Raw genomic sequence first — 115,343 nt, 5'->3', positions numbered from 1 at the left:
GCGGCGATGCCATGCCCATTTCAAGGGCAAGCTGCTCTGCCGCGCAATTGGTGCTGCGCAGGCGACCGTTGGTTTCCACCAGCAAAACCGGTTGCGGTGAAATCAGCGATCCGATGCCCGATGAAACGGTGGCTTCAATGGTTGTAAAGCGGATATAGGTGCGCCGACCGATGCTCAGCTTCCAGCCGAACAACACACATGCAGAGTCCCGGAACCCACATTCGATATAATGGTAGCCGCCAATATCAAGAAGCCGCCCCGAAAGCTCGGCAAGCGGTTTCGACAGACCTTCAACTGCGTCCGGAGAAACCCATGCGCCGACCTGGACACTCTCGTCATAGGCTTCGCGCCATGCTGAATTTACGAGCAATCGTCCTTCGTCTGGATCATATGCTCCAGACGGCAAACACAGGTGGCTGATCAACGCCGTCAACATACCGACGGAATCGATTGCGTTGATGTCTCCCATAGCGGCTTTATTCGTCATGTTTGTTGTCGCTGCGCGACCATAACTGCTACCCCATGCAGTGCAAAGCCAAATTTTCCCCGACGAGAGCCACCAACCCCAATCATTTTGCTTGTATTTTTGTAGCGGCTTCATTTTTTGTTCTTTTGGTCGCGCATGCCGCCTTTTTCACGGCTTTCAACGCCCGCGCGACCGGTGCCGACAGAATGAACGCGATTTCACTACGTAATCCTTAAAATCCTTGAAAATTCATCGGTTAACTGTTGCCCGTGGAAGTTTATCGGCATACCATCGCTCGGCTCGGTGGTTTTCACACTGTCCGGATCTCAACGTCAAAGTCCGGATAAAAGCGTTTCAGGGAACCATCCTCGATAAGGAGTAACCAACGTGATTTCGCATCAGGACGCCTTGATCTACACAATGGTTATGGTATCGGCCGCCGATAACGATATCACCGACGCCGAACTTTCCGCGATGGGCCGCCGGGTCCGTTATCTTCCGATTTTTGCCGGATTTGACAATGATGGCGTCACCAGTGTTGCGCGCGATTGCGCCAAGCTGCTGGGCGAAGAAGACGGCATGGACCGCACGCTGGATATGATCCGCGATGCCCTGCCGCGCAAACTGCGCGAAACCGCGTATGTCTTCGCCTGTGAAATCGTCCTGTCCGACAGTGAAATCAGCCAGGAAGAACTCCGCATTCTTGAATTGCTTCGCCACCGGCTTGATATTGACCGGTTGGTCGGATCGGCCATCGAACGCGCCATGGCGGCGCGCTATGTCCGGCCCGGTGATTTTTGATGTTTGCAACGACGGCCGCGGCACCTTGCCAGCACGGCCTCGTTGATTGAAAAACGGTTAATTCAGCATTCCAACTTTGTGTTGGGCCTGTCTGATCGAATTTGTGGAACCCAAAGCGCATTTTGGGCGTTACGCCCTGAAACTGCTGCTCTTGGTCATCCAGAATGGGTCAGGAGCCAGCCAACAAAACTTTCCGGTTTCGGGCCAATGGGCGCGGACCGTTTTTGCGTCGCCAATTCAGATATAGCTACCGTCACACAAAGGGATCGCCGTCATGACCGCTCTTTCCGGGGAAAACATCGCCTTTATCGGACTTGGATTGATGGGGCGTCCGATGGCGCTCAATCTTGAAAAGGCCGGTGCAGTCCTGACCGTCAATACCCGTAATCCCGAAACACTCAATGCCTTCGAAGATCTTGGCATTGCAACGGCCGGCACCCCGGCCGATGCCGCGGCCGAGGCAGACATCGTCATTATCTGTGTTGCCAACACGCCCGCACTTGAAAATGTGCTTCTGGGCGAAGAAGGCATTATTGACGGCCTGGAAGAAGGCACCATCGTCATCGACATGGGCACAACATCGGTCGAAGCCACACGGCGCTTTGCCGATGTGGTCGAAGAAGCCGGCGGCACATGGATTGATGCCCCGGTTTCCGGTGGCACCCACGGGGCTGAGAACGGCACCCTTTCCATCATGGTCGGCGCATCACCCGAAGATTTCGAACGTGCCCATCGGGTGTTTGACGTCCTTGGGTCGCGCGTCACCCATGTCGGCGATGTCAGTTCCGGCCAGATTGCCAAGGCGGCCAATCAGATGATTGTCGGCATCACCATCGGTGCCGTTGCCGAAGCCTTTTCCATGGCCGATGAAGCCGGTGTCGATCTTGATAAGCTGCGATCTGCGCTGACCGGTGGCTTTGCCGATTCTGCGATCTTGCAAAAGCACGGCGAACGCATGATCGAACGTAATTTCGAACCGGGCGGCAAGGTCGTCACCCAGCGCAAGGACCTGTTCCAGGCGCTTGAATTTTCCGAAGGCGAACTGGGGGTCGAACTGCCCATCACCCGTCTTGCCATGGAACTTTATGACGAATTGATCGACATGGGCCATGGCGATCTCGATCATTCAGCATTGATCAAAGTCTATGAAGAAGACTGATGCCGATCATGTCGAACTGGTCTCGGTTCTGACCTGCCCCGAATGCGGGCATGTCGAAACCGAAACCATGCCGACGGATGCCTGCCAGTATTTTTATGACTGCAAGGGATGCGGTGCAGTGCTGCGACCCAAGGCCGGCGATTGCTGCGTTTTCTGTTCATACGGCACCGTCCCCTGCCCGCCGATCCAGTTACATGGGCGCGGGGAAGACGGTGGCTGTTGCGGGCATGGCAACTGAGCTGCGCACGCCAGATTAGGCAACACAGATCAGGCAACAATGCCCGGCTTGTGGCTGCCGATCCGATACAGATAAAGGTGGTCCGATCCGGTTTTCATCGGCACTTCGCCAAACGCCTGCCAGCCGGGAATGGCAAAGGCGCGGGATATCAAAATACCGCCATTTGCCATACGCTGATCGAGCACATCGCCAACGTCGCCCATCACCCGCGGATCAAGAAAACACACCACAACGTCGCCCGGATCGCGATCAAGGGTTTTAAAATCACCCCGGATGAAATCAAGGTTGGGCCGCGCGGCCAAAACCGCCCGCATCCGGCTGATGGCATAGGGGATTGGCGATAATTCAATACCGGTTACTTTGACATCTGGCCTTGCACGCGCAATCGCCAGTGCCAGATCCCCCCAGCCAGATCCGAAATCCGTCACGGCCTTGGTATCACCCGGGATATAGGCGATGATTTCGTCGGCTGCCTTGGCCGATGTCGGCATCGGAACGGCCTTTAGCCGGATTGCATAACCCGCAATCAGCGCCAAAATAATTCCGACAAGGGCCAATACGGATAAATCAGTCATCAACCATCCAGATATGTTAGGGTCCGTGCCGCGCAGTGGTGCCACAGGCATGCGCGTACCGCAAGTCACGGCACACACAGCCAACTGAACACATTTGCAGAAGATACCGGAATGAGCCACGAAGAAACCGACAGCCGCATAACCGAGCTTGAAATACAGCTTGCCCACATGGAAACCGTCGTCACCGACCTGTCCGACATGATCAAAAAGCAGTGGGATCGTATCGATCTGCTTGAACGTCAGAACAAATTAATGTCGTCTGATATTAAACGCATGATCGATTTCCTGCGTACAGCACCCGAAGACGACGCACCACCGCCGCATTATTGATGGCACGCAGGGTTTGCTGGTTTCTGGCAATCGCGCCTGCCAATGAAAGATCGATTTGACCAACCTTTATCTCGACATACCGACCTTTGACGACTTCGGAAAGGTCCTTGATGGCACGGTGTATCATGCCCTTCCCGATGACTGGTGGGTGGGCACATCCGATGTGATTGGATCGACCAAGGCGGTCGAAGCCGGTCGATACAAGGACGTCAATATGGTCGGTGCGTCGGTGATCTGTGCGGTCAGCAATGTGCTTGGCCATTCAGATTACCCATTCCTGTTTGGCGGCGATGGCGCAAGTTTTGCCTGCCCCCCGGATCAGATTGACGCGGTGCGCGATGCCATGGCATCGACGGCCACCTGGGCGGCTGAAACCCTGGATCTTGAATTGCGTGTCGGTCTTGTGCGGATCGGCGATATCCGGGCTGCTGGCCATGATGTCCGCATTGCGCGCTATGCTGTTTCCAATCCGGTTTCCTATGCCATGTTTGCCGGCGGCGGCATGCAATGGGCCGAAGACCAGATGAAACAGGGCAACAACATGATCCCGGCGGCTCCGCCCGGCAGTCGACCGGATCTGACCGGGCTTTCATGCCGCTGGTCCCCGATCCGGGCGGAGGGTTCAGACGTTATTCTGTCGATCATTGTTGCAGGACGTGACGACCGCACCCGGTTTGATGCCACGGTTCATGAACTGTTTGCCATTCTTGATGACAGCCCGCGCAAAAGCAGCCCGATCCCCGAAAACGGGCCCGGTGTCGCCTTCCCGCCGCCCGGAATGCATCTTGAGGCAGAGGCCACCAAACACAAGGAAGGCGGTTATATCAAAGCATGGCTCAAGGCGCTTTACATCGCGCTGATAGCGGCCATTCTGATGAAAACTGGCTGGAAACTGGGCGCGTTTGATCCAAGGCGCTATCGCGATTACACCGGCTATAACACCGACTTTCGCAAATTTGGCGATGGGCTTTGGATGACGGTGAATTGCAGTTTGACCCGTGCAGAAGAAGTCGAAGCCCTTTTGCATGCGGCAGAACTGCAAGGCGACATACATTTTGGCACCCATCGCCAACGCAGCGCGATCATGACCTGCATCGTGCCCTCCATCACAAGCGACGCACATTTCCATTTTCTTGATGGTGGCGAAGGCGGCTATACCGCGGCGGCCACCGCGTTCAAGGCAAAAAGAAACCGTGATCAGGCCACTGGCGCATCATCCGCCAATGCATGAAACGCATCGATTGTGACGCTACAATAGATTTCTTGCATGACCATGGATTATCCCGGACACTTCCCTGATCCCGAACGGATCAGGATAGCCCCATGGACACCCGCGAGCTTGAAACCCTTATCGCCGTTGCAGATGCGCAATCCTTTCACGGTGCGGCGGATCGACTTGGCCTGACGCAACCTGCCGTCACCCGCCGTATTCAGCGTCTTGAAGAACGCATTGGCAAAAGCCTGTTTGACCGCGCCACCAAGCCCCTGCAACCAACCATCGCCGGGCACCGGGCGCTTACCGAGGCACGCGATCTGTTGCGCCGTCTTGAAGGTTTCAGTGACTCGGTTCTTGGCAACACCAAACGCCACGGCCCGTTTCGACTGGGCGTAAGCCACGGGGCCGCCCCGCTTCTGGCCGCCCAAGAACTCCGTTCCCTGCATCGGGCCTTCCCGGATATGTCGCTTTCGATCAAAAGCGGCTGGTCAGCCGAACTTCTTCCCCTTCTGCGCCGGGGTGAAATTGATGCCATGCTGTCGCTTGATGGCCCAAACGGCATTGTTGGCGGGGTACAAACCCGCGATCTGCCGGCAAGTCTGTCGCCGCAAACCCTGCTGGATGACGAAATCGTTGCCATCGGCCCGAAATCAGCCCGTCCCCATCCGACAACCATCAAAGAACTTGCCAAACACCCGATGATCCTGATGCCCGAAGGCTGCACCTTCCGTGCGCTTGGCAATGCATGGGCGCATAAAAACGGGGTCGAATTCACATCCGTGCTTGAGGTCTCCGCCCTTGAATTGCAGATCGAAATGGTCGCCGCCGGGGCTGGTTACGGGATCATGGCGCGGCGGTTTTGCCAGCACAGCCCGGCCGCAAACCGGATCAAGATCCTGGATATCCCCGGCATGAACTGGGGCATGGCCATCACCCTGATCCGGCGCGCATCAAGCTCTGATCTTGACGATATTATCGACAAGGTTGGTGAACTGGTGATTAATGCCGGCAAAGCATCCGATACCCCGCATGCAGAAATGTTATCAGCATCATAATCCGAATGAATTGGACGCATAGCGCCACCGCGTTCAATATCGCCACCAAACAATAATCCCTCTCGGAGGAACGCCTATGAGCCCCACTCAAAGCTCGCCCCAAAGTCCGCCGCCGCAAAGCCCCGCACGCATGACCATCATGCGGGCAAAAAAATGGTTCCCGTGGCTGGTTCTGCTTTCAGGCTGCCTTGTTTTATCACTGAACCTTGGTGTGCGTCAGTCACTTGGCCTGTTTATCCCGGATATGCTCAATGACACCGGCTGGAACGCGGCCACCTTTGGTCTGGCCTTTGCCATTCAAAACCTGATGTGGGGTATTTCCGCCCCGATCGCCGGTGCCATTGCAGATCGGTTTGGCACGACCCGGACCCTGATTGGCGGTGGCATCGTTTATGCGCTTGGGCTTTATCTGATGGGGACATCCGCCTCCCCCGGCGAGCTTTACCTCACCGCAGGTTTCCTGATTGGCACCGGTGTTGGCATCACGAGTTTTCCGGTGGTGCTTGCCGCCATCAGCCGCGTTTTCAGCAATGAAAAGCGAAGCTTCGCACTGGGCCTGGCCTCCGCTGGTGGTTCGGTTGGTCAGTTGGTGATGGCTCCGACCACCCAGGCGCTCAACAGCTCGCTTGGTTATGTCTCAGCCCTTGTTATCCTTGCAGCCATTTCGATGCTGATCATCCCGGCCGCCTTTGCCATGACCGGCAAGGCCGAAGGCAACAGCCCGACCGCCACCCCCGATCTGGGTCCGCAGGGCTTGGCCGCCGCGTTCCACGAGGCCCGCAAACATCGCGGCTTCGCATTGCTTAATGCCGGTTTCTTTGTCTGCGGTTTCCACATCGCGGTGATCGCCACCCACCTTCCGACCTTTACCGAACTTTGCGGCTTGCCCCGTTCGGTCGCGGCCGAGGGTCTGGCATTGATCGGGCTGTTTAACATTGTCGGCACGCTGACCGCCGGTTGGGCCGGTGGCAAATGGCGCAAGAAATATGGCCTGTCGTTTATTTACGGCATGCGTGCGCTGGTCATCGTGATCTTTATCTTTGCACCCAAAACGTCTGAAACCATCTTGCTGTTTTCGGCATCGATGGGCGCACTTTGGCTTTCGACCGTGCCGCTGACCAGTGGCCTGATCGCACAGGTCTTTGGCCCGCGCTACATGGCAACCCTGTTTGGCATTGTCATGCTGTCTCATCAGATCGGCGCGTTCTTTGGCGCCTGGATGGGCGGCATTGTCTATGACCTGACCGGTAATTTCGATGCCGTCTGGTGGGCATCGGTGGCCCTTGGTGTCTTTGCCGCCATCGTGCATATGCCGATTGATGACAGGGAACTGCGCGCCACGGCCAAGGCATAGGTTCGCCGCGCATTTCACAAATCAAAGCAGCGCCCGGTACCGTTCGGGCGCTGCTTTTTTTGTTCTCTTTTCCAACCATCGGCTTTGCGTTAAAACGCAGACCATGGACAGACCGATTTACATCACCCCCGAAGGGCTAGACGCCCTTAAATCCGAACTCGACCACCTTTGGAAAAAGGAACGGCCGGAAGTCGTGGCTGTTGTCCATTGGGCAGCGGGCAATGGCGACCGTTCGGAAAACGGGGATTACATCTATGGCAAAAAGCGCCTGCGCGAAATTGATCGCCGTGTGCGTTATCTGCGCAAGCGGATCGAGGATGCCGTCGTCGTCCGCTCTGATGAACAACCCGATCACGCCCATATCTTCTTTGGCGCCACCGTCACCTATGTGAATGCCCGCGACGAAGAAAAAACCATCCGCATCGTTGGCGAGGACGAGGCAGACAGCCTCAATGGCAAGATCAGCTGGATTTCGCCGGTCGCACGCGCCCTGATGAAATCGGGTGTCGGCGATGTCGTCACCGTTCGCACACCGTCGGGCGAGGATGAGCTTGAAATCTTAGAGGTCAGCTATCCGGCCTAAATCTACATCCGGCTTTTAACCCGACGGGTTGGTTCGGCGACTTGCGGGTCGTCGGGCCAGTAATGTTTGGGATAGCGCCCCTTCATCTCAGCCTTTACCTGCGCATAGGATCCGTTCCAGAACCCGATCAGGTCACTTGTCACCTGAATGGGCCGTTGTGCGGGGGATAGCAGATGCAAGGTCACCGCGACCTTGCCATTCGCCACCTTTGGCGTTTCGGTCGCACCAAACATTTCCTGCATGCGCACCGGCAAGGCGGGTGTCTCGCCGCCATAATCAATGCGGATGTTTGAGCCCGTCGGCACCTGCCAATGGGTCGGGGCCAAGCGATCCATTTCCTGTCGCTGGTTCCAGTCAATCCCGGCAAGTAATGCCTCTGAAAGATTGATCTGTTTAAGCTGGCCTCGTTTGGTAATGCCACCAAGATAGGGTGCCAACCAGTCCTCAAGCGATGCCAAAAGCCCGTCGTCAGAAACATCGGGCCAGGCATCGCCCTCCACCCGATGAAGAAACGCCAGCCTTTCGCGCAAGCCCTCCGATGCCTTGTCCCATGGCAGGCAATGCAGGCCGAGCTTGCGGATGCCCTCGATCATGGCCGCTGTAATCGCGTCGGGATCGGCTTCGTCATGGGTGGCTTTTTCATCCAATACCAGTGCGCCAATCCGGCGTTGCCAGCGGGCGGCAACCGCATCGCTTTGCGCGTCCCAGAAGACTTCCGTGCCCTCGGATATCTGATCGGCAAAATGGGTTTCAAGGGTGACACGCGCCACCGGGGCTGCAAGGTAAATCTTGGCCTCGCGCGCCTGCCCGTCCAGCTCGGCCACCGCGATATAGGGCTCCGACGCCAAGCTATCTTCATTGGGCAAAACGCCACCGCGCCCGCCCGACAGGCGATAGCGCGCGTCCGCCCCCTTGCGCCGCTCCCCGATCCGGTCGGGATAGGCAAAGGCCAAAAGCAAGCCAACCTCATCGGCCCGATCGACGCGCGCGGTATCGGGTTTTGCCAACCCGCCCTGCTTGACAGCATCGCGCAAACGGCGGGCCAGTTGTTTGGCGGCCTCCGATATCATTTTGGGCGCCCGGTTCTTGATGATCGCCTCCACACGAATGCGCAAATCCGCCCCGCGCCCGCGCATGAAATCACGATCAGACAACAACGCTGCCAGCGCACAGGCGACATCATCAAGGCCAAGCTGCGCGCCGCGCAACATCATGTGCGCCAACCGCGGATGGACCGGCAATCCGGCCATGGCCGTGCCCATCGGCGTAATGCGGTTTTCGCCATCAAGTGCTTCAAGGCCGCGCAAGACATCGCGTGCCTGATCGATCTTGGCGCGATCGGGCACATCGAGCCACGGCAGCATTTCGGGATCGGTAACACCCCAGCGCGCCAGCTCCAGCGTCAGCGGTGCCAGATCGGCCTCGGCAATCTCCGGCGCGGTAAAGGGCGCACGGGCACGATGTTCGTTTTCCGGCCACAGGCGATAACACACGCCCGGTTCCAGTCGTCCGGCGCGGCCGCGACGTTGCTCGGCACTGGCTTGCGATGATTTCACCGTCACCAGCCGCGTCATGCCCGATGCCGGATCAAACCTTGGCAGGCGTTGCAGACCGCTATCAATCACCACCCGGATGCCATCAATGGTCAGCGACGTTTCGGCAATCGCCGTGGCCAGAACCACCTTGCGCTTGCCGTCCGGGGCGGGCTGGATCGCGATGTCCTGCGCCTTGGCATCCATCGCGCCATAAAGCGGGGCGATGACGACATCACTTCCCACTGAATCCTTGAGTGCACTTTCAACCCGGGTGATTTCGCCCTGCCCCGGCAGGAAGGCCAGGATCGATCCGCTTTCCTCACGAAGCGCCGTTTTGATCGCGCCGGTCATTTCCACATCAATGCGGACATTGCCCCATTTATCGGGCTTGGGGGCAACGTACTTGGTTTCAACCGGATAGGCCCGGCCTTCGGATGTGATCACCGGGCAATCGCCCATCAGGCGCGCAATCGGTTCGCCATCAAGGGTGGCCGACATGACCACAAGGCGGAGGTCATCACGAAGCGCCCCCTGCGTTTCAAGGGCAAGGGCCAAGCCCAGATCGGCATCCAATGATCGTTCGTGAAATTCATCAAACAGGACGGCAGCAACGCCGGAAAGTTCGGGGTCATCCTGAATCATGCGAACCAGAATACCCTCGGTCACGACCTCGATCTTGGTGTCCTTGGAAATCTTGCTGTCAAACCGGACGCGATAACCCACACGCCCGCCAACCGCCTCGCCGAGTAACTGCGCCATGCGCCGCGCACTGGCACGCGCCGCCAGACGCCGGGGCTCCAACATGATGATCTTCTGATCCCCACGCCACGCGCAATCAAGCAAGGCCAGCGGCACCTTGGTCGTCTTGCCAGCACCCGGTGGCGCCTGCAAAACCGCATTGGTGCCGTTTTCCAGCACGGAAATCACATCCGGCAGGACGGCATCAATCGGCAGGGCGGGAAATCGGGAACTCATATGTTATCAATACTCAGCTTGGCACGGCAGATACCTGTTAGCGGGCATCGCCTAGCAATATCCCTGCGGGGTTGGCCGGGGCAATGAAAATCACGCCAGAATTTAATCTGGCCGCGGATGCCGATTGATCGGCCTCAATGCGCACACCCCTGATGATGATAGAATGATTTTATTGTTTTGGGCAGTTTCCCGCCTTCGACCTGCAAAAATGCGACGGGTCATCTGCACATAATGGTCTCATCCCTTTGGAACAGGAGACTTGTGATGAAAAGATATCTCGCAATTACCGCAATCGGACTGATGCTTGCTGGTGCGCTTGGCGTCGCCCAGGCCCAACAAGGCCCGCAAATGATGAACCCTAACGGCCAAGGCATGATGCAGGGTCCGGGTATGATGGGTCAGGGATATGGCCCGGGCAACGGACAAGGTTACGGTCCCTGCAACACGATGCCGTGCAATAACGGTGCGATGGGCCCCGGTATGATGAATGGCACTATGATGAACGGTGCCATGATGAATGGCGGCATGATGATGGGTGGCATGATGGGCAAAATGCATGGCCCGGAAATGATGATCGTCATGATGGACACCAACGGCGATGGCCAATTGGCGCTTGAAGAATTCCAGGCCGTCCATAACCGGATGTTCAACTATCTTGACGAAAACGGCGATGGCCAACTGACCGCTGACGAGCTGCGCCAACGCTAACCGCCGAGTTTAGCCACCGCGCCTGATGCCAAGGATGACGCCCTGCTCCGCCCCGATGCGCTGCAGGGTCTTCATCCCGCGCGTCAGGCCATAAAGCGTTTCCATCGCGCCCTCAGCCTTGGCCCGCGATGCTGCCGCGCGTGTGATATCATAAAGCCCGCGAAACACAGGTTCGGGCAAGGCACGCAAGGCCGCCTCCTTCTCCGCCCGGTTCGGATCGGGATGGGTAAAACTGAGTGGCGTGGTCGGGTCAAAATTCGACATGGTTTGATCTTGCGGGCTCGACGGGTTCGGCTTGGTGTTTTCTATCACGATTGACAGTGCCCAGACCATCCATGCCTGCGTCCAGCGCATGTAATTGCGCCGATCTGGCCGGCCGCCTTTCTTTATCCCGGCAAAGAACAGATCACGGCTCGGATCAAAAAGATTTTCTGCTGCCCATTCAGATACCCGGATCGCCCCGTCGCGGTCCCCAAACCGGCAAAGACTTGCCATCGCCTGTGCCACTGCATGGGCATCAAGGTAGCCATCCCGCCCGGCAAAGCTGCGCGGCAGGTCCTTTTTATCGAAGCACGCTGCGCGATAGAATTGCCACCCACATTCAATGGCTTTGTCCAGCCCGTCCATCCCCGACGCCCGCAAGCTGTCGAGAAGATCAAGAACATAGCCCGTGTGAAACCCGTCCACGAACTGGTGATGGGACCGCGTGCCATAGGCCCAACTGCCATCAGACTGTTGCGCATTGATAACGCGCTCCACCGCCAGTGCGGTTTTGTCATTCAGTCCGATCACCCGATGCAGTGCAAAGGCCGCCCAAAGGCTGGCATTATGGATTTCAACGACAACATGATCGAAATAGGCGAAATAGCCTTCCCGCCAGAGCTTGTCTTCAACAAACCCGGCCGCATGAACCAACGCCGGGTGATCCTTTTGCATCCCGCTTTGAAGTAACGCATCAACGACAAAGCTTGTCACAATCACATTGCTTTGATGACGTTTGGCGTAAAACGCCCGCGCCTGCCATTCAAAAGGATATCCCCACCCGCCATCCGGGTTTTGCATTTCAAGCAGGCGTCCCCGAACATCACAAAGGACCACACCCTGCGCGGCCCCACCCAGCAGGGCTAGTGTCTTCGGATTGACCATATTGGGAATGCGAACAACCTTGCGCAAGCCTTCCGGGTCACGCTTGATTGCCTGTAACCAGACCAACCGCGCCAGTCGGAACCGGCCAAGGCCGCTTGCGCGGAATAAAGCACTCTCAAGCCCGTCAAACGGATCGGCCCCGGCAAAGCCATCCGCGACCATGCGGTCCATCACACGATCCCGGATATCGATCAGACGATCCCTATTCATGCGCACACCCCGCACGCGAAGCAATCCCCGCCGCGATCCCGCAACAGACCAGATAATGCCCGTAATTCAGCGTATTATCCGTCATCATCGTCAGCATCGCCGAAAGCAGGATGCAGACGGCAAGACGCGCATGGCGAACGGTCCACAGCATCACAATCCATCCCGTCGTCCAAAGCATCGCCCCGGTGATTCCGGTTTCGAACAGCATGCGGAAATGATCGTTATGCAGGGCACCAAAGGATGCAAAGGATTGATAGCCAGACAGGATTTCCTCCACCGAACCGGCCCCGAAACCAAGCCATCGTTGGCCGACGGAACCACCTTGCCACATCCCCCAGAAATCCTGCCAGAACGCCAAGCGGCCACTGCCATGGGTCAGAAACAGGCGCGGTAAATGGGACATTGCAAACCAGCCAGCCAAGGCCAAGGCGATGATGCCAACAATCCAGGTCATCGCCCGCGAAAACCGGATCATCCCTATCAGATTGACCAACATCGCCAACACCGCAATCCGTGTTTGGCTGAGCAACACCGCCAAGGTCGATCCCAGCGCAAGCAGGCCACTTCCCCGCCAGCGAGCAACTGAACAGAGCGCAAAAAGGCCCAGAAACAAGAACGGCTGATTAAGACGCAATCCCTCATGCGTCATCTGAAACGAACTAGACAGCAGCAGATAAACCACCAGAACCGGTATCATCACCCGAAGGCTGTCCCGGCCAATCACAAGCCCGACCAACAGCCCGACCGGCAGCATCAAAAGGTTGCCGATCAGACGGAGTTTTTCGAGGCTTGCCCCATTGCCAGTCGCAATGACACCAATCAGCCCGGCAAGAACCAAACTGCCAGCAAGCAAATCTGACGTAATGCGAACCGGTCGAGCGTAAGCGCACAGTATCGCAATCCAGAAACCAAGCAGAATAAGCTTAGCCGCCATCCCGCCCGCTACAATCAGCCAGAGCGAGACGCCCATCAAAAGATTGCCCGCAAGTACCAACCAGATTGGCAGTGATACTGCTTGGCTGGCGGTTCCCGGCCCCTGCCCAGCGTATTGCACAACCCCGGCCCCAATAGCTTTCATCGCCGAGCCCCCTGCGCAAGCAGCGCGACAGGGTACGAAAATTCGGCTAGGCTGAAGCTCTTGATTTCAAAGCAGATTGGCTGACCTTGATGCTCTGGCTGGCGCAAACCTGTCTGATGGCGCAGATCATTCTGGCCCCGTTGTTGCTCGGCGGATTGCGGCCATGGGCGCTTGCCCTTCTGGCGATCCTGACCGGTATCGGCATGCTTGCGATTTGCCTGCGCCCCGGTCCCGCGCAAATCGGCAAGCACTTGCTTTTTCTTTGGATCGGGATCGCTGCACTGATTGGTTGGGCGATCCTGCAAAGTCTGCCGATCTGGCCAGTTCAAGCTTATCCGTTCAATGCGCCGCACGTTGCACTCGCCCCGCATGGTTGGCTGAATATGGCGACCTATCTGATCTGGCTGGGCGGTGCTGCGAGCCTGACCGCGCTGGTGGGACGCCTCAACAACCATCTGAACATCACCATCGCCCGTACCATCGTGATCACCTGCGCCGTTCAAGTGGCGCTGGGCGCAGGTGCCGATTTGATGGGATGGCAGACGACATTCTGGTTTGCCAAACAGGCCCATCTGAGCGACTGGACCGGCAGCTTCGCCAATCGCACAGCGTTCGGAAACCTGATGGCGTTTGGTATTCTGGCCTGCCTGTTTTTGTATGATCAAAGCCGGGCGCCGAGCACTTCCAAGCGCCTTGATCAGGCAGGTGGCTGGCTGGCGATTGCTGTGTTGTTTGCAGCGGCCCTTGTCCACAGCCATTCGCGGCTGGCCTTTGTCATGGCGCTGGTTGGCGGAGCACTGTTTATCATTCTGACCCCGCGCGCAAACGGGCAAAGCATTAAGCGGCTGATTGTGATCGCGCTTGGGATCATCGCGACCATCACCATCGCAATCCTTGCATCGCCGGAACTTTTCACGCGCTTTACCGACCTTGCCCGCAACGACCTGATCCAGCGAGATGATTTGTGGATCACCGCCCTGCATGCGATTGCAGAACGACCATTGACTGGATGGGGTGCCGACAGCGTTGGACTGGTCATTGCTCATTTCGCCACCCCGGACCTGAACGCCAATGCCCACTGGTTTAGCACCCATAACCTGTGGCTTGATGGCGCAATCGTGTTTGGGGTTCCAGTCATGCTGATCCTGCTGGCAGCACTTACACTCGCGATCAAAACGGTTCTTGCCACCTGCCAGCAACCCGACACGCGTGCGCTTTTGATCGCACTGTTTGTCATGGCGATGCTCGGCAGCATGGGCGATTGGGTCATGGTCATGCCTGCCCTTATTCTGCCGATGGTAATGCTGGGAATGGCAAGCTTTGAAGCCGCAGCTGCAGCCCATCGCGCAGCACCTGCACGCGGGGATCACGCGGGGCAATCGCCTGTGCCTGATCGAAAAGCTTTGCGCTAAGCACCAAATCATCGTCGGCCACTGTTCCCGCCTTCAGCCCCTGCAAAACCGGATCAAACGGCCTTTCGACCAGCCGCTGTTTAAGCTGTTCGTCAAGTTCCGAGCCATCGACCACCATCGCATCATGCTCTGCACCAAAGCCGTCTCCGTTGGCAAAGGCGGCACGTTTGTTTTCAAGCTGCGATAGCGCCCTGCCCTCCGAAACCAGGACCATGCCGCCAGAGCCAAGCAACAGCAGGGCGATTACCATCAAGGCTGCCTTCATGCCGTCGCCCCCTCGGTCGCCATGTCCGCCTCTGCCTTGCCATAGGCAGCACGCGGCTTGGCACCGTTCAAGACAATGCCCTCCGGCACAATATTGGCTGCACGCAATTGCGACAGGGCTTGGGTGATATCACGGCGCTTGCTGTGGCCGCAGCGCAGGGCAAACAGCCTGACATCGGCCAGTCCCAGCGCAATCACACCATCCGCGACGGACAGGATCGGCGGCGTATCAACTATCACATGATCAAACCGGGTGCGCAGGTGCTTGATCAAATCGGGTAATTGCCCGTCAATCATGCCTGTTGCGATATTTCCCGGCACCGGCATGCGCGCACCAAGATATCGATACCCCTCGCCGTTTTCTGCCCCGGCAAGGGCGGCATCCAGATCCACAATCCCCGACATCACATCTGTCAGATCGGCAGTCAGTTCACCGTCATACCGCGCCCGGTTTGGCGGTGCCGGGTCATGCAAATCCGCATCGAGAACCATCACTGATGCCCCCAGGCCGGTCAGCTTTTCAGCCAGCGCATGAACGATGTGACTTTTGCCATCGCCCGAGAGTGCTGAGCCAATTGCAACCACCTGCCCGTCCCTGTGATGTTGATTTGCGACGTCCCTGCCCTGCACCATGATCCGCATCAGAACTGCCAGATGGCCTGCGGCCTCGTCATGGGCTGAGGTGGTGGCGGCCTTGGTCGCCATCGACCGTTCCGGAATACGGGCAAATAACGGGATGCCCAACGCCGTCTGAGGATCAAAATCGTCATCAATGCTCTGATCGAAATAGTGACGCAGCAATGCGGCAACCACAGCGGCAAACAGCGCCATCATGATCGCCAATATGGCAAGATCGCGCTTGGCCGGAAATTCGGTTGCCGCTGGCAAAGTTGGCGCACGCAGGATCGAAGCATCCCCCTGAAACGCTGCCATTTCACGGCGCAAGGCTTGCACCTGCTGGCCCAGCTCCTGAACATTGGCGCGTGCCATGGCGACAGACCGCACCAGGGCGGCCTGTCCCTGAACGCTTGTATTGCGCAGCGCCATCCGATCCTGCCAGCGATCCCGCTGGGCAGTAATCAGACGCAGCTTTTCTTCCGCCCCGGCAAGGGCAATATCCATTTGACCGGCGATGTTGCTGGCAACTGCCGTCAGTTGGTTATGCAGATCATCCAGTTCTTGCTTCTTGCCCTGCATGGTCGGATGCTTCGGGCCGTAACGCTGATCAAGCCTGACGAATTCCTGTTTTGTCGTCTCGAACTGGGCCGAGATTTGGCGCACCATCGGATGGCTTGCCACATCGTCAATCGCCAGCAAATCATCAAGGTTTGCCGCCTCATTGCGGCTTTGGCGCGCAAGCCTGAGGCTGACAACCTCCTGCCCCAGTTTTTCAGCCTGCTCATCAAGTGCATAGATGCGATCAAGCATCCGCGCATTCTCATCCGGGTCCAGAATACCGGCGCTGTTTTGCAAGCTGGCCAGATTCCCTTCCAGACCATCCAATTCAGTTTGCGCAGATTGAAATTGTGCCTCCGCCTCGGCAAGTTGCCTTCGAATGGCTGCTTTTTGCCGGTCTTCGCGCTGCCAAAGATAACTTTCAACAACGGCCATCAACGCCTTTTGCGCTGTTTCCGGATGGCTTGCGGTAAAGGCCACTTCAATGACCGCCGCATTGCCAACCCGGGTGGTTTCCAAAGCATTGCGAAGATGAGAGATCCCGTCAGTTTCGAGGTCACTGGATATCGGCGTATCCGTCAGCGAGACACCCTCTCCGCGCAAAACCGAAAGTGCGGTGGAAAGCGTTTCCTGCCCTTTGATCTCGGCAATTGCCGTCTCGATTTCCTGGGCGGTTACAGTGCGCCTGTCACTGTTGAATGCCGCTGGCATCTGGCGTTCCGCGATTTCCACATTTGAAGAAAACCCGATTTCGGTGACGGACCGATAATCCCCCTGCCAATTGGCGATCCCGCTCAGAAGCGCGATCAGAACCACAACAAAGGTCAGTGCAACAATCCCGCGCCGTTGCCAAAGAATACTCAACAAATCGCGCAGGGACGGATCAAACCGTTCTTGCGGGACGCTGGTAATCGCGACGGGATGGTTGGGATGCTCTGTCATCTCGGGCTTGCATCCTCAAGCTCTGGAATTCCGACAGGTTCCTGATAATCCTCAACTCCCCAATAGCTATCGACGACGGGGTTTCGCGGACCGCCAACAAAAAGAAGCGAATAACGCCGCGCCCGTTCGGTTTCAGGTGGCCGCCTTGATCCGACAACACGCGGTGCTACTTCGGGCTCGATACTTGCAGAAAATGATTGCTGTTCGCCTGCGAATATCAGTGCTTGATTGGCATTGCGTTCAAACAAGCGCTCCGCCAAATCCGAAGAATTATCCCGGACGATGGCTGAAAGGTGCCCGGGGTCGGGATGAAGATCAAGCAGACGCAGAACCACCCCACCCAGCACAGTCTCCAGCAAAAAACGGCTACTACCACCGCCCAGAACCACATCAAACAGACCAAGCAATACTTTAAGGCTTGCCTCTGCCACCTGCCAATCGATGTCAGATAGTTGGTTGGTGCCATCCTCTGACAGCACAGCTCCGACAAGTGCATCAATCAGCTGGGTGACGTCTTCGGTGGCTTCGACCTTTGCGATTTCCGCTTCAATCCAGCTGATCGCCGCCTGCCGGTTTTCCAGATCAAATGCTGCTGTGGTTGTCGGCTGCGCCTGTAAATCGGCGGCGGTTGTCAGCATCATAAAGATGACCGAAATGGTTGCCGCTTTCCGCAAGGCACGCCAAAGGTGCCGGAGTTGAAAACGCACAATCCTCGGCACGACAAGGCGGGCAAATGTCCAAAGCCCGCGCCCATAGCGCGGGATCATGTAGCGTGGCTGACAGAAGATGCGCCAAAGGAACTCCAACCCGCACCGCTGCCAGATAACCGGGGCGCGTCGGACATTCCCGGCCAGAACATCAAACGCCCCGCCAACACCCATGGCAAAACCGCATCCGGTCTTGGCCGCGTACAGTTCAACGAACAGCTCCTTGCGCGGCGATGGCAGGGCGACAAAAACGGCATCTGGTTTGGCCTGTGCAACACAATCGGCCAGCTTTTCATCATCGGGCTCATAACCGTGATGCGTGCCTGCGATGATCAAACCAGGAAAACGTGCAGGCAATATCCCCTGCAACTGATCCAGAACATCCTGACGCGCCCCCAACAGAAAAACCCGCGTACCATCCTGTGCGAACTGCGCCAGAAGATCAGTCATCAGATCAATGCCCGTGACACGCTCGGCAACCTTGATCCCCAACAGGCGGGCTGCCCACACAATCCCCATGCCATCCGCAGACAGGCAATCTGCGCGCGAAAGTGCTGCAAACAAACGATCATCGCGCAAGGCTGCGGGCAGTTTGGTTGCATTCAGGCAATGGTGACGAAAACAGGCTTGGTTGGCAGTCGCCGTACCTTTGCGAAGCATCAAGGCGATATCAGCACAGACGAGACGGCGTCGTCTCGTATCGAGCGGCAACCCGAAGAAGGCAGCTTTGTGCCCTTTGAGTTCGTCACGCATCTGCCACCCCTGTCACCCCGGCCGGACACTTAAAAAACGACAGAAACACAAAGTTCCTGCTGTTGGCGTCCGTCTTTCGCCGCCGTCAACGATTTAAGTCACGGCTAATTGGTTGAATTGAATGGTAACTTATGATTGAGTTACAGGCAATATTAGCATCTCAAGGTGATCGCCGCGGTGAGGGTGACTTTGCTGACCAACCTTGTGCCACCCTACCGATCTGATGCCTATAACGCGCTTCATCATCGCGCGATGGCCGCAGGCGGGGGTTTGCGTGTCCTATGTACCCAACATCGCGAACCACAACGCAACTGGTCAATCACAACACCCGCATTTGACCATATCACCTTGCCGGGCGTTCAAATTCCCCTTGGTGAAAACCGAACCCTATCACTTCCGTTTGGCGTCACACGGGCTGTTTGCCGTAAACCAAGTGATGCGTTGATTTTGAGCGGTTTTGGCATCGCGCAATGGCAGGCGCAAAATTGGGCGCTTAAACACCGCATTCCGACCGTGCTGCAATTCGATGGCTGGGCAGGCTCCGATGCCACCTATAACAATCCGCTTCGGCGTAGATTACGCCGGGTCATGATTGCCCGTGCCGATGGCTTTGTCGCCGCAAGTTCACGCGGGGCAGCGTGGTTTGAGGGCCTTGGCGCATCGCCAGATCATATTTGTATTGCGCCAATCCCACCGTCATTTCCCTTACCCGATATTTCCGCCAACCAAAACTTGGCGGAACGACAATACGACATCGTCTGGTGCGGTCGGACGACGGTTTCAAAGGGCTTTGACATCTTCATGCGGATCGCATCAGAACTGTCCAAGACAGACATTGCAAACCGTATCGCCATCGTTGGCAGTACCGACATTAAAAGCACCACAAGGCTTACGCAATCTTCCGACCTTGGTGACCGGGTGGATGTGTTCGGGCAACTTCCCCCCGATCAACTGCCGCCCATTCTGACCAACAGCAAGATCGCCCTATTCCCCAGCCGAAATGATGCCTATGGCGTTGGTGTAATTGATGCGATTGCCTGTGGCACGGTGGCGCTTGCAAGCCCATTCACCGGCTGCGCACCAGATGTTTTGCGCGGTCCCGAAATCCTGCCGATCGATAATCCGCAAGGTTGGATCACGGCCTGCAAACGCCTTCTTGATGCGCCGCAACTTCTCGAGGACACGCGTTTGCATCAAGCAAGGGCAATTGCCAATAACACCCCCGCCCATCACAGCGACACCATGTGGCAGGCAGTTCATCAGGCGGTTAATCATAACCCAGACATGCGGCGGTGGGGATGATCACGCCAAACCGCAATCGCACCTTGAAATCCGGGCCATCCGTCTGGATGATCAGCCGTGTCGATCAGGCCAAAATTCTTGCCAAACACCTCGCCGAACAGGATCGGCTGGTGCGTTGGGACAGTTTTTGGCGCCATGACGGTACGGGTCTTATCCGCCCGCCATCACGCCATGTCGGCACTGCACTTTGCGATATACCGGGGCGTCATCTTCTGCCTGATCTGCTTGGCAAAACGGCCCAAAAGCTCAGGTTACCAGCACGCAATCTGTATTCAGACATTCCGCTTTCGCTAGTGGCCGCCTTTCAAATGCCAAACGCCGACATCCTGCATGGGCAGGGCAATTACAGCCTGCCTGCGATGCGTCGCGCCAAGGCACGCAATATGATCACGATTTCCGATGTCACCGGCCAACTGACTGAAACCCGCCATGTTCAGCTTGTCGACGAATATGCATCCCACGGCCGCGCCCACCGCGAGATATCGGCCTTCCTTGCCGGTCGGCGCACGGCAGAAGCCCGATTTGCCGATGCGGTATTTGCGCCCTCCGATACGGTCGCGGAAGGTCTGCAAAGAACCGGTATTGCGCCTGACAAGATATATATGGTCCCGTTTACATCGCCGCATTGTCAGGCGTTGTTGGATCGGGAACGTTTCGCGCGCGACGATACGGTCATTCGGCTTCTTTATGTCGGCAACCTGTCGCTCGCCAAGGGCACCGCCCATCTTCTGGCGGCTTGGAAAACCATCCGCCGCCAGTTCCGTTTAAGGGTCGAGCTTACCCTGATCGGGACGGCGCAGCCCTGTGCCAGGGGCCTGCTTTCAAACCTGCCCGACGGGGTGACGTGGTTTGGCCCCCTGCCGCACGATAAGGTTGCTGATCACATGTTGTCGGCTGATATCTTTGTCTTTCCCAGTCTGACAGAAGGCAGCAGCCTTGCCACCATGGAGGCCATGGCAGCCGGTTGTGCCGTCATCACCACGTTCGATGCCGGAAGTCCGGTCATCAATCATCAAAGTGGCCTGATCATCCCGCCGAGGGATCAGGATGCGCTTGTAACGGCCGCGACGGCACTGATCACACAGGCCGAGATGCGCCGAACCATCGCCCAAAAGGCGCGAGATCAAATCGCCAGCGACCTCCGCGACACCTATGGCACGCGGGTTGATCATGCATATGAAACCATCCTGTCGCGCCATGGTTAGATGGTCAGCCCTCCTAAAATCAGCGGGTTCTCGGCTATATCCATTGTGGATGATCGGGGCCAATATGATTGCGCGGCTGGGCGGCATGGCAATTCTTGTTCTGATCGGTCACGCCTATTCAGAGGCTGATCTTGGTACCTATTTCCAGTTGCTCGCCATGGTCGGTCTTGCGGTTACGGCAACGCAGGCTGGCAGTGGTCCGCTTCTGGTGCGACTGGCACAAAATGCGGCCTTCGGACAGGCTATGCATGTTGTCGCCACAAGGTTCCTGATTGCAGGGTTCGCCTCGATCCTGATTTTCACGACAACCAGCGTCTCGCTTGCGCAATATTGGCCACTTATCCTGATCCCGATCGCCGCCGCCCTTTCGCCCGACTGGATGATTGCGGCCAAAACCCGGTTTTCACGGCTTGGCATGATTGCGGTTATTGGTCAAGCATGCGGGATAATGTTGGCGGTTTGGGCGTCACTCAGCCATTCAGATTTAGCACTTTACCTCATTTCACCTGCGGTTTCTCTGGCAAGCGTTGCGCTTGCAACAGCATTTGCATTTGAACAATCGCCAAGTCATTCCACCAACGCCGCGCCTGCCCGCAAGTCCGGCGCATTAGGTCTCATCGGCTTCACCCTGCTCGCCGGGTTCGTGCCAAACCTCGACTTTGTCCTGTTGGGCACAGACAGCGATCCGCTGTTTCTGGCCCAACGCGTTTTCCTGTTTTGCGCCGGCCTGATTGCGGCCGTTACCTCAACCCTGTTTGCCAGAAACGAGGTCGGGCAAATGCGTGACATCTGGCTTTTGGCACCGATGGTATTGATCTCGGGCCTGCTGTTGTTCCTGCCCGATAGGTTGGCAAATCTATTCTTTGCCAGCCCGTCTGATGATCTGATCACGATCCTTCAAATCGGTGCAGCCTGGCCGGTATTGATGGCATTCATCGCCCGACAGAGCCTGATCTTGCAGGAAATATCAGCGGTAAAATGGCTGGGTTGGGGATGCCTTGCGCTGATGATCTTCACAGCATTGGCCATACCGACCAGCGACCTCGCACCCAACATCATGATGCTGATCGAAGTCCGCTTGGCCTGTCTGGTTCTGATCCTGCTGGCCTGCCAAAAAGTCGCAACAAGACGGCAGGTCATGGCATGACGAAACTGACCACCACCATCACCAACAATAAGCTGATCAAAGGCCAGTATGGTGACATCACCTTTGGCCCTTGGGGACTGGAATGTTCGGACCAGCATTCCTTTGTGACACTCACCGACCAACCACGAAACGTCAAACAGGTCGGCGACATCTGGCACCTTTCTGGTGGTCGAATACATATCGCGTACGAAACCCGCAAGCCCACCCCAAACACAATCGGGCTTAAGCTCTGCATTCAGGCACTGGACGATATCCCGCTGCAAGATGCCGTCATCCGGCTGGTTTTTGACAAAACCGCCATCAAACACGGGCGCATCGCAGACAAAACAGTTCACCACACCAACAGCGACAAATACCGTCTTTATCCGACCAATGAGGCCGCACTGATCGGTAAGGACGGCGCAATCATTTCCGTGACACTGGATCACGCCGATGGGGCGGGCTGGTTTGATCCCTACATGTATCTGCGCGACCGCGACGATCACTGGATCATTCATGCCCGCATGCTGCCAAGTGATCCGGTTGATCAAGTCTGGTTGCGCTGGGCAAACCGATTTTTCACACTATCGGCACCGGGTTGGTTTTCAGCTTTGCTCTGGCGCATGCCGGTTTTCAAAAAGCTGCTCTGGCGTTTGCGCGAACGCATGGGCCGTCACTGCCCGGAAATTCAGGCTGTGCCCCTGAACTGCCTCAAAGCAGGCCAGTCCTTGTCGATGGAGGTCACATGTCACTTTCAGTAACCCATGACGCGCTTCGCTTACGCTGCCTCAATCTGGCCAAGCGGATTGCAGACGATCTTGCAACACGTCAACTGACGACTGGGCATTTTGAACAGCCGGATTTTTACGCCAAGGCCTTTGCCGTCGACCTCTGGCGCCGCCTTGATCCTGTTCGCTTTGGTTCAAATATCGAGCGCGCCCTTGATGCCCTCCGATCAGAGACGCGCGATAAAACCTGGCACCGCGAATTCATCGAATATGCGTTGCTGGATACGCCGGGCCTGTCATCGGAAGCCATCACCGACATCCTTCGGGGCGCCAAACCGCAATGTCCCGATGTCGCCAACTGGCAAATACTTGGCCTGATCAATCGGCAGAAACGAAATGCAGGACTAACAGCAAAATTCCTCAACCTCGCCCATTTCGCGTTCATCTTGTTTCGCTATTGGCGCGCACCAGTTTTCATGGATCGACCAGACTGCTTTTCCGCGCAATACCATGCCTTTTGCGCAGCTCTTCTGTCTGACAGTCCCCATAAACGCCATCGACGGATTGCCAACCGGGCAGCAGAAATGCTGACCCAACTTGCCAGCACGCATGGCTTTGTCAATCTGCTCGGACGTGGTGCGGGGCAGAGTTTTGGCGCGGCCTGCGGGCTTTATGTGTTGCTAAAAGAGAGCTACCACAACGAGGCAGAGGCAATCCTGCATCGGTTGGAAGATGCACTTCTTAAGGCAGGACAACTGCCACTCAACCTTCTCGCCCCTGCCCCCTTGCCCGAAAAACCCGGCCCCGAGACCCCACAAACACCCGGGTGGTACAGCTATAACCGCCACGATGATTACCTTGCCTTTGCAGGTTATTGGCTGCTGAAGGCCTCACAACTGCCCGCGCCAAAACAGATCCGTTCACCTGCTTCGGCAACTATCGCCCGAAACACCATCGCGCAGTTTTCATCCTCCTACTATCACGCGCAAATGACGCTTTGTGGCAGACAGAATTTTGATGTCTCCGGCGCCCCCGTCATTGTTTCGGGCCAAGGAAAATCCGCCCGCATCTTCCTTCCACCAACTGGCGGCGAACAGGATGCCCCCAGCCTTTATGATCACGCCTCACAGCCGCTTCCCGCGATTGGCGAGACAGAATTCTCCCGCTTTCTTCAAACCCGCCAGATATCTGACAACAAGCTTGATATAAGCTTCGAGCTTGCCGGTATTGTTGGTCTTCGAACAATCGAATTTCAAAACGCGCGTGTTATTATCTCTGATCTGATTCCCGACTGCGCAGCTAACGAAGTCGAACTCTTCCGAATTCTGATTGATGGCAACATCGGCCTGACTCAGATCGCGGAAGACACCATCATCTGTCGCGAACTCGGAATAAAGCTGACGGCAAATGCCCCGCTTCAGATAATCCCACAAGCAACATTCAGCGCTGCTGGTCCGGCAACAAGGATCAGTGCGAAGACAGCGCAAGGGTATAACGCCACTCTGACCATCTCGTGGGGGAGATTCTGATGCGTGATCCGATCACGATCATCACGACCGTGCACGATGGCGACGCCCATCTCGATCGCTATTTTAGCAATCTGCGACAGATACTCGGTCCCCGCGATCATGCGGTTATTGTCGATGACGGTTCAACCGCGCCCTTGGCAACGCCATCAGACTGGCACAAGGAACCGAGACTGATCGTCCTTTATCCCGGCAAAATTGGACGAGGGGCAGCACTTAATCTCGCCATTGAAAACAGCCCGACCGATCTGATTGCCATTCAGGATATCGATGACATTTCCTTGGCCAGTCGGCTGGATCGACAAGTTGAAGTGCTTTCCAATAACCACAATCAACTTGTCTTCGCGCGCGCCATGTCCGATCCGTGGCGACCGACTTTGGCGGCCTTACAACATTTTTCACCCGCACGGCTTTATTTCAGCAACCCACTGCACCATTCGTCACTTGCCATGCACCGCTCTGTCTGGGCCCAGGCGGGTGGTTATGCGACGGATTTGCCCTGTTGCATTGATCTGGATTTCTATCTGCGCGCCTGCTGTGTAGCCAAGGCCCGCATCAGTCGGCTAAGCATGCCCCTGATCGAACGTACCCTTGATCCCGGCACCCGCCATTTCGCAAGGATACCAAACGCACTCTATCAGAAAACGCATGCTTCCGTTCTTGCGCGTTACCGCCCTGACCTGTCTTGGTCGATCTGGCTGGCGGCTGCCAAACTCCGCGAGTTGCAATTGTTTTCGGCAAGGGACGTTCGATGACTAACCGCCCAAAAATCATCGCCATGGTTCAGTTGCCACCGCCCATGCACGGGGCAGCCAAAATGAACCAGTTCGCCATTACGGCTTTGGCAAAAGACTTTGATTTGCATGTCATTGAAATGCGCTTTGCCCGGAGATTGTCCGCGGTAAATCGATTTTCGCTGCGCAAGGTCGGGTTGGCGGTTTGCTTGTTGCTGCGTCTGATCTGGGCATTGCCAAGCGCCAAGGCGCTTTATATCTGCTTTGCACCAAATGGCTTCGCCTATTATCGCGACTGCATTTATGTGCTTTTGGCCAAGCTCCTGCGAGTGCCCACAATCCTGCACCTGCACGGTCGCGGTCTTCCCGAAATGCAAAGATCAAAGTGGTCTGAATTGCTTCAGAAGACGGTTTTCAAAGGGCAAACCGTCATCCTGCTCGGCGAGAGTTTGCGCACAGAAATCGAAGGCCTTGATTGCAAGTCTGCCATCATCGCCAACTGCCTGAATGATGATGCCTTCGTCGGCCCAGCCACCAAACAATGGGTGCCCCATGATCCGATCCGGCTTTTATGGCTGTCCAATCTGTTTCAGGCCAAAGGCATCGAAACCCTGCTTGCTGCCTGTGAGATCCTGCGCGCGCAAGGTATCGCTTTCCATTTGACGATTGCCGGGGCCGAAGGCGACATCAGTAAAGCCGAGCTCGCCACATTACTTGAAAAATATCACATGCATGCGGCAGCGACATATCTCGGACCAGTTTCCGATACTGAACGGCAGGATGCCTTTGAAAACTCTGATCTCTTCATCTTTCCCAGCCACTACCCCAACGAAGCCCAACCGCTTGTCGTGCTCGAAGCGATGGCAGCCAATGTGCCGGTGATCACAAGTAACATCGCAACCCTGCCCGAGTTTGTCCGGGACGGCGAAACCGGGCGACTGTGCCCGCCACAAGACCCTGAACAATTGGTAAATGCGATCAGCGCAGCAATCGGTGCGCCGGAGAAAACTGCTGCAATGCGCGATGCCGCCTATCAGATGTGCCGACAGAACTTCCACCAAGACAGGTTTGCCGAAAAACTGCGCCAACGGGTTCACAGCATTATCGAAAATCACTGACGTGCCGTGGGTGATTGCGTACCATCAAAACCGACAGAAAATACATGAACAGGATGGTCAGAATGGATCGGGACCAATTCAACGCCTTTTGCAAATCCCTGCCACAGACAACCCACGTTGTTCAGTGGGGGGACGCGGATGTCTGGAAGGTCGGTGGCAAGGTTTTCGCGATTGGCGGCTGGGCCACAAAAGAGACATTGGGTGTCACATTCAAGACATCCGAGATCGGCTATGAAGTCTTGAAAGATATGCCCGGCCTGCGCCCTGCCCCCTATCTGGCATCGCGCGGCATGAAGTGGATCCAGCATTATGATACGCCGGGCTTGAGCGACGATGACCTGAAGGACCATTTAAAAAGCTCGCACCGCATTGTCGCCAAGGGTTTGACGAAAAAGCTGCAGCGCGAGCTTGATCTTTATCAGGACGAATAGGAGCGCAAGTTTAAAGACGCCAAAGATCAATGCCGGTCGGCACAGCATCACGCGGCAAAACCGCACGTACATCGGCAACAAAGCCCTTGCCATCTTTAAGCAAGCTGCTGACAAGCGGCCAGCCCTTGGCAACATATTCCTTGTGCGACACGGCCAGAACGACCGCATCGGCGGGTTCCAAGCAATTGTCCGAGCAAAGCTTCAAACCATCAAATTCGTGTGCCACTTCGCCCGCATCGGCGTGCAAGTCATGGACCTGCACAGTGACACCAGCCTCTTCGAGCGACCGAACGATATCGATCACACGCGTATTGCGAATATCAGGGACGTCTTCCTTAAACGTCAGGCCAAGTACGGTAACAGTCGGGTTCTTGGTCGCCCCTTCACGTAGCAATGCCCGGATGACCTTGTTGGCTACCACATCGCCCATACCATCATTGACCCGGCGGCCAGCCAGGACCACTTGCGGGTAATAGCCAAGCTCTTCGGATTTATGGGTCAGGTAATAGGGATCAACACCGATGCAATGACCGCCGACAAGGCCCGGGGTGAACTTCAGGAAGTTCCATTTGGTCCCGGCTGCTTCAAGCACGTCACGGGTATCAATACCAGCGCGGTCAAAGATCAGTGAAAGCTCGTTCATCAGCGCGATGTTCAAATCACGCTGGGTGTTTTCAATAACTTTCGCCGCCTCGGCCGCCTTGATGGTTGGGGCCTTGTGAATGCCAGCGGTCACCACACTGCCGTAGACATTAGCAACAATATCAAGGGTCACTTGGTCCTGACCCGAAACAACCTTGGTAATGGTGGTAAAGCGATGTTCGCGATCACCCGGGTTGATGCGTTCGGGTGAATAACCGACTGTGAAATCACTGCCTGCTTTCAGGCCCGACAGCTCTTCCAAAATCGGCACGCATACTTCTTCAGTCGCCCCCGGATAAACTGTGCTTTCATAAACAACAATGTCGCCCTTTTTAAGGATGGCTCCAACGGTTTTTGAAGCAGAGCGCAACGGCGACAGATCCGGACGGTTCGAGCTATCGATCGGCGTCGGCACCGTCACAACATGAAAATCAGCCTCGGCAAGATCTTGGGCATCAGCGGTCAACAAAAGATCGGCTGCGGCAAGTTCATGGTCATCGACTTCGCCCGTCGCGTCGTGTCCCGCTTTAAGCTGGGCGATGCGCGCCTGATTGATATCAAAGGCAACAGTGCGACCACATGATGTGCCAAATGCCACAGCCACCGGCAAACCGACATAACCCAACCCGATAACTGAAATCTTGCGCCCGTGGCTCATTGGTAAAACCTTGCAAATAATCTGGTCGCCGATTTGTAGCCAGCCGACCATGCCCCGTCAATTGCTAAGCGCTTAGCCCTGAAAGAGAGCGCCCTTGTGCCGTCTCCCGGAACGTGATCTAGTTTCCTCTCATGCTCTGCAACACGCGACCTTATTTTGATGCGCTTTGTCTTCCTCGCCTTTGGCTGTCTGCTGTTGATCACCAGTCATGCACTGGCGAGACCCTCAACGTCACCAATCCGGGTGGTTTTTCCCTATATTCCGTTGATGGCGGAAAGCAAGGATCACGGCGTTTTTATCGACATGTATGCGGAAATAGCAAGACGGTCGGAGACAGACGTCATCATTGACATTCTGCCGGTACGGCGTGCGGTACAGGACTTCATAAGCGGTAAATATGATGCGCTGGGGGCTTATCCGTCGCTTTCTGAAATTCCGGTCTCGCTGGCCTCTGTCCCGTTTTATCGCCGCGAAAATCTGATCTTTTACAGCACAGATCAATTTGGTCATGGCAATGTCACCAAGCTCGAAGACCTTGATGGCGCGCGCGTGGGGCTGGCCGCTTATCATTACCCTGACTACATTCTCGATCGCGAAGAACTCAACCTTGAGCGCGTGCCAGACGATGCGTTTTTGTTGCGCATGATTGCCAGTAATCGCCTCGATGCCGCCATCATCGAACGTTTTTCGGGCAACCATGTCCTAAAGCTGCTTGGCCTTGAAGACACGATCTCTGTCAGCGAGGATCCGGTCACCAGCGAAAATGTCCTGATCCTGTTCAAGGCCGATCTTGCCGGGATTGAAAACCGCAAAGCCTTTAACAAGGCGATCTATGAAATGCTGTGCGACGGGAGCCTGGCAAAACTGTTTGGCCGCGCAAGCCTCCTGCCAGATCAAGAGATCATTGAACGCGATTTGCCGGCCTCCGCAATCATCAGCGATTGCGACCCCAAGGCCATCTTTGCAGACCGCTAATGCGCGCCAATAGAAAAGGGCACGCTGCCGAAGCAACATGCCCTTCTCGTAAAATCCATCCTCGCGGTCTGGGACTAGCCCTTAACCACGATATTGACCAGTTTCGGCGTCGGCTTGGCGACGTAGATCACCTTAACGATGTCCTTGCCGTCCAGATGGCGGGCAACGTTTTCATCGGCCTTGGCAAGTGCTTCGACCGTGGCCTGATCCGCATCTGCCGCCACCATCACCGAACCACGCTTCTTGCCATTGACCTGAACCGGCACTTCGAATTCATCATCCTTGGCCTTTTCGGCATCAAACTCCGGCCAGTCGAACTTGATCACCGATTTCTTGGCACCGAATTCATCGGCTGCCATCCGGCTCATAAGCTCCTCACCCAGATGCGGGGCAAACGGGGCGACCATAAGGGCGAGCGCCTTGGCGTGATCATCATGCACCGCATTTTGCTTGGTCAACGCGTTGGTGAGCTCGATCAATGCCGCAATCGCCGTGTTCAGGCGAAGATCAGCAATATCGCCGGTCACCTTGGCAATCGTCTTGTGCAGAAGCGTTTCGATCTTGCCATCCACGCTATCGGTCCGCTCCATCTGGGTCGTGACTTTCCAGACGTTGGACAGGAAGCGCATCATGCCGACAATCGCATCAGACTGCCAAGGCTTGGAGCTGTCAAGCGGCCCCATATACATCTCGTACGTTCTGAACGTATCGATGGTGTACTGATCGCAGATTTCCTCAGGCGGGATACCGTTTTTGTAACGCTTGCCCATCTTGCCCGGCACGGTAATCAGCTGCTCGTCGGTTTTGGCGTTGAACGGCACCTTCTTGCCATCGACATCGCGCATTTCAACATCATGGATGTCGACATAAACACCACGCGCATCGGTATAGGCATCGGCCGTAATCATGCCCTGGTTAAACAGCTTCTGGAACGGCTCGGGTGTGCTGACATAGCCAAGGTCAAACAGAACCTTGTGCCAGAAACGCGAGTACAGCAAATGCAGCACCGCGTGCTCCGCGCCGCCAACATAAAGATCAACCGCACCCGGAAGGGCGTTACCGTCCTTGTCCGTGCTGTTTGCCCAATAGGCCGCGGCATCATCGGATGCAAATTTCGCATCATTCTTGGCATCGAAATAGCGCAGATAATACCAGCAAGACCCCGCCCAGTTCGGCATGGAGTTGGCATCGCGTTTGAACGCGCGCACTTCGTATTCCGCACCGTCATGGGTGTGTTTCGAACCAACAGCCGCATCAACCGGCAGAACCGAACCATCAGAAAGGACGATCCCGGTGACTTCCATCCAGTCCTTGGCCCGTGCCAACGGCGGCTCCGGCTCTGAATTCGGGTCTTCGTTTGATTTCGGTTTGAAATCGGTCATTTCCGGCAGAACGACTGGCAAGGCCGCCTCGGCAATGCCGTGAACCTGATCGGTTTCGGTGTCGAACAGAACCGGGAACGGCTCCCCCCAATACCGCTGGCGCGAGAACAGCCAGTCGCGCAGCTTATACTGCACGCGACCGCGTCCAATGCCCTTGGCTTCCATCCATTCGATGATTTTGGCCTTGGCATCCGGGGTCGAAAGACCGTTGATTGAAACCTCGTCATTGGCGGAATTGATCGTCTCGCCAACTTCGGTCTGGGCGACCTTGAATGCGCCCGGTTCTGCCTCGTAGCGCGCCAGAAGCGTTGCCGCATCAGCATCCGCCGCATCTACCGGTGCGTTGTCCTTAAGCCACGCGTCGGACGGCTTGGTCGTCGCCTTGATCGGCAGGCCGAATTTATGGGCAAACTCAAAGTCGCGCTGATCGCCAGCCGGAACCGCCATGATCGCCCCGGTGCCATAGCCCATCAGGACATAGTCGGCAATCCAGACCGGGATTTCTTCACCCGTCACCGGGTTGGTCGCATGCGCGCCAATAAACACGCCGGTCTTTTCACGCTCGGCATCATCCTTGGCCGAAACAGCCTTAAGCTCGGACGCCTGTGCGCGGTATGCCGCGACATCGGCCTTTTTATCGGCGGCGCAAAGTTTATCAACCAGCGGATGCTCAGGTGCGAGAACCATATAGGTCGCACCAAAGATCGTGTCGGGACGGGTGGTGTAAACCGCGATTTTTTCGTCTGCACCGTCGACGGTTTTGACCGGGAAGTTCACCCGCGCACCAACAGAACGGCCAATCCAGCCCTTCTGCATCTCGACCACGCCATTTGGCCAATCAAGCCCTTCAAGGTCGGCGACAAGACGATCGGCATAGTCGGTAATGCGCAACATCCACTGTTTCAGCGGGCGTTTGTAAACCGGGTAATCACCACGTTCGGACTTGCCTTCGTTGGTGACTTCCTCGTTCGACAGAACCGTGCCCAGCATCGGGCACCAGTTGACCGGCACTTCATCGACATAGGCCAGACGCCCGCGATCAATCGCACGATCAATCTCTTTGCCTTCGGCTTTGGTGCCCTCACCAATCACCGATTTCGGCTGCGGCACGCCATCTTCGTCAAGCAACCACTCACCACTTTCCAAAAGCGGGCGCAGCTCGGCAATCGGGCGCGCACGGCCGGTAATGGCCTGCCCCTGCGGGCCTTTCCATTCAACGGTCGGGTCATAGAAGCTGTTAAACAGCTGCAGGAAGATCCACTGCGTCCATTTGTAATAATCAACATCGGTCGTGGCGAAACGGCGATGCGGATCATGGCCAAGGCCAATGACTTGCAACTGACGCAGCATGTTTTCGATATTGGCTTCGGTGGTGATGCGCGGATGCTGGCCGGTCTGGATGGCAAATTGCTCTGCCGGCAGGCCAAAGGCGTCAAAGCCCATGGAATGCAGAACATTTTTACCACGCATGCGCTCGAACCGTGCCTTTACATCCGTCGCGATATAGCCCAGTGGATGGCCGATATGCAGGCCAACCCCGCTTGGATAGGGGAACATGTCCAGGATGACGCTTTTCTTCTTGCTTGCGTCGAAATCGGCATCGCCGGGATTTGGCGTGCGATAGGTATCGTTTTCCCGCCAATACTCCTGCCAGCGCTTTTCAAATTCCCGCGCACTTTCCTGATAGTTCGCCACGCTTAATCAACTCCTGCCTGTCCAACTCCGACCCTGACGTCCGGCGCCGCCCAAATGGCGCGCCTCCTCCGGATCGGGTTCCAAAATATTCTTAAGCTGTGTTCATAAGCGCGCTTTGATCGACGTGCAACATCAGATAACGAGATTTCTGGCGAAAACCCGACGATTTTGCCAAACATTCGCCACCCGCCGCCAACCGCCCGCACCAACCGGGCGGAATGCATACGCCCGTGCCCACCATCAACCCGAACTTGCACATCAGCCCTGATACAACAACACTGGATTTTCCCGGCCATCCATGCCATATTAAAAGGTGAAATTTGCCAAGTCCTTGTTCGCGCGCGAAACTGTCGCGCCGAAATACTTGGAAATGTGCTGATTGTCAGCACCGCGCTTAACGCAGTCCGTCCAGGGAGGACGATTATGGATATCACCATTGGTGGTCTGTCATCCCAGCAATCCGGGGCATCAAGCCGCTCGGCACAATCCTATTTGCCGGGCCAAGGCGATTCTGAAAAAACCGGCAACAATGGCGCATCCGGCTTCGCCGCTGCGACGTCTGTGTCGCTTTCTTCTGAATCGGCCACCCGCCTGTCGGCGGACAATATCGTTGCCGCAATCAATGAAAGCCTGCAATCCACCGGCCTGTCGATCCAGGGTGTCAATCCCGACGATTACACGCCAGAAGGTGTTGCTGACCGCATTCTGGCCCGCGTTGGCGATCTGATTGCATCGAACGCAAGCTCCGAGGCCGAAGCACGCGAGATCTTTGATCAAGCCAGTGAAGGCATTCAGGCCGGTCTTGAAGATGCCCGCGCCATCCTTGACGGATTGGGCGCGCTGAATGACGAAATCAACGGCAATATCAACGAGACCGAAGAACGCCTCAATGAAGGCCTGCAAAGCATCGAGCAGCGCCTGACCGAGCTGTTTAACAGCAGCGCGTCAGAAGAAGCCGCCGAGGCCGCAACGCCGGAACGCGATGAACAGGTCCTGCAATCGCAGGTCACCCAGACCGCACAGGCCAGCCAAGCCTACGCCGAAGCAGGCAGCAATGCCCAGCGCAACGCGCCGCGTTACGGCACCAACGGCTAACCCTCCAAACATCTCGTTCGCGCAAATTAAAACCGGCTCCCTTGGGGCCGGTTTTTTTTCATTTGAAAATTAGTTGTGCACTTGGCAAAGCACATAATTTGCTGAGCTGCTTTTCAGGGTAGGGAAAACCTCGGTAAAAATCACACCGATTTGCTCCCGTACTGAGGGAAAAATTAGCGTGCCTTATCGGACCAAATCCCAGTAGATCGATTGTCTATTTATTCGGAAGAGCCACCCTGCAATACTATCTCCTCATGCTCGAATAAAAGCTTGTGAAACAAGGCACCTTTGTTTATGTTTTGTTCTTATCCTTTATCTGATGTCTGTGTTGAAATATGAAAACGTGTGTTGAGATTTGCGCTGGAGCTGGCGGGCAAGCACTAGGCCTTGAAAGTGCTGGCTTTGAGCCACTTGCTCTGGTTGAGATAGACTCCCACGCTTGCTCGACCCTCCGATTAAATCGACCAAATTGGAACGTAATTGAAGGTGACCTTGCCAAATTTGACGGCATCCCTTTTCAGGGAGCTGATTTGTTGGCTGGTGGGGTTCCGTGCCCGCCATTCTCGAAAGCAGGAAAACAACTAGGTAAGAGTGACGAGCGTGATCTCTTCCCTGAAGCGATAAGACTGGTTTCCGAGATCAGACCCAAAGCTGTCATGCTTGAGAACGTGCGAGGATTTCTAGACAATGTATTCGAAGAGTATCGTGAAGACTTAAAGTCCCAACTTCGCGATCTAGGATATCGAACTGAATGGCGCCTTTTAAATGCATCTGATTTTGGCGTATCCCAACTCAGACCACGAGTTGCAATAGTCGCCCTAAAAGACGACCTTTGGGAACATTTTTCGTGGCCCACTCCAGTTACAAAACGCCCACCAACAGTTGGTGAACTTCTGGAGAAAGAGATGGCTGCTTTTGGTTGGCCTCATGCGAAGGCGTGGAGCAAACAGGCAAATCAAATTGCGCCAACAATTGTAGGTGGATCGAAAAAACACGGAGGACCAGACTTAGGGCCAACACGCGCAAAGAGGGCATGGTTGGAACTAAACGTAGACGGTAAAGGCCTCGCCAATGAACCTCCGCATCCTGATTTTGAGGGCACGCCTAAATTAACAGTACCGATGGTTGCTCAGTTGCAAGGGTTCCCCAAAGACTGGAAATTCTATGGAAAGAAAACGCCTGCATACCGACAAGTCGGAAATGCCTTTCCCCCTCCGGTTGCAAAAGCTGTTGCATTGCAAATCAACAAGGCAATAAGTTCTGCAGGTTATGAAAAAGATCTGAGGATTGCCTGAATGAAGAAAGTCGGTGCTCGCACAAAGCTTAGACAACATTTCTTGAGCAACTTAGGCCGAGTTATGGGAACCGAAGAGCTACGCAACGTAGCAGGCGGGATTACTGAGTGGGCCCGGCGAGTTCGAGAGCTTCGTGACGAGGAGGGGTATCAAATCCTGACTCACAACGACCGCAGTGACTTGAAACCAGGCGAGTATCTGCTCGAAAACCCGAAGCCTCGGCCTGCCTTTGCAAGGACCATCTCTAAAGAAACCCGTGCGTTCGTTTTAGACAGAAATGGCTTCACTTGCCAAATGTGTGGAGCGGTAGCTGGCGAACCTCATCCATACGATGAATCAAGGAAAACGCGTCTTCACATCGGACATATCATCGACAAAAGCAAGGGTGGTAACGATGAAATGGCCAATCTAAGAGCTATTTGTTCAGTGTGCAACGAAGGTGCTCAAAACATCGCCCTTATTCGCCCGGATCTAAAACACCTTTTAGTTCAAGTGCGAAGAGCAACAACAGAAGACCAACTTGAGCTACTCAACTGGCTGATCCAGAAATTCCCGACACAAGCAAAAAGAAGCAGTTCAGGGTTAGAATAACGCATCTTTCTTACGACTTCCCATAATTACTTTTGAAGCACACGCTAGTGGATAGATCGACCTGTACCACTGGTAGGAAGTGTCGGCTTACTTACTAGGGTAACCTGACCCAAGAACGCACATGCCGCGATCTAACACTTGAAATAATTAGCGTGGAACATGCGGCAAGCTTCTCTGCATTCCATTTTATTAAGGTCTATCCGCGCCCAACACCCTGACCGGAATCACCATCATCAGCAACCCGAAACAGTTTTTGGCCGGCGGCTTGAATACGCGCAAACGCATCCTCCGCCATAAAGCCCGAAACAAAAGCCATGAAGGTCACAAGAAACGGGCTGATGTCTATTTGACCTGATCCGTCGGGTCCGCCCTGACTGACCATCAGTACGCCTGCCTCTGTACACAGGAAGATGGCCATGGCGGCGGCGACCCCCTCCCCGGTCATGACGAGCAGCCTTGCGGCGGGCTTCAGGCTTTTGCCAAGTTGTTCCCATCCCTGAAGCCGCGGCGTCGTTTCCGCCTGCGGCGCAGGTACTGCCTCCGTCGCACTTTGATCCATGGCATTGTGATCTGCGGCGTTGTGATCTGTGGCATTTTCATCGGGCGGTGTTTTGGGCGGCATTTTGGGCGTCGGCGGCTGGCCGAAATTCTGTCTGGTAAAGGCAACCACCGCCCCCAATCCGCCCGCCGCAACTGTGACCAACAAGGTCAGCATGATGGTGGGCAACTGGATCAAATAGGAAAGCATGTGGCCTACGGGGTGTTGAAACAGGGCAACCAGCGAAACCGTGTCCTGGCCAAACTCTTCGTCCTGACGCCTGATCTCTGCCTCGATCTCGGCCAGCTCATTTTGCAAGCTCGTTCTGAGCTTTGCGGCGTGCTGGTTTTCGGCGCGAATATTGGCCCATTCGATCTGGGCGCGTGCGTTTTTCTCGTCAAACCGGATCATGGAACTTCGGATCGCGTCGACTTGCTGGCGGGCGCGATCCATCAGGGTTTCCGGGGCTTTGTCGGTGAATTTCGGGTGATCAAGCAGGGCGTGAAGCCGGGTCATGATTTCGATCCCGTCTGCGCGACGTTTCCTGTCCGCATCGCTTTCCCCGAAGGGCACATCAAGCATTGGCGATCCCGCGCGGCCAAGGGTTGTACCGCCCCCGCCGACCATGCCGGTTGGCGCATCAAACAGCCCGTCGGTCGGCATGGCGGTTTGCTGGCTTGTAACGAATTGATGCGCTGCATTGAGCGCACTCAAGAACGCGCCTGCGAAGTCGGGATCAAATGCATCGCGATTGCTGGCAACGGTTGCGCCAAGCCGTGAATAGCTGCCAAACGCGCCCCACCATGCGGCAATCGCATCCTTGCGCAAGGCCAATCCATTCCGGGTTTCTTCAAGGGATCTGGTATCAATCGCGCGCATATCATCGCGCAAAATGCCGGCCTCTTCGCGCAAGGCGGCCTCGTGGAAGGCTTGCAGGACCAGTCGTTCCAACATGCCAGGCGATGACACGCCGAGTTCACGCAGCAGGGAATCGCGCTGAATATCGGCGGTAAATCCAGCGAAAAGCGTAATCACAAACCCGAAATAAAGCACACAGGTCAATCCGGCCAAGATGGATGACCCTGCCAACCGCCAGATGTTCAGGCCTTCTTGTGTTTCTTGCTCCATCGGGCACCCTCACGCGTTACGTCCCCTGTCGACGTGGAGCGAAAATGCCTGTGAGGGCGGGCGATATCGCGGGTTTAAGTTAACAGCCGCAAAACGGCTGTTTTCCATCCGTATGAGAGCCCCCTCTTTCGCGTAGGGCGGCATATTTATTATATTTTTCAAATACTTACTATTAAGAAGATTCTAATATTAGATATTGCAATTTAAGTTTTATCTAATTAACATTGCCTTCAGCCGATCTCAGGAAGAGGTCGTCCACGCCGCCACCCTTTATCTTTGCTTGTTCAGGTAGGAACTGCGTTATGGCGTTAAATATCATATCCGACCACGCGGCCAATCTGGCGCACCGCAATCTGGCGCGCGCAGAGGAGGCCGCGAACAGATCGCTTGCCAAGCTGTCATCGGGGAAACGTGTGGTCTCTGCCCGCGACGATGCAACGTCCATGGCCATCGGGGCACGGCTGAATTCAACGGCCTCGGCACTGACGGCCGGGATTGTCAATATCGGTCAGGGCAATTCGATGCTGCAGATTGCCGATGGGGCCATGGCAACCATCGGCGATGTACTGGTGCGCATGAACACACTCGCGGTGAAGGCCGCATCGGAAACCCTGTCGGAAGCTGAGCGCGGGTTGTTAAATGATGAATTCATTACACTGCGCGCAGAGATCAATCGCATTGCGGCCACGACCAACTTCAACGGCACCCAGCTACTGGGCGATGCCAGTGATGTGTCCCTTGACTACAGTGATTTGAATGCCGGTGGCTCTGCCGAGGTTCTTTCGGTTGCCAATGGCTTTTCCAATTTCACCATCACCGATGACAATTACTGGGCGCGTGATGCCAACGAAAACGGATCGGCGGATAATCAGCTTCGCTTTGATGTACTCAAGACCGGCGACCGCGTTCTGCTGAGCGCCATATCAAAAATCGACGGTGCCAGCCCGCACCGGACCCAAAGCATCGATGTCACCGATTATGCGTCCGGTGGCAGCAAGGCACTTAATGCCGGTCAAACACAGACACTCGAATTCGGGGATGTCGGTGTGAAAGTAAACCTGAACTTCAATATCGCGACCACCATCACCAACGCCCTGGCCCAAGGGGCCGATGGTGCCGGTGCCGATGGTTCAACCACAGCGCAGATTTTTGGCGCCAGCCCGGTATTCTCGGTTCTTGAAGATAAGGGCAACAAACTGCCGGACAATATCTATTTCCAGATTGGCGGCAATACCGTAAGCGACAAACTTTCAATTCCGACAACCGCGGTTGATGGTGCCGCCCTTGGCACTGGCAAAAACGGTACCAAACAAAGCCTTGATGATCTTGGCAGCAAGGCACTTGCCACATCTGCCAAAGCCCAAAGTGCTGTTGAAGCTGTCACACGCGCGATGGATGACCTGCAACGCGCCCGGGCCAATATCGGCACCAATCAAAACTGGCTGGACGCGGCACGTGAACGGCTTTCTTCCACACTTGAAAATGTCAAAGACGCGCGATCAAGCCTGCTTGATCTCGATGTTGCGATGGAAATGACCAACTACGCATCGAAACAACTTTTGGTCAAATCGAGTGTCTCGATGATGGCCCGCATGAGCGAAATACGCCAGAACCTGATACGCTTGCTGGCAGGTTGAAGAGCCACCTCTCAGCGAGTGTAGGAAGCCCCGCGCCCCGCGCGGGGCTTCTCAGCTTTGGCGCACTGCAAAACATCCTTTAACCGGTGGGGCTTTTACGTTTATGGTCGTCTAAACACCCAAAGAAAGACAGATCGGCCATGACCACCCCGACATCCGACAACACATCCGACACCGCCGCCGACAAATCATCCCAAACCTGGCAAAACCTTTCGACCGACTGGATCACCTGGGCCGAACGCCTGGCACCGGCGGCCGAAAAGATCAATCGCCACATGATCGAGGCCGCTGACCTTACGGGGCTTGCAGCTTTGCGTAATGGCGCGCCGCTTGATGTGCTTGATCTGGCATCCGGGGTGGGTGAACCGGCCTTTTCCTTTGCCCGTGCCTTGGGCGGCGGCACGGATGATAGCGCTAACATCCCCGGAATTGCGGGGCATGTAACTGCATCCGATATCGTTTCTGACATGTGCGATGCCCTGATGGAACGCGCCGCCGAAGAAGAAATTTCCAACATCAAGGCCGTTCCGGCCAATATGGAAAAACTGCCGTTCGGGGATCAGAGCTTTGACGTGGTGTCGTGCCGTTTCGGCGTGATGTTTTGCGAGGATCCGGACAAGGCACTTCGCGAGGCATTCCGCGTTCTGCGCCCCGGTGGCAAGGCGGTGTTCATGGTCTGGGCGCCGCTTGTGGACAATCCGTTGTTTGCCGCAATGGACGCGGTTCTTGGCAACATCCTTGGCATCGGCTTTGATGCCGCCGGGCTCGACCCATTCTGCTTTGGCGATGCCGATCAATCCATGATGCGCTTTGAGAAAGCAGGCTTTACCGGGATTGAAGCGACAACCCACAGCCCGGCTGGCCGTATTCCCGAAAACGCCCCGTTCTGGAAACCGCAAATGGACATGCTGTTTGGCAATGTCCTGCGCAAATCATCGGACATGGAAGTCGGCGCGATCAATGCGGCAATGTTTGAAACATTGGCCCCCTATATCGAAGACGGCCATTTTCAGGTCCCGATTTGTTTTCATGTACTTAGCGCAAAGCGCGCCTGATCCGGCCACCCCGTCTGATCACTGATTTCGTGTAAAACCCAAGCATTCCGGCGCCTCACGCATGGCCGCATGCGTGGATTTGTGCTTGCGTTTTGGCAACCGGCATGGCAAACCCCGCCCCCTTGGAAGGATGATCCTTCCCCTGTCGTAGCACCAGGTTAAAAACACGAAAGACTGATCATTATGAAGACGATTGTCGTCTGCTCTGGCGGGCTGGATTCCGTCACGCTGGCCTATAAGGTCGCGGCCGAGCACAAGCTCCATTCCCTGATTTCGTTTGATTATGGCCAGCGCCATAAAAAGGAACTCGATTTCGCCGCCCGTGCGGCGCGTAATCTTGGTGTCAAACATCACATCGTTGATCTGACCCCGGTCGGTGCGCTTTTGACCGGATCGTCGCTTACCAGTGATGATATCGACGTGCCCGATGGCCATTACGCCGAAGAAACCATGCGCATCACCGTGGTCCCGAACCGCAATGCGATCATGCTGGCTGTTGCCTTTGGTGCGGCGGCCAGTGCCGGGGCCGATGCGGTTGCCGCGGCCGTGCATGGCGGGGATCATTTCATCTATCCCGATTGCCGTCCCGATTTCATCAAATCGTTCCAGACCATGCAGGACCACGCCCTTGAAGGCGTCAAGGACGTCAAGCTTTATACCCCGTTTGTCAATGTCTCCAAGGCCGACATCGCGCTTGAGGCCGGGCGTCTTGGCGTGCCGGTCGATCTGACATGGTCATGTTACAAGGGCGGGGAAACCCATTGCGGACGATGCGGTACCTGTGTGGAGCGGCGCGAGGCGCTTGAACTGGCGCGCGTCAAGGATCCGACCGTTTATGTCGATCGCGATTACTGGAAACAGGCCCGCGCCGATCATATCGCGCGCAAGTTTGCCGAAGGCGAAACCGACGCCGCCGAGTAACTCCTTATAACTGCCTTGCTGTATGGATGCCCGCCTGCGCGGGCATGACGTTTGGCTGTTGTGTTGCCAAACGCGTACCGTCATTCCCGCGAAGGCGGAAACCCCGGGCCAAGCGCACCCTTCAGCAAGACAAGACGACACCGAAAGAAAACCGATGTTCACCATCACAAAACAATTCGCCTTTTCCGCAAGCCACAAACTCAGCGGCCTTGAAGAAGATCACCCGTGTGCGCGCCTGCATGGCCATAACTATATTGTCGAGGTGGAGCTTAAGGGTGCCGCCCTTGATCAACGTGGCTTTGTGCGTGATTACCGCGAACTGGGGCCACTCAAACGCCTGATCGATGACGAGTTTGATCACCGGCATCTCAATGAGGTTCTTGGTCACGATCACCCGACCGCTGAACGGCTTGCGCTGTTCTTTTATGAATGGGCGCATGATCGCTGGCCGGAAGTATCGGCCGTGCGCGTGTCAGAAACGCCGAAAACCTGGGCGGAATATCGTCCATGACGGTGCACGATCCCAAACTTGCCGACCTTCACGATGCGCGCGGTAAAATCCGCATTTCGGAAATCTTTGGCCCGACCGTGCAGGGCGAAGGTGCGCTGATTGGCATGCCGACGGTGTTTGTCCGCACCGGGGGCTGTGATTTCCGCTGTTCGTGGTGCGACACGCTTTATGCGGTTGATCCGGCCTTTCGCGCTGACTGGAAACCGATGTCCGCGACCGAGGTTCTGGATGCGGTCAAAAAGCTTTCCGGTGGCAAGCCGATACTGATTACGCTTTCGGGCGGCAATCCGGCGATCCAGCCGTTGGGGGATCTGATCGCCATGGGCAAGGACGAAGGTTTTACCTTTGCGATTGAAACCCAGGGCAGCATCGCCAAGGACTGGTTTGCCGACCTCAATTTCCTGACGATCAGCCCAAAGCCGCCAAGCTCTTCGACCAGTTTCGATAAGGATGCATTGCAGGCCTGTATCGAAGCAGCCCAGTCCGATGGCATTCTGAATGGTCCGGCCATTACCTTGAAATTCCCGGTGCGCGATGCCGCCGACCTGATGTTTGCCGATTATGTGAGGAACCTTCACATTGGCATTCCGGTCTGTTTACAGCCGGTCAACACAACGCCCGCGGAACCGCATCCGGATGGCGCAGACGGTGTTGATATCGACGGCCTGACCGAACGGTATCGCTGGCTGGTCGATGAAGTGGCAAAGCGCAAATGGTTTGATGTGCGCGTGCTGCCGCAGTGGCATGTGCATGTGTGGGGCAATCTGCGCGGGGTGTGAGCCCGCCCCGGCACTATGCCAGTGACGACAAAATATATTTTATCCGAAATAAGCGAGCCTTTCCCGCACGATTGCGCCAGATGAGCCGTTACAGGCTGTTTGGCATGTTTGCTATTTGCCCGCACGCGCACCACTTCCCCATTAGCGGGCGCGCTTTGCGCCGGCAAATAGAAAGATCACATCATGTCATTTCGCAGTTTTTCGACAAGCCAGGGAAAAGCGGGCTCGAAGCCGGATGCAAAATCGTCAGATAACGCGTCGGCCCCTGCCGCAAAGCCAAAGCCCGAAAATTCCCCTGCCGAAACCAAACCGACCGCGCATCAAGGCGCGAATGACTGATACCATGCTGGCGGAGGTTATCCTCCGCCATCGCCTTTCCTGGTCGAACTTACCGAAAATCATGAACAAGCAGGAAACGCCCGTTTCCCGCTTCATAAGGGGCTGGTGCCATGCAGCACAGCAGGATGACGCACAAAACCGTGACCTTTGCTCATCCGTTTCACTTGCGCGGACATAGCGATCTGTTTCCACCGGGAAGCTATGTCGTCGATACCACCGAAGAACTGATCGAAGGTGTTTCGATTACGGCTTATCGCAGGGTGTCGACCGATTTGCATCTGAAATACAAACATAACGGCATGATGGTTGATCGAATTCTTTCCATCAAGCCGGTTGATCTTGATATTGCCCTGACACGCGATGCAGATCCGGACCGCCCCGAACATCATTGAGCCAGCCTTCCTTTGAAATCCGCCGCATTTTATCCCGCGTTTTTCAAACCTGGATGGCGCACGTATTTGTGCGGAACGTTGTGTTTTGGCCGAAAACCCCCATATATAATGTATACACCGTGCCTGTTCGCAGGCAGGGTGACACACTTGGCGCCTGACCAATGATGCCTGTGCGTCCCGAGCATATGACACAGGTATCAGCGCTTTACCGAATGACCCGAAGAGATCGGGGATTGCGGATCTTAAGCCGCCCCAAAGGGGCGAACACTCAAAACAAAATCAGATCCGCACCTTCAAGGTCATCTTCCGGATGCTCGAAGGAGCCATGATCATGAGCATAACCCGCACAACCCATCGTACGGTGACGTTCTTTCATCCGTTCCACTTGCCCGGTCATCCCGGGTTGCTTTCGCCTGGCGAGTATGAAGTCGACACCCTTGAAAAGCTTGATCCCGATGCTGCAATGCGCAGCTACATCAAGCTGGAATGTCATGTCCATCTCTGGGCGAAGGAGGACATGAAGGATGGCATCGACGTCCTGATGGTCGAACCGCAGGTGCTTGAAGCCGCCCTTGCCCTTGATTCCGATCCGTTGCGTGAAGATGAACGCAATCAAATGATCAAATCCTTTGGCGGCAGGCCAACGGATAACGCTGCCGCCTGACGGCATGCCAAGCCGAAAGGTCGCAGCATAAAGCAATCCGGGCAGAGCACGTTATCAACTGATCGCGTCCCAACATCTCTGCCCTGCATAGGATCATGGATTTATGGCAACCAGAATACCGGTGTCAGCCACCCATGATCTTGCAGGATTTTGACACCTTCCAACACCGGAATGGCAATCCAGAACCACATCGCATCGCGGGTGGTGGCCAAAAACAGGGCCGGTCGGCACAAAATCTCTTTCTCGTCACGCCAGCGGAACCATGTCGGGCGAAAACGCGGAACCGTATTCACATAGCGTTTGAATGCCCGGCCAAACCGTTCCGCCAGCATGGCTTCCTCGCGCAGCACCACATGCCGGAACACCGCCCAGCACAAAACAGCCGATACCAGCCCGATGGCAATACTGCCGGTCTGGGCACCAGCACCAAATGCACCGATGAAGCTGAAAACATAAAGCGGGTTTCGACACATCGAATAAGGGCCGGACGTCACCAATTCGGTCTTTTTGCGCCCGCCAATATACAGCGAACACCACCCCCGCCCCACGATGCAGACCATGATCGCCATCATTCCTATAACCTGGATAGCGTGGTGCCATACACTGTTGCGATCAAATCCCGCGCGGGTAAAACAAACCAATGCCAAAAGCAGCACAACACCGACGCGAAGCGTCCATTTTCGGTAGCGCTGAATGCGCTGTAGATCTTTTGCCGCGTGCGCGTCTGTTGCAGAATTTAAACTGGGTTGAATGATAAAGCGTGGTTGCAGCATGTATGCCCCCTTGGGAAAAAGAGGCCACAGCATCCGCGATCACCCAATCTTTGGCGTCCAATGCTGTTGATCCGGTCCTGCAATTGGCGGTTCGGACGTCACCGACGCGGACAACACTTCCCGCCTTGCTGCCTCGCGAACCGCACTGGGTGTTTCACCCGTGATTTTCTTGAAGGCCAGATTAAAGGTCGATTTCGAATTGAACCCGACACTTAGCGCGATATCAAGAATGGTACGATCGGGTTCAAGCACCAGAACGGACCGTGCTTCACGGATACGCGCGGCATTGACGAAATCAAAGAAGCTTTTGCCGACATGATGATTAAGCACATAGGACAGCTGATTGGGTGTTATGCCAACCGCACGCGCCAGTTTCGGCAAGGACACCAGCGGGTCCAGCAGAATATCCCCCCGCGCCTGAATGTCTTTAAGGCGTGCTAACGCCCGGTCGACACCATCGGGATCAAGCAACGGACGCGGGGCAACAGCATCCGGCGCGCCATCATCGACCACGGGTGCTTTCGGGGGCAAATTTCCATCTGTTGAAGCAGCGCGTTCGCTCTGCAATTCGTCTGCTTCATCTGCGTCATCGGACATATCGTCGGATGGCCAATCGGGCATCACAAACAGCGCTGGCTGAGTTGCAATTTCATAGCTCATGGCGAACAGAACCAGTACCAGGGCGATCTCGCTGCCAAACAGTTCCGGGTTTTCTGGCAGGTAAAGACCAACGATCTTCCCAACGGCAACCGTGATGAAAACGAATGTCAGCCCGCCCAGCACAACACAGATCCAGCGCTGCATCACCTTGCGATCCGCGCCAAGCTGTTCTTCGGCTTGGCGCTGATAGCGCCATGCAATGCGCCACAACAGCACCAGATAAATCGCGATCTGCACAAAGATCGCCACCCAGCAAAAAGCTTCGACCAGTTCACCTGTGGTATATGCGCCGCTGCCAAGAACCGCGCCGCCGCCGCCATGGATTACAACCCAGGCAGTCAGGTTAAACACCACCAGCAGCAAAACAAAATGCCCCCACGGACGGCGGGACGGATTGCCTGAAATTTCACGAAAATACAGATAGATTGCCGGCCCAATGGCGAAATTGATTGGTTTGAAAAGCAACTCAAAGAAGCCGTTAAAATCGGCCGACACGAGCGGATCGGCGACATCTTCGATCAGGTTAAGCGCAACACCGGCAATAAACAGCATCATCCATCTGTTGGCCCCAAAGGCACGCGAACCTTCGGACCGCAGGATCAGACACAGGAACACCGCCTGCACCACGCCAACGGCTGCGACCACAACACTTACATAATGCGTCCAACCGGTCATTCCGGCGTACTCCTGATTTTTCAGATGGCTCTTCAGGCGGCGAACAATGTCCGGCCCGATCGACTATATCGTTTCAATAGACACAATCGGACACTATCGGCGTCCGATTATGCACAGGCGGACGCCGCCCGGGATCGAGTTTGCGAAAGTGATCACCCGATGGCCACAGATACCCCGACCCTGTGGCCGATCATCACAACAATCATGTTGTAACACAAACCAAACATGCTTCGTCCAGATTGAAGGGCTGTCACAAAAGGTTCCATCATATTTATTTGACTATATCGAATTGATATATGATAGTTCGATATATATCGGATTGATATAGTCGCTTTGGCACCTTCCCCCGCCGCGGCATACTCAGTCCCGGATGCGTAAATAAGGATACAGAACACAAGATGGACGTACGTACTTTATGTCTGGGTGCCCTGATGGGCGGCGAGGCAACAGGATATGAAATCCGCAAGATGTTTGAAGATGGCACGTTCAGCCATTTTCAAATCGCGTCCCTTGGTTCGATCTATCCGGCCCTGACCAAACTGACTCAGGACGGTCTGGTGACATTTGTTGAACATGAACAGGAAAACAGACCGGACAAGAAGATCTATCAGCTGACATCCGAAGGACGTCGCACATTCCTGCGCACGTTGTTGCAGACCAGACCGGCCGAGGATCGTTATCGTTCCGACATTTTGTTCATGCTGACATTTGCCGAAGAAATGCCGATTGAGCTGACCGAGGCGCTGATTGATGAATTTGCCGCCCGTCATGAATTGATGAGCCAACAGATTGATCCGGAAAATACCGACAAACCGGCGCATCAAAAATCAAATGCCCGCGATGAAAACGGCGAACTCAGACCGGGATGCTGTTTCGTTGCCGGACTGGGGCAGGCCATGTGCAATGCGACGCTGAAGTTTATTCGCGAAAACAAGCAGGGCCTGCTTGATGAGTTAAAGGCGCGCAAGGCCAACAAGTCCTAGGACGCAACCGAACGCTGTGCGCAAGACGTGCCCAACAGAGCCACTGACGCATTCCGCTAGCGGAATATTTGAGGGAACAGAACAATGAATGCTTCACGCCTGATCGCCATTCTTTTGGTCGTTGGGACCGTTATATGGATCGGCAGCGCCTATTTGACGGGTGGTGATGAGACGACGGAACAGACCAGAGCCTCAGATGCGACCACTGAAAACAAGGCCGCCAAAACAACGGCGAGTGTGCGCACCATTACCAGCCACGCTGTGGATCACGTCGATCATTTGCGCATCACAGGCCGCACCGAGGCGGTCATTTCTGTTGAAATCAGCGCCGAGACCGAAGCACGCGTGATTGAAGTTGGCGCGATCAAGGGCCAGGCCGTTCAGAAAGGCGATCTGATCGTACGCCTTGATACCGGTGATCGTCAGGCCCGTGTTGCCAAGGCGCGCGCGCTGGTCGCACAGCGTGAACTTGAACATTCCGCCGCCGAAAGTCTGGCGCAAAAGAACTATCGGTCCAAAACCGGTGTGGCACAGGCCCTTGCCTTGCTTGAAGAAGCGCGCGCTGATCTGATGATTGCGCGCACCGAGCTTGGCAATACCGAAATTCGCGCCCCGTTTGACGGCATCGTCGAAGAACGCCCGGCCGAGATCGGTGACCTTTTGTCGATTGGGGATCGGGTCGCAACCCTGATGCAGGGTGACCCGATGCTGGTCATTGCCCATGTTCCCGAACATTCGATCAGCGCGATTGATCTTGGCCAACTGGCAAGCGTCACCCTGTTTGACGGCAGCACCCATGACGGGATTGTCCGTTATACAGCCCGCGCATCTGACAATGACACCCGCACCTTCCGGGTCGAGGTTGAAATTGATAATCCCGATCTGCGCATTCCTGATGGCATGACCGCCGAACTTGAAATTCCGGTCGGCATCAAACGGGCCCATCAGGTAAGGCCATCGGTCCTGACGCTCAATGACGAGGGAGAACTTGGCGTCCGCGCCATTGTCGATAGCAACAAGGTAGACTTCCTGCCTGTCGAATTGCAGGGCGGCAATCGTGACCGGATCTGGATCGGTGGTCTGCCCGACACGTTTGAACTGATCGTTGTCGGCCATGACTGGGTCAAGGAAGGGGCAACTGTTGAGGTTGTCCACCTTGAAACCGACAAGGATGGTCTTCCGATCATGCAGGATGACGAAGCACCCTCGACGGCGTCTGACGATACCGGCCCGACCCTTTCGGAAAACTCCGCGCAATAGCGCGTATCATGAGGAGATAAAAAATGTCCCTGATTGATCACGCGCTCAATCGATCGCGCACCGTCATTCTGGTTTTGATCCTGCTGCTTCTGGCTGGCTCGGTTGGCTATAACGCCATCCCCAAGGAAGCCGACCCGGATGTTCAAATTCCGGTTCTTTATGTCACCATGCATCATGACGGCGTATCACCGGAAGATGCCGAACGCCTTCTTTTGCGCCCGATGGAGCAGGAATTGCGATCCATCGAAGGTGTCAAGGAAATGAGCTCCCAGTCCTATCAGGACGGGGCATCGGTAACGCTTGAATTTTACTCCGACGTCGATATCGACGAAGCCCTTGCCGATGTGCGCGAACGCGTTGATATCGCCAAATCCGAATTGCCCGAAGACACCGACGACCCCGAAGTCCACGAGGTCAACCTGTCGCTGTTCCCGGTTCTGGTGGTAACCCTTTCGGGTGACGTGCCCGAACGTGCGCTTCTGCGCATGGCGCGCGATCTGAAAGACGCCATCGAAGGCCTGCCTGCGGTGCTTGAAGCCAAGCTTGCTGGCGATCGCGAAGAACTGGTCGAATTCATCATCGACCCGATGAAGATAGAGGCCTATCGCCTGAATGGCATCGACATCGTCAGTCTTGTGCGCAATTCCAATGCGCTGGTGGCGGCCGGTGCGATCGATACCGGTACGGGGCGCTTTAACATCAAGGTACCCGGCCTGTTTGAAAGCATAAATGACATTCTTGATATGCCGCTGATCGTTGATGGCGATTCCGTCATTCGGTTCCGCGACATCGGCGACGTGCGCCGGACCTTCAAGGACGCAAAAAGCTTTGCGCGCCTTAACGGCGAACCGGCCATCGCGATTGAAGTATCCAAACGTGTCGGCGAAAACATCATCGAAGTCATTGATGCGATCAAGGCGGTCACCGCCGAGGCACAGGAAGCATTCCCGCCGAACCTGACAATCAGCTATTCGCAGGACAAGTCATCTGACATCCGCACCATGCTGACCGATCTTCAGAACAGCGTGATCCTTGCGATCCTGCTGGTGATGGTGGTTGTCATCTGGGCGCTGGGTTGGCGGTCGGGTCTTCTGGTCGGGCTTGCCATTCCGGGCTCGTTCCTGACCGCGATCCTGATCCTTTGGGCGCTGGGCATGACGGTCAATATCGTCGTTCTGTTCAGTCTGATCCTGGCGGTCGGGATGCTGGTCGATGGCGCGATTGTTGTGACTGAATATGCCGACCGCAAAATGATCGATGGCCTGCATCGCAGCAAGGCCTATCCGCTGGCGGCAAAACGCATGGCGCTTCCGATTATTGCGTCAACCGCAACCACGCTTGCAGCCTTTCTGCCGCTGGCCTTCTGGCCGGATATCGTCGGCGAGTTCATGAAATTCCTGCCGATTACGGTTCTGTTCACGCTGACCGCATCGCTTGCCATGGCACTGATCTTTGTGCCGACCGTGGGCGCGTGGTTTGGCAAACCGGGCAGTGAAAGCAACGAAAGCCTTGAGGCCATCGCAGCCGATCATGGCGATGACATCCACAAGGTCAAAGGTGGCACCGGGCTTTATGTCCGTATCCTTAGCGGATCGCTTCGCTTCTATTGGCTGGTGATCCCGGCAGCATTTATCATCCTGATTTCGGTCTGGGTGGCGTTTGGCAAACTTGGCAAGGGTGTTGAATTCTTCCCGGCGGTTGAACCCGAAGTCGCCGTGGTTCAGGTCCGGGCACGCGGTAACCTGTCCTATTACGAACAGGATGCCCTGCTTAAAGAGGTCGAGGACCGCATTCTGGCCCTTGATGCCCGTCACGAAGGCGAACACTGGTTTGATACCGTATATGCCCGTTCCGGCGATGGTGCCGGTGGCAACGAGGCATCCGAGGACGTGATCGGCACTGTTCAGCTCGAATATGCCGATTGGCAAATGCGCCCGCCCGCAAGCGAGATTGAAAAACGTATCCTTGCCGATACGGCCGATCTTGCGGGTATTCACGTCGAAGTCCGCGCCGAAGAAGCCGGTCCGCCGCAAGGCAAGGATATCCAGATCCAGCTTCGCTCATACTATCCTGAGCTCCTTGATGAAACGGCGACCATTCTGGTCAACGGTCTTCAGGAAATGGGCGGCATGTACAATTTCGAAGATGGCAAGTCGCCCCCGGGCATTGACTGGGAATACACAGTCGACCGCGCCCAGGCTTTGAAATTCGGTGCTGATATCAACCAGATTGGCAATGTCGTCAAACTTGTGACCAACGGGATCAATTTCACGACCTATCGTCCCGATGACTCAACCGAGGAAATCGATATTGTCGGGCGTTACCCGGCCAAGTATCGCTCCCTCGACGAGCTCGAAAACCTGCAGATCGTGACCGACAAGGGTCTGGTGCCAATGTCGAACTTCATCACGCGCACGCCCAAACCCAAAACCGGCACGCTGACCCGTGTTGACAGCCGCCGCGCCCTGACCGTCAAGGCCGACGTGCAGGAAGGCGTTCTGGTCGACACCAAGCTTGGCGAGGTCAAGGCATGGATGCAGACCCTTGATATCGATCCGCGTATATCGGTCGAATTCAAGGGGCAGGATGAAGAACAGCAGAAATCGGCAGACTTCCTGATGAACGCCTTTACGGTGGCCCTTTTCATCATGTTCATCATTCTGGTCACCCAGTTCAACAGCATCTCGAGCTCGCTTCTGATCATGATCGCCATCATCATGTCGACGGCAGGTGTGTTCCTTGGTCTCATGATCACCGGGCAGGCTTTCTCGATCGTCATGAACGGCATCGGTGTTGTCGCGCTGGCCGGGATTGTTGTGAACAACAACATCGTGTTGATCGATACCTTTGACCGGCTCAAACACACCGCCAGCAGCATCGAGGCCGCCATCCTGCAAACCGGTGCGCAGCGTCTGCGTCCTGTGATGCTGACCACGGTGACGACCATTCTTGGTCTGGTGCCGATGGTCATGCAGATCAATATCGACTTCACGTCGCGTGAGGTCACGGTCGGGGCACCATCCACCCAGTGGTGGGTACAGCTTTCAACCTCGATCGCGTTTGGTTTGGCCTTTGCAACGGCCTTGACCCTGATCTTTACGCCTTGTGCGCTGATGATGCGCCACAAGATTGCCAACCGTCTGCGCAAGACATCAGTTGGCAATCGACTGAAATCGCTTGTCTCCTCGCGGTTCGGACGTAACAGGACAAAGCCGTCAGGCCCGACTGCATAATCGATCCCTTTAACCCAATAGCCGCGCGACTTTTCCCCCGACCCCGCCGTGCGGTTATACCGGCCCCCTCCCCGGGGGCCGGTTACTTTTTTCTTCAAGCCGGCAATCAAAACCGTGTGGTTTAATTGCGATGTAACCTTTTGCATTCAAACATCTTAATCATTTAATTTTTCGCCTCTTTCTAAGTCTGCGAAGGCCGGAATACACACTTTCCTAATGTTTCCGGGCGTATTTTTAGAATGGTTATCGAGAACTGTTTTCTGGCGGAAACAAAGGATCTGTATGGTATGGGCTGTTTGGCATAAAGCGCGATCACAGGTATTTGGACTTGTCTGTGCGCTAGGCGCGCTTGCCCCCCATGGTGTGGCGGCTGAAAACGCCATGCCCGACCAATCCCTTATCTGGGCGGTCCCGTCCTTTGCGCCGGCATTCATCAAGGATTACGGCGAACTCAGCGGCTATGCCGCCGATACCCAGAACTGGTTCGCAGCCAGGCTTTCACAGTATCAGCACCGCATTATGCATGTGCCCTTGGCCCGGCTTCTGGCGGAAATGAAAAGTGGCGATGGTGAATTACGCTGCTCAACCACGCTGATCCCGACGCCGGAACGGCGCACCTATATTACGTTTGCCAAAACCATTCTGCTGCATTTGCCGATCTCGATCGTTATCCGCGCCGAGGATGAGGCCCGTTTTGCGCCCTATCTGAACGACGAAGGCCACATCAGGATCGAGGACCTCCTCAAAGACGAGGAACTTGCAACCGCGGTTCGAATTGGGCGCGCTTACGGGACGCTGGTTGACGGACAGTTGAACCGGTATCGCAATACAGACCGCATCATGGAGGTCGCCGAAGATACCAAGTTCGTGCGGATGCTTGATCTCAAACGGATTGACTGGACACTCTATTTCCCGTCCGAGGCGGAATTTTACCGTCGGTCCCAGACGCCCGACCTTTTGATAAAGGCCCTGCCGATTGCCGGAAACACTACCTTGCTTGAGGCCACTATTGGCTGTGCAAAAACACCAGCTGGCAAAAAGGCCATTGAAGCCATCAATGCCATTGTCGATGCACATCCGACCATGCCCTGGACCGACTATTATGCCGACTGGCTTGGTGCGAGTGACCGGGAATGGTTCTATGCCGCACGCGATCAATATATCCATGCAGAGCATTTCGAAACCCGTCTGGAATACCGCCCGTCATCGGCGCAATAACAAAGAAGCCGGCAACGATGCCGGCTTTTGTTTTGATCTTGTGATCAGTTCTGATGGACGCGGTTCAATCCTTCGTCGGGATCATCATCGGGTTCGCCATCATCATCTTCTTCGTCCGCTTTATCCTGTTCCTGCTGGTTCTCGACGCCCATACGGCGATAGGAACGATAGGACAGCGGGAAGGTAATGAAATAGACCCCGGCAATCACCGAAAGTGTTAGCCACGGCGAGGACACCAGAAACGCCACCGACGCCCCGAAGGCCAACATCAATGGCAGTACCCAGGCACGCGGCACCTTGACCTTCTTGAAGCTGAATGTCGGCAGGCGCGACACCATAAGACCAGCGATGATCACGCCATAGGGGGCTACGATATACGGGCTGTCAAAGATGCCTTCGCCAAACTGGAAGGTCAGGACAATCGGCCACATCGCAAGCGCGGCCGCCGCCGGGGCCGGAACCCCGGTAAAGAACCGATAGGCCCATGTCGGCAATTCCGGTTCGCCCAGCATCTGGGTGTTAAAGCGCGCCAGACGCAGCATCATGCAAACGGCAAACAGCAGCGACAACGCCCAGCCAATGCCGCCAAATTCATGCAGCGACCAGAAATACAGCATCATCGCCGGTGCGACGCCAAAGCAGACAAAGTCCGACAGGCTGTCGAGTTCACCGCCAAACCGGCTGGATGCGTTCAGCATGCGGGCAAGACGGCCATCAAGACCGTCAATGATCCCGGCAATCAGAATGGCGGCAACGGCGGCCTCCCAGCGATCCTGCATCGCAAAGCGGATCGAAGTCAGACCTGCACACATGCCCATTATCGTTGCCACATTGGGCACCAGCCGTGTCAGCGACAGCGCCTTGAAGCGACGGGGACGACGAATGGGATCGATGCCGCCTGCCATTAGCGGATCTCCCCGACCGCGGCTTCCTTGCCCTTGGCCGAAACATCGGCAAGAACAGTTTCACCGGCAATCGTGGTTTGACCGACAATCACGTTGGGTGACACGCCTTCGGGCAGGTAAACATCCACGCGCGAGCCAAAGCGGATCAGACCGAAACGTTCACCGGCCTTAAGCTGCGAACCGGTGCCGACATCACACAGGATACGACGCGCAACCAGACCAGCGATCTGGACAACGCCAAACTCGCGGCCTTCCTTGTCACGCACCAGCAGGATCTGGCGTTCGTTGTTTTCCGATGCCTTGTCGAGCTCGGCATTGACGAACTTGCCGGGCACATAGGCCTCGCCAACGATCTCGCCATTGACCGGGCAGCGGTTCACATGAACATTGAAAACATTCATGAAGATCGAAACACGCGTGCGCGGGGTTTTGTCGTCAAGCTCAAGTTCCTTGGGCAGCGGCGCCTGCGAAATCATGCAAACACGGCCATCTGCCGGGGAAATCACCAGATTTTCATCGGTCGGGGTAATGCGATCCGGGTCGCGGAAGAAGTACGCGCACCAAAGTGTCAGGATCACCCCGATCCAGCCCAGCGGTTCCGCAATCAGGAACAAGCCCACAGTGATCGCCGCAAAGATCGCAACGAATTTCCAGCCTTCGGGATTGATCGGCACAAGAACGGATTTCAAAGTCTTAATTCCCTGGTTGCCATGGTTGGGCGTATCAATTTGGTACGCATGGTACCGTGCGGGCGCTTTCCTACCATCTAGTGATGACAATGGGCAACGCAACCCGCGTTCAACTGTTTGGCCCCAAACTTAAAAGGGGCAAAACACACTTACCATGTGCTTTGCCCCTCGCAAAGAAAAGTGATGCTTATTGCTGATTTTCTTCGTTCGGCAGTGCGAAAATCTGCCCCGGATAAATCAGATCAGGATCGCGGATCTGGTTGCGGTTCTGATGGTAAATCACCCAGTATTTCAGGCCTTCGCCATAAGTACTGCGCGCAATCCGCCACAGGCTGTTGCCCGGCTGAACGACATAGCGTGAACCCGGCTCAAGAATTTGGTCTGGCCGTGCACGTTCAAACGGAATTTCAACGCGTGCGGTCACCTTGCCGGAACTGTCAAGCTGATCGGCGCGCAGCGTGTAGTTGCCCGGCTCAATCGGCTGCCCGATGGTCAGTGCCCAGTTGCCGTTTTCATCGGCCGGCGCAGTGCCAACATGGTTGTTATCAAGGTAAACCCGAACTGTGTGATTAAGGTCGGCCTTGCCCGACATTGCAACGCGGCCCTCGGTATCGTAGTCGACAACATCAATCGACAGACGCGGAAGCGTCGCGTCTTGCGTATCAGAACCTTCTTCCTGTTTCGCTGCGGCCTCGGGTGCCGGTCCCTGCATTACGGTAACGGCACCGTCACCATCAGATGGCACCTTAAGCGCGATCACAGGCTGCTTTTCGCTTTCCGGTTCGCTGTCGGTCGCCTCTGTGGTCTCGCTGGTTTCACCGCTTTGTTCACTGGTGGCTGCCGGTGCCTTTTCCTCTGGAATCAGGACAACAACCTTGTCATCTGCCTTGGAAACATTCCCGGTGGCGTCTTCGGCTTCAAGCGACAATTCCCGATCGCCACTGGCCAACGGTTTGTTTGGCAATACGACCCATTCACCGCGTTCGTCGGCCGTGGCTTCGCCAATCACTTCTTCACCCTCGCGGATGCGAACCGTGCTGTTGGGTTCGGCGCGGCCTGCAATGACGGCATTTCCGTCCGGGCCGATGCGCACGACATCAAAGCTTGGATTGGTGATCGCAGGTGCGTCAGTGGCCGGTTCAGACGCCGGTTCGTTTGGCGTCGTCTCGGTGGTAACCGCAGGCGCCTGTGTTACTGCCGGTGCGGTTTCTTCATCCGCACTCTTGGTCAGCATGTAATTCAGCGCAATCGCTGCAATGATCAGTACAACGCCGACAATGACGAGGATATAGGGTCGCTTCACCGGAAATATCCTTGAACGATGTTTATGTTTATAACTCTTATGCTCAAGACACTGAAATTGCTTGCCATATTCCCCTCAAACAACCCGTGCGAGCACGTTAATTAGAAACTTGTACTACTTTGTACGTGCAGTTTCCATAACGTAACCTACAAACGATACATCGCAACCGTTAGGCAAAGATGAAGAGAGCAAGACCGCTCAAAGCAAACACCCTTGAGCTCAAAGGCTTCGGGCCGCCATCTCCGCCCCGACATAGGCCACAAGGGCGGCCATGATCAGTGGCAAGGCCAGAACACCCACCCGGATCATCATACCCAAAAGTGCCGCCTGTGCCGGGTTATCGGTGGGCAGATGCGTCGCCAGCCTGACCGAGGACTGACGTGCGGAGACCACCAGAAGCAACACCGCAAAGGCAAGGCAGGATGCTGGCACCATGATCATCGCACTTGCAGCCCCCGACATCAGCGCACCAACAACGCCAAGCCACACCGCCACCCGGTATTGCGGGGCCGCCTTTTCAGAAATCAGCGCGACAAACAGTGCCACCGTCAAGGCCGCCTGAAACACAACATGATCGGCAAGGCCAAACAGATGAACGATGATCCCCTGCCCAAGGGCCAGGGTCATTAAAACCGCAATCGGGCCGGGTTTCGCAATTGTTTCCACGTCGCTTTTGGCATCCGTCGTCGACTTGCCGGATTTTGATTTGGTGCTTTTGGCTTTCCTGCCCTTGGCAGGTTTTGCCCCGTCATCGTCGTCCTCGGTGAAATCCGGGCGCGTCACCCACAGGAAACAGCCGCCGACAATCAGAAACGCCAGCCATGCAAAAATCTGGATCGCACCGGGATGGTATGAAAGCCCCCGAATTGGTGCTGCCAACACCAACCAGCCCCCCAAAAGCAGGGTCAGCCCGGCAACGCCCAGCGATATGCGTTCCGACAGTCGCGAAATATCCATGATCGCGCCACAGACACCGCCAAGCACCAACATCAAAAGTGCTGCGCCCACACCACCGCGCGCGGTTTCAGGCAGTCCGATGGCTGCTGGCACGGCCACGGCAACCGCCGGAATGATCGCGCCCAGAACAAGGCGGCGCGCGATGGAACGTTCCAACCCCAGCCACAAGGCCAGCATCAGAACGGCGGCGATAATGCCCGATATCACAATGGCGAGAATGAATGGACTATCGACAAACACGTTGGGCGGTCCTGCCTTCTTCTTATGAATATGCTTAGCGCAGTTTCCTGCTGTGAGAATTACCCATCCCACAATCAGGTTCAGAACTTGTTAACCCTGCGACAAAAAGCGCGCGATTTGCGGCCTTCGGCGGCTTGGCCGTCAATGCCATAGCCAATTGGCAAGATTACGGCCAAAGGCGAACAAATCAGGGCACGATCGATAAAATTCAGATGCTGCTATGCGGAAATTACTGCCACAGATGCGATCGGATCGGTTAAGGTCCCCTTCCGTACGGGGTTTCGTTCAGAAATGCGTGGCCCCGCTACCTGCGAAACAAGAAACACAAGGCAGGTCGCCATGACAAAAGTAAAATCAATCTGTGTCTTTTGCGGTGCTTCGGATGGCAAGAATCCGCAACACATGGAAAATGCCATCGCCTTTGGCAAAATGATGGCCGAACGCGGCATCACGCTGATTTATGGCGGCGGCCGGATCGGACTGATGGGGGCCGTGGCAGATGGCGTTATGCAAAATGGCGGATCGGTCGTGGGCATCATCCCGGCCCATCTTGACGATATCGAAGTTGGCCATACCGGTCTTTCAGAACTGATCGTTTGCAAATCCATGCATGAACGCAAGGTCGAGATGTTCCGTCGCTCGGACGCGTTTGTCACCCTTGCGGGCGGGCTTGGCAGCCTCGATGAGGCGTTCGAAGCCATGACACTTCGCCAGCTCGGCATTCATGACAAGCCGATGGTGTTCCTTAATGCGCTTGGTTATTGGGACAAGTGCTTTGACATGATTGACGCCATCATAGACGAAGGCTTTGCCCGTCCCAGCCACAAGAACCTCTATACCGTGGCCAACACACTCGATGAAATCTTTGAACAGCTTGCCGCCGAACCGGCCCCGCGCTTTGACCCGCGCGAAAAGCTTTTCTGATCTCGGCAAAATAGCCTGACCAAAGCCCGGCCAGCCTCACCTGACCGGGCTTTTTTGTGGTAACTACGCCACTGGAAGAACCGATACTTCAGTTCGAATGCATATTAACGGGAAAGCTCGCAGGTTGGTTGATCGGCAATCTTTGCCATGCGCTGATCAAATTCATCAGCCAGATCGGCCAATGTGACAGAGGCAAATTTTTCGATCAGCAGTTTTTCAGCAGCCTCGAACGCACTGCCAAGTGCCGAATTAACCGCCTGTTCAACAAGGCATTCCGGATGATCGACGGCAACTCCAACGGCAAAGAAAGCGGGATTGCCAATGGCGCGATGTATATCGAGCATTGTGATTTCCGATAAGGGCCTGGTCAAAACCCAGCCACCACCGTGACCTTTTTCCGAATGCACATACCCATCATCGCGAAGCCCCGCCATGGTTCGTCGCACCACCACCGGATTTGTCCCAAGCATCTGCGCGATTTGATCAGACGTCGCAGCACCGTCTATCCGGTCCATATGAATAAGAACATGCAGCATGCGCGAAAGTCGGCTGTCACGGCGCATTGCGAACTCCTGATGCGGGTTTGATTTCCAGCAATTCGTAGCACTTGGCACATCTCGCAACAACAAAAGTTTCGAATTCCTTTGACTCGCTCACATCACGATACTTATAAAGTTACATGAAACACATCCATATGTTTGACGAGGAAATGCAATGTCACCAAATGTCCCTTCTGCTGCCCAATCAACCACGGCAGGCAAGAAACAATATGACGTCGCCGTTATCGGGGCCGGGTTCGCCGGGCTTTCGGCAGCTATGCAGCTTGCGCGCGCCCGGTGCGATATATGTGTGATTGATGCCGGAGAGCCCCGTAACCGTTTTGCGACCACCGCCCACGGAGTTCTGGGTCATGACGGCAAAACCCCGGCCGAAATTCGCACTACCGCCATTGATCAGCTTTGTCGCTATGAAACTGTTGATTTTCGTCGCGGGTTGGTCACCGACGCCATGGCCTGCACGCTTCGCGATGCATCCGATCCGCTGTTTGGACTGAAACTTGCAGATGGTGGGGCCCTTGAAGCCCGGCGTATCATTCTGGCCTCCGGCGTACGCGATAACCTGCCCGATATTCCCGGCCTTGCCGAACGCTGGGGCAAAACGGTTTTGCATTGCCCATATTGCCATGGCTATGAAGTGCGTGATAGCCAGATCGGTGTCATCGCGACCATGCCAGCATCAAGCCATCAAGCAATGATGCTGCCTGACTGGGGACCGACCACCTATTTCAGCCAGTCTGAACATATGCCCGATGACGACATGGTACTGGCCATGCGTGATCGTGGCATCACCATCGAACATTCGCCAATTGTCGAAATTCTGGGCAAGGCACCGGTCATTGATGGTGTTCGGTTGGCGGACGGGCGCACTTTGCATATTCAAACCATTTTCGCCGGCCCAACCGTTTCCATGCCAAACCCGGTTGCCGAGATGCTGGGGTGCCGATTTGATGAAGGACCACAGGGTCCGTTCATTGCTGTTGATCCCAGTCAGGAAACCAGTGTGCCGGGGGTATTTGCCGCCGGTGATGCCGCAACTGCACGTCACAATGCAACGTTGGCGTCGGCCGCCGGTGTCATGGCCGGGTTTGGCGCGCACCAATCGCTAGTGTTTCGATAAGATCGTAAACTAGGGACAAACTTCAATCATATCCGAACAGGCACCGCCACGCATACCGCGCGGCGGTGTTTTTGTTACACGCCCGTGCAAAATGGATGATCCGGGGACGGTGTTCATTTGATCATCGCCCTAAAACCCCATAATTTCCGCGCGGTTCGTAACCGTCTGAATATTCATATGAATGTCATGCTTCTGAAATCTTAGTGACAACGAAGCCGCGTATGATCGCTTCAATGTTCAAAACAACAAATTGAACGATCAAATGAATATTTCTACGCGACAGCGCGACATCATCGACATCCTGCGCCGTGACAGCTTTGTCTCGATTGACAAGCTGGCCGAACATTTTGACGTTACCCCGCAAACCGTGCGGCGCGACGTCAATATGCTCAGCGACGCCAATCTGGTGCGCCGTCGCCATGGCGGGGTTGAATATGCCGGCGAACCGGGGATGAACCTGTCCTATGACAGTCGTCAGGTCACCAATATCGCCGCCAAGCATGCCATATCGCTGCATGTCGCAAGCCTGATCCCCGACGGGGCGTCGATCCTGATCGGGATTGGCAGCACGCTTGAACTGGTTGCGCTTAATCTGGTCGATCATCGCCATCTGACCGTGATTACCAACAACATGAATGCCGCCATGGCGCTGGGCAACAACACCAGCAACCGGATTGTCATTCCGGGTGGCACGCTGCGCCTGCCCGATCGCGACGTCATCAGTCCCGAAGCGGAGGCCATGTTTAACAAATACAAGGTCGATTACGGCCTGTTTGGCGTCGGCGGTGTTGAGCCCGACGGGACGCTCACCGATTTCGACCATCGCGAAGTATCGCTTCGTCAGGCGATTGCCGCCAATTGCCGCAATTCCATCCTTGTTGCCGATCAATCCAAATTCGGCCGCCCGGCCCCGGCCAAGGGCGGGCACCTGACCGACCCTGACCTGATCGTGGTTGATGGTGTGCCCGGCGGCGTTTTCGATCCGTTGTTTGACCGTCAGGACGTTCGCGCGCGTCTGCAAATTGCCAAAAGCGAAAGTTACGAATGACCAACCAGCCCCCCTTTATTCGCATCAATTCTGTGTCGCGCGTGTTTAACGGCGGCAATGGCGTGCATGACCTGTCACTCGACATTCCGCGCGGAAGCTTCGTCGTTCTGCTGGGGCCATCGGGCTGTGGCAAATCAACGACCCTGCGTCTGATTGCAGGGCTTGAGACCGCTGATCAGGGGTCGATTGAGATTGATGGCAAGGACGTCACAAGTGCGCCGCCTTCCAAGCGCGGCCTGTCGATGGTGTTTCAGTCCTATGCCCTGTTCCCGCATCTGAGTGTTGCCGAAAACATCATCTTTGGCCTCAAGGTCCGCAAAACCCAAAAGGACGAAATCAAGACCCGCCTTGAAGATGCCCTGCGTGTGACCGGCCTTGAGGGGTATGAAGACCGCAAACCCGCCCAGCTTTCCGGTGGGCAGCGACAGCGCGTTGCACTGGCCCGCGCAATCGTTGCCGGCCATCCGCTGTGCCTGATGGATGAACCGCTTTCAAACCTTGATGCCAAACTGCGCCATGCCGTGCGCAAGGATATCCGCGACCTGCAACAGCGTCTTGGCATCACGGTTGTTTATGTCACCCACGATCAGACCGAAGCCATGAGCATGGCCGATATCGTCATTCTGATGAAAGACGGCCGGATCGAGCAGGTTGGCAACCCCGCCGACCTTTACCTGAAACCCGCCACCGCCTTTGCCGCCGGATTTGTCGGAAGCCCGCCGATGACCCTGATCCCGGCCAATGCCCTGCCAGCCTCTGTCATACCGGATGGCATTGATGCCAACAATCTGACCTTTGGCATCCGCCCCGAAGATCTGATCCTGTCGACCGGGCAGAACGATCATCCATGGGGCATCCCGGCGACGGTGACCGGCAGCGAGTTTTTGGGGGCCGAGACATTTGTATTTGTCGCGATCCCGGGAACGGATGGGGCCACCGCCCGCCTGCCCGGTCGCGTTGAAATTTCGCCCGGGACAGAAGTCTCGCTCAGTTGGGCTGGCGCTGCGGCCCACTGGTTTGACGGCGAACGCGGTCATCGTCTGACACCGACGGTACCGGGCACATCAGCGCAAGATACCAAGATCACCTCTCAACCTGACACTGCAACTTCGACACTTTAACAGGGAACTTTTGTTCATGCGTAACATCGTAACCAGTGCTGCATTCGCAGCCGGACTGATGGCAACGGCGGCAAGCCCGGCCTTTGCTGCCACTGAACTGACCATGTATTATCCCGTCGCTGTTGGCGGCCCGCTGACCAGCGTGATTGACGGCATGATCGAAGGATTTGAGTCCGAAAATCCGGATGTCAAAGTCAACGCCATCTATGCTGGCAACTATGACGACACCCGCCTGCGCGCGGTTTCGGCAATCAAAAGCGGCGATCCGGCACAGCTTTCAGTGATGTTTTCGATCGACGTTTACGACCTGATCGAACAGGACCTGATTGTTCCGTTTGATGATGTTGTCAAAACCGCCGAAGACAAGGAATGGCTGAAGTCATTCTATCCGGCACTGATGGCCAATGGTGAAGTCGATGGCAAAACCTGGGGCATCCCGTTCCAGCGTTCGACCATTGTCATGTACTACAACAAGGACATGTTCCGCGAAGCCGGTCTTGATCCGGAAATGCCGCCCCAGACCTGGGAAGAACTGGTAACGACAGGCAAGGCACTTTCGAAAGACGGCAAATGGGGCCTGATGGTGCCTTCTACCGGTTATCCGTACTGGATGTTCCAGTGCTTTGCCATCCAGAATGGCAAGGAACTGATGAGTGCTGATGGCACCGAGACCTATTTCAACGATCCGGCCGTTGTCGAAGCACTTGAATTCTGGCGCGGCCTTGCGACCGAAGAGAAAATCATGCCGGAAGGCACCATTGAATGGGGAACCCTGCGTCAGGCCTTCGTTCAGGGCCAGACCGCAATGATGTGGCATTCGACCGGCAACCTGTCAGCAGTCAAACGCGAAGCACAGTTTGATTTCGGTGTTGCCATGCTGCCGAAACATAAAAAGCCGGGTTCGCCCACGGGCGGTGGCAACTTCTATTTGTTCAAGGATTCAACGGATGAGCAGAAAGAAGCATCGCTGGCCCTGATCAAATACATGACCGCACCGGAACGTGCCGCAGAATGGTCGATTGCCACCGGTTATGTTGGTGTCACTCCGGATGCGTACGAAACCGACGCGCTTAAGGCCTATGTTGCGGACTTCCCGCCGGCACTGGTCGCGCGTGATCAGCTGGAAGTTTCGGTTGCCGAGTTTTCCACCTACGACACCGCGCGCGTTCGCGAAGGTCTGAACAACGCCATTCAGGCGGCCCTGACCGGTGAAAAGACCCCGGAAGAAGCCCTTGGCGATGCTCAGTCCGAAGCAGAACGTCTTCTGCGGGCCTTCCACTAAGAGCGCCCGATCTGCACGCCGAAGCGGGATATTCCCCGCTTCGGCGCCTTTGTTTGATGATTTTATTATTCGATTTGATCGCAGGACGTGCCGACCATGAATGAAATGGCCCGACTTCAAAAACGCAGGCTGGCGCTTTATGGCTGGATGCTGGCCACCCCGGCGCTGGCCCTGATGAGCCTGTTTGCCTTTTACCCGGCCATTGCGACCTTTTGGCACAGCCTGTTTAGTCGTGGCACATCACGCCGCCCGTCGGTGTTTGCCGGGTTTGAAAATTATGGCGATCTGTTTGCTGATCCAACCTTCTGGACGGTTGCGACCAACAACCTGATTTATGCCGGGGTCACCATCCCGGTTTCGATCATCTTTGCGCTCGTCATGGCGCTTTGGGCCAATGCCCATATCCCGGCGCGATCCTTTGTGCGCAGTGCTTATTTCACGCCGACCATTTTGCCGATGATTGCAGCGGCCAATTTGTGGCTGTTTTTCTATACGCCTGATCTTGGGGTGATTGACCAGATCACCGGCTTCTTTGGCGCATCGCCAACCAACTGGCTGGGACAGCCGGAAACGGCGCTGGCATCCGTGATCATCGTGACGATCTGGAAAGAAGCCGGGTTCTTCATGATCTTTTATCTGGCAGCCCTTCAGACCATCCCGCCGGATCTGCGCGAAGCCGCCCGGATCGAGGGAGCTGGTCGCTGGACCTATACACGCCGCGTGTTGCTACCGCTTTTGATGCCGACCACGATCTTTGTCTTCGTCAATGCGATGATCAACTCGGTCAAGCTGATTGACCATCTGTTCATCCTGACCAAGGGCGGGCCAAACAATGCCTCCAAACTGATCCTGTACTGGATCTGGGAAATGGCATTTGCCTATTTCGACAGCCCGCATGCCGCCGCCATGACCATTCTTGTGTTGCTGGCCCTTGGCCTTGTTGCCGTCGCGCAGTTCCGACTGGTTGAAAAACGGACCCACTACCGATGAAAACAGATACCGTTACCGCCAACACCACACTCAAACTGCCTGATCTCGACAAGGTACTGGATGCGCTTGGCGCATGGGTTCTCGCAATCGTCTGGATTTCTCCGCTGCTGTTTGCTGCCTGGGCGGCATTGCAACCATCCGGCACGGCCCTTGGTCTGGATTTCTCCAATCCGCTGACGTTCGAGAATTTTGTCTATGTCTGGGGTGCCGTGCCGTGGGGCGGCTATTTTACCAATACCGTGGTGCTTGTGACCCTGATCCTTGCGGGCCAGCTGGTGCTTTGTACCCTTGCCGGGTTCGCCTTTGCCCGGTTTGAATTCAAGGGGCGCGATACGGTCTTTATCCTCGTCCTTCTGCAGCTTTTCATTCTGCCGGAAGTGCTGATTGTCGAAAACTACGCCATCGTTTCCAAGCTTGGCCTGTTTGATACAGCACTTGGCATCGGTCTGCCTTACATGGCCAGTGCATTTGGTATTTTCCTGTTAAGGCAGGCATTCAAATCCGTACCGATCGAGCTTGAAGAAGCCGCCCGGATTGAAGGATGCAGTTGGATGGGCGTTCTGTGGAAGGTCTATGTACCTGCGGCCAAGCCGGTTTATCTGGCCTACGCGCTGGTATCGATTGCCACCCACTGGAACAACTTCCTGTGGCCGCTGATTGTGACCAACTCGCCAGAAACAAGGCCGTTGACGGTTGGTTTGTCGCTGTTTGGTGCACCGGAAACCGGGGTGGATATTTCCGTGATCAGTGCGGCAACCATCATGACCATCGCCCCGCTTTTGATGGCATTCCTGATCTTCCAACGCCAATTCATTCAAGCGTTTCTACGCGCTGGCATTCGATAGAAATCGGCAATCCGGAATTCACCAGGTTGCTTCAAGCACCTCGAACAGCGCCGATATCATAGGCAATTCCTTGCGCCGTTCGGTGGTGATCAGGCTCAGGCAGGCCGGAATGGAAACTGTGTTGCACACGGCAAGGCCAAAGGTCTGCTTTTCATGCAGTGCGATGGAATCACGGCACAAGCTTAACCCCACACCGGAGCGGACCATTTCGAGCATCGAGGCTTCCTGATCAACGCGCGCGACGCAATTTTGCGTGCAATCATACTGATCAAAAATCCGCCTCAGCAGCCTTGAATGCACCGATGCGTCCGTCGTGCCGATCCATGGAAGCTTTGCCAGTGTTTTCCAGTCCGCATTCGCGACTTCTTTTTCCCAACCGACCGGGGCAATCACCCGATAATTAAAGTCGGCAAGTTTGATTGCGTGGATTTCTTCGGTCGAGATGGCGGCAATATCACCATCGACATCCGGCCCGCTCAGGTAAAACCCGGCATCGATCTCATTGCGACAGACGCGTGTCAGCATCTCGCCACTGACGCCATGAACCAGTTCCGTTTCGATATCGGGGTAATCAATGCGCATCTGGCTTAGCATCCGGCCAAGACGGATAAATTCCGGATCAACGATGGTTCCGATCCGAAGCTTTCCGCCCACACGCCCGGCACGTTTGCGCGCACTTCTGCGAAACTCGTCCATCGCATCCAGCACAAGCTCGGCCTTCTTGAGCATCGCCTGCCCGTCCGGGGTGATTTGCAGGCCGGTTGACGTCCGCTTGAAAAGCGAAATGCCGGTTTCCTCACCAAGACGCTTGATCTGGTGACTGATCGCCGGTTGCGTAAGGTTAAGCACCGATGCGGCACGCGAAACGCTTCCCTCGCGCGCGACGGTGACAAAGGCCAGCAACATGTTGATGTTCGAAAAACGAGTCATATAAATAACACTAATATTGCTATTCGGATTTTGTCATTAGATTTATGCGACGCTTGCCCGCTTAATACACATTCGGTGTTCGCACCAATTGAAGACCGCTTGCAGATCAAAAGAACAAGCGGCCATCGGAATTGCCTTTGTAGGCCTTTGGTTGCGCGGCCCTTTGGGCCGACAGCCAAACCGATAGAAACCAACAGGGAAGGCGCGTCACAACGATGACAACCACAGAAAACTTCGACTATGTGATCATCGGAGCCGGTTCTGCCGGCAGTCTGCTTGCCAATCGGCTGAGTGCTGATGCCAAGAACAAGGTGCTGCTGCTTGAGGCTGGCAAGGCAGATAATTATGCATGGATCCATATCCCGGTTGGCTATCTTTATTGCATTGGCAATCCGCGCACGGACTGGATGTATCAAACCGAACCGGACAAGGGCCTGAATGGCCGCGTCTTGCGCTATCCGCGTGGCAAGGCGCTGGGCGGATGTTCGTCGATCAACGGCATGATCTATATGCGCGGTCAGGCCCGTGACTATGACAACTGGGCCCGGATCACCGGCGAAAAAGCCTGGGATTGGCAGCATTCCCTGGCCGATTTCAAGCGCCATGAAGATCACTACAAGCTTGATCACGGCAATACCCCCGACACTCAAAGCGGCAGACCGTTTTCCGAGATGCATGGTCATGGCGGCGAATGGCGCATTGAAAAACAACGGCTTCGCTGGGACATTCTTGACAGCTTCATCGAGGCTGCCGGTCAAACCGGCATCGAGCCGACCGATGATTTCAACGATGGTGATAATACCGGCATCGGCTATTTTGAAGTCAACCAACGGTCCGGCTGGCGCTGGAACACGTCAAAGGCCTTTATCCGCCCGATCAAGTCGCGCCCAAACCTGAAAGTCTGGACCGAGGCACAGGTCGAAAAACTGACCTTTGCGACCAATTCCGACGGCCAAACGGTGTGCACCGGGGCAATCGTCAACAAGGCGGGAACGTCACTTGGCGTTACCGCCAGCAAGGAAGTCGTCCTGTCTGCCGGGGCTGTGAACACACCGCAAATCCTGCAACTTTCCGGCATTGGTCCGGCAGAACTCCTTAAGCAGCATGGGATTGACGTCGTGCTTGACGCGCCCGGTGTCGGACAGAACCTGCAAGACCATCTGCAAATTCGTGCGATCTATAAGGTGCATGGGGCGCGCACGCTCAACACCCTCGCCAACAGCCTGATCGGCAAGGCGCAGATCGGCCTGCAATATTTGCTCAGCCGTTCCGGCCCGATGAGTATGGCCCCCAGCCAACTAGGCGCCTTCACACGGTCCGATCCATCGCGGCAATATTCAAATCTTGAATATCACGTCCAGCCGCTGAGCCTTGAGGCCTTTGGCGGTGATCTTCATGACTTTCCTGCCGTGACGGTGTCGGTCTGTAATCTTAACCCGACCAGCCGTGGCAGCATTCAGATCAAGTCTGCGGACTTCCGCGACGCGCCGCAAATTGCGCCGAACTACCTTGATACCGATGAAGACCGCAAAGTCGCCGCCGACAGCCTGCGACAGGTCCGCGACATCATGTCGCAACCGGCCATGGCAAAATACCAGCCCGACGAATTCAAACCGGGCGTGCAATATCAAAGCGATGAGGAACTCGCCAAGCTGGCCGGCGATATTGCCACGACCATTTTCCACCCGGTCGGCACCGTCAAGATGGGCCGCAAGGATGACGCGTCAGCCGTGCTTGACCCGCATCTTCGCCTTAAGGGTGTTGCTGGCCTTCGCGTTGTCGATGCATCCGTGATGCCCGAAATCACCAGCGGCAACACCAATTCACCGACCCTGATGATTGCCGAAAAGGCCGCTGGATGGATCCTGTCTGACCAATAAGTGCGATCAGCGCGCGGCCTTTCCAAACAACTGAGATCCAGACTTTTGTTTTCATGAAATAAATTCAGATATTGATACCGAAATTCCTGTCGCGCTTTTGTCGTGTTTGGTGCAACATGGCTGAAGATCATAACTTTTAAAAATTCTTCATATGCCCATATTACTCCTGCTTTTTAGCACCACACTCGTCTGGGCCCTGATGTTGGTCAGCAACCGCATTGCGCTGACCAGCTTTGCGGTTGATGCCTATGCCATGACCTGCTGGCAGCTTGTCTTTGGTGGGATGGCACTTGTCCTGATTGCACCGGGGCGCCGCATTCCGTGGCGACAATTCGCCCTTCCGATCAACTGGGCCTATGGGTTCCTGCGTGTGTTGACCGGGGTCAGTTGGACGGCATCCCTTTTATATATCAGCGCACCTGAAAGCGGCATTTTGTCGCAAACCGGCATGCCGATGGCGGCCCTTGCCGCGACCTTCATCCTTGGGCGCGCACCGGGGCGTTCGGAATGGCTTGGCCACGCAATCCTGATATCCGGTGCCCTGTGGCTGGCCTGGCATTTGCCCGGCGGGTTTGCCAACCCGGCTGTGCTTTTGATGCTGGCATCCGAAGTCACGGCAATTTCGTCCTCGGTTCTGGCGGAACTTCATCCTGATAATCAGGTCAAGGACACCTGGGCGCATCTGCGCTTTACCGGGGTGTTATTGTTGATTACGGCCTCGGTCTTTTTGATTGCCCCGCCGGTGGTCGAATTCATAAGTCCGGTTGAGATCCCCTATATCTCGACCGATGGACTGTTTGGCACCGAAACCCTGATTGCCGGACTTATGATCGGCATTCTGTTCCGTGGACCGGCAATGGTTTTAACCCTTCGATCCATCAAGATTGCCGGGGTCGAGAAATACATCCTGTCGACAAGCATCCTGCCCTTTGTCCTGTTGGGACTTGAGATGCTGGCCGCCAAATTCGACCTCACACCGACACCAACTCATGACAGTGTGTTCTGGATCTCTTCCCTTTTGGTGATGATCGGGATTATCCAGATAACAGCTTCAAAACACCGCCACGCTGCAAAGACCAAACGAATTGCAGCGACGGCAAATACGCCCGCAACCCAAAGCACGACCTGACCAACGAAGACAAGACCACGATCTCCCTGCAGGATGCATCTCTCCCCTCCATCGGAGAGAACATATGACCTTCCCCGGTCGCTATGTCCCCCGGCATCTTGCGCCTTTCGGTGTCCCCCCGAAAGGCTGAAACGCCCGGGCCTCCCACCCGGGCGTTTTCTTTGTGCCCGCACGGATCACCAAGGCGCGTTTGCGAATTCTCATTATTGAAATTCAATTTAAATCATTGATATAAAACGTTATTTAATTAACAAGTTGATGTATGTCACGGTTTTACAACCCCGTTTTTGGTCTAGTACCCGAACCACCAAAAATGGGAGAGAGAAATGACATCCCGACGCCTGTTTTCCAAAGCCCTTCTGTCCTCCGTTGCGGCATGCGCCCTTGGCGGTGCGGCAATCGCGGCAGAACCAGCCGAACTTCGTGAAAGTGCACTGGACTATTTCGAAGTCATTCCGTCGATGGTTCCCGCCATCGAAGGCAATGCCGTCACCCGTGAAAAGGTCGAACTGGGCAAGATGCTGTTCTTTGAACCGCGCCTGTCGGCCAGTGCGATCATTTCGTGCAACACCTGCCACAACCTTGGCATGGGCGGGGACGACAATCTGGAAACCTCCATCGGACATGGCTGGCAGAAAGGCCCGCGTAATGCGCCAACCGTTCTGAACGCCGTCTTCAACGAAGCCCAGTTCTGGGATGGCCGCGCCGAGGACCTTAAGGCACAGGCCAAAGGCCCGGTTCAGGCTGGCGTTGAAATGGCCAGCACGCCGGAACGTGTTGTCACCGTGCTAAAATCCATCCCGGAATATGTCGACCATTTCAAAACGGCATTCCCGGGCGAAGATGATCCGGTGACCTTTGACAACATGGCAAAGGCGATCGAGGCATTCGAGGCAACCCTGATCACCCCGACCTCCCGGTTTGACCAGTTCCTTGAAGGCAACGACACCATCATGACCGAAACCGAGATGACCGGTCTGGAACTGTTCATCGATACCGGCTGCGCATCCTGCCACAATGGGGTGAATGTTGGTGGTACGGGTTATTATCCATTCGGTGTTGTTGAAAAGCCGGGCTCAGAAGTCCTGCCGCCTGATGACAAGGGCCGCTTTGCAGTCACCCAGACCGCAAGTGATGACTATGTGTTCCGGGCTGGTCCGCTGCGTAACATCGCGCTGACCGCGCCATATTTCCATTCCGGCAAGGTCTGGGATCTGGAACAGGCGGTTGCGATCATGAGCAGCTCACAACTGGGCACCGAACTGTCTGAGGATGAAGTCAAGGCTATCACCGCCTTCCTTCAAACCCTGACAGGTCAGGAACCGCAGGTCACCTACCCGATCCTGCCGGTCAGCAGCACGGACACGCCAAAACCGGCTGCGATGATTGCCAACTGATCACAACGGATTCAATCTTGCGAAACCCCGCCATTTTTTGGCGGGGTTTTCTTGTGGCAAACGCCAACAAGGAAAACCGGCCCCTGCAGTGCAAGAGCCGGTAAGGTCGCACGCAAGCATATGCTTGCCGGGGTCGGGGGGAACTGTGTGCGACCTTATTTCTTTGTCCTTGGCTCGCAGCTTGGTTGATAACCTTTAATGTGCGCCACCACCGCCCGCCGCCGCGCGCGGCGGCTTGGCGAATGGTAGTAACATGAAGGCCAAAACAAACGCCGCCGCCATCGCCAGATAGACGTCATTAAATGAAATGATCGACGCTTCGCGGTTGACGATATTGATGATGAATTTCATTGCTGCGGCATGCGGATCGGCAAGACCCATTTCGTTAAACCGCGCCGTGATGGTGGCAAGGTAGTTCCTGAACGCCGTGCTTGCCGGGTTGATGTGGTCGGACAAGATTGAGAAATGATAATCGATCCGCTTATCAAGCAGCGTATTGATCGCCGCCATGCCAATCGCCCCGCCCAGATTACGCATCAGATTATAAAGCCCGCTGGCATTTTTGATCTTTTCGGGCGGCAAGGTGCCCAGTGCCAGATTGGTCACCGGCAACATGCAGAACATAAGCGCGGCACCACGTACAACCTGCGGCCAGATCAGCTCGTTAAACGAAACCTCGCTGGTGTTAAAGCCATGCATGGCAAGACCCGTGGCAAACAACGCAAGCCCGATGCCCAGCACCACGCGCGGCGGATATTTCGCCGTCATCTTCCCGGCAATCGGGGCGGACAGGAACTGGGTGATACCGGTGACGGCCATAACAATCCCGATTTCAAGACTGTCATAGCCCCGAACGCGGCCCAGCATCAGCGGCATCAGATAAACACTGCCATAAAGCCCGACACCCAGCGTAAAACTGAACACGCAGCCCATGGTGAAGTTGCGATCGGCAAAGGATTTCAGATCCACAATCGGCTTGTCATAGGTAAACATCCGCCAGAAGAAATAGATCCCGGCAAGTGCGCATGTGATGGTGCCATAAATGATCGCAGTTTCATCAAACCAGTCATCCTTGGGCCCTTCATCAAGGACATATTCAAGGCTGCCCAAAAATACCGCCATCGACAAAAGCCCGCGCAGATCAAATCCCTTAAGCAGGCCGATATCCCCGCGATCCACGCGCAAGGTCATGGCAACAACGGCGGCAATCATCAGTCCGGGAATAACGTTGATCAAAAACAGCCAGTGCCAGGACAGTGACTGGGTCAGAAACCCGCCAAGGGTCGGGCCGATGGTTGGTGCCATGGTGGCAATCAACCCGGTCATCACCGAGGCGGCATTGCGTTTGTCAGGCGGGAAAATGATATAGGTCGTGGCAAACACGGTCGGGATCATCGCCCCGCCCAGAAAGCCCTGCATGGCGCGAAACCAGATCATGCTTTCAATCGACCAGGCAAAGGCTGACGCCACCGACATCACGGTAAAGCCAATTGCAGAAATCACGAACAGCCAGCGCGTTGACATCAGGCGCGACAGGAAGCCCGACAGCGGGATCATGACCACTTCGGCAATCAGATAACTGGTCTGAACCCAGCCGATCTCATCGGGGCTTGCCGACAATCCCGCCTGAATGTTTTCAAGTGAACTGGCAACAATCTGAATATCAAGGATCGCCAGAAACATGCCGACAACCATCGCCACCCAGCCAACAAACTGGGCAGTTTCCATCGGGCGCGTTTCGGATTGCGGCGCTGTTGTCGGGCTGACGGCTGCCATCAATTCAGCTCCGAAAGTTCCGCCGCCGGGACGATCCCTTGCGCAAGACCAACACCGGCGACTTCTTCTTCGCCACTGGCATTGCGGGTATCCACATTGACCACCACCGAAAGCCCCGGTCGCAATGCCTTGGCCCATTTACTGTCATCAAGTTCGATGCGAACCGGGATACGCTGGGTGATTTTGGTGAAGTTGCCGGTGGCATTTTCCGGCGGCAGCAGACTGAATTGCGCACCGGTTGCCGGGGCGAAACTTGCAATATGTCCAACAATCTCGGCATCCGGGAAGGCATCCACCTCGACCGAGACCTTCTGACCCGGCGCCATGTGGCTGATCTGGGTTTCCTTGAAATTTGCCACGATATAGGTACCGGGCAACGGTACGAGCACCAAAAGCTGTTCACCCGGCTGGACCAATGCGCCGGTCTGGACCGACCGATTGCCAACCACGCCATCAAACGGCGCAAAAATCCGGGTATCATCAAGCGCCTGTTGTGCCAGATCTCGGGCGGCTTCGGCCTGTTTTACAGCCCGCTCCGCCTCGATCTTCTGGGCGCGCAAAACACCGAGACGGCCTTTTTCGACGGCCAATGTGGCGTTGGCCGCCGCCACCTCAGCCTGCGCTGTTTGACGATCGGCCTTGGCGTAATCGAATTTCTGGCGGCTGGCCGCACCCTTTTTGACCAGATCGTCATAACGCTTGAAATCATCGCTGGTGCGTTCCAGTTCGACCCGCGCGATATCAACATTGGCCGCGGCCTGATTGATTGCGGCTTCCTGAAGGGTAATCTGTTCTTCCATGGTGCCGACGGCCGACCGGCGTGCCTCAAGGGCCGCCTCGGCCTTGGCCAGTTCAAGGCGGAAGTCCTCATCCCGGATGGTCAGAAGCAAATCACCTTTGCGCACCGGCTGGTTTTCGGCCACCCGCAAATCCCCGACATAGCCTGACACCTTGGGCGATACCGCGACCTCATCGGCCTGAAGATACGCATTGTCGGTACTTTCATGGTACTGACCTTCGGTCACCCAATAGAACCCGTAATATCCACCGCCACCGATAATCGCTGCTGCGATCAGAGGCAGAATGATCTTTTTCACACTCATTGCCTGATTTTTCCTTTTGGTATTGATCAGTACCATTTGTCTATTTATGGTACTACTCAGTACCAAACGTCAAGTCCGGAATCGGAATCCCCTGTGCAAGACACCAAGAAGATTGATCCCAGAACCGTAAAACGCCGCGAAGCCATCATCGCAACGGCGCGAGAATTGTTTTGCGAACATGGACTTGCCGGTACGACGCTTGAAATGATCACGGCCGAGGCCGGCGGATCACGCCGAACGATCTATGAGCTGTTTGGGAATAAGGATGGCGTGTTCGAAGCCGTCATTCGCGATTGCACGGGGCGAATCACATCGGTCATGAGCGACCTTGAAATGTCGGACATGCCGCTCCGTGCGGCCCTGATCCATTACGGCGAAACGCTGATGACACTTCTGACCATGCCCGACACCATCCGGTATATGCGATTATTTCTGGCCGAAGTGCCCCGCTTCCCGAAACTGGGAAAGGTCTTTTATGAAAGCGGACTGATGACGGGGCGTCGATACATTGCGTCTTATTTCGAACGTCAGATGGACGAGGGTAACTTCCCGAAGGGCAACCCGTGGCAAGCTGCCGTGTTCTTTTCCAGCCTGATCAAGGCGGATTACGATATCCGGCAAATGTCCTATATCGACTGGGAACCACAGGAAAAAGACCTTCGCAGCCATGTGATTGCGGCGGTCGATATGTTCCTGCGTGGCCACGGGCTTGATCCGGAAAAAATGACTTCCTGATTTAGCCGTTCAGGCCCGCAAACCATGTTGCGACTTGGCGCATAACATCCCCTGCCCCGTTTGGTACACCCAGGCAAAGCCTGTTACGCAAACAGCGTCAACAGCCGCCAGGCAATCGGTCCCAGCATGGTCAGCACACCGACCCACATCATCGCAACGCCCCAGTTGCGATCACGGTTGGTAAAGCCGAAACCAAGCAGGCAAAAGCCGACAACGCAGATGATCAGGACAATGATGTTTTCACTTGCCAAGTTCATGACAGTTCCCCTTTGATGGCGCCCCGGAAATCGGAGTCTCCCCCATCCACCGGCAATACGGTCACAATATCGGCCAACGGATCAACCGGTCATTGATCCGGATCAGAAAAATCAACTCTGCGAGGCCGATAGACAGTTTTTTCGAACTTCTCGTCAAATTCGCCTAAACGATCAGGATTATTGATCTTTTTGGCAACAAAAATCGCCAATTCACCTGATCGAAATGCCCGGATTTCCGGGTTTTACGGCCCTCATCACATTGTTGTATTCCAGCCCTCTTTGATTTTCTGGTGGCTTCCTGTATGTTGCGGGCTCCCGACGCGGCCAGGGCGCTCCCTCGCGCGCCGGAAGACAGAGATTTAACCATCTTGAATGGCAGCCGCGCTGCATGTCGGCCGCGGCCAGCAAGGGAGTATTCTATGAGCAAGATTAAAGTTAAGAATCCAGTCGTCGAGCTTGACGGCGATGAGATGACCCGCATCATCTGGGACTTCATCAAAAACAAACTGATCCTGCCGTATCTCGACATTGACCTGAAATACTACGATCTTTCGGTTCAGAAACGTGACGAGACCGACGACCAGATCACCATTGACGCAGCAAATGCCATCAAGGAACACCGCGTCGGTGTCAAATGCGCGACCATCACCCCCGATGAGCAGCGCGTTGAAGAATTCGGCCTGAAAAAGATGTGGAAGTCGCCGAACGGCACCATCCGTAACATCATTGGCGGTACCGTTTTCCGTCAGCCGATCATCTGCTCGAACGTTCCGCGTCTGGTTCCGGGTTGGACCCAGCCGATCGTTATCGGCCGTCACGCATTTGGTGACCAGTACCGTGCGACCGACTTCAAGGTTCCGGGCGCAGGTAAACTGACCATCAAGTTCCAGCCGGCAGACGGCGGCGAGCCCATCGAACACGAAGTCTTCGACTTCCCGTCTTCGGGCGTTGCCATGTCGATGTACAACCTTGATGACAGCATCAAGGGCTTCGCACGTGCTTGCATGAACTATGGTCTGTCGCTCGGTTGGCCGGTTTACCTGTCGACCAAGAACACCATCATGAAAGCCTATGACGGCCGCTTTAAGGACCTATTCGAAGAAGTCTTCCAGGAAGAATTCAAAGACAAGTTCGAAGCAGCTGGCATCACCTACGAACACCGTCTGATCGACGACATGGTTGCATGTGCGATGAAATGGAATGGTGGTTTCGTTTGGGCTTGTAAGAACTATGACGGCGACGTTCAGTCTGACACCGTGGCACAGGGCTTTGGCTCGCTCGGTCTGATGACCTCTGTTCTGATGACCCCTGATGGGCAGACCGTCGAAGCAGAAGCAGCCCACGGCACCGTGACCCGTCACTATCGTCAGCACCAGCAGGGCAAAGAAACCTCGACCAACCCGATTGCGTCGATCTTTGCATGGTCCCAGGGTCTTAAGTACCGTGGTGAATTCGACGACACCCCGGAAGTCGTCAAGTTTGCTGAAACCCTTGAGAAAGTTTGCGTCGACACCGTCGAAGCCGGCTTCATGACCAAGGATCTGGCACTGCTGATCGGCCCGAACCAGAAATGGCTGACCACCAACCAGTTCCTCGACAAACTGGACGAAGGTCTGAAAGCTGCAATGGCCTGATCCATCTGATCAAGCGGCAGTTTGCCAATCAGAAAACCCCTGTCGGGAAACCGGCAGGGGTTTTCTTTTATCAATACTGAAATCCGGACAAAAAGAACCCCGCCGGCGGGGGGCCAGGCGGGGCTGCAAGTTGCTACGGCCCAGGCTCAGGCCGCGGCGGTCAAAGCAGGATCAGCTGCTTTGAACTGGGATGTCTTAAGCAGCAGTGTCACCAGTATCGGCGGTGTCACCGCTATCTGCTCCGTCACCGGTGTCACCACCCGTGTCACCTGTATCTCCGGCGTCACCTGTTTCACCCGTGGTGTCACCCGTATCTCCGGCATCACCCGTTTCACCCGTGGTGTCGCCCGTATCTCCAGTGTCACCGGTGTCACCGGTGTCACCGGTGTCTCCGGTATCACCTGTGTCGCCTGTATCACCCGTATCCCCGGTGTCACCGCCGGTATCACCGGTATCCGGTTCGCCATCATCTGGCGTATCACTGTCATCACCTGCGCCAGGCCCGGTCAGCTCTTTCCAGCCCTTGGTAATAATGTCGCGTTCGACATCCGGATCGACATCCGGACCGGTCGGTGCGCCAAACACCCGCTGGATCCCCGGCGGCAAAGCACCAGCAAGTCCCGGTGCATTTGCAATACCCGGCGGCATGCCTTTTTCACCAGTTACACCTTCTCTTGCAGAGGACGCACCACGTCCAACGCCCCCGGCCTGCATACCCAGACCCTTGGCGTTGGAACGCGCGGCTGCACCTTTGCCTTGTGCTTCGGCACCATTACCTTTGCCGCCGCCATTGCCACCACCGGCGTTACCACTGTTCCCCGGGCCGTCCGGGCCGCTACGGCCATTTCCGCCGCCATTGCCGCCACCGTTACCGCCGCCAGGGCCATCATTTCCGTTACCGCCACCGCCACCGGGGCCGCCATTGCCGCCACCGTTGCTGCCGCCGTTACCACCACCGTTGCCGCCGCCACTACCGCCGCCGTTGCCATTACCGCCGCCGTTGCCGCCGCCGTTTCCGCCGCCATTACCTTGACCTTGCGCAAAGGCACTTTTGCCTGCGACGTCAAACTGGGAAAGGTCAAGCGAGAGGGGTGTTACCACCAACGCAAAGGCGCCAAACCCGAGAATGCCCGCTGTCGTAATCCTGCTGCGCAGACTTTTCTTCTTAATGGTCAACATTGTCAGCTCCACTTCCTTAGCAGTGAATTTCGCGTTCATTTGACAGGACAACGCACGAGGTTCGAATTTTCTTCCCGGCTGTCGAAATTATTTTTCACAATATTTTTTTCGTAGCCGAGGGAAGAAACACGAAGGCCCCGTCGTTATATGTTCAACAAGACTGAAAAATTGCTCCTGCGATCATGAATGGGACGTCTGGTTTGGACACTGCTTTAAGACAAGAGCTTGCAGATCTTCTGCCGCGCGCATTGCGGTTTGCGCGATCGCTGACGCGCGATGCTGTCGCGGCAGAGGATCTGGTGCAAACGGCATATGCAAAGGCGGTTGAACGGATCGAACAGTTCGAGCAAGGCACACGACTTGATAGCTGGCTGTACCGGATCATCCAGACAAGCTGGATTGACGAAAAACGCCGCGATCAACGCCAAGGAAATGTGGTTTCGTTTGAAGATGCACGTGACAGTGCCGTTCCGGGCATAAATCACGGTGGCACCGACAGGATGTTTTTGCAGGCAGCACTTGCGTCCCTTGCCGAGGAACAGCGGGCCGCCCTGACACTGGTCCTGATCGAAGGATACAGCTATCGCGAAGCTGGCGACATTTTGGGCATTCCTGACGGCACGGTCATGAGCCGCGTCGCCAGAGCCAGAAGAACACTTGCCGCTCTGCATGATGATGACGGCGAGACAATAAACAAAGACAGCATTTACAGAGGTTCGTCATGAGCAAACAACTTGAAGATCGCGACTACGTTTTGCTGTCTGCCTATATTGATGGCGAACTGGCCCCGACGGAATGTCGCGAGCTGGAAGACAGAATTGCCAAATGCCCGGCCATGACCCGTCAGTTCAACATCATGGCGGGACAATCGGTCGTTTTGCGCAATCAGTCTGAACGTCTTCTGGCCGATCGGGTTTATCCTCAGCTGTCACAGGACATCGAAGATATCCTTGATCAGAAAAAGACACCGGCAAAACACTTCGTTACCAAAAGCGACGTCGATGCACGCCCGCGCACCTTTGCAAACAACAATACACCGATCTGGACTGGAATTGGTGCTGCGGCTGCTGTGCTGCTGGCGTTTGTTGGCGGCAACTGGTTTAACGAAAACGTCCGTGATGCGGCTGTTGGCACCCTGGCATCAAACGATGCACAAATGTTTTCCTATTCGCCCGTCAATAACCCTTTGCTTGATGAACAAATCAGCATGACGCTGGAAGAAACGCTAAGCGGCGATATTCGCCAGGTCTCGCTGGGGCTTGCCGAAAACAGTGGCGGCACCATCAAGATCGAACCGCTCAGAACCTTCCGTCAGGGGACGCGTTTCTGCCGGGAATATCATGTCACGTTCCCGGCTGACCGCCTTGAAAGTGGTCCGGACGGGTTCTTTGGTCGGGCTTGCCGCACAGAGGATGGCCAGTGGGAAACAGTTTACCGGCTGATCCCGGGCGTCGATCTGCCGGACCTTGGCAGCTCTGATGAAACACTGCCCAAACAAAAGCTTTGAGTAAATCGACAGCGATGAGGGGCTCCTCGTCGCTGTCGGTGTTTTTTTAACCGCAACAACCAAGCGATAAGAACCAGGACGTTAACGACCTGACAAAATGAATAAGCAGGATCAGAACAATGAATTTGCCGAACTACCAGCGCCCGTTTTTGGCGCTTTCTTGCGTTTTAAGCCTTTCATTGCTCGGAGCGTGCCAAACGCTTGAAAGTTTCGAAGATTCTTTAAACAGCCTCAATGACGGTCTGGGCGAGTATGCCGAAAAGACCGAGAATACCGGCCCGGCCCTTCCACCCGCATCATTGCCTGAATTCGGCATTGGCGATGCCTTTGTCTATGACGGCGGACGCGCCATTTATGTCGCCGACATCAAGGGGGATCGGATCGTCTGGAATGGTGGCGGTGACTATCTTTTCGAAATGACCCGCGATTTCACCGGCCCGATCCTTGACTGGTCGTACACCGATGAAGAGGATCAGAAGCGATCGGGTTCTGCGACGCTCAAGGCTGGCTCGGAAAATATCTGGCCGTTGGAATATGGCGACCACGTTCGTATTTCAACCCGGTCATCCAATACCGATCCTGTCACCGGTGAAGTAAACGAATATGACCAATGGCTGACCTGCACGGTACCTGCAACCGAAACGATCGAGGTGCCCGCAGGCACGTTTGACACCTACGTTATCGAGTGTTCACGCTATTACAAACAGTGGTGGATGCAGACAACCAAATGGTGGTACGCGCCGGAAATCGGCTTTTATGTCAAACGTGACCGTTCATGGAATTCCGGCGAGGACCATAGCGAGGAACTGGTGACATATGGCCCTGCCCCGGCAAAAATTGCAAAATCCGCACAGGACCTTTTGGCAAGAACTGTTCAGCAATCGCTTGAAACCAATAATTCCGGCGATGCGAAAACAGCATCCATCGGTGCACTTGATATCGCGGTGACCCCGCTCAAAACCGTGCAGACGGATAAAGGCGTCTGGTGCAGGACCTATCGTCAGGAACTCACCGCCCGCAACCGTACCAGCAGCCAAATCAAATCGGCCTGCCGCACGGATGATGGCTGGGTACTTGAAGATGATGTGCCGGATCTGACCACACAATGACCTGAACAGGTTGGCTGGATAACAGTCAAAACTGCGACCCCGGAATTCCCCCCGCCCATATTTTGGCGGGGGATTTTTTTTACTTGCTGATTTTTTTCCCGAACGATCGCCAAGGCCCACTGTCCGCCAGATATCTCAATCAGCAATAGATTATCCCACAACGAGCGCGTATCATCTGTTTGTCTTCATTTGCCGGAAACAAACGCCCATAGGGCTCCATGATCCGCCGAATGGACAATTTTCCGGGTATGCACGTCGGGGGGACGGCAATGACCTATCTTCAAAATCACACGATACTATCTTCGGGCGACCTTGATGAGGTCCGGGAGTCGATCAAAAACCTTGCGTCACGACACGATCTGGATGTCAGAGGGCACAACGCAGAGTTTAACGCCCGCGTCGCCGCGGTGGAGTGTGATGACATCAGTCTGATGCATGTCGCATTCGGAAATTCAAGACTGACGGTCGAATCCTCCGAAGAGGATGACGATGGCCTGCTGCTATATATTGTCACGTCTGGTGCGGGTGTTGCGCAGCATTGCGGGCAAGAACTGGAATTCTTCCCCAATGCGGGGTTCATGCGCGATTTGGCCGCACCGGTCAGCGCCACAGAAGATAACTTTAGCGCCTTTGTCCTTCGTTTATCGAAAGACAAACTCAAAAACTATACCCGTTCGGTGGTTGGCGAAGATGTTGAATTAAATGGATTGCGGTTCGACCCTGTGATTGATCCCACCACACCGGGCTGGAACGTTTTCTGCAATACAGTCCACTATGTCGCCGAGGCGCTCGACGGACCTTTGCGTGAATTGCATAACCCGATCGTCACGACCCAGATGAAAGACATCCTGGTCGCACAATGTCTGAGCCTGTTGCCCAACAGTTATCAGGACATTGTGAATGGCCGCACCGTCACCGAAGTTGTGCCCTATTACATTAAACGTGCACGTGATTACATTCACGCCCATGCGGACAAGAAACTGGGACTTGCCGATATTTCGGCTGCGGCCGGATGCGGATATCGTGGACTGCAAAAAGGTTTCATGGACGCCTTTGGCATCACGCCGATGGCTTATTTACGTGTTGTGCGTTTGAAACGCGTCCGGGCCATTTTGATGGCGGAACCATACGGAAAAACCGTCTCTGAAATCGCAGGGCAATGGGGCTTCACCCATATGGGCCGATTTGCGCAGGATTATCATCGGGAATTCGGCGAACTTCCGTCTGAGACAATCCGCAAACACGGCTGAAATTCGCCCCCGATATCCGAAAAGCGCCCTCAGTATCCGCGAAGCGCAGCAAACGTACCACACCGTCCAATTACATGTATCCTTATCGGCGTCGCTGCTCAATTCTCCGTGCGGGGAATGGGCCGTCATGCCTTTGTTTTCAGACATGACGGAGAGTGGGGGAACACTCTGATAACAGGACAGTCCTGAAATTGGTCAGGACTGTCCACCCAACGACAATCAAAGCGATGACCTTGCTCCGAAGAGACTTGGTGTGTCGCTGATTGATCGGCTGCAAGGTAAGCGGTTACGATTTCCATACTTCTTCTCATCCCCAACGCAGTCCACGCGGCACACCTCGTGGGATGTGCGCAGTGAATCTGCCTGCTGAATGGCAGGTGGGCGGAAAATTTACATAACAAGCGTTGTTTGGTTGAGGAAAGATCGATGGGAAGCCGTATTAAGTCTGGCTACATACTCTGGCGGGCGTTGATCGTCGTGATTGCAGGGTTCGTCAGTATTCTGGCAAGCACTTCAGAGGTGAAAGCGCAGCAGACGCAAGCTGCCTTTACAGGAACAGGGCGCGCTCTTTGTGGTGCAATGGATTTGCGCACAAATGAACTTTTGGGTGCATGCGGCTTCACATCTGCAACCAAAACCGGCAAGGCCGTCGGAGAATGCCCACGGGGATCCTTCTTCGACATCGGCACCTGGTCCTGTTTCTCATGTCCAAGCGGTTACAACCGAACCGGTTTTGCGGTGGACACGCAAAAGGCATGTTCAAAGCAGGTTTCAGCAGAATATAAACGCGCAACCCGCGTCGGCGCACACAAATCCTGCCCGAGAGGATCTTTCAAAGATCTTCGCAATGGCGGCGAATGTTGGTCATGCCCAGCCGGATTTGACCGTACCTTGTCGGCCGTGAATGAATGGGATGCTTGCGGTAAAATCTTTGAACCAGCACGTCGGGCAGAATTCATTGATCGGGTTTGCCCAGAAGGTTCGTTCCCGGATCTGAATGGCAGTTGTTATACCTGCCCTGACGGATATCGCCGTACGGCGGCCGCCGTCAGCGCGCACAATGCCTGTTTCCGCAATGAAAGCCTGGTGGCTGCAGAAAAAATAACTGCGCTGACCTGTAAAGCTGGCGAACATTTCGACTTTGTCGATGGCGGCACTTGCTGGTCATGTCCGGATGGGTCTGTAAGATCTGTTCACAGCGTTAAAACGAATAAAGCCTGCGAATACACAAATATGCGTTGGGAGTCGGCCAAACGGACGCCAAACGGACTGTTTGGCTTGCCCGGTGCGCACGAAATTGTCGCCCAAGTCATCACCGAAGGCACTCGAATTGAAGCCACGATCGAAAAGTTCATCACAGACTCCAAGATGAACAACAACGACGCCGAGGAATATCGGGTCGGCGTTTGGAAACAGATTAAAAACGAGCCAGAAGCTTCACTGGAGCTCAAAGGTGCGGTTTACAATTACCTGTATGACGTCATCAAACGCGGCACCAAAACCAAGCCCGAACAAGACATGGTCAACTATCTGGCAACCTATGTTCAAGACTCCCGCAAGCTAACGGCGTCAGAGATGAGTAATGTCTGGGAGAGCTGGCAGCGCGGCAGAGAGGCCTGGCGAAAATCGCGCGGAACCAATTTGGCTTCGGCATATGATACCGGTGTAAAACCGCCAGATACTAGCTTGGCAGCCAAGGAAGTAATGCACCTGGGGCCCGCTGCGGGTATCGGTTTGATCTATCTTGCTGGCTTTACAGCTGAGGCAGTGTCCCCAGCATTTGCCCAGGTTGCGTCCCGAATTGCTCTGCAAATCCTGCCTTATCGTTACAAGGAGATTACGCAAGGCGTCGTTGTGAGTAGCGCTGGGTTCGCTGGCGCTGCAGTCGCGCCACTGGTGGTTTTGACCGCCGCTTCTGTCATTGCGTCTTTCGCAACCGAAATTGCGCTGGAGCAGAACAAACAAGAAGCAATCGTCAAAGACGCAGTCGCGGTCGCACAGCGTCCAGTCAATCTCGCCCGTCTGCTCAAAACGGATGATGGCCGAAACGAAGTCGCAGGCAACTGGGCGCTGATGACCCAGGAGCCCATCAAGCCGAATACACGGACCTGGGCACAATTGATGCCGGCTGAGAAGGCAACGGGTGCCGGCGATCACAGCGTGACGTTGGACAACGGCAAGGTTGTTGTCGGGAACTTCGAAATCGATACTGTCATTGATGGTGGCCAAAATAATACTAACAATAACACGATCACGTTAAGCCAGATTGAATCGACCGGTACAGTCGGCGCTGCTGGTCGTGCAACGAATTGGGACTTGATCCCTGGGGACGCCACCGATGTTGCGATCGGCACGGATGGAACCACCTATGTCATCGGTGTAAGCAAAGCCGGTGGTGGCTATGAAATCTTCAAGCGCGCCAAGACGGCAAAAAGATGGATCAAAATGGCCGGTGCTGCAGTCCGTATCGCTGTTTCAGATAAAGACGCATGGGTCATCAACGATGCGGGCCTGATATTCGCCCAATCAGGATCGAGATGGCGGCAAATCCCTGGCCCGGCGGCACAAGATATTGGCGCCAGTGCCAACGGGGTTTGGATTACCGCCGTTGACGGCACCATCTATGCCCGGAACGGGAACCGCTGGCAAAAACTTCCGGGAACAGCAAAACGGATCGACATTGATCAGAATGGCCGACCGTGGGTCGTAAACAAAAATGGCGATATCTTTGTCCATGACAACAACAAGAAGTGGCAAAAGCTTCCGGGCGCGGCTGTTGATATCGCGGTCGATATCCCGGGTGCGGCGTTGATCATTGGCACGGACGGCAAAACCTACCTGTTTAATGCCGCCAAGCAAGACTGGGATCCGATTGTAGACGAAACGGACTCTAGTGCGATTGGTGCTGGCGATGGTCAGGTATGGCGGCTGACCAAGAACAATAAAATCTATCAAATGCAGTAGCCGGTCACGGGTTGGGGCTCATCGGGGCCCCAACCCGCCCGCACGCCGAATTTATGCACCTAGCGTGCACAAGAAACATCAGGAATAGGTATTTGATGCGGTTGTTTATGACGTCTCTTCGCAGCACGGTTGCGGTTTGTGCCTTGGTGACTTTGGCCGGGTGCCAGACGGTGGGTTTAAACAACGCACAGACAAAGCCGGACAATCAGTTTGTTGTTAATTCCGGGGTCGAGGCGGATGCTGTTTCGGAACTGGTGAACGCAAGTAATCTGGCCCTGGAAGCCCAGAAAATGGATGAAGCATCCCGCTTGATCAATCTGGCCTTGAAGCTTGATGTTACCAATCCGGACTTGCAGTTTCTCAATGGCTTGACCTACCACCTGATGGGGGTACAGGGCGACGCCAGCAAGTTTGATCTGGCAGAGCAAGGCTACAAACAGGCGCTTAAATTCGATCCGGGCAACCTGTCGGCCAGCTACCAGTTGGGTCTTTTGTATATGGACCAACGGCGCTATGGCCTTGCGCAAGCCTATTTTGCCGCGGTCGCCCTTCATCGCGGTGATGACCCGGCGGTACTGTATAGTCTGGCTTCGGCGTCATATTACGCGCGTGATCCCCTAACCGCGGAAGCCGCGTTAAAACGTCTGATGGATGTGGCACCCGAGGCCAAACAACAGCCCGAAGTACTCAAAGCTGCGGCATTGTCTTTGGCGGCAATGGACGACCGAACAGGCGCGTCGGCATTTTTGGCAGCCTATCGCAAGGCAGTTCTGGGACCGGAAAACATCGAATATCTCGAACGCCGTGTCCAAGGATGGCAGTCGTTTTATGACAGTGATGCCAAAGTCATGCTGGCGCAGTATGGAAATGATCCCTATGGCAGCAGTGATCCTTATGGCTCGGCAAATCCATACGGCGCCCAAGATCCTTACGCTTCCAGCAATCCTTACGGCGCAGCAGCAGCCCCGGATCCCTATGCCACTCAGCAGCAGGATCCATATGGTGCGGCAAACCCTGCACAACAGGGCTTTGCAGATACCGGCATGGTGGTCGTGGATGTGGTCCTGATCGGCACACAGGAAGATGTCCGTAATTCGCGTGGCATCAACCTGTTGAACGGGTTGCAGTTACAGTTCGGCGACCCGCTCAGCGGAACGTCCGGATTTGGCTATGAGTCCACACGGACCAAGGATTATCTGAACACCGGGCTGGAACAAAGTACGCAAACAATTACCCGCGCAATCAGCATTCCTGCGGTGACGTATTCGCTCAATATTGCCAACTCCGCCGATGCCGACAATCAGGTTCTGGCCAAACCGAGCTTGGTGGCCCAGACCGGGCAAACGTCAGAATTCTTTTCGGGTACTGAAATTTTGGCAGCTGCCGTTTCCGGCGGCAATGGCGACAGTGTTTCGGTGCAAAAAGAGGTTGGTGTCAAACTGGCTGTCACGCCGGAAATACTGCCCGATGACATGATCCGATTGCACGTGGTTGCGGAACGTACCTTCCTGACCGACCCGTCGAATTCGGTTGTGTTTGAATTCCGTCTCGATACCACCAAAACCAATGTCAATTCGACCGTCACCATGAAGTTTGGCGAAACGCTTGTTTTGGGTGGTCTCAGCGAACGCGAAACATCCAAATCAGCCGATGGCGTACCGGGCTTGATGGATATACCGATTGTCAATTTGTTGTTCTCACAGCGCATTGAACGCCAGTTCGAACGATCTGTATTGATCCTGATGACGCCACGCCGTCCGCTTTATGCCCGTCGGGCTCAGGAAGACCGTGACGTCATGATCGAAGAAATGTCGGATCTTGAACGGGACATTGAACGCTTGGAAAACCGTCACAAGGATTGGTTTACGCCGCGCGCAACCTTCAGCGAAGTCATTGAAAAGCTTCAGGGGCGCGAATTCTTCGAAGAGTTCAGGAATGGAGATGTGAAAATTCAGTCTTGGCAGAACGACGAAAATGGCCAGCAACATATCGCGATGGTGCGTGACCGGTTGCTTGGTCTATAGCTTTTTGTATTCGGAGACTGCGATGCGAAGTCGTCCAATGACACCGCTCATCATGCGGTTCTGTTTGGTTTTGTACTGTGTTGCCTTTACGACAGTTCATCCGATCACCGGCGCACACGCGCAAGGTAGCGCCCCATCATCAAACTGGACCCGTTTGCCCGGCACGGCTGTTGATATCTCGATCAACAGTGACGGGCAGGCCTATGCCGTTGCCCCGGATGGCACACCGTGGCGCTGGGACGCGATAGAACAGCGTTGGCGCAAAATGTCGGGCAATTTTGTGCGCATTTCCGCAGCCGAGGGAAACCGCCCTTGGGCAATCAGCGCCGACGGCGTGGTCTATCGCTATAACGGGCTGTGGTGGGAAAACAAGGACACCGACGTTGCCGATGTTGCGGCCGATACGCTTGGCAATGTCTTTATTGCCAAAGTCAGTGGCGAAATCAAAAAATGGTATCCGTTGCGCAGTGAATGGCGGCCAATCGACGGCAATGCGTATCGCATTGCACTCGACAGGACGGGAAATCCATGGGCGGTGGCGCGCGATGGCGGCATTCGGTCCTATGACGGAAAGACCTGGACCACCATGCCCGGTCGTGCCCTCGACATTGCCATTGCCGGTAACGGTACGGTTGTAATTGTTGATGCCGAAGGTCAGATCAGGACCTGGAATGCAACACAACGCAGTTGGCGTATTGTCGCCGGCATCAGTGGTGCGACAGCCACCGCCGCCACACCAGATGGTGGGCCGTGGGCGGTTGTCGCCGGTGGTGCCATCATGGCAACGACATTGCTGGTTGCACCGGAAAAAATCAAAACCGAAGAAGGCCGGGCACCGGAAATTCGCGCGCCCGATGCCGTCGCCCCTGTTGATAGTGCGCCAGCGGCAATTGCCCCGGATGTTACAGCCCCGCCCCTGCCACCAGCAGCAGCTGTTGCACCACCCGCAGCACAAGCAGCACCATCAACCGCACCAGTCGCGGTGGCAACTGGCGCAACCGCGTCACCTGTCACACCAACTACAGATGCAGGTGCGCAAGGCACCAGCCGAACCGTGGCTCCGTCCACCGGGGACGATGCCGGTCTTGATCCGACGACGGTAACGACGACCGACGACATTACTTTTACCAACACCCGCGAGAACGCTACGGCTTTGGCAGTTGGTCGGGATGGAAGTGTGTTTGCTTTGAACGCGGCCGGAAGTGTTTTCCGCTGGTCCAACAGCCGCAAAAGGTTTGAAGATTTTCCGGGAACACTGGTGCGTTTGGCCGTTGATGCAAATGGCGACCCTTGGGGCATTTCCACCTTGGGCCGGGTATTCCGTCATACCGGAAAACTGTGGAAGCAAATCCCCGGTGCAACCGGCTCAGACATTGCGATTGGCGGGGATGGATCGGTTGTCATTGCCGATGCCAGCGGAAGCCTGTCCAAACTTAATGACGCCATGACGCGGTTTGATCGCATTCCCGGTCAGGGCATCTTGGTTGCAGTCGACCCGGACGGAACCCCATGGACAATTCGGTCTGACAACCTTGTCCAGCGGTGCGAACAATCACCGTGCGAGGTGTTATCGCAAAAGGCCAAAAGCATCTCGATCGGTCCGGATGGCAGCGTTTATATCGTTTCCGCCAATCAATTCCTGATGCGTTTGGGCGCAGATGGCAAAACCTTTGAAGTCGTTCAAACGCCGGGTCATAGCCCGGAAAGTGTCGCGGTCGGCCCCAATGGCTTTCCCTGGGTTGTTACAACTGACACTGTTGTGCTTGCATCAAAGTTCTTTGAGCGTGACGAACAGAATGATCGTCTTGTTGCGGCCTCGACCGTCGGGGATACCACAGGCAGTGGCGATACCGCGGCGGTTGTGGATGTTACATCCCCAAGCGCGTTTACGTTTTCAAAAAACATAACTTTTGAAACATTCACCGCCGACCTCAATACCATTGATGAAATTGCCGTCGGACAAGATGATGGTTTCTACCTGTATGGCACGCCCTTAAATCAGGGAGCAAACCAGTTCCAGAAGTTCAACACCAAGACCAAGAAGCTCGAACAAGTCTCCCTGTCCTTTAATCAGGATGTCGAGAAGTTTGATGTTGCGACTGATGGCAGCATCTGGACAAACGGAAACAGTTCGAACTCGATCTATAAGCTGTCCTCAACGGGCACGATCCAGCGGACCTATTCGGTAACGTCGGGCAACATTCAAAATATATCGATTGGTCCGGATGGCACGGTTCATGTCGTCATCAGCGGCAAGCTTTATCACCTTAAACCCGGAACCAATGCCTTTGCCAAATTCAGCAATGACGACGTGCGCAAGGTGGCTATTGGCCGTGCAGGTGATTTGTGGATCGCGGACAACAATAACATTGTTCAGCAATACACCGGCACAAGGTTTGAAAACCGCCCGTTGGGTCAAAGCGTAACCGTCGAAGACATAGGTGCCGGGACGGATGGCAGTGTCTATGTCACCGTATTCGAAAACAGTGCATACGCTTTGAAAAAATGGAATGCGACAAACGGTTCTTTTGACAAGGTTAACAACGTAACTGCCAACATGGTCGATGTGTTGTCAGATGGCCGTCCCTGGATCACGAATACCAGTTCCGGTACCGACGTTAAACGCGCCAAGGATTAGGTTTCATTCGCTTCGCATTCATCACGAAATGAAATGAAAAACGCCCTGACCATTCATGTGGCTCAGGGCGTTTTACCGGATCGTCCAGATCGTATTTTATCAGGTCTCTGGCGTCAGGACGCGGCCTTGCGGACAAAATTGCCACGCTGGTAATCGTCAAAGGCCTGCATCAGTTCCTGCTTGCTGCTCATGACAAACGGGCCATAGCGCACGACCTCTTCATGGATTGGACGTGCGGCAATCACCAGCATCCGACCACCATCGGCACCGCCTTTAAGGGTCACACCATCACCGTCTTTCAAAATTGCCAGATGATGGGTCGGCACATCTTTGCCGCCAACAATTGCATCGCCGATAAAGACATACACCACCGCCGTGTGGCCTTCGGGCAGCGGGACGGTGATTTCCGCACCGGCATCAAGTTTGGCATCAACAAAGACCGGGTCGGTCGAAATACCGTTGATCGGGCCGGTTGCGCCATGCATCGAACCAGCCAGAAGGCGCAACTGCGCCCCATCCACCGGGGAAATTTCCGGCAGTTCATCTGGCTCCATATTCTGGTAGCGCGGATCGATCATCTTGTCCTTGGCTGGCAGATTGATCCAAAGCTGGAACCCCTGCAAAAGACCGTTTTCCTGTTCAGGCGTTTCGGAGTGCACAATCCCGCTACCGGCGGTCATCCACTGTCCACCGCCCGAACGCAAAATGCCCTCATTACCCATGCTGTCCTGATGGCGCATCGCCCCTTCGACCATATAGGTCACGGTTTCAAAGCCACGATGGGGATGTTCCGGGAAGCCTGCGATATATTCGTCCGGGTTGTCGGTCGAAAGTGAATCAAGCATCAGGAACGGGTCAAGCATATCAAGCTGCGGCGTCCCGATAGACCGTCGCAGCGACACGCCCGCACCGTCGGATGTATCCATCGCGCGCAAGACACGTTCAACACCGCGTGCGTTTTTCACAGACTCAGACATTTCAAAACTCCTCTGCCTGTCGGCATTCTTGCCAGACAACATTTCATACCCCGCATGGTCGCACAAAACTGTCGCCAAACAAGGCCCAATCAGGCACCTGATTGTTTATCAAATCGCAACAAAAAAGGCAGCGCAAGAACCCTGCACTGCCTTGATTAGATCAGACGACTTGAAAATCAGACTGCAAGTTTGGCGGCAAGTTCTGCCACGTGCTTGCCCTGGAACTTGGCGATATCAAGCTCGTTCTGGGAGGGTGTACGCGAACCATCGGCACCAGCAAGCGTACCGGCACCATAAGGCGAACCACCTGTGATTTCGTCCATATTGGTCAGGCCAGCACAGCTGTAAGGCACACCGACAATCACCATACCCTGATGAAGCAAGGTGGTATGGGTCGAGGTGATGGTGGTTTCATGACCACCATGCTGGGTGCCGGTCGAGGTAAAGACAGAACCGATCTTGCCGATCAATTTGCCTTCGGCCCAAAGACCGCCGGTCTGGTCAAGGAAGGTCCGCATCTGGCCTGGCATGTTGCCAAAGCGGGTCGGCACACCAAAGATGATCGCGTCATATTCCGGAAGATCGGAAACCTCGGCAACCGGGGCAGCCTGATCAAGCTTGGCACCTGCGCCCTTTGCGACGTCTTCGGGCATGGTTTCAGGAACACGTTTGACATCAACATGCGTCCCGGAAACACCGCGTGCGCCTTCGGCAACGGCGTTGGCCATGGTTTCGATATGACCATACATCGAATAATAAAGTACCAGTACTTTCGCCACGTCATCCTCCTTGGTTGAATTTCGTCGGCTTGCATAGTGACTTAAGAATGCACCCCTGATAACGGCCAGCTTGGAAACAGTCTGTTCGTTATCGGATGCGAACCCGATCAGGCATCGGGATTAAGCATCGGGATTAAGCATCGGGATTCCGGGCCAGATACTGCACGACCTGATCAGGGAAATCGGTGAAAATGCCATCAATTCCGGCATCATCAAAAATCGCCTTGAGCGCGATCTGCATATCCCCCGCCCATTTCGGCAACTGATCGGCGCGCAGGGTATAAGGATGAACCTTCAATTGCGCGCGCTGGGCGGCAATCAGGGTTGGCGTCATGATCGCCGTGCCGTTTTCGCTCAAGCCTTCAATAACTTGCGGCAACCACGGCCCGATGCCATCAACGACACTGGCCATGTCGGTGATGCCTTCGTCAGATTTCAGATAATCGTAATCGGTTCCCTCTGGCGCGCCCCAGCGGTTTTCACCGATAAGCTGCACCAGCTTGCCCTGGTAGTTAAGCTCTTGACGGATACGCTTGGTTTCAGACCAGTCAAAGCACTGCACAAAGGCATTTGAGTCCGGGTTATTATACCCCCACTTCTCCATCACCGCGATCACGGTTTTGGCGATGTCCTGGCCTTCCGCACGATGAAATGCCGGGTCCTTGATTTCCGGATAGATGCCAACATTGCGCCCGGTGGAGTGGTTCAGTCCGCGGATCAGTTTAATTTCTTCTTCAAGGGTCGGGATCTTGAAGATGGCAAACTCAGCCGGAAAGCGATCCGCATAGACCTGTTTGCCGGTATCGGCCTTGAACCGTTCGGTGACATTAAGTGTTTTAAGTTCGGCAAGGGTGAAATCAATTGCGTAGTACCGCCCGTCTTCACGTTTGCGATCCGGGAATTTTTCCGCAACATCGGTGGTGGTATCAATGTGGATATCGTGCAGGACGACCGGAACGCCGTCCTTGGACAGAACAACATCCTGTTCGATGAAATCCGCCCCCATGCCATAGGCCAATGCCTTGGCTGGCAGGGTATGTTCGGGCAAATAGCCCGAAGCCCCGCGATGGGCGATCACCACCATTTCCTGATCAAGTGCCTGCGCATCGGCCGAATTGATCGCAGCTGTAACAGGCATCAACGTGACGGCGGCAAGCCCGCCAATCGCCAGCAAGGTCGACTTGATCATTTTGCGTATCAGCATCCCGGGTATCCTTATCCAGTGTCCTTTTATGATCAAGGACTATAGGCGCGGATTGGCTGCACAAAAACGCGTCACCGCGTCTTGGGTGCAATCTTCATGAAACTGTTACAGCAAAGAACGCAGCCCTAGCGGTTAAGTTCCCCGGTCATGCGATCAAGACCATCAAGGGTCAGCGGAAACATCCGCCCTTCCATCAGCTTGTGCATGATCTGGATCGATTGATGGTGCCGCCACCAGTTTTCCGGTTGCGGATTGATCCAGGCGGCATGTTCGAAATGATCCAGCAATCGCTGCATCCAAACGGCCCCTGCCTCGGCATTCCAGTATTCCACCGCCCCGCCCGGATAGGTGATTTCATAGGGGCTCATGGTGGCATCGCCGACAATCACCAGCTTGTAATCCGCGCCATAGGTATTGATCACATCCCACGTCGATACCTGTTCGTTCCAGCGCCGCGCATTATCTTTCCAAAGCCCTTCATAGGGGCAATTGTGGAAGTAGTAATATTCAAGATGCTTGAATTCGCTTTTCACCGCCGAAAACAGTTCTTCACAGACCTTGATGTGATCATCCATTGATCCACCAACATCAAACAGCATCAAGACCTTGACCGCGTTATGGCGTTCAGGGCGCATCTGAACATCAAGCCAGCCTTGGCGGGCAGTTGATGTAATCGTGCCCGGCAGATCAAGCTCATCTGCCGCCCCGGTCCGCGCCCATTTGCGCAGACGACGCAGGGCGACCTTGATGTTGCGCGTGCCGATTTCGACACTGTCATCAAGGTTCTTGAATTCGCGTTTATCCCAGACCTTGACCGCCCGACGATGGCGGGATTTATCCTGCCCGATCCGCACCCCTTCGGGGTTATAGCCATAAGCGCCAAACGGCGATGTCCCGGCTGTCCCGATCCATTTGTTGCCGCCCTGATGACGGCCCTTTTGGTCTTCCAGACGCTGTTTAAGCGTCTCCATCAGTTTTTCCCAACCGCCAAGGGCTTCGATCTCGGCCTTTTCTTCTTCGGTCAGGAATTTCTCGGCAAGCTTGCGCAGCCACTCTTCGGGAATTTCAGTCTTCTCGACCTCGTCCATTCCCTCGGCAAGGTCAATCACACCTTTGAAATGCTCGGAAAACACGCGATCAAACTTATCAAGGTGGCGTTCATCCTTCACCAGCGCGGACCGCGCCAGATAATAGAAATCCTCCACCGAATATCCGGCCAGACCTTTTTCCACCGCCTCAAGCAATGTCAAATATTCGCGCAAACTGACCGGCACGCGCGCATCTTTCAGCTTATAGAAAAAGCCGGTGAACATCGGGATTAACGCCCTTCGCGCCGTGCCATAAACGCCAACCGTTCAAACAGATGCACGTCCTGCTCGTTTTTCAGCAACGCACCATGCATCGGCGGCACGGCGGTTTTGGCATCCTTGGCGCGAAGCGCCTCGGGCGGCAGGTCTTCGGCCATCAAAAGCTTCAACCAATCCAGAAGCTCGGAGGTTGACGGCTTTTTCTTAAGGCCTGAAACGTCACGCATGTCATAGAAAAGGTTCAATGCCTCGGCGACCAGACGTTTCTGGATTCCGGGGTAATGCACCTCGATGATCTCCGCCATGGTGTCTGCATCCGGGAAGCGGATGTAATGGAAGAAACAACGCCGCAGGAACGCGTCTGGCAGTTCCTTTTCATTGTTTGAGGTGATGATCACAATCGGGCGGTTGGTGGCTTTGACCATCTGCTGGGTCTCGTAAACGAAGAACTCCATCCGGTCGAGTTCCTGAAGCAGGTCATTGGGGAACTCGATATCGGCCTTGTCGATTTCATCAATCAGAAGGACGGGCGCGTCGCCATCTGCCTCGAACGCCTCCCACAGCTTGCCCTTGACGATGTAATTGCCGATGTCATGGACACGCTCATCACCCAGCTGACTGTCGCGCAGGCGCGAAACCGCATCATATTCATAAAGGCCCTGTTGGGCGCGCGTTGTAGATTTGATCGACCAGGTAATCAGTTTCTTGCCAAGCGACTTGGCGATTTCTTCGGCCAGCACCGTCTTGCCCGTGCCCGGTTCGCCCTTGACCAGAAGCGGTCGCTGCAACGTGATCGCGGCATTGACCGCCACCATCAGATCTTCGGTCGCGACGTAATTTTCCGTACCCTGAAACTTCATTTTTGCCCTGCAACACAAGTTGACGTTTGCGTTAACCTAGGGCGTCCAACTGATTTGAGCAAGGGAACAAACACCGCACAGCTTATGTGCCATTGCGCTTGAGTGCCTGAGCAGGACTTTCGCCATACCAGTCGCGATAGGACCGCGAAAAGTTGCTGACATGGTTAAAGCCAACCGCTGCTGCGACCTGCTTCACGTTGAAATCACGCGATGCCAGCAATTCCCGGGCGCGCTCCATCCGCTTGGAGCGGATAAAGTCCGCACAGCTTTTGCCCGTCTCAAGCTTGAATAGGTTGTTAAGCCGGCTTTCGGTCATGCCACCCGCATCTGCCAACTGCGCAACCGATACTGCGGCCGCCAGATCGCAAGTGATTTTGGCAATCGCGTCTTCGATCACCGTCTTTTCAAGAACGCTTGGTTCCGGCGTCTTTTCGCCATCGTGATGCAGCAGGCAATAGGCATCAATCATCTCGGCCAGAAACAGGGTTGATAAACCTTCAAGCTTGAACTTGCGTCCAACGCTGGTCGCTTGGGCGGAGAACATCGCACTGACAATGCTTCTGATCTTGTTATTAAGCCCAAGCGCCCTGACTTCAATCACGCTTTGATCATCAGACAGATAGGGATCAAGTGCTGCGGGCAGATCATCGCCAAACTTGGCACGAAGCGCATCAAGTTCAATGGTAACGCCCGCATGGCGGATCACTTGTCCACCGGGCAGAAAATAGCGCGTCCCGGGCCGGTCGACGCGCATCATCAATCCAATCTCGGGCGACATGGTGTGTTTGCTGCCATCCGGGCAATCAAAATCAAGGTCGCCGAGAATATTGACAGATCCGGCGAGCCAGCCCGGCGGCAAAGCGTTTTGAACATCAAATCTGGAATCCTCGCGGACATTCAATTCCGCGCGGTGCAAACAGATGCCGTTACCGAAATCGATCCGTTCCAGACGCCCGGTCACACCGGGCAATTCAAACAGGTCACCATCGGCAAGCCTGAGCTCACCGATACCGTCTGCGCTGTCCCGATCCGAAAACATATCAAACGCGTCGTCCGCGCTCTGACCGGTCTCCTGCATACTCTGCCCGTTCCACTATTTTTGCCCGACTGTCGATGCGATCATCCGCCGACGTGATCAACAGCATTTTGTCTTTGATATCATGGAATCAATGGGTTGTCTGTGACAGCGCGCACCTCAAGTCGAACTTCGCATGGCTCCACAAGCGTCTTGTCAGACGAATGATCGGTGTGATCAGGACGTTGTTTTCTGAGCCAGACTGCTAAGCTTCAGGCAGCATCACCAGACATCAGCAATGCCAGCGGGGCATTCTGCCGTGCCACGCTGGACTTCAGGCCATCGACGTCCATCTCCTCGTCTTTGACAAACTCGATGAACATCATGTTCACGTTGTTAAAGATCAGCTCGCCTGTGGCATCGCAATCGACATCCTTGCGCACGACACCGCGATCCTGCAAGGCGCGAATCAGATCGCAGACCTGTTTGGACAGCCGATGATCAAGCGCTGTGTAGCGCTGGGAAAACGGTGTTTCGGGCTGCGCAATCGACAGTGACATCGCCGTGCGCCACATCTCCTTGGACAGATATGTCAGGGAGTGGTCGTAATATTTCCCGATCAGTTCGGACAAGGCCGTGGCGACATCCTCATGCTCGCGCGCGATGATGGCATCCCCCGCTGCCAGCACTTCCTCGACTTCCATCGAGACCGTGGCCATCAGCATATCGCCCTTGTTTTTGAAGTAGTTATAAAACGTCCCGACAGACACACCGGCCATTTCGGCAATGTCTTCGATGCGCGCACTGTCATATCCGACTTTGCGAAACAGCGTCGTCGCCGCCTCCAGAATACGGCGGTTTTTATCGGCTTTCTTTTGGGCGCGCAGTCCTGACATCGTCACTCCGGAAAAACTGAACGGGTTCAAAATTAACATTGACTCAAAAAATGAACGCGTTCAATATTTTTTCAACGGTGCCGGATAAGCGCCGAAAAACCCAATTCAAGGGAGGCCTCAACTATGAAATCAGGGAGAGCCTATGTCTCGTCACGTCTCTACGGGGAAGACCCGCAACAAGTTTCTGAGTAGCACTGCGACCTTTATTCTGGGCGCTGTTGCCATGGCGCAAACCGCACAAGCAACCGAAGAGCTCAATGCCCTTGTCTGGTGCGACCATACCGATCCGGCCCTGATCGAGCCGTTTGAGAAAGAGTACGACGTCAAAGTCAATCTCAAGGAATATGAAGGCACCGGTGCCGGTCTTTCGATCATTGAACAATCCCGTCCCGGTGACTGGGATGTGTTTGTAATTGACGGTGTTGATGTCCATCGCGCGGTCGAAATGGGCGTTCTGGCCGAAATCCCGGTCGATGCCCTGCCAACATCCGATATCTTCCCCGAGGTCGTAATGGCTGAAAACAACGTGGTGGATGGCAAGACCTATGCCGTCACCGAGAAGTTCGGCTACAACACCATTTCGTTCGACAAGACCAAGGTTGATCCCAAGGACATGGAAGACATGTCGGTGATCTGGTCGGACAAATATGCTGGCCGCATCGCGGTTTATGACTATTACCTGCCGGTGATCGGCCTTGTGGGGCTGGGTCTTGGCATTGATACGGCTGATCTTGGCGCAGACGACATGCCCGCGATCAAGGAAAAGCTGTTTGCGATGAAAAAGGTCTCCAAACAGGTTGGTGAAGTTGTGTCTTCCCAGACTGCGCTCGCAACCGGTGAGGTCGATATCCTTGTTGGTGGCGGTGAATGGATCACGGCGGTGCTTTCCGAAGAAAAGCCGAACCTTGACTGGATCATCCCCAAACAGGGTGGCCTTCGCTGGGCACAGTCGATCGGGGTGATGAAGGATTCTGAAAAGCCTGACCTTGCGCTTAAATTCGTTCAATACATCATGAGCCCCGAAGGCCAGGCGCGTCTTGCGACCTCTTCGTGCTATTGGGGGATGCCAGCCAACGCCAAGGCGGGCGAAAACCTGACCGATGCCCAGAAAGCGGCACTTCGCTGGGATGATCAGGAAGGCTACCTCAAAAACTCGCAGCTTTACCCGATCCCGGATGCCGATCTCGATGCCGAGATGCAGGATGCCTGGGTCGAGATGCTCCAGCAGTAAGCAATCCCTTGTCTACTGCCACCGGCCGATGTCCCGCTTTTTGCGGGGCATCGGTGCCAAACTTGCGGTAAGCTGACCCCAACGGCGCCCACCATCCCAAGCGAGTTACAAGCAACCATCCCCCCATCCAAGCGGGCCGGTTTGCTAAAAGGATACCGTTATGGCCACTGCCAGCCTTGAAACACGCGAAAATCGCCGCGCATGGGGCTTTGTAACCCCGGCCCTACTGTGGACCGTCGCGTTTTTCGTTATTCCATTTGTCGTCATGGCCGCGATCAGCCTTGCGACCCGCAAGGGGCGCGAAATCGTCATGGCGTGGAATTTCGACAATTACATCGAATTCTTTGAAAAGGCCCATTTGCTTAAGGGGCTTTTTGTCTCGCTTGAAATCACCTTCACGGTCACGATCATTTCCGTGATCCTTGCCTATCCGCTGGCTTGGATCATTGCCGAACGTGTGCCCCAGAAATGGCAGCGTATGGCGCTGATCATGGCGATCCTGCCATTCTGGACAAGCTATGTGGTGCGATCCTATTCCTGGCTTCTGGTATTGGCACAAAACGGCGTGATCAATAACACTCTAGTCTATTTGGGGGTAATTTCCGAACCGCTCGAACTGGCCAGCACGCGAAGTGCTACCGTCATCGGGTTTGTGCATTTCTTTGTCATGCTATTGACCCTGACGATCTATGCCAATCTGGTGCAGATGCCGCCGAACTATCGACGCGCCGCCGCCGATCTTGGTGCAAACGGGTTTCAGGTGTTCTGGCATGTGGTGTTACCGCTTACGTTGCCGGGCATCATGGTCGGTGCGTTCCTGACCTTTGTGCTGTGTATCGGTGACTACATCACCCCGCAGATATTGGGCGGCAATAACGAACTCGCCCTGCCGCAAGTCATCATGCTGCAACTGGGCCGCCGGGCAGATTTCCCGATGGCCGCGACCCTATCGATCATTCTGATGGTTGTGGTGACACTGGCCTATATTGCCTGTGCCCGCTGGCTCAAGATGGAGAGAACGTAAAATGATCTCTTCACGCTTTTCCAAACTGCTATCCTGGTCCTATCTGATCGCACTTTATGGCTTCATCTTTTTACCTGTGGCGGTCCTTGTCCTGTTTTCATTTCAGGACGGCCGCCTGCCGGTTCCGCCGTTTAACGGCGCGACCCTTAAATGGTATGGCGAGGTCTTTTCTGACAGTCGCCTGATGTCGGCCCTGACCAACTCCCTGATGGTTGCCATCGGCTCGGCCACGGTTGCCTGCGTGCTTGGTTTCTGTGCGGCCTATGGGCTGGCGCGATTTGTCTTGCCAGCATCGCGTCTTCAGCGTGGCCTTCTGATTGCGCCGATGACGGTCAGTTACCTGATCATTGCACTGGGCTTGCTGACCACCTTTAACTGGCTGGGTGTTTCGCTCTCGCTTTGGACTGTCGGGATCGGGCATGTGGTGATCAATCTGCCGCTGTGCTTTGCGATTATTTATGCATCCATGGGCGATCATCAGAAGAACATCGAACGGGCCGCCCGCGATCTTGGTGCCGCCGAATGGCAGGTGATGACGCAGGTCTCCGCCCCGATGTTGATGCCCTCCATCCTTGCGGCCTTTTTCCTGTCGGTGACGTTTAGCTGGGATGAGTTCATCATCGCATTCTTGCTGTCGCGCTTTGACGTCACCCTGCCGGTTGAAATCTGGAGCATGTTGCGTTCGGGCCTGAACCCGAAAACCAACGCGGTCGGAAGTGTTGTCTTCCTCGTCTCGGTTGCGCTGCTGCTTATTCTTGAATTGATTGTCTTTAGAAGGACGGCAAAGAAATGACCGCCCCTGTCTCCATCCGCAACGCCACCAAGATCTTTGGCGACTTTACCGCCCTTGACGATATCAGCCTCGAAATCGCGGCGGGCGAATATATCGTCCTGCTCGGCCCATCGGGCTGCGGCAAGACCACCTTGCTGTCTCTGCTCGGCGGGTTCCTGTCGCCATCCAGTGGCACGATTGAAATCAATGGCAAGGATATGGGCGATGTCGCACCGGCCAAACGCCCGACCACCACGATGTTTCAGGATTACGCCCTGTTCCCGCATATGAGCCTGCGCGACAATGTCGCCTTCGGTCTTAAAATGCGCAAGGTCGGCAAGGCCGAACGTCACGCCAAGGCTGAAGAACTGCTTGATATGGTCGGGCTAAAAACGTCCGCCAACAAGAAACCGCACGAACTTTCGGGCGGGCAGCGCCAGCGCGTTGCCCTTGCCCGTGCGCTGGCGGTCGAACCGGATGTACTGTTGCTTGATGAACCGCTGGGGGCGCTCGACCTCAAACTCCGTCGTCAGATGCAGGACGAGCTTAAAGCCATCCAAAAACGGGTTGGCACGACGTTTGTTCATGTCACCCACGATCAGGAAGAAGCCATGGCGATTGCTGATCGGATCGTTGTGATGAATGCCGGCAGGATCGAAGATCTCGGCAGCCCCGAAAACATCTATATGCAGCCCAAGACGATTTTCACCGCAAGCTTCATGGGTGAAGTCAATTTCATCCCCGGCACATTTGAAAGCGCAACCGACAGCACCATTTCCGTCAAGACATCGCTTGGCACTGTCGAACTGCCAGAGTTCGAATGCAGGGGCTTTGCCCCCGGCGCATCGGTCACCCTTGCCATTCGCCCGGAACACTTCCGTGCCAGCAGCGGGACCGGCCCGCGCATCACGCTGGGCAAGGCCAGGGTCGAAGATGGATCGTTCTTTGGCACCCATCATCGCGCCCATCTAAGCCCGCTTGATTACCCCAACATGACGATCACCGCCCACATGCCGCAATCGGCCATCATCGAACCGGGGGCATGGGTTGAACTGACCCTTGATCCGACCTCGGTGGTGGTGTTGCATGGTCATCCGCCCCGCCCCACGCCAGAAAGTGCTGCCCTATGACGATCGACCGCGCCAAACCCGAAGACTGGTATAGCCTGAAAACCGTCGGCGATGACGTCACCTATATTGGCGAACCGTTTATCGAGGAATTTTACCGCTGCAACATCTGGCATGTGCGCGGCCGCGACGGCGACATGCTGGTCGATAGTGGCATGGGGGTTGTGTCGCTGACCGAATGGGTACCGCTTGTCACCGAACGCAGCGTTCAGGCGGTTGCCAGCCACACCCACTTTGATCATATCGGCTGCCACCACGAATTTGAAAACCGGGTGTGCCACCGGTGCGAAGCCGATCTTCTGGCCGCGCCCACGCGCAAGAATACGCTGGCTGATCCCTATGTGACCGACGAGATTTTTACGAAACTCCCGCCGTTGCCATATTCTTCGACCACTTACGCCGTCAAGTCCGCACCCGCCACCCGGATTGTCGAGGACGGCGATGTGATTGACCTTGGCGACCGCCATTTCGAGGTCATTCACACACCCGGCCATTCACCGGGCGGTATTGCGCTTTGGGAAAAGGCGACCGGCATCCTGTTTTCCGGCGACATTGTTTATGATGGACCTTTGATCGAAGACACTTATCATGCAAATGCAGATGACTATGTTCGATCGATGGAACGGCTTTATGGTTTGCCAGTCCGGGTCGTGCATGGCGGGCATTTCGCCAGTTACGGGGCCGAACGCCACCGGGAAATCATAAAAAACTGGCTGAGGGAACGAACCTGAAACCGCGCCAACAGCGTCACCAGTGCGAGGGATAATGCGCTGGCCCGAACCACACACATGATCAGGAAGGCTTCCTATGGATAACGCAGGCAAATTTTACATCAACGGCAAATGGGTTGATCCGATTTCCTCGGAAAAGATGGACGTGATCAATCCGGCCACCGAAGAAGTCATCACCCAAATCACCCTGGCCAGCGAAGAAGACGTCGACCTTGCCGTCGCCGCGGCCAAGCGCGCCTTTGAAAGCTACAGCCAGACGACCGTTGAACAACGTCTTGGCTGGCTTGAAAATCTGCTTGCGATCTATAAGCGCCGCTATGGCGAAGTTGCAGATACCATCACCATGGAACTCGGCGCGCCGACCACCATGTCGCACGAACAGCAGGCCGCAGCCGGCACAGCCCACCTCGAAGATTTCATTGTTGCGCTGAAAAAGCTCAAGACCGAGGAAATCCTTTATAACGGAGAGCTTCTGTTGCGCGAACCCATCGGGGTTTGCGGCCTGATCACGCCGTGGAACTGGCCGATCAACCAGATCGTGCTCAAGGTTATTCCGGCCCTTGCCACCGGCTGCACCTGTGTGCTGAAACCATCCGAATTCACGCCGCTTAATGCCATGCTTTATGCCGAAATGATCCACGAGGCGGGCTTCCCGGCCGGGGCCTTTAACATGGTTCAGGGGGCGGGGCCGGTTGCCGGTGCGACCCTGTCGCGTCATCCCGAGATCACCATGATGTCCTTTACCGGATCGACCCGTGCTGGCAAGGCAATCACCAAGGATGCGTCGGAAAACATCAAGCGCGTCACCTTGGAGCTTGGCGGCAAGTCGCCCAACATCGTGTTTGATGATGTCGATATCGAAGATCGCATCGCCTGGAGTGTGAATGCCGTTTTCAACAACTCCGGCCAGACCTGCGATGCACCGACCCGCATGCTGGTTCAACGCTCGATCTATGATGACGCCGTCAAGGTTGCCAAACGCGTTGGCGAACAGGCATCCGTCGGCGATCCGACCAAGGAAGGCAGCCATATCGGCCCGCTGGTCAGCCATATCCAGTTTGACCGGGTTCAGACCCTTATTCAGGCTGGCATTGACGAAGGTGCCACCCTTCTCGTTGGTGGTGCGGGCAAGCCCGATGACACTAACGAGGGATACTTCGTCAAACCCACCATCTTTGCCGATGTGAACAACAATATGCGCATCGCACGCGAGGAAATCTTTGGCCCGGTGGTCTCGATGATCCCGTTCGACACCGAAGAAGAAGCGATTGAGATCGCCAATGACACGCCATACGGTTTGGCCGCCTATATCCAGACCCCGGACACCAAAAAGGCCGACCGTGTTGCCCGCAAACTTCGTGCCGGCATGGTTTTGCTGAATGGCTCCTCCCCAATGGCGGGCAGCCCGTTTGGCGGTTACAAGCAATCGGGCAATGGCCGCGAAGGTGGCCTGTTTGGCCTTGAAGACTTCATGGAAATCAAGATGATCCATAAGCTGTAAGGCACTGGCATCATGATCACACAAAGGCCCCGGCACATTCCGGGGCCTTTGCTTTTTGGGGCTCACAACGGCAACAGGTCCGGCGTCATGAATTCGTTGTGACATAGGGCTGGTAATGATCGGTTTGGGCATTATAATCCCATCGTTAATCGATAAATTCAGCGGTCCGATCAACGGATTGCGATTGGATTGGGAGACCTCCTATGAATGCAATGTCCTTTTCTGATATGGGGCTTGCCGCCTTGAAGCAGCGACAGTATGACGCTGCAATCAACATGCTGCGCCAGGCACTTGGCGAAGATATGGATAATCTGGATGCCCGTTTCGGGCTGGCGCGTGCGCTTCATGAAAAAGGTTCGATCATCGAAGCAATTGGTGAGTATCGCACGGTGCTGAAATCTGATGGGGGTCATGAAGACTGCCTGCATCACATTGCACGCGCATTGCTTGAAAACGGTGACGCACGTAGCGCACTCAACCACATTGATATTGTGCTGCGCGCCAAACCGACCGATCCGGAAATGCTGACCTTGCGCGGGCAGGCATTGATCGCGCTGGAACGCTATGACGCCGCCCTTTCTGCCCTGCAAACTGCCGCCCACCACAGTCCGGGATCAGAAAGCATCCACCGTCTGATCGCCACATGCCATCGCGCCAACGAGGATTTCGAAAGCGAACGGCGTGCGGTTGAACAGCTGCTGCGGATCAATCCGTCCTCGCTTGCTGCTTCGAACGATTTAGGTGTGATCAATCTGCGTGAAGGCCATCTGATCGCAGCCTTTGAGGCGTTTGAACAAATCCTGTCCCAGGATGCCAACCATCCGCAGGCAACGCTTAATCGCGCCATTGCCCTGACCGTTATGGGCGGGATGGATCATGACGCGATCTGGAACCGGGTGATGGAAGTCTGCGACGAGATTGATGATCTTGACGACATCCGGGCTGCCGCCGATCAACTGGCCAAGCTGCCCGACACTGCGCGCAAGGGCACACCAGAGGCAGAGGCCCTGATCGGCAAAGCAGCCATCGAACAAGTCGATATCTGATACGGTTGCCCTGCCTTTCTGCGCGCGGTTCGTCATTGCTTGCGCATTTTGAAATCCCCTTTGCCAACAGCAAAACAGATCAGGCGGGAACTGCATGCGCTAATCGGCGTTTAATCATATGATGTCCATGCGTTTTCCCCCGATCCGGGTCACGCGACAATCTTTGACCCGAAAGGGGTTTTTGCATCATGGTTCAACGCCTGATCCGCGTTTGGGAATTTCTGACCTATAGCCTGTGGGTATCGCCTTTGCTTTTTGCACTGGGCGGTGCGGCCTTTGCGGTTAGTATTATGGCAGCGCCCCAGGATATCCTGCGCGACCTGTTCCCCAGCCTGTTGCCCGGGTTCAATGAAATTCAGGCGGTGCGCGGGTTGCTTGAAACCCTGCTGGCCACGCTGGTCACCCTGACGACCTTTGCCCTGTCAATCACGATGGTGGTTCTGACCCTTGCCGCCGGGTCACTTGGACCGCGCATGATCCGCAACTTCATGGGCGATAACAAAACCCAGAACGCGCTGGGCACTTTTGTTGGCAGCATCCTGTTTTTGATCACATCGCTTATGCTGATGGGCGAAAAACCGGATTCCGCACCAGTACCGCATCTGGCTGTGACGGTCGGCATCGCGCTGTTTGTCATCAGCGTTTTTGTCCTGATCCTGTTTGTCCACCACCTTGGCCGGTCCATCGTTGCCGATGAGGTCATTCAGCGTGTTGGCAAAAACCTTGAAGAAACCATTCAATCGGCCAGCAACACCCTGACCGATCCGATCAAGGCGGCCGAACGCGCCCAGACAAACCTGCCAGACCCACAGGACATCCCCCGCGATCAGGCCATTTGCGTCGCGTCTTCGGGATATGTGCAGGGCGTGGATTATGAAAAAATTTGTGAAATCGCCAAACAGACGGATACGCGTATCTCACTTGTGATCCGTGCCGGACAGCATGTGCTGATCGGTGATATTGTCGGACGCATCGTCCCCTTAAACGATGACGTCTCCAAACAGGCACAAGACAATATCGAACAGTGTCATGCCGATATTCTTGAGGCGATCATGATCGGATCGCATCGCACGGCCATGCTGGATGTCGAATTTGCCCTGCGCCAACTGGTCGAAGTTGCATTGCGCGCCCTGTCACCGGGCATCAATGACCCGTTCACGGCCATTGCCGCGATCTATCGTCTGGGCGACGCCCTTCCACATGCCATGCAGTTTCGCTATCCGGTCGGCATCTGGCGCGATGATGACGATGAAGTTCGCCTGCATGCCCTGATGTCTGATTTTGGCGGCATGCTGGGGGCGGCCTATGACCAGATCCGCCAGTCTGCGACGGCAAAGCCGGATGTGTTGCTGCCGATGGCTGAAATCCTTGAAAGCCTGATGCGGCTGGCAGAGACCGATCATCAACGCGAAGTGCTGCGCACCCACGCCCGCATGATCGCCAATGCCGCCGAACGCGACATCCCCGAAGAAAACGACCGTAAAACCGTCGTTCGGGCTGCGACGCGGGTCCTGCATCATCAGAAGCCGGTCAAAAATTCAGCGTCCGAAGAAGACGTATGACTAACGAACACAGCACCAACCGATATCATCAGACAAAAGAAAAGGCCCCCGTTTGGGGCCCTTTTAATTCATCAGATTTTTCACTTGTCAGCTATCCAAGGCCATCTCTTCGGCCTCTTCCTCAAGAGCATCAACACTCACATCAGTTGAGCCGTCGCGATTAGGCTTAATCTTAGGAGGAGACTTCCTCCAAGCTACTAGATTCTGTCCAACCTCTTGATAAAACTCCGGAACAATCTGTTCCAAGATAGCTATGAAATTAGTCTGTTGTGTAAACTTAGCACCAACTCTTCGCGACAGAAGGATGTGGAACCCGAGAACTTGCATTCCCTCTTTGCCTGTTTCGGCAATAGCTGGGTCTTCTCTGAGGTCTTCCAACGGGTAAAGGGTTGCCTCGCTGCTTCCCGGCCACATCAAACGCACATGAATATCTGGCGTACTAACTGTTTTTAACTGTCTCAGCAGCCAGTTAACTCTCGCCTTAGTTGACTTCTTGTCTTCTGGCGCTCTCAGGAACATCTCAACAGAGATAGTTCGTGTCATCAGGTTGGCATAAATCTCCACCGGAGATGCTGCATCAGGAACAATCAATGTAGCGCCAAGCCGCTTCGTTTCTCTGAGATTCGCGAACTCTTCCTTAAGCCTCAAGTTGGGATCATCAAGGTGCTTGCGAGGCAATTTTTCTCTAACCAAAGCCTCAGTTTTTCGGGTCAATATTAAGGACAGATCGCGGGTTTCTTGGTGCCAAGCTTCTAGAACTGCCAATGCAGCCTCTGACTTGGCGGGTATCGCCTCTGAAGCGGAGACCAACTTATTCAACTCTGTCCACTCTGGCGGCATGCGATCAAAGCCTTTGATCCCTGTGCTTTCATGGGTCAAAAAACGCTTAAGTTCATTTAACAGATAGAGCTGATCGGAATCTGCGATCTCATCATTGCTAATCAAAAGATCGGCAGTGGTTAGAATAAACATCCAAGACCAATGGTAGACTGGAATTTTCGAACGGCTTTTCCTAACCGACTGTAATGGATGGTTTTCAGGACGAGACGTGAATTGGTTTGAAATTGTTACGACACAATCGACGCCATGGAGTTTTGCCAAGTTCCGATAGCGGTCCACTTGTTCGTCATTGAGTTCATTGGAACCGACTTTCGTCTCGATAAGAGCACGCCATTCGCGCTTACCTGTACGCACGATTAACAAACCGTCCGGCCTGTCCTTTGAAGCAGCCTTGTCACCAGCAAAAACAATTTCGGTAAAGGCTTCAACAGACGACGTCTTACCGACGCGTAAATTGACAGACTTCAGGAGACTTTGCCCGAACTCGTGAATGCTGGTCAGGCAACTGAGGACGACGGCTGTTGTTCTTCCCTCTTTAGATGTGGTGGCTAAGACAGGAAAAAGACGAGCAGCTTCACCTTGCGACAAATAATCTGGCTTCATTTTTACTCCCCCAAAGATACAACTCAAGGTTATCTCTCGGAGGGCCAACCGTGCAACCCAAAGATATACTTTAGCAAGCTTAAGCACCGCAGGGTTACATAGAAAAAGGGCCCCAAACGGGGCCCTTTTAATTCATCAGACTTTTGGCTGATGATCGCTTAGCCAGCGATGTGTGCCTCGATCGCGGCCAGTGCGGCATCCGCCTGCGACGGATCAGAACCGCCGCCCTGCGCCATGTCCGGACGGCCACCGCCGCCCTTGCCACCGAGCTTTTCAACACCGATGCGCACAAGATCAACGGCGCTGTATTTATCCGTCAGGTCCGCGGTCAGGCCGACAACGATGGATGCCTTGCCACCGTCGCCCGAAACAAGGGCAACGATGCCTGAGCCCATCTGATCGCGGAGCTCGTCGACCATGCCTTTGAGTTCCTTGGCCGGAATGCCGTCAAGCGACCGCAGTGCCATTTTGACACCGTTGACTTCCTTGAACGCATCACCGCCAGAAGCCGCACCCGAACCAGCCGTTGCCAGCTTTTTGCGCAGGTCGGATACTTCGCGTTCCAGACGACGACGTTCTTCCTGCAGTGCCTTGACGCGGGCCGGGACATCTTCGGGAACGGCCTTAAGGTCTGCTGCAACCGTGGTCAGAACGTTTTCGCGCGCTGACATGTATTTGGCGGCATCGGCACCGGTCAGGGCCTCGATACGGCGGACACCGCTTGAAACTGCGCCCTCGGACACGATCTTGAACATGCCGATATCACCGGTGCGCTTGACATGCGTACCGCCGCAAAGTTCAAGCGAATAGGCATGTTCATTGGCGACCGGCAGACCCATCGACACAACGCGGACTTCATCACCGTATTTTTCGCCAAACAGCGCCATCGCGCCCAGTTCAATCGCCTCGTCCGGGGTCATCAGACGGGTGGTGACTTCGCTGTTTTCGCGGATAAGGCTGTTGACATCGGCTTCGATTACTGCGGCTTCCTCGGCCGTGACGGCCTTGGGGTGCGAGATGTCGAAACGCAGACGATCAGCCGCGACCAACGAGCCCTTCTGGGTCACGTGATCACCAAGATGCTTGCGAAGAACCGCATGCAAAAGGTGGGTGGCCGAGTGATTGGCACGCAAGCTTGAACGGCGGGTATGATCGACGCGGAATTCAGCAGCATCGCCAACCTTGACGTCGCCTTCGGTCACCTTGCCGAGATGCACATGCAAGCTTCCCAGCTTTTTCTGGGTGTCGGTGATTTCAATGATCGCACCGTGTTCGGTTTTGATCACACCGGCATCGCCCTGCTGACCACCAGACTCACCAAAGAAGGTGGTCTGGTTGGCAAGAACGGCAACTTCGTCACCCTTCGATGCGGATTTGACTTCGGCACCGTCCTTGATCAGCGCGGTAACCACACCCTCAGCCGTTTCGGTTTCATAACCCAGGAATTCGGTCGCGCCATCACGGTCATTGATGTCAAACCAGACTTCCTCGGTCGCAGCTTCGCCCGAACCGGACCATGCCGCACGTGCCTTGGCTTTCTGTTCTTCCATGGCGGTGGTGAAGCCGGCTTCATCGATGCCGATTTTGCGTTCTTTGAGCGCATCGGCCGTCAGATCAAGCGGGAAGCCATAAGTGTCATAAAGCTTGAACGCAACTTCACCCGAAAGGGTCGCGCCCGCGTCCATGCCATCGGTCGCGTCATCAAGCATCTTGAGACCGCGATCAAGCATGGTTTTGAAGCCCTGCTCTTCAAGCTTAAGGGTTTCTTCGATCAATGCCTGTGCACGGACCAGTTCCGGGAAGGCGCCGCCCATCTTGCTTACCAGGGCCGGGACCAGCTTATACATCGTCGGATCCTGGGTTCCGACCATATGCAGGTGGCGCATCGCGCGGCGCATGATACGGCGCAGAACGTTGCCGCGACCGGCATTGGACGGCAGAACACCATCGGCAATCAGGAAGCTGGTCGACCGCAGGTGGTCGGCAACCACACGGTGCGACACATTATGCGAACCATCCGGATCGGTGTTGGTGGCATCGGCCGATGCTTCGACCAGCGCACGCATCAAATCGATGTCATAGTTGTCGTGTTTGCCCTGAAGCACAGCGGCAATACGTTCCAGACCCATGCCGGTATCGATGGACGGTTTTGGCAGATCAACACGATCACCATTTGCCATCTGTTCGTACTGCATGAAGACGAGGTTCCAGATTTCAATGAAACGGTCGCCGTCTTCTTCCGCACTGCCCGGAGGGCCACCCCAGATGTGATCGCCATGGTCAAAGAAGATTTCCGAGCACGGACCACACGGACCGGTATCACCCATCGACCAGAAGTTATCCGAGGTCGGGATACGGATGATGCGATCATCGGTCAGCCCGGCGATCTTTTTCCAAAGACCATGTGCCTCGTCATCGGTGTGATAAACCGTGACCAGAAGCTTGTCTTTTGGCAGGCCGTATTCCTTGGTGATCAGGTTCCAGGCGAATTCAATCGCGTTTTCCTTGAAATAGTCGCCAAACGAAAAGTTGCCGAGCATTTCAAAGAAGGTGTGATGGCGTGCGGTATGACCGACATTTTCAAGGTCGTTATGCTTGCCCCCGGCGCGCACGCATTTCTGCGAGGTCGCGGCACGCGAATAATCGCGGTGTTCCTGGCCGGTGAAAACGTTCTTGAACTGAACCATCCCGGCGTTGGTGAACATCAGGGTAGGGTCATTGCGCGGCACCAGCGGGCTGGACGAAACGACTTCGTGGCCGTTCTTGCGGAAGAACTCCAGAAACGTGGTGCGGATATCGTTGACGGTCTGCATATCTCTCCAACCCGGAAAACGCGGTACAACTGCGCGCGCCATACTGGCGAACGGACTGCCCTATTTAGCGGCTCGGCCCTGCCCTGTCCAGTCAGGCGAAAGGAGTCCGGGGGATTTGCCGCAAGTTTTGCCCAATTCGGCGATTTGGGGCCGGCTAATCGGGCCAAAGTCAGTCGAAATTCAGCCGGTTTTCAGCAATAAAGTGAATCGATCCCGGTTCATTTCCTTAACAAACCCGGCGGCCTCAAACCCAAGGCCCAGCAACAATTTGCGCGACGCCGAATTTTGCGGATGGGCAAAGGCGGTGAGACACGAAATCGATGTCCTGCCCCGCCCATAGTCAAGCGCCGCAGTCGCCAGTTCCCGGCCAAGCCCCTGCCCCCAGGCGTTCGGCGCCAGATAATAGCCAAGCTCAGGTCCCCAACCGGGATCAAACGGATCGGTATATAGCCCGCCCCATCCGATGATGTCGCCAGACGTGCGCAGCCTTACGACCCATGGTGCAAATCCATCGCGGCGCCGGAACCATTCATGGACCAGTACGCGCTTGCGACACGCCGCAAAGCTTTCATCACACTGGGTGAACCGCATCGCCTCACGATCACCAAGGAAGGCATAAAGGTCGGGGATGTCGGCCAATCTGGCCGCCGAAAGGTCGAGGCGGTCTGTTTGAAGACGGTTTGTCTGAAAATGGGCCGTTCGTGGACTAGTCGTTTGCACTGTCCTGGATCGACTTGCCGAGTTTTTCCATATCGCGACCAAATCCTTCGGCGGTTTCGCAGGCACCAAGGGCAAGACCAAAGCCAATAACCATCAGGACGGCCAGAAGACGTTTTGTCATCGTTTCCATCTTTGCAGGATGCTCCATTCAAGTCCGGATAACAGGCATGTCGCCTGTCTTGTTGTTTATCGCGATATTCTGGCCTCGGGGCATCCGGCTTGCAACCGTTATCGCGCACAAGGGCCGTTTGCCGCACTAAACGCAGAAAAGGACGCCGAAATGGCGTCCTTTCTATAGGCATGTATGCTTCGTGCAATCTTGCAACTGTCTGGTCATCAGACCGGCGGGCGACGGCCACGCAACGCGTTGACGACAAGCGATACGACAAACAGCACGAGGAAAACAAAGAACAAGATCTTTGCGATCCCGACGAATGTCCCTGCAAGTCCGCCAAAGCCAAGAACGGCGGCGATCAGTGCCAGAACCAAACAGAATATTGCCCAACCTAGCATGGGATTCTCCCACTATTGTTGCTTTAAGATAATGAATAACGATCTGTTACAGATCAGGAAGCGCCGTCCTGGATTGCTTCACCGGCATCTTCGACGTCTTCGCCAAAGCCTTCGGCGGTTTCACAGGCAGCAAGGCCAAGGCCCATACCCGAAATCATCAGAATCGCGAGAAACTTTTTCATCGTATTCGACATGTTCATTCTCCTGGTTGATCGTGTCAAAGCTCACAGGAATTCAAACGGCGACAACTCATAATTGTTCCCGGCATTGTTCTTCCCGGTCAAATTTTCCAGCATGAACAGTGGGTCAATATATTGATATTAAAATGTTTTTTTCAATCGTGATCATTTTGGGGCACATCAAGTGAAGAAGATCACGGTGGACCTCCTTCACATCAATACCTGCGAATTCAGGATGCCTTTGCATCAAGCGCCAGATATTCACTGATTTCATCAATGATCTGGCGATGGATCAGGGCGCGGTCCGTGCCAGGGGGATCGGTGCAGATCGGATCGCTACCTTCTTCTTCCAGGATTTCGGCGGCGTTTGGCTGACATTCGTCAAGAAATGTTAGGTGATGTGCAGGCGCAAAATTTGCCGAAGATGCATTTTTGATCCGTGCAACAAGATTGCTGCCAGTCGGACCAAAATCGGCAGCCGCCCATTTTTCTTCTTCGCCAAGGCCAATGAAAAGCAAAGGAGAAGTTACCGCTGCAAGGCTTTGCTCCGTCGCTGCGAACCCCATGCCCGGTTCAATCGCAATACTACGCACAATCCGGTCATCCCGGCTGGGAACGTCGAAATCATTGGGCATATGATCAAGATCGACGCCTCCTTTGCGCAAAAAGTCGCAATCCTGTGCGGCATCGCCAAATCGGTCGCAATATTGCGCAAAAAGCGTTTGATCAAACCTTACCCCAATAAGGTTTAGGACCGTCGTTCCGCCCAAAGAGAAGCCAATCGCAGAGATATTTTGGCGATCAATGTAAGGAGCAAAGGACGGATTTGAAAGAACCTGATCAAGGGTCGCCCGAATATCTGCCGCCCGCTCGCCAATAAATGGTGTCCGGCGGGGTGAAGAATCCCCTGATGTCGTACCGGGATGGTTTAGCGCAACAACAAGTGCCCCGCGCAAGGCCAGTTGCGAAGACAACCAGCCAAGTCCATCCATATTCCCGCCCGAGCCATGCGACAGAAGAACAAGTGGGTGCTTACCCGGTGCAATTGCCGCACCGATATAGGCGCTTGTTCCCTTCCAGATGATATTGTTGCCAACAGGTGCCTTGTAAATCACGGTATCTGCGGGATACCAGACTGAGGCCGCGATTGGCATGGAACGATGGGCAGCACGCACATCAAAACGATCATACCCGGCATAATCGGTTTGCTGTTCCGCCAGCACAGGCGATGTTTTCAGGCTTGCGAACAGACACAGGGCAAAGGCGAGATATATCGGTTTCATCACAAGGATCCTTGTCCTAAGTTGGAGTACAGAAGAAGTTCTGCCCAAAACAGGATGGCCTTGCGTCCTCGAACGGGTTTGAGGACGTCTCAAAACCGGTTTTGATACCCCTTAGGCGGAAAATTGCGATCAGATGCTTGTTCTTCCTGTTCCGATGATTGTTGCGCTGGTTTTAGGGTTCTTGTTTGTCCGCGCCCTTGTCGGCCAGAAAACGCCCAAGATGCTGATGGCGCTTCTGCTGGCTGCCGCCGCGCAAAGTTTTTTGGTCGGCCTTGTTCAATATTACGGCATCGACGGGCTGAGATGGCTTCAGCCGATCACGGCTTCTGCCATTCCGGTCATGGCGTGGATGGCATTTGTCGAAGCAAGCCTTCGCGCCCGTTTACAACGCGGGGATCTGCTGCATTTTTCGATGCCAGCACTTGTCGCGCTCTGTGTCTTCTTTTTGCCTGTCGTGATTGATGCTGTCTTGTGCAGCCTGTTTGTCGGATATGGATCGGCAATTTTGGTGATGCTTCGTCGCCAACGGGGTGATTTTGCACATATGCGTCTGACATCGGGACAGATCCCCGCATTGGTCTGGCGTTTTATTGCCATTGCACTAATCATATCAGCCATCAGCGACCTTCTGATATTGCTAGCCAAGATTGACGGGAACGATGAGATTGCCGGTGTAATTCTCAGCGTCACCTCGTCAATCGCGCTGCTGACAATTGGCTTTCTCAGCCTGTCGCCAGACATTGCGATTGATGTCGCATTGAAGGACCCGGTCGATGATAGCCAGGCCGCATTGAGTTCTGAGCAATGTCAGGCCATCATGAACGAACTCAACGCGTTACAGACACAGGAACGGTTGTATCTTGATCCGGATCTAACCCTTGCCCGCATTTCCCGACGCATGGGACGTCCGCTCAAACAGATTTCAATGGCGATCAACACCACGACCGGTGAAAACGTGTCGCGCTATATCAATAAATACCGGATTGAGCATGCCTGCCGCATGCTTGACGCGGGGGAAAATGTGACCAACACGATGCTTGAAAGCGGATTTAATACCAAGTCCAACTTCAATCGTGAATTCCTGCGGATTACAGGCAAAACGCCAAGCCAATGGCAGCAGAAAACCATTATTTCACGCGAAATTTGACAACGCATTCACCCCAAGCATCATGCCCGGATCATTCCAAAACCGGGCGCATGAAGCTGCGCTCATAGGAAATGATGCTACGATTGCGCACTTCCATTTCAAACACTTCCTGACATTCGGGATCATCGGCCATGCGTTTGCGGTAATCCCCATAGTCGGCAAGGCTTGGAAAGCTAAACAGCGCATAAGCAGCATTGCTGGCCCCTTCATGAGGCAAGAAATAGCCATGATGGGTTCCGCCCATGCGAGTGACGATGGGGATCCAGCGTTTGGCATAGGTCTCGAATTCAGGGACCTTGTAGCTGTCGAGCATGTATTTCACATAACAAGTAACCACGGCTTTATCTCCGCCATAGGGTATTGCAGCAAAAAGGGCGGGATACATTTGTACCCCACCCTTTGAAATTATGTCGCCAGATTGATCAGATCAATCGTCGTTGACCGGTTCGTCTTCGCTCATATTGGTCATGGCTTCGGCGATCAGACCGGCACTCTCGCGAATGCTGTTTTCGATCTCCTTGGTCATTTCCGGGTTCTCGCGCAGGAAGCTCTTGGCGTTCTCGCGGCCCTGACCGATACGGGTCGAGTTATAGGAGAACCAGGAACCGGATTTCTCGACGATACCGGCCTTGACGCCAAGATCAAGGATTTCACCCATCTTGGAAATGCCTTCGCCATACATGATGTCGAATTCGACCTGTTTGAACGGCGGGGCCATCTTGTTTTTGACGACCTTGACACGCGTCTGGTTACCAACGACTTCGTCGCGGTCCTTGATCTGACCGATACGACGGATATCCAAACGGACAGAGGCATAGAATTTAAGCGCGTTACCGCCGGTGGTGGTTTCCGGGCTGCCAAACATCACACCGATCTTCATACGGATCTGGTTGATGAAGATGACCATGCAGTTCGAACGCGAAACGGAGCTTGTCAGTTTACGCAGTGCCTGGCTCATCAGGCGGGCCTGCAGACCAACGTGCGTATCGCCCATCTCACCTTCAAGTTCGGCGCGCGGGACAAGGGCCGCAACCGAATCGACGACCAGAACATCAATCGCGCCAGAACGCACCAGCGTGTCAGCGATTTCAAGGGCCTGTTCACCGGCATCGGGCTGGGAAATCAGGAGTTCGTCGGTATTCACACCCAGCTTGCGGGCATATCCCGGGTCAAGCGCGTGTTCGGCATCGACAAACGCACAAGTCCCGCCAAGCTTCTGGGCTTCGGCAACCGTGTGCAACGCCAGCGTGGTTTTACCCGAACTTTCCGGACCATAGATTTCGACGATACGGCCACGCGGCAGACCGCCAATGCCCAGTCCGATATCAAGACCGAGCGAACCGGTTGAAATGGCTGAGATATCAACGGCGCTTTCGCGCTGACCCAGCTTCATAATCGAACCTTTGCCAAATGCCCGTTCGATCTGCCCAAGGGCGGCTTCGAGTGCCTTCTGCTTATCCATAGTATCCTTATCCACCAAATGCAGCGCGGTCTGAATCATTGCTCGAACTCTCTTATTCCACAGGGCCGGGTTGGATGCAACGCAGGCGGTTCCCCGGACCTATAATGCGGAACGCCACCGCTAGACTGTTTTGCCTGTTGCCGCAGCCTGCCACTGCGTTCTTATGGACAAAACAACTGAGAACATAATGCGAACATTCTCACAAAAATTCGGATGTTGCAAGTTTGTTCTCATTGCTTCGAGCAGAACTTTCAGAGAACAGACGCATCAATCGCCCGCCCGGCAACAGAGGGGCGTGGGGTCAGTGACGGTTTGGCAATGCTATCAGGTGATGATTTTAAGATGTTCGTGCTTGTGCGCATGTCCATGGTGATCATCCCCATGATGATGGCTTTCGACATGTAGCTCGCCCGGCACGGTATAAAGCTGCCCGTGGCGCACGCCCGGCTGCGCCAGAACCTTGTCGGCAAAGGCACGGATTTCAGAAAGCCGCCCGCGCAATGTCACGCTTTCAAGGCAGGTATCATGATCAATATGGAAGTGCACCGTGGAAACCGTCAGATTGTGGTGTTCGTGCTGGGTGCTCATCAAGCGTGATGCCAGCATACGTTCCTCGTGATCATAGACATAGTTCAGAACCGCAATCCCGACCCCGTCGGCATTGTCTTCAAGCTTGGTGTTCTGAAGCTTTTCACGGATCAGATCGCGAAATCCCTCTGAACGGTTGGTATAGCCGCGGTGATCAAGAAACGCGTCAAACGCCTCCATCAGATCGTCTTCAATCGATACGGTCACGCGGGTCATTTTGACTACCTCTCACAATCAACGGCTTGACGAGTATGATCTTTTTTGAAAAGTTCACACCCGCACATGGTTCTTCCATAAAAACAATTTCCCAAAGGAACGCAAATGTTTCAACCAAAGTTCGCAGCAAGCATGGTGATTGGTGCCGCAACGCTTTTGATCGGTCTGTCGGCAAACGCCCATGAATTCATCGCAAGCCAATCGCCAGCAACAGCGAAGCCGGGCGAGAATGCGACACTTATCCTTGATTCGACCCATCAGTTTGGCCTTCCGGAAGAAGCAGAAGGCGTAAATGATGTGCGCGCCACGCTGATCACCGCCGATGGCACGAACGACATTGCGATTTCCCAAAATGACAACGCGCCCAATCTGATCGGTACGTTTGAAGTGCCCGATGCCGCGGCCTGGATTTCCGGCCATCGTCTGGGTGTTGTCTGGTCCCAGACCCCCGATGGCTGGCAGGCTGGCGGTGCCGATGAACATCCCGATGCCATCGCATCGACCCGCTATGAAAAGTTTGCCAAGCTTCTGGTGGGTACCGAAGACGCCGCCGATTTTGTTACCAAACCACTTGGTGATGCGCTTGAAATCGTGCCGCTCAGCGATCCGCGTGACACCAAGGTCGGCGAGGATGTCGAGTTCCAGATCCTTTTGAACGGCCACCCGTTGACGACATCGGTTCTGGCAACCTATGCCGGATTTACCGAAACACCGTCCTCCTGGGCCTATGCGACCGAGACACTGAGCACAGAGGCCGGCAGTGGCATTGCCAAGGTCCGGGTTTCCGCCCCCGGTTTGTGGATTGTGCGCGTCGCGGCTGACATGCCTGATGCCGAGGAAGGTGTCGGCAACCACAACATCCGCGCGACCCTTTCCTTTGCCGTTGATAAATGATGATGGCACGGACCGGCTTTGCACTTTTATCGGTTCTTGTGGCCCTGCTGATTGCAGGGCCATTGGCCGTCCCTGCCCCCGCCCATGCCCATGGCGCTGGCTGGCAGATCGAAGACAGTGCCAATACAAAGACCTATGGTTTCCGATATACCGACGGATCCCCGATGGCCTTTGCCGAGGTAGTTGTCACAACCAAGAACGGCAAGGTCTGGCAAAAGGCGCGCACGGACTGGATCGGTCAGTTTTCCCTTGGGCTTGGCGGCACACCGGCACCAGATGCGCCAAGTGAACTCCACATCAAGGTGGCCGATGGCATGGGGCATGTTGTGCAATTGACCTATCAGTCAACCGATACCACCGCCAACGCCACAGTCACACCTGGCGGCGGCCAGACGGCCGCTGCGTCGTCGGCAACGGCGATACAAGGCACCCCCGCGCTGTTTGATTTGCCACTTTGGGCAAGCATCCTGTTTGGCTGCAGCATCCTCGCCAACCTGTTTGGCGGGCTTTTGCTTTGGCAGCGTCGCCAGATGGCTCGGAAACAGTCGAACTGATCAGGGCATGAACAACAAGGTCACCCCGCCAAAGGCAAGACAGGTTCCGATGAC

The 115,343-nt window shown here is 55.2% G+C and carries 103 protein-coding genes (2 of these 103 running past the window's edge); 63 read left to right on the top strand and 40 right to left on the bottom strand.

Annotated elements, in window-relative coordinates; translation table 11 throughout:
* A protein-coding gene (locus tag AUQ41_RS08270) for an EAL domain-containing protein (protein WP_232308336.1) crosses the window boundary here: on the bottom strand, positions 1–370 show its beginning. The gene continues 2,642 nt to the left of window position 1, outside the view; the window shows 370 of its 3,012 coding nt (coding positions 1–370); its start codon is at positions 368–370; its stop codon lies off the left edge, out of view.
* Positions 371–853: 483 nt separating this feature from the next.
* Between AUQ41_RS08270 and AUQ41_RS08265 the strand changes: the two genes are divergently transcribed.
* The 3 genes from AUQ41_RS08265 (at position 854) to AUQ41_RS08255 (ending at position 2,664) form a co-directional block, all read left to right on the top strand.
* The gene (locus AUQ41_RS08265) at positions 854–1,267 is read left to right on the top strand and encodes a tellurite resistance TerB family protein (protein ID WP_008890260.1); all 414 of its coding nucleotides are present in this window, start codon (positions 854–856) and stop codon (positions 1,265–1,267) included.
* 274 nt (positions 1,268–1,541) lie between these two features.
* Complete coding sequence (locus tag AUQ41_RS08260) at positions 1,542–2,426, top strand: NAD(P)-dependent oxidoreductase (RefSeq protein ID WP_063087726.1); 885 nt, start codon at positions 1,542–1,544, stop codon at positions 2,424–2,426.
* Complete coding sequence (locus AUQ41_RS08255; RefSeq protein WP_063087724.1) at positions 2,413–2,664, top strand: GDCCVxC domain-containing (seleno)protein; 252 nt, start codon at positions 2,413–2,415, stop codon at positions 2,662–2,664. The genes AUQ41_RS08260 and AUQ41_RS08255 overlap by 14 nt, the downstream gene beginning before the upstream one ends.
* Positions 2,665–2,693: 29 nt before the next feature.
* Here AUQ41_RS08255 and AUQ41_RS08250 read toward each other — a convergent pair whose 3' ends face one another.
* Positions 2,694–3,239 carry a trans-aconitate 2-methyltransferase gene (locus tag AUQ41_RS08250; protein WP_063087722.1) on the bottom strand — a complete coding sequence of 182 codons (546 nt, stop codon included), beginning with the start codon at positions 3,237–3,239 and terminating at the stop codon, positions 2,694–2,696.
* A 111-nt stretch (positions 3,240–3,350) separates the two neighbouring features.
* Between AUQ41_RS08250 and AUQ41_RS08245 the strand changes: the two genes are divergently transcribed.
* The 5 genes from AUQ41_RS08245 (at position 3,351) to greB (ending at position 7,777) form a co-directional block, all read left to right on the top strand.
* A complete protein-coding gene (locus tag AUQ41_RS08245; protein WP_063087720.1) occupies positions 3,351–3,569 on the top strand; it encodes a SlyX family protein in 219 nt (72 codons plus the stop codon).
* A gap of 55 nt (positions 3,570–3,624) precedes the next feature.
* On the top strand, positions 3,625–4,800 hold the full coding sequence (locus AUQ41_RS08240; RefSeq protein WP_063087718.1) for a DUF3095 domain-containing protein: 1,176 nt from the start codon (positions 3,625–3,627) through the stop codon (positions 4,798–4,800).
* A 92-nt stretch (positions 4,801–4,892) separates the two neighbouring features.
* Entirely contained in the window at positions 4,893–5,840 is a 948-nt protein-coding gene (locus tag AUQ41_RS08235; protein WP_063087716.1) for a LysR family transcriptional regulator, read from the top strand.
* A gap of 76 nt (positions 5,841–5,916) precedes the next feature.
* On the top strand, positions 5,917–7,194 hold the full coding sequence (locus AUQ41_RS08230; protein ID WP_232308335.1) for an MFS transporter: 1,278 nt from the start codon (positions 5,917–5,919) through the stop codon (positions 7,192–7,194).
* Between the two features lie 103 nt (positions 7,195–7,297).
* Complete coding sequence (greB, locus tag AUQ41_RS08225) at positions 7,298–7,777, top strand: transcription elongation factor GreB (protein WP_063087714.1); 480 nt, start codon at positions 7,298–7,300, stop codon at positions 7,775–7,777.
* Positions 7,778–7,779: 2 nt separating this feature from the next.
* On the opposite strand, the gene hrpB is transcribed toward greB, so the two are convergent.
* Complete coding sequence (gene hrpB, locus AUQ41_RS08220; protein WP_063087712.1) at positions 7,780–10,287, bottom strand: ATP-dependent helicase HrpB; 2,508 nt, start codon at positions 10,285–10,287, stop codon at positions 7,780–7,782.
* Between the two features lie 264 nt (positions 10,288–10,551).
* On the opposite strand from hrpB, the gene AUQ41_RS21315 reads away from it, so the two are divergent.
* On the top strand, positions 10,552–10,995 hold the full coding sequence (locus tag AUQ41_RS21315; RefSeq protein WP_063087710.1) for a hypothetical protein: 444 nt from the start codon (positions 10,552–10,554) through the stop codon (positions 10,993–10,995).
* 9 nt (positions 10,996–11,004) lie between these two features.
* On the opposite strand, the gene AUQ41_RS08210 is transcribed toward AUQ41_RS21315, so the two are convergent.
* Together AUQ41_RS08210 and AUQ41_RS08205 are read right to left on the bottom strand one after the other, a co-directional pair.
* Complete coding sequence (locus AUQ41_RS08210) at positions 11,005–12,351, bottom strand: prenyltransferase/squalene oxidase repeat-containing protein (RefSeq protein WP_063087708.1); 1,347 nt, start codon at positions 12,349–12,351, stop codon at positions 11,005–11,007.
* A complete protein-coding gene (locus AUQ41_RS08205) occupies positions 12,344–13,429 on the bottom strand; it encodes a hypothetical protein (RefSeq protein WP_063087706.1) in 1,086 nt (361 codons plus the stop codon). Before AUQ41_RS08205 ends, AUQ41_RS08210 begins: the two co-directional genes overlap by 8 nt.
* An 89-nt stretch (positions 13,430–13,518) precedes the next feature.
* On the opposite strand from AUQ41_RS08205, the gene AUQ41_RS08200 reads away from it, so the two are divergent.
* Positions 13,519–14,841, top strand: a complete 1,323-nt coding sequence (locus AUQ41_RS08200; protein ID WP_063087704.1) for an O-antigen ligase — start codon at positions 13,519–13,521, stop codon at positions 14,839–14,841.
* A gap of 261 nt (positions 14,842–15,102) precedes the next feature.
* Here the strand turns inward: AUQ41_RS08200 and AUQ41_RS08195 are convergent, their stop codons facing one another.
* Positions 15,103–17,223 (bottom strand): hypothetical protein, encoded by a 2,121-nt coding sequence (locus AUQ41_RS08195; protein WP_063087702.1) that lies wholly within the window; start codon positions 17,221–17,223, stop codon positions 15,103–15,105.
* Positions 17,220–18,683, bottom strand: coding sequence for a WecB/TagA/CpsF family glycosyltransferase (locus AUQ41_RS08190; RefSeq protein WP_063087700.1), 1,464 nt, complete (start codon positions 18,681–18,683; stop codon positions 17,220–17,222). Before AUQ41_RS08190 ends, AUQ41_RS08195 begins: the two co-directional genes overlap by 4 nt.
* 177 nt (positions 18,684–18,860) lie before the next feature.
* Between AUQ41_RS08190 and AUQ41_RS08185 the strand changes: the two genes are divergently transcribed.
* The 8 genes from AUQ41_RS08185 (at position 18,861) to AUQ41_RS08150 (ending at position 26,853) form a co-directional block, all read left to right on the top strand.
* Positions 18,861–19,985 carry a glycosyltransferase family 4 protein gene (locus AUQ41_RS08185; RefSeq protein ID WP_143588733.1) on the top strand — a complete coding sequence of 375 codons (1,125 nt, stop codon included), beginning with the start codon at positions 18,861–18,863 and terminating at the stop codon, positions 19,983–19,985.
* Positions 19,982–21,190, top strand: coding sequence for a glycosyltransferase family 4 protein (locus AUQ41_RS08180; protein ID WP_063087696.1), 1,209 nt, complete (start codon positions 19,982–19,984; stop codon positions 21,188–21,190). Before AUQ41_RS08185 ends, AUQ41_RS08180 begins: the two co-directional genes overlap by 4 nt.
* Before the next feature lie 85 nt (positions 21,191–21,275).
* Positions 21,276–22,337: a hypothetical protein gene (locus AUQ41_RS08175; protein WP_157092639.1), complete on the top strand. Its 1,062-nt coding sequence runs from the start codon at positions 21,276–21,278 to the stop codon at positions 22,335–22,337.
* Complete coding sequence (locus AUQ41_RS08170; protein ID WP_063087692.1) at positions 22,334–23,077, top strand: hypothetical protein; 744 nt, start codon at positions 22,334–22,336, stop codon at positions 23,075–23,077. The genes AUQ41_RS08175 and AUQ41_RS08170 overlap by 4 nt, the downstream gene beginning before the upstream one ends.
* Complete coding sequence (locus AUQ41_RS08165) at positions 23,062–24,573, top strand: hypothetical protein (RefSeq protein WP_063087690.1); 1,512 nt, start codon at positions 23,062–23,064, stop codon at positions 24,571–24,573. Before AUQ41_RS08170 ends, AUQ41_RS08165 begins: the two co-directional genes overlap by 16 nt.
* Complete coding sequence (locus AUQ41_RS08160) at positions 24,573–25,325, top strand: glycosyltransferase family 2 protein (protein WP_063087688.1); 753 nt, start codon at positions 24,573–24,575, stop codon at positions 25,323–25,325. Before AUQ41_RS08165 ends, AUQ41_RS08160 begins: the two co-directional genes overlap by 1 nt.
* The gene (locus tag AUQ41_RS08155) at positions 25,322–26,422 is read left to right on the top strand and encodes a glycosyltransferase family 4 protein (protein WP_063087686.1); all 1,101 of its coding nucleotides are present in this window, start codon (positions 25,322–25,324) and stop codon (positions 26,420–26,422) included. Before AUQ41_RS08160 ends, AUQ41_RS08155 begins: the two co-directional genes overlap by 4 nt.
* Positions 26,423–26,484: 62 nt before the next feature.
* On the top strand, positions 26,485–26,853 hold the full coding sequence (locus tag AUQ41_RS08150; RefSeq protein ID WP_063087684.1) for an MmcQ/YjbR family DNA-binding protein: 369 nt from the start codon (positions 26,485–26,487) through the stop codon (positions 26,851–26,853).
* A gap of 10 nt (positions 26,854–26,863) precedes the next feature.
* On the opposite strand, the gene AUQ41_RS08145 is transcribed toward AUQ41_RS08150, so the two are convergent.
* Positions 26,864–28,153: a nucleotide sugar dehydrogenase gene (locus AUQ41_RS08145; protein ID WP_063087682.1), complete on the bottom strand. Its 1,290-nt coding sequence runs from the start codon at positions 28,151–28,153 to the stop codon at positions 26,864–26,866.
* A 159-nt stretch (positions 28,154–28,312) separates the two neighbouring features.
* Between AUQ41_RS08145 and AUQ41_RS08140 the strand changes: the two genes are divergently transcribed.
* On the top strand, positions 28,313–29,128 hold the full coding sequence (locus AUQ41_RS08140) for an ABC transporter substrate-binding protein (RefSeq protein WP_063087680.1): 816 nt from the start codon (positions 28,313–28,315) through the stop codon (positions 29,126–29,128).
* A gap of 74 nt (positions 29,129–29,202) precedes the next feature.
* Here AUQ41_RS08140 and AUQ41_RS08135 read toward each other — a convergent pair whose 3' ends face one another.
* Entirely contained in the window at positions 29,203–32,205 is a 3,003-nt protein-coding gene (locus tag AUQ41_RS08135; protein WP_063087678.1) for a leucine--tRNA ligase, read from the bottom strand.
* 423 nt (positions 32,206–32,628) lie between these two features.
* Here AUQ41_RS08135 and AUQ41_RS08130 point away from each other — a divergent pair, with 423 nt between their 5' ends.
* The 3 genes from AUQ41_RS08130 (at position 32,629) to AUQ41_RS08120 (ending at position 35,186) form a co-directional block, all read left to right on the top strand.
* The gene (locus AUQ41_RS08130) at positions 32,629–33,300 is read left to right on the top strand and encodes a DUF5610 domain-containing protein (RefSeq protein ID WP_063087676.1); all 672 of its coding nucleotides are present in this window, start codon (positions 32,629–32,631) and stop codon (positions 33,298–33,300) included.
* A 335-nt stretch (positions 33,301–33,635) separates the two neighbouring features.
* Positions 33,636–34,595 carry a DNA cytosine methyltransferase gene (locus tag AUQ41_RS08125; protein ID WP_063087674.1) on the top strand — a complete coding sequence of 320 codons (960 nt, stop codon included), beginning with the start codon at positions 33,636–33,638 and terminating at the stop codon, positions 34,593–34,595.
* Positions 34,596–35,186: an HNH endonuclease gene (locus tag AUQ41_RS08120; RefSeq protein ID WP_063087672.1), complete on the top strand. Its 591-nt coding sequence runs from the start codon at positions 34,596–34,598 to the stop codon at positions 35,184–35,186.
* Between the two features lie 196 nt (positions 35,187–35,382).
* On the opposite strand, the gene AUQ41_RS08115 is transcribed toward AUQ41_RS08120, so the two are convergent.
* Positions 35,383–36,852: a hypothetical protein gene (locus AUQ41_RS08115; RefSeq protein WP_063087670.1), complete on the bottom strand. Its 1,470-nt coding sequence runs from the start codon at positions 36,850–36,852 to the stop codon at positions 35,383–35,385.
* A gap of 302 nt (positions 36,853–37,154) precedes the next feature.
* Here AUQ41_RS08115 and AUQ41_RS08110 point away from each other — a divergent pair, with 302 nt between their 5' ends.
* The 7 genes from AUQ41_RS08110 (at position 37,155) to AUQ41_RS08080 (ending at position 43,150) form a co-directional block, all read left to right on the top strand.
* The gene (locus tag AUQ41_RS08110; RefSeq protein ID WP_063087668.1) at positions 37,155–38,489 is read left to right on the top strand and encodes a flagellin; all 1,335 of its coding nucleotides are present in this window, start codon (positions 37,155–37,157) and stop codon (positions 38,487–38,489) included.
* Positions 38,490–38,629: 140 nt separating this feature from the next.
* On the top strand, positions 38,630–39,544 hold the full coding sequence (locus AUQ41_RS08105; protein WP_063087666.1) for a class I SAM-dependent methyltransferase: 915 nt from the start codon (positions 38,630–38,632) through the stop codon (positions 39,542–39,544).
* Positions 39,545–39,727: 183 nt separating this feature from the next.
* Positions 39,728–40,465 (top strand): 7-cyano-7-deazaguanine synthase QueC, encoded by a 738-nt coding sequence (gene queC / locus AUQ41_RS08100; RefSeq protein WP_063087664.1) that lies wholly within the window; start codon positions 39,728–39,730, stop codon positions 40,463–40,465.
* Between the two features lie 154 nt (positions 40,466–40,619).
* A complete protein-coding gene (gene queD, locus AUQ41_RS08095; protein WP_063088030.1) occupies positions 40,620–40,976 on the top strand; it encodes a 6-carboxytetrahydropterin synthase QueD in 357 nt (118 codons plus the stop codon).
* Positions 40,973–41,755, top strand: coding sequence for a 7-carboxy-7-deazaguanine synthase QueE (gene queE, locus AUQ41_RS08090; RefSeq protein WP_063087662.1), 783 nt, complete (start codon positions 40,973–40,975; stop codon positions 41,753–41,755). The genes queD and queE overlap by 4 nt, the downstream gene beginning before the upstream one ends.
* Before the next feature lie 449 nt (positions 41,756–42,204).
* Entirely contained in the window at positions 42,205–42,486 is a 282-nt protein-coding gene (locus AUQ41_RS08085; RefSeq protein WP_040823372.1) for a hypothetical protein, read from the top strand.
* A 331-nt stretch (positions 42,487–42,817) separates the two neighbouring features.
* On the top strand, positions 42,818–43,150 hold the full coding sequence (locus AUQ41_RS08080; protein WP_063088028.1) for a hypothetical protein: 333 nt from the start codon (positions 42,818–42,820) through the stop codon (positions 43,148–43,150).
* Between the two features lie 101 nt (positions 43,151–43,251).
* Here the strand turns inward: AUQ41_RS08080 and AUQ41_RS08075 are convergent, their stop codons facing one another.
* Positions 43,252–43,923: an isoprenylcysteine carboxylmethyltransferase family protein gene (locus AUQ41_RS08075; RefSeq protein ID WP_063087660.1), complete on the bottom strand. Its 672-nt coding sequence runs from the start codon at positions 43,921–43,923 to the stop codon at positions 43,252–43,254.
* A gap of 39 nt (positions 43,924–43,962) precedes the next feature.
* Entirely contained in the window at positions 43,963–45,258 is a 1,296-nt protein-coding gene (locus AUQ41_RS08070) for an AraC family transcriptional regulator (RefSeq protein WP_063087658.1), read from the bottom strand.
* A 398-nt stretch (positions 45,259–45,656) separates the two neighbouring features.
* On the opposite strand from AUQ41_RS08070, the gene AUQ41_RS08065 reads away from it, so the two are divergent.
* The 4 genes from AUQ41_RS08065 (at position 45,657) to AUQ41_RS08050 (ending at position 51,952) form a co-directional block, all read left to right on the top strand.
* The gene (locus AUQ41_RS08065; RefSeq protein WP_063087656.1) at positions 45,657–46,241 is read left to right on the top strand and encodes a PadR family transcriptional regulator; all 585 of its coding nucleotides are present in this window, start codon (positions 45,657–45,659) and stop codon (positions 46,239–46,241) included.
* An 84-nt stretch (positions 46,242–46,325) separates the two neighbouring features.
* Positions 46,326–47,501 (top strand): efflux RND transporter periplasmic adaptor subunit, encoded by a 1,176-nt coding sequence (locus AUQ41_RS08060; protein WP_063087653.1) that lies wholly within the window; start codon positions 46,326–46,328, stop codon positions 47,499–47,501.
* Positions 47,502–47,524: 23 nt separating this feature from the next.
* The gene (locus AUQ41_RS08055; RefSeq protein ID WP_063087651.1) at positions 47,525–50,734 is read left to right on the top strand and encodes an efflux RND transporter permease subunit; all 3,210 of its coding nucleotides are present in this window, start codon (positions 47,525–47,527) and stop codon (positions 50,732–50,734) included.
* A 282-nt stretch (positions 50,735–51,016) separates the two neighbouring features.
* Positions 51,017–51,952 (top strand): transporter substrate-binding domain-containing protein, encoded by a 936-nt coding sequence (locus tag AUQ41_RS08050; RefSeq protein WP_063087649.1) that lies wholly within the window; start codon positions 51,017–51,019, stop codon positions 51,950–51,952.
* A 44-nt stretch (positions 51,953–51,996) separates the two neighbouring features.
* On the opposite strand, the gene pssA is transcribed toward AUQ41_RS08050, so the two are convergent.
* The 4 genes from pssA to AUQ41_RS08030 all read right to left on the bottom strand — a co-directional run bounded on the left by pssA (position 51,997) and on the right by AUQ41_RS08030 (position 56,046).
* Entirely contained in the window at positions 51,997–52,857 is an 861-nt protein-coding gene (pssA, locus tag AUQ41_RS08045; RefSeq protein WP_063087647.1) for a CDP-diacylglycerol--serine O-phosphatidyltransferase, read from the bottom strand.
* A complete protein-coding gene (locus AUQ41_RS08040; RefSeq protein ID WP_083952836.1) occupies positions 52,857–53,585 on the bottom strand; it encodes a phosphatidylserine decarboxylase in 729 nt (242 codons plus the stop codon). Before AUQ41_RS08040 ends, pssA begins: the two co-directional genes overlap by 1 nt.
* Positions 53,586–53,733: 148 nt before the next feature.
* Complete coding sequence (locus AUQ41_RS08035; RefSeq protein ID WP_063087644.1) at positions 53,734–54,849, bottom strand: Ig-like domain-containing protein; 1,116 nt, start codon at positions 54,847–54,849, stop codon at positions 53,734–53,736.
* 219 nt (positions 54,850–55,068) lie between these two features.
* Positions 55,069–56,046, bottom strand: a complete 978-nt coding sequence (locus AUQ41_RS08030) for a hypothetical protein (RefSeq protein ID WP_063087642.1) — start codon at positions 56,044–56,046, stop codon at positions 55,069–55,071.
* A gap of 339 nt (positions 56,047–56,385) precedes the next feature.
* Here AUQ41_RS08030 and AUQ41_RS08025 point away from each other — a divergent pair, with 339 nt between their 5' ends.
* Positions 56,386–56,970, top strand: a complete 585-nt coding sequence (locus AUQ41_RS08025; protein ID WP_008890311.1) for a TIGR00730 family Rossman fold protein — start codon at positions 56,386–56,388, stop codon at positions 56,968–56,970.
* 104 nt (positions 56,971–57,074) lie between these two features.
* On the opposite strand, the gene AUQ41_RS08020 is transcribed toward AUQ41_RS08025, so the two are convergent.
* Positions 57,075–57,533 carry an Rrf2 family transcriptional regulator gene (locus tag AUQ41_RS08020; protein WP_063087640.1) on the bottom strand — a complete coding sequence of 153 codons (459 nt, stop codon included), beginning with the start codon at positions 57,531–57,533 and terminating at the stop codon, positions 57,075–57,077.
* 151 nt (positions 57,534–57,684) lie between these two features.
* Between AUQ41_RS08020 and AUQ41_RS08015 the strand changes: the two genes are divergently transcribed.
* From AUQ41_RS08015 to AUQ41_RS07990, 6 genes are all read left to right on the top strand, one after another.
* Positions 57,685–58,647: an NAD(P)/FAD-dependent oxidoreductase gene (locus tag AUQ41_RS08015; protein ID WP_063087638.1), complete on the top strand. Its 963-nt coding sequence runs from the start codon at positions 57,685–57,687 to the stop codon at positions 58,645–58,647.
* Between the two features lie 262 nt (positions 58,648–58,909).
* Positions 58,910–59,695 (top strand): DeoR/GlpR family DNA-binding transcription regulator, encoded by a 786-nt coding sequence (locus AUQ41_RS08010; protein WP_063087636.1) that lies wholly within the window; start codon positions 58,910–58,912, stop codon positions 59,693–59,695.
* Entirely contained in the window at positions 59,692–60,816 is a 1,125-nt protein-coding gene (locus AUQ41_RS08005) for an ABC transporter ATP-binding protein (RefSeq protein ID WP_063087634.1), read from the top strand. The genes AUQ41_RS08010 and AUQ41_RS08005 overlap by 4 nt, the downstream gene beginning before the upstream one ends.
* 16 nt (positions 60,817–60,832) lie before the next feature.
* Complete coding sequence (locus tag AUQ41_RS08000; protein WP_063087632.1) at positions 60,833–62,098, top strand: ABC transporter substrate-binding protein; 1,266 nt, start codon at positions 60,833–60,835, stop codon at positions 62,096–62,098.
* Between the two features lie 96 nt (positions 62,099–62,194).
* Entirely contained in the window at positions 62,195–63,088 is an 894-nt protein-coding gene (locus AUQ41_RS07995) for a carbohydrate ABC transporter permease (RefSeq protein WP_063087630.1), read from the top strand.
* On the top strand, positions 63,085–63,933 hold the full coding sequence (locus AUQ41_RS07990; RefSeq protein WP_008890319.1) for a carbohydrate ABC transporter permease: 849 nt from the start codon (positions 63,085–63,087) through the stop codon (positions 63,931–63,933). Before AUQ41_RS07995 ends, AUQ41_RS07990 begins: the two co-directional genes overlap by 4 nt.
* 18 nt (positions 63,934–63,951) lie before the next feature.
* Here AUQ41_RS07990 and AUQ41_RS07985 read toward each other — a convergent pair whose 3' ends face one another.
* Complete coding sequence (locus tag AUQ41_RS07985) at positions 63,952–64,863, bottom strand: LysR family transcriptional regulator (RefSeq protein ID WP_063087628.1); 912 nt, start codon at positions 64,861–64,863, stop codon at positions 63,952–63,954.
* A 215-nt stretch (positions 64,864–65,078) separates the two neighbouring features.
* On the opposite strand from AUQ41_RS07985, the gene AUQ41_RS07980 reads away from it, so the two are divergent.
* The 3 genes from AUQ41_RS07980 (at position 65,079) to AUQ41_RS07970 (ending at position 69,269) form a co-directional block, all read left to right on the top strand.
* The gene (locus tag AUQ41_RS07980; RefSeq protein WP_063087626.1) at positions 65,079–66,743 is read left to right on the top strand and encodes a GMC family oxidoreductase; all 1,665 of its coding nucleotides are present in this window, start codon (positions 65,079–65,081) and stop codon (positions 66,741–66,743) included.
* Between the two features lie 151 nt (positions 66,744–66,894).
* Positions 66,895–67,872 (top strand): EamA family transporter, encoded by a 978-nt coding sequence (locus AUQ41_RS07975; RefSeq protein WP_063087624.1) that lies wholly within the window; start codon positions 66,895–66,897, stop codon positions 67,870–67,872.
* 326 nt (positions 67,873–68,198) lie between these two features.
* A complete protein-coding gene (locus AUQ41_RS07970; protein ID WP_063087622.1) occupies positions 68,199–69,269 on the top strand; it encodes a cytochrome-c peroxidase in 1,071 nt (356 codons plus the stop codon).
* Between the two features lie 195 nt (positions 69,270–69,464).
* On the opposite strand, the gene AUQ41_RS07965 is transcribed toward AUQ41_RS07970, so the two are convergent.
* Positions 69,465–71,045: a DHA2 family efflux MFS transporter permease subunit gene (locus AUQ41_RS07965; RefSeq protein ID WP_063087620.1), complete on the bottom strand. Its 1,581-nt coding sequence runs from the start codon at positions 71,043–71,045 to the stop codon at positions 69,465–69,467.
* Entirely contained in the window at positions 71,045–72,148 is a 1,104-nt protein-coding gene (locus AUQ41_RS07960; protein WP_083952837.1) for an HlyD family secretion protein, read from the bottom strand. The genes AUQ41_RS07965 and AUQ41_RS07960 overlap by 1 nt, the downstream gene beginning before the upstream one ends.
* 93 nt (positions 72,149–72,241) lie before the next feature.
* Here AUQ41_RS07960 and AUQ41_RS07955 point away from each other — a divergent pair, with 93 nt between their 5' ends.
* Entirely contained in the window at positions 72,242–72,883 is a 642-nt protein-coding gene (locus AUQ41_RS07955) for a TetR/AcrR family transcriptional regulator (RefSeq protein ID WP_063087616.1), read from the top strand.
* Positions 72,884–72,966: 83 nt separating this feature from the next.
* Here AUQ41_RS07955 and AUQ41_RS21045 read toward each other — a convergent pair whose 3' ends face one another.
* Positions 72,967–73,140, bottom strand: a complete 174-nt coding sequence (locus tag AUQ41_RS21045) for a hypothetical protein (RefSeq protein WP_167351223.1) — start codon at positions 73,138–73,140, stop codon at positions 72,967–72,969.
* Between the two features lie 419 nt (positions 73,141–73,559).
* Here AUQ41_RS21045 and AUQ41_RS07950 point away from each other — a divergent pair, with 419 nt between their 5' ends.
* Positions 73,560–74,774, top strand: a complete 1,215-nt coding sequence (locus tag AUQ41_RS07950; RefSeq protein WP_063087614.1) for an NADP-dependent isocitrate dehydrogenase — start codon at positions 73,560–73,562, stop codon at positions 74,772–74,774.
* Positions 74,775–74,969: 195 nt separating this feature from the next.
* Here AUQ41_RS07950 and AUQ41_RS20680 read toward each other — a convergent pair whose 3' ends face one another.
* Positions 74,970–75,953: a hypothetical protein gene (locus AUQ41_RS20680; RefSeq protein WP_063087612.1), complete on the bottom strand. Its 984-nt coding sequence runs from the start codon at positions 75,951–75,953 to the stop codon at positions 74,970–74,972.
* 200 nt (positions 75,954–76,153) lie between these two features.
* On the opposite strand from AUQ41_RS20680, the gene AUQ41_RS07940 reads away from it, so the two are divergent.
* The 7 genes from AUQ41_RS07940 (at position 76,154) to AUQ41_RS07910 (ending at position 87,445) form a co-directional block, all read left to right on the top strand.
* Positions 76,154–76,678: a sigma-70 family RNA polymerase sigma factor gene (locus AUQ41_RS07940; protein WP_040823515.1), complete on the top strand. Its 525-nt coding sequence runs from the start codon at positions 76,154–76,156 to the stop codon at positions 76,676–76,678.
* Positions 76,675–77,460, top strand: a complete 786-nt coding sequence (locus AUQ41_RS07935; protein ID WP_063087610.1) for a zf-HC2 domain-containing protein — start codon at positions 76,675–76,677, stop codon at positions 77,458–77,460. Before AUQ41_RS07940 ends, AUQ41_RS07935 begins: the two co-directional genes overlap by 4 nt.
* 119 nt (positions 77,461–77,579) lie before the next feature.
* The gene (locus tag AUQ41_RS07930) at positions 77,580–78,569 is read left to right on the top strand and encodes a hypothetical protein (RefSeq protein WP_063087608.1); all 990 of its coding nucleotides are present in this window, start codon (positions 77,580–77,582) and stop codon (positions 78,567–78,569) included.
* A 269-nt stretch (positions 78,570–78,838) separates the two neighbouring features.
* Positions 78,839–79,819: a helix-turn-helix transcriptional regulator gene (locus AUQ41_RS07925; RefSeq protein WP_168173416.1), complete on the top strand. Its 981-nt coding sequence runs from the start codon at positions 78,839–78,841 to the stop codon at positions 79,817–79,819.
* 426 nt (positions 79,820–80,245) lie between these two features.
* Positions 80,246–82,783, top strand: coding sequence for a tectonin domain-containing protein (locus tag AUQ41_RS07920; protein ID WP_143588735.1), 2,538 nt, complete (start codon positions 80,246–80,248; stop codon positions 82,781–82,783).
* Positions 82,784–82,890: 107 nt separating this feature from the next.
* Positions 82,891–84,807 carry a hypothetical protein gene (locus AUQ41_RS07915; protein WP_168173417.1) on the top strand — a complete coding sequence of 639 codons (1,917 nt, stop codon included), beginning with the start codon at positions 82,891–82,893 and terminating at the stop codon, positions 84,805–84,807.
* A 37-nt stretch (positions 84,808–84,844) separates the two neighbouring features.
* Positions 84,845–87,445 carry a tectonin domain-containing protein gene (locus tag AUQ41_RS07910; RefSeq protein ID WP_063087600.1) on the top strand — a complete coding sequence of 867 codons (2,601 nt, stop codon included), beginning with the start codon at positions 84,845–84,847 and terminating at the stop codon, positions 87,443–87,445.
* Positions 87,446–87,558: 113 nt separating this feature from the next.
* On the opposite strand, the gene AUQ41_RS07905 is transcribed toward AUQ41_RS07910, so the two are convergent.
* The 7 genes from AUQ41_RS07905 to AUQ41_RS07875 form a co-directional block, all read right to left on the bottom strand.
* Positions 87,559–88,422, bottom strand: coding sequence for a pirin family protein (locus AUQ41_RS07905; RefSeq protein WP_063087598.1), 864 nt, complete (start codon positions 88,420–88,422; stop codon positions 87,559–87,561).
* Between the two features lie 176 nt (positions 88,423–88,598).
* Positions 88,599–89,201: an NAD(P)H:quinone oxidoreductase gene (gene wrbA, locus AUQ41_RS07900; protein ID WP_063087596.1), complete on the bottom strand. Its 603-nt coding sequence runs from the start codon at positions 89,199–89,201 to the stop codon at positions 88,599–88,601.
* A gap of 133 nt (positions 89,202–89,334) precedes the next feature.
* On the bottom strand, positions 89,335–90,405 hold the full coding sequence (gene glpQ / locus AUQ41_RS07895; protein WP_063087594.1) for a glycerophosphodiester phosphodiesterase: 1,071 nt from the start codon (positions 90,403–90,405) through the stop codon (positions 89,335–89,337).
* A 125-nt stretch (positions 90,406–90,530) separates the two neighbouring features.
* Positions 90,531–91,718: a VWA domain-containing protein gene (locus tag AUQ41_RS07890; RefSeq protein ID WP_063087592.1), complete on the bottom strand. Its 1,188-nt coding sequence runs from the start codon at positions 91,716–91,718 to the stop codon at positions 90,531–90,533.
* A gap of 5 nt (positions 91,719–91,723) precedes the next feature.
* Positions 91,724–92,572 (bottom strand): MoxR family ATPase, encoded by an 849-nt coding sequence (locus tag AUQ41_RS07885; protein ID WP_063087590.1) that lies wholly within the window; start codon positions 92,570–92,572, stop codon positions 91,724–91,726.
* An 82-nt stretch (positions 92,573–92,654) separates the two neighbouring features.
* Positions 92,655–93,650 carry an AraC family transcriptional regulator gene (locus AUQ41_RS07880; RefSeq protein ID WP_063087588.1) on the bottom strand — a complete coding sequence of 332 codons (996 nt, stop codon included), beginning with the start codon at positions 93,648–93,650 and terminating at the stop codon, positions 92,655–92,657.
* 209 nt (positions 93,651–93,859) lie between these two features.
* Positions 93,860–94,483: a TetR/AcrR family transcriptional regulator gene (locus tag AUQ41_RS07875; RefSeq protein ID WP_063087586.1), complete on the bottom strand. Its 624-nt coding sequence runs from the start codon at positions 94,481–94,483 to the stop codon at positions 93,860–93,862.
* Between the two features lie 142 nt (positions 94,484–94,625).
* Here AUQ41_RS07875 and AUQ41_RS07870 point away from each other — a divergent pair, with 142 nt between their 5' ends.
* The 8 genes from AUQ41_RS07870 to AUQ41_RS07835 all read left to right on the top strand — a co-directional run bounded on the left by AUQ41_RS07870 (position 94,626) and on the right by AUQ41_RS07835 (position 103,477).
* Complete coding sequence (locus tag AUQ41_RS07870) at positions 94,626–95,714, top strand: PotD/PotF family extracellular solute-binding protein (RefSeq protein ID WP_063087584.1); 1,089 nt, start codon at positions 94,626–94,628, stop codon at positions 95,712–95,714.
* A gap of 160 nt (positions 95,715–95,874) precedes the next feature.
* Positions 95,875–96,738, top strand: coding sequence for an ABC transporter permease (locus AUQ41_RS07865; RefSeq protein ID WP_063087582.1), 864 nt, complete (start codon positions 95,875–95,877; stop codon positions 96,736–96,738).
* A gap of 1 nt (position 96,739) precedes the next feature.
* On the top strand, positions 96,740–97,531 hold the full coding sequence (locus tag AUQ41_RS07860; protein WP_063087580.1) for an ABC transporter permease: 792 nt from the start codon (positions 96,740–96,742) through the stop codon (positions 97,529–97,531).
* Positions 97,528–98,640, top strand: a complete 1,113-nt coding sequence (locus tag AUQ41_RS21345; protein ID WP_063087578.1) for an ABC transporter ATP-binding protein — start codon at positions 97,528–97,530, stop codon at positions 98,638–98,640. The genes AUQ41_RS07860 and AUQ41_RS21345 overlap by 4 nt, the downstream gene beginning before the upstream one ends.
* On the top strand, positions 98,637–99,368 hold the full coding sequence (locus tag AUQ41_RS07850; protein ID WP_063087576.1) for an MBL fold metallo-hydrolase: 732 nt from the start codon (positions 98,637–98,639) through the stop codon (positions 99,366–99,368). The genes AUQ41_RS21345 and AUQ41_RS07850 overlap by 4 nt, the downstream gene beginning before the upstream one ends.
* Before the next feature lie 76 nt (positions 99,369–99,444).
* On the top strand, positions 99,445–100,869 hold the full coding sequence (locus AUQ41_RS07845; RefSeq protein WP_063087573.1) for an aldehyde dehydrogenase family protein: 1,425 nt from the start codon (positions 99,445–99,447) through the stop codon (positions 100,867–100,869).
* A 203-nt stretch (positions 100,870–101,072) separates the two neighbouring features.
* On the top strand, positions 101,073–101,915 hold the full coding sequence (locus AUQ41_RS07840) for a lipopolysaccharide assembly protein LapB (protein ID WP_063087571.1): 843 nt from the start codon (positions 101,073–101,075) through the stop codon (positions 101,913–101,915).
* A 188-nt stretch (positions 101,916–102,103) separates the two neighbouring features.
* Complete coding sequence (locus tag AUQ41_RS07835; RefSeq protein WP_063087569.1) at positions 102,104–103,477, top strand: DUF2254 domain-containing protein; 1,374 nt, start codon at positions 102,104–102,106, stop codon at positions 103,475–103,477.
* Positions 103,478–103,564: 87 nt separating this feature from the next.
* Here the strand turns inward: AUQ41_RS07835 and AUQ41_RS07830 are convergent, their stop codons facing one another.
* The 7 genes from AUQ41_RS07830 to AUQ41_RS07805 all read right to left on the bottom strand — a co-directional run bounded on the left by AUQ41_RS07830 (position 103,565) and on the right by AUQ41_RS07805 (position 110,428).
* Positions 103,565–104,920, bottom strand: a complete 1,356-nt coding sequence (locus AUQ41_RS07830; RefSeq protein ID WP_063087567.1) for a hypothetical protein — start codon at positions 104,918–104,920, stop codon at positions 103,565–103,567.
* A gap of 158 nt (positions 104,921–105,078) precedes the next feature.
* On the bottom strand, positions 105,079–107,733 hold the full coding sequence (alaS, locus tag AUQ41_RS07825) for an alanine--tRNA ligase (protein ID WP_063087565.1): 2,655 nt from the start codon (positions 107,731–107,733) through the stop codon (positions 105,079–105,081).
* A gap of 180 nt (positions 107,734–107,913) precedes the next feature.
* Positions 107,914–108,453 (bottom strand): GNAT family N-acetyltransferase, encoded by a 540-nt coding sequence (locus AUQ41_RS07820; RefSeq protein ID WP_063087563.1) that lies wholly within the window; start codon positions 108,451–108,453, stop codon positions 107,914–107,916.
* A complete protein-coding gene (locus AUQ41_RS07815; protein WP_008890358.1) occupies positions 108,440–108,583 on the bottom strand; it encodes an entericidin A/B family lipoprotein in 144 nt (47 codons plus the stop codon). The genes AUQ41_RS07820 and AUQ41_RS07815 overlap by 14 nt, the downstream gene beginning before the upstream one ends.
* A gap of 206 nt (positions 108,584–108,789) precedes the next feature.
* Complete coding sequence (locus tag AUQ41_RS20510) at positions 108,790–108,966, bottom strand: DUF1328 domain-containing protein (protein ID WP_008890359.1); 177 nt, start codon at positions 108,964–108,966, stop codon at positions 108,790–108,792.
* Positions 108,967–109,019: 53 nt separating this feature from the next.
* Complete coding sequence (locus tag AUQ41_RS07810) at positions 109,020–109,160, bottom strand: entericidin A/B family lipoprotein (protein WP_008890360.1); 141 nt, start codon at positions 109,158–109,160, stop codon at positions 109,020–109,022.
* Positions 109,161–109,375: 215 nt separating this feature from the next.
* Positions 109,376–110,428: a hypothetical protein gene (locus AUQ41_RS07805; RefSeq protein WP_063087561.1), complete on the bottom strand. Its 1,053-nt coding sequence runs from the start codon at positions 110,426–110,428 to the stop codon at positions 109,376–109,378.
* Between the two features lie 133 nt (positions 110,429–110,561).
* Here AUQ41_RS07805 and AUQ41_RS07800 point away from each other — a divergent pair, with 133 nt between their 5' ends.
* On the top strand, positions 110,562–111,575 hold the full coding sequence (locus tag AUQ41_RS07800) for an AraC family transcriptional regulator (RefSeq protein ID WP_063087558.1): 1,014 nt from the start codon (positions 110,562–110,564) through the stop codon (positions 111,573–111,575).
* Positions 111,576–111,606: 31 nt separating this feature from the next.
* Here AUQ41_RS07800 and AUQ41_RS07795 read toward each other — a convergent pair whose 3' ends face one another.
* The 3 genes from AUQ41_RS07795 to nikR form a co-directional block, all read right to left on the bottom strand.
* Positions 111,607–111,912: an NIPSNAP family protein gene (locus AUQ41_RS07795; protein ID WP_063088024.1), complete on the bottom strand. Its 306-nt coding sequence runs from the start codon at positions 111,910–111,912 to the stop codon at positions 111,607–111,609.
* 90 nt (positions 111,913–112,002) lie between these two features.
* Positions 112,003–113,076 (bottom strand): recombinase RecA, encoded by a 1,074-nt coding sequence (gene recA, locus AUQ41_RS07790; protein ID WP_040823385.1) that lies wholly within the window; start codon positions 113,074–113,076, stop codon positions 112,003–112,005.
* Positions 113,077–113,361: 285 nt separating this feature from the next.
* Complete coding sequence (nikR, locus tag AUQ41_RS07785) at positions 113,362–113,841, bottom strand: nickel-responsive transcriptional regulator NikR (RefSeq protein WP_063087556.1); 480 nt, start codon at positions 113,839–113,841, stop codon at positions 113,362–113,364.
* 105 nt (positions 113,842–113,946) lie between these two features.
* On the opposite strand from nikR, the gene AUQ41_RS07780 reads away from it, so the two are divergent.
* Positions 113,947–114,735 carry a DUF4198 domain-containing protein gene (locus AUQ41_RS07780; protein ID WP_063087554.1) on the top strand — a complete coding sequence of 263 codons (789 nt, stop codon included), beginning with the start codon at positions 113,947–113,949 and terminating at the stop codon, positions 114,733–114,735.
* Entirely contained in the window at positions 114,732–115,289 is a 558-nt protein-coding gene (locus AUQ41_RS07775; protein ID WP_063087552.1) for a hypothetical protein, read from the top strand. Before AUQ41_RS07780 ends, AUQ41_RS07775 begins: the two co-directional genes overlap by 4 nt.
* On the opposite strand, the gene AUQ41_RS07770 is transcribed toward AUQ41_RS07775, so the two are convergent.
* A protein-coding gene (locus AUQ41_RS07770; protein WP_063087550.1) for a DMT family transporter crosses the window boundary here: on the bottom strand, positions 115,290–115,343 show its 3' portion. Its footprint extends 846 nt past the window's final position; 54 of the gene's 900 nt are visible here — the last part of the coding sequence; the start codon falls outside the window, past its right edge; the stop codon is at positions 115,290–115,292.

Source organism: Thalassospira sp. MCCC 1A02898, assembly GCF_001618185.1.
GTDB lineage: Bacteria > Pseudomonadota > Alphaproteobacteria > Rhodospirillales > Thalassospiraceae > Thalassospira > Thalassospira tepidiphila.
Note: the sequence above shows the minus strand (reverse complement) of the source record. Positions and strands in the feature narration are given on the sequence as shown.

Bases quoted from the DNA above. Each gene is read 5' to 3' on its own strand.
- AUQ41_RS08260 (WP_063087726.1), top strand. From the start codon at position 1,542: ATGACCGCTCTTTCCGGGGAAAACATCGCCTTTATCGGACTTGGATTG.
- AUQ41_RS08255 (WP_063087724.1), top strand. From the start codon at position 2,413: ATGAAGAAGACTGATGCCGATCATGTCGAACTGGTCTCGGTTCTGACC.
- AUQ41_RS08250 (WP_063087722.1), bottom strand. From the start codon at position 3,239: ATGACTGATTTATCCGTATTGGCCCTTGTCGGAATTATTTTGGCGCTG.
- AUQ41_RS08245 (WP_063087720.1), top strand. From the start codon at position 3,351: ATGAGCCACGAAGAAACCGACAGCCGCATAACCGAGCTTGAAATACAG.
- AUQ41_RS08235 (WP_063087716.1), top strand. From the start codon at position 4,893: ATGGACACCCGCGAGCTTGAAACCCTTATCGCCGTTGCAGATGCGCAA.
- AUQ41_RS08230 (WP_232308335.1), top strand. From the start codon at position 5,917: ATGAGCCCCACTCAAAGCTCGCCCCAAAGTCCGCCGCCGCAAAGCCCC.
- greB (WP_063087714.1), top strand. From the start codon at position 7,298: ATGGACAGACCGATTTACATCACCCCCGAAGGGCTAGACGCCCTTAAA.
- hrpB (WP_063087712.1), bottom strand. From the start codon at position 10,287: ATGAGTTCCCGATTTCCCGCCCTGCCGATTGATGCCGTCCTGCCGGAT.
- AUQ41_RS21315 (WP_063087710.1), top strand. From the start codon at position 10,552: ATGAAAAGATATCTCGCAATTACCGCAATCGGACTGATGCTTGCTGGT.
- AUQ41_RS08210 (WP_063087708.1), bottom strand. From the start codon at position 12,351: ATGAATAGGGATCGTCTGATCGATATCCGGGATCGTGTGATGGACCGC.
- AUQ41_RS08205 (WP_063087706.1), bottom strand. From the start codon at position 13,429: ATGAAAGCTATTGGGGCCGGGGTTGTGCAATACGCTGGGCAGGGGCCG.
- AUQ41_RS08200 (WP_063087704.1), top strand. From the start codon at position 13,519: ATGCTCTGGCTGGCGCAAACCTGTCTGATGGCGCAGATCATTCTGGCC.
- AUQ41_RS08195 (WP_063087702.1), bottom strand. From the start codon at position 17,223: ATGACAGAGCATCCCAACCATCCCGTCGCGATTACCAGCGTCCCGCAA.
- AUQ41_RS08190 (WP_063087700.1), bottom strand. From the start codon at position 18,683: ATGCGTGACGAACTCAAAGGGCACAAAGCTGCCTTCTTCGGGTTGCCG.
- AUQ41_RS08180 (WP_063087696.1), top strand. From the start codon at position 19,982: ATGATCACGCCAAACCGCAATCGCACCTTGAAATCCGGGCCATCCGTC.
- AUQ41_RS08175 (WP_157092639.1), top strand. From the start codon at position 21,276: ATGGCAATTCTTGTTCTGATCGGTCACGCCTATTCAGAGGCTGATCTT.
- AUQ41_RS08170 (WP_063087692.1), top strand. From the start codon at position 22,334: ATGACGAAACTGACCACCACCATCACCAACAATAAGCTGATCAAAGGC.
- AUQ41_RS08165 (WP_063087690.1), top strand. From the start codon at position 23,062: ATGTCACTTTCAGTAACCCATGACGCGCTTCGCTTACGCTGCCTCAAT.
- AUQ41_RS08160 (WP_063087688.1), top strand. From the start codon at position 24,573: ATGCGTGATCCGATCACGATCATCACGACCGTGCACGATGGCGACGCC.
- AUQ41_RS08155 (WP_063087686.1), top strand. From the start codon at position 25,322: ATGACTAACCGCCCAAAAATCATCGCCATGGTTCAGTTGCCACCGCCC.
- AUQ41_RS08150 (WP_063087684.1), top strand. From the start codon at position 26,485: ATGGATCGGGACCAATTCAACGCCTTTTGCAAATCCCTGCCACAGACA.
- AUQ41_RS08145 (WP_063087682.1), bottom strand. From the start codon at position 28,153: ATGAGCCACGGGCGCAAGATTTCAGTTATCGGGTTGGGTTATGTCGGT.
- AUQ41_RS08140 (WP_063087680.1), top strand. From the start codon at position 28,313: ATGCGCTTTGTCTTCCTCGCCTTTGGCTGTCTGCTGTTGATCACCAGT.
- AUQ41_RS08130 (WP_063087676.1), top strand. From the start codon at position 32,629: ATGGATATCACCATTGGTGGTCTGTCATCCCAGCAATCCGGGGCATCA.
- AUQ41_RS08125 (WP_063087674.1), top strand. From the start codon at position 33,636: ATGAAAACGTGTGTTGAGATTTGCGCTGGAGCTGGCGGGCAAGCACTA.
- AUQ41_RS08120 (WP_063087672.1), top strand. From the start codon at position 34,596: ATGAAGAAAGTCGGTGCTCGCACAAAGCTTAGACAACATTTCTTGAGC.
- AUQ41_RS08115 (WP_063087670.1), bottom strand. From the start codon at position 36,852: ATGGAGCAAGAAACACAAGAAGGCCTGAACATCTGGCGGTTGGCAGGG.
- AUQ41_RS08110 (WP_063087668.1), top strand. From the start codon at position 37,155: ATGGCGTTAAATATCATATCCGACCACGCGGCCAATCTGGCGCACCGC.
- AUQ41_RS08105 (WP_063087666.1), top strand. From the start codon at position 38,630: ATGACCACCCCGACATCCGACAACACATCCGACACCGCCGCCGACAAA.
- queC (WP_063087664.1), top strand. From the start codon at position 39,728: ATGAAGACGATTGTCGTCTGCTCTGGCGGGCTGGATTCCGTCACGCTG.
- queD (WP_063088030.1), top strand. From the start codon at position 40,620: ATGTTCACCATCACAAAACAATTCGCCTTTTCCGCAAGCCACAAACTC.
- queE (WP_063087662.1), top strand. From the start codon at position 40,973: ATGACGGTGCACGATCCCAAACTTGCCGACCTTCACGATGCGCGCGGT.
- AUQ41_RS08085 (WP_040823372.1), top strand. From the start codon at position 42,205: ATGCAGCACAGCAGGATGACGCACAAAACCGTGACCTTTGCTCATCCG.
- AUQ41_RS08080 (WP_063088028.1), top strand. From the start codon at position 42,818: ATGAGCATAACCCGCACAACCCATCGTACGGTGACGTTCTTTCATCCG.
- AUQ41_RS08075 (WP_063087660.1), bottom strand. From the start codon at position 43,923: ATGCTGCAACCACGCTTTATCATTCAACCCAGTTTAAATTCTGCAACA.
- AUQ41_RS08070 (WP_063087658.1), bottom strand. From the start codon at position 45,258: ATGACCGGTTGGACGCATTATGTAAGTGTTGTGGTCGCAGCCGTTGGC.
- AUQ41_RS08065 (WP_063087656.1), top strand. From the start codon at position 45,657: ATGGACGTACGTACTTTATGTCTGGGTGCCCTGATGGGCGGCGAGGCA.
- AUQ41_RS08060 (WP_063087653.1), top strand. From the start codon at position 46,326: ATGAATGCTTCACGCCTGATCGCCATTCTTTTGGTCGTTGGGACCGTT.
- AUQ41_RS08055 (WP_063087651.1), top strand. From the start codon at position 47,525: ATGTCCCTGATTGATCACGCGCTCAATCGATCGCGCACCGTCATTCTG.
- AUQ41_RS08050 (WP_063087649.1), top strand. From the start codon at position 51,017: ATGGTATGGGCTGTTTGGCATAAAGCGCGATCACAGGTATTTGGACTT.
- pssA (WP_063087647.1), bottom strand. From the start codon at position 52,857: ATGGCAGGCGGCATCGATCCCATTCGTCGTCCCCGTCGCTTCAAGGCG.
- AUQ41_RS08025 (WP_008890311.1), top strand. From the start codon at position 56,386: ATGACAAAAGTAAAATCAATCTGTGTCTTTTGCGGTGCTTCGGATGGC.
- AUQ41_RS08020 (WP_063087640.1), bottom strand. From the start codon at position 57,533: ATGCGCCGTGACAGCCGACTTTCGCGCATGCTGCATGTTCTTATTCAT.
- AUQ41_RS08015 (WP_063087638.1), top strand. From the start codon at position 57,685: ATGTCACCAAATGTCCCTTCTGCTGCCCAATCAACCACGGCAGGCAAG.
- AUQ41_RS08010 (WP_063087636.1), top strand. From the start codon at position 58,910: ATGAATATTTCTACGCGACAGCGCGACATCATCGACATCCTGCGCCGT.
- AUQ41_RS08005 (WP_063087634.1), top strand. From the start codon at position 59,692: ATGACCAACCAGCCCCCCTTTATTCGCATCAATTCTGTGTCGCGCGTG.
- AUQ41_RS08000 (WP_063087632.1), top strand. From the start codon at position 60,833: ATGCGTAACATCGTAACCAGTGCTGCATTCGCAGCCGGACTGATGGCA.
- AUQ41_RS07995 (WP_063087630.1), top strand. From the start codon at position 62,195: ATGAATGAAATGGCCCGACTTCAAAAACGCAGGCTGGCGCTTTATGGC.
- AUQ41_RS07990 (WP_008890319.1), top strand. From the start codon at position 63,085: ATGAAAACAGATACCGTTACCGCCAACACCACACTCAAACTGCCTGAT.
- AUQ41_RS07985 (WP_063087628.1), bottom strand. From the start codon at position 64,863: ATGACTCGTTTTTCGAACATCAACATGTTGCTGGCCTTTGTCACCGTC.
- AUQ41_RS07980 (WP_063087626.1), top strand. From the start codon at position 65,079: ATGACAACCACAGAAAACTTCGACTATGTGATCATCGGAGCCGGTTCT.
- AUQ41_RS07975 (WP_063087624.1), top strand. From the start codon at position 66,895: ATGCCCATATTACTCCTGCTTTTTAGCACCACACTCGTCTGGGCCCTG.
- AUQ41_RS07970 (WP_063087622.1), top strand. From the start codon at position 68,199: ATGACATCCCGACGCCTGTTTTCCAAAGCCCTTCTGTCCTCCGTTGCG.
- AUQ41_RS07965 (WP_063087620.1), bottom strand. From the start codon at position 71,045: ATGGCAGCCGTCAGCCCGACAACAGCGCCGCAATCCGAAACGCGCCCG.
- AUQ41_RS07960 (WP_083952837.1), bottom strand. From the start codon at position 72,148: ATGAGTGTGAAAAAGATCATTCTGCCTCTGATCGCAGCAGCGATTATC.
- AUQ41_RS21045 (WP_167351223.1), bottom strand. From the start codon at position 73,140: ATGAACTTGGCAAGTGAAAACATCATTGTCCTGATCATCTGCGTTGTC.
- AUQ41_RS07950 (WP_063087614.1), top strand. From the start codon at position 73,560: ATGAGCAAGATTAAAGTTAAGAATCCAGTCGTCGAGCTTGACGGCGAT.
- AUQ41_RS20680 (WP_063087612.1), bottom strand. From the start codon at position 75,953: ATGTTGACCATTAAGAAGAAAAGTCTGCGCAGCAGGATTACGACAGCG.
- AUQ41_RS07935 (WP_063087610.1), top strand. From the start codon at position 76,675: ATGAGCAAACAACTTGAAGATCGCGACTACGTTTTGCTGTCTGCCTAT.
- AUQ41_RS07930 (WP_063087608.1), top strand. From the start codon at position 77,580: ATGAATTTGCCGAACTACCAGCGCCCGTTTTTGGCGCTTTCTTGCGTT.
- AUQ41_RS07925 (WP_168173416.1), top strand. From the start codon at position 78,839: ATGACCTATCTTCAAAATCACACGATACTATCTTCGGGCGACCTTGAT.
- AUQ41_RS07920 (WP_143588735.1), top strand. From the start codon at position 80,246: ATGGGAAGCCGTATTAAGTCTGGCTACATACTCTGGCGGGCGTTGATC.
- AUQ41_RS07915 (WP_168173417.1), top strand. From the start codon at position 82,891: ATGACGTCTCTTCGCAGCACGGTTGCGGTTTGTGCCTTGGTGACTTTG.
- AUQ41_RS07910 (WP_063087600.1), top strand. From the start codon at position 84,845: ATGACACCGCTCATCATGCGGTTCTGTTTGGTTTTGTACTGTGTTGCC.
- AUQ41_RS07905 (WP_063087598.1), bottom strand. From the start codon at position 88,422: ATGTCTGAGTCTGTGAAAAACGCACGCGGTGTTGAACGTGTCTTGCGC.
- glpQ (WP_063087594.1), bottom strand. From the start codon at position 90,405: ATGCTGATACGCAAAATGATCAAGTCGACCTTGCTGGCGATTGGCGGG.
- AUQ41_RS07890 (WP_063087592.1), bottom strand. From the start codon at position 91,718: ATGTTCACCGGCTTTTTCTATAAGCTGAAAGATGCGCGCGTGCCGGTC.
- AUQ41_RS07885 (WP_063087590.1), bottom strand. From the start codon at position 92,572: ATGAAGTTTCAGGGTACGGAAAATTACGTCGCGACCGAAGATCTGATG.
- AUQ41_RS07880 (WP_063087588.1), bottom strand. From the start codon at position 93,650: ATGCAGGAGACCGGTCAGAGCGCGGACGACGCGTTTGATATGTTTTCG.
- AUQ41_RS07875 (WP_063087586.1), bottom strand. From the start codon at position 94,483: ATGTCAGGACTGCGCGCCCAAAAGAAAGCCGATAAAAACCGCCGTATT.
- AUQ41_RS07870 (WP_063087584.1), top strand. From the start codon at position 94,626: ATGTCTCGTCACGTCTCTACGGGGAAGACCCGCAACAAGTTTCTGAGT.
- AUQ41_RS07865 (WP_063087582.1), top strand. From the start codon at position 95,875: ATGGCCACTGCCAGCCTTGAAACACGCGAAAATCGCCGCGCATGGGGC.
- AUQ41_RS07860 (WP_063087580.1), top strand. From the start codon at position 96,740: ATGATCTCTTCACGCTTTTCCAAACTGCTATCCTGGTCCTATCTGATC.
- AUQ41_RS21345 (WP_063087578.1), top strand. From the start codon at position 97,528: ATGACCGCCCCTGTCTCCATCCGCAACGCCACCAAGATCTTTGGCGAC.
- AUQ41_RS07850 (WP_063087576.1), top strand. From the start codon at position 98,637: ATGACGATCGACCGCGCCAAACCCGAAGACTGGTATAGCCTGAAAACC.
- AUQ41_RS07845 (WP_063087573.1), top strand. From the start codon at position 99,445: ATGGATAACGCAGGCAAATTTTACATCAACGGCAAATGGGTTGATCCG.
- AUQ41_RS07840 (WP_063087571.1), top strand. From the start codon at position 101,073: ATGAATGCAATGTCCTTTTCTGATATGGGGCTTGCCGCCTTGAAGCAG.
- AUQ41_RS07835 (WP_063087569.1), top strand. From the start codon at position 102,104: ATGGTTCAACGCCTGATCCGCGTTTGGGAATTTCTGACCTATAGCCTG.
- AUQ41_RS07830 (WP_063087567.1), bottom strand. From the start codon at position 104,920: ATGAAGCCAGATTATTTGTCGCAAGGTGAAGCTGCTCGTCTTTTTCCT.
- alaS (WP_063087565.1), bottom strand. From the start codon at position 107,733: ATGCAGACCGTCAACGATATCCGCACCACGTTTCTGGAGTTCTTCCGC.
- AUQ41_RS07815 (WP_008890358.1), bottom strand. From the start codon at position 108,583: ATGGAAACGATGACAAAACGTCTTCTGGCCGTCCTGATGGTTATTGGC.
- AUQ41_RS20510 (WP_008890359.1), bottom strand. From the start codon at position 108,966: ATGCTAGGTTGGGCAATATTCTGTTTGGTTCTGGCACTGATCGCCGCC.
- AUQ41_RS07810 (WP_008890360.1), bottom strand. From the start codon at position 109,160: ATGTCGAATACGATGAAAAAGTTTCTCGCGATTCTGATGATTTCGGGT.
- AUQ41_RS07805 (WP_063087561.1), bottom strand. From the start codon at position 110,428: ATGAAACCGATATATCTCGCCTTTGCCCTGTGTCTGTTCGCAAGCCTG.
- AUQ41_RS07800 (WP_063087558.1), top strand. From the start codon at position 110,562: ATGCTTGTTCTTCCTGTTCCGATGATTGTTGCGCTGGTTTTAGGGTTC.
- recA (WP_040823385.1), bottom strand. From the start codon at position 113,076: ATGATTCAGACCGCGCTGCATTTGGTGGATAAGGATACTATGGATAAG.
- nikR (WP_063087556.1), bottom strand. From the start codon at position 113,841: ATGACCCGCGTGACCGTATCGATTGAAGACGATCTGATGGAGGCGTTT.
- AUQ41_RS07780 (WP_063087554.1), top strand. From the start codon at position 113,947: ATGTTTCAACCAAAGTTCGCAGCAAGCATGGTGATTGGTGCCGCAACG.
- AUQ41_RS07775 (WP_063087552.1), top strand. From the start codon at position 114,732: ATGATGATGGCACGGACCGGCTTTGCACTTTTATCGGTTCTTGTGGCC.